The sequence below is a fragment of the Sphingomonas prati genome, from assembly GCF_014643515.1.
Taxonomy (GTDB): Bacteria; Pseudomonadota; Alphaproteobacteria; order Sphingomonadales; family Sphingomonadaceae; genus Sphingomonas_R; species Sphingomonas_R prati.
This window is the reverse complement of the sequence record NZ_BMJP01000001.1, coordinates 512008-625812: the sequence shown is the minus strand read 5'-3', so window position 1 is coordinate 625812 and position 113805 is coordinate 512008. Positions and strand designations below refer to the sequence as shown.

The 113805-nt window shown below is 67.6% G+C and carries 107 protein-coding genes, 1 other RNA gene and 1 pseudogene (2 of these 109 cut by a window edge); 50 read left to right on the top strand and 59 right to left on the bottom strand.

The window, feature by feature from the left end:
• Positions 1–319 carry the 3' end of a CTP synthase gene (pyrG, locus tag IEX50_RS02795; RefSeq protein WP_157175760.1) on the top strand. The gene continues 1316 nt to the left of window position 1, outside the view, so 319 of the gene's 1635 nt are visible here — the last part of the coding sequence; its start codon lies off the left edge, out of view; the stop codon is at positions 317–319.
• 260 nt (positions 320–579) lie between these two features.
• On the opposite strand, the gene IEX50_RS02790 is transcribed toward pyrG, so the two are convergent.
• Entirely contained in the window at positions 580–747 is a 168-nt protein-coding gene (locus IEX50_RS02790; protein WP_157175761.1) for a hypothetical protein, read from the bottom strand.
• A gap of 388 nt (positions 748–1135) precedes the next feature.
• Between IEX50_RS02790 and proS the strand changes: the two genes are divergently transcribed.
• The 4 genes from proS (at position 1136) to IEX50_RS02770 (ending at position 5178) form a co-directional block, all read left to right on the top strand.
• Positions 1136–2452 (top strand): proline--tRNA ligase, encoded by a 1317-nt coding sequence (gene proS / locus IEX50_RS02785; protein WP_157175762.1) that lies wholly within the window; start codon positions 1136–1138, stop codon positions 2450–2452.
• 130 nt (positions 2453–2582) lie between these two features.
• A complete protein-coding gene (locus IEX50_RS02780; RefSeq protein WP_157175763.1) occupies positions 2583–3833 on the top strand; it encodes a lipoprotein-releasing ABC transporter permease subunit in 1251 nt (416 codons plus the stop codon).
• 13 nt (positions 3834–3846) lie between these two features.
• On the top strand, positions 3847–4527 hold the full coding sequence (locus tag IEX50_RS02775; RefSeq protein WP_157175891.1) for an ABC transporter ATP-binding protein: 681 nt from the start codon (positions 3847–3849) through the stop codon (positions 4525–4527).
• 24 nt (positions 4528–4551) lie between these two features.
• Positions 4552–5178 (top strand): LysE family translocator, encoded by a 627-nt coding sequence (locus tag IEX50_RS02770; protein WP_157175764.1) that lies wholly within the window; start codon positions 4552–4554, stop codon positions 5176–5178.
• A 58-nt stretch (positions 5179–5236) separates the two neighbouring features.
• Here IEX50_RS02770 and lepB read toward each other — a convergent pair whose 3' ends face one another.
• Positions 5237–6175: a signal peptidase I gene (gene lepB / locus IEX50_RS02765; RefSeq protein WP_157175765.1), complete on the bottom strand. Its 939-nt coding sequence runs from the start codon at positions 6173–6175 to the stop codon at positions 5237–5239.
• 116 nt (positions 6176–6291) lie between these two features.
• Between lepB and dnaE the strand changes: the two genes are divergently transcribed.
• The gene (gene dnaE, locus IEX50_RS02760; RefSeq protein ID WP_157175766.1) at positions 6292–9783 is read left to right on the top strand and encodes a DNA polymerase III subunit alpha; all 3492 of its coding nucleotides are present in this window, start codon (positions 6292–6294) and stop codon (positions 9781–9783) included.
• 132 nt (positions 9784–9915) lie between these two features.
• Here the strand turns inward: dnaE and IEX50_RS02755 are convergent, their stop codons facing one another.
• A complete protein-coding gene (locus tag IEX50_RS02755; protein ID WP_157175767.1) occupies positions 9916–10992 on the bottom strand; it encodes a PA0069 family radical SAM protein in 1077 nt (358 codons plus the stop codon).
• 51 nt (positions 10993–11043) lie between these two features.
• Between IEX50_RS02755 and IEX50_RS02750 the strand changes: the two genes are divergently transcribed.
• Positions 11044–11376 carry a VOC family protein gene (locus IEX50_RS02750; protein ID WP_157175768.1) on the top strand — a complete coding sequence of 111 codons (333 nt, stop codon included), beginning with the start codon at positions 11044–11046 and terminating at the stop codon, positions 11374–11376.
• Between the two features lie 132 nt (positions 11377–11508).
• On the opposite strand, the gene moaB is transcribed toward IEX50_RS02750, so the two are convergent.
• The 3 genes from moaB to IEX50_RS02735 form a co-directional block, all read right to left on the bottom strand.
• Entirely contained in the window at positions 11509–12036 is a 528-nt protein-coding gene (gene moaB / locus IEX50_RS02745; RefSeq protein ID WP_157175769.1) for a molybdenum cofactor biosynthesis protein B, read from the bottom strand.
• A 149-nt stretch (positions 12037–12185) separates the two neighbouring features.
• Positions 12186–14333: a lytic transglycosylase domain-containing protein gene (locus IEX50_RS02740; protein WP_229673612.1), complete on the bottom strand. Its 2148-nt coding sequence runs from the start codon at positions 14331–14333 to the stop codon at positions 12186–12188.
• Complete coding sequence (locus IEX50_RS02735) at positions 14330–15085, bottom strand: uracil-DNA glycosylase family protein (RefSeq protein ID WP_157177388.1); 756 nt, start codon at positions 15083–15085, stop codon at positions 14330–14332. The genes IEX50_RS02740 and IEX50_RS02735 overlap by 4 nt, the downstream gene beginning before the upstream one ends.
• A gap of 121 nt (positions 15086–15206) precedes the next feature.
• On the opposite strand from IEX50_RS02735, the gene IEX50_RS02730 reads away from it, so the two are divergent.
• From IEX50_RS02730 to IEX50_RS02695, 8 genes are all read left to right on the top strand, one after another.
• Positions 15207–16856, top strand: a complete 1650-nt coding sequence (locus IEX50_RS02730) for an electron transfer flavoprotein-ubiquinone oxidoreductase (RefSeq protein ID WP_157177387.1) — start codon at positions 15207–15209, stop codon at positions 16854–16856.
• A 76-nt stretch (positions 16857–16932) separates the two neighbouring features.
• Entirely contained in the window at positions 16933–18585 is a 1653-nt protein-coding gene (locus tag IEX50_RS02725) for a tetratricopeptide repeat protein (protein WP_157177386.1), read from the top strand.
• A gap of 45 nt (positions 18586–18630) precedes the next feature.
• On the top strand, positions 18631–19458 hold the full coding sequence (locus IEX50_RS02720; RefSeq protein ID WP_157177385.1) for a 4-(cytidine 5'-diphospho)-2-C-methyl-D-erythritol kinase: 828 nt from the start codon (positions 18631–18633) through the stop codon (positions 19456–19458).
• Positions 19455–20159 (top strand): enoyl-CoA hydratase/isomerase family protein, encoded by a 705-nt coding sequence (locus IEX50_RS02715; protein WP_157177384.1) that lies wholly within the window; start codon positions 19455–19457, stop codon positions 20157–20159. Before IEX50_RS02720 ends, IEX50_RS02715 begins: the two co-directional genes overlap by 4 nt.
• An 81-nt stretch (positions 20160–20240) precedes the next feature.
• The gene (gene ilvD, locus IEX50_RS02710; protein ID WP_157177383.1) at positions 20241–21962 is read left to right on the top strand and encodes a dihydroxy-acid dehydratase; all 1722 of its coding nucleotides are present in this window, start codon (positions 20241–20243) and stop codon (positions 21960–21962) included.
• A complete protein-coding gene (locus tag IEX50_RS02705) occupies positions 21943–22347 on the top strand; it encodes a hypothetical protein (protein WP_157177382.1) in 405 nt (134 codons plus the stop codon). Before ilvD ends, IEX50_RS02705 begins: the two co-directional genes overlap by 20 nt.
• The gene (locus IEX50_RS02700) at positions 22344–23720 is read left to right on the top strand and encodes an NAD(P)H-hydrate dehydratase (RefSeq protein WP_229673610.1); all 1377 of its coding nucleotides are present in this window, start codon (positions 22344–22346) and stop codon (positions 23718–23720) included. The genes IEX50_RS02705 and IEX50_RS02700 overlap by 4 nt, the downstream gene beginning before the upstream one ends.
• Positions 23711–24979 carry a class I SAM-dependent RNA methyltransferase gene (locus IEX50_RS02695; RefSeq protein WP_157177381.1) on the top strand — a complete coding sequence of 423 codons (1269 nt, stop codon included), beginning with the start codon at positions 23711–23713 and terminating at the stop codon, positions 24977–24979. Before IEX50_RS02700 ends, IEX50_RS02695 begins: the two co-directional genes overlap by 10 nt.
• A gap of 92 nt (positions 24980–25071) precedes the next feature.
• Here the strand turns inward: IEX50_RS02695 and IEX50_RS02690 are convergent, their stop codons facing one another.
• From IEX50_RS02690 to IEX50_RS02680, 3 genes are read right to left on the bottom strand one after another with little or no spacing between them, the layout of a single operon-like run.
• Positions 25072–25383, bottom strand: a complete 312-nt coding sequence (locus tag IEX50_RS02690; RefSeq protein WP_157177380.1) for a 2Fe-2S iron-sulfur cluster-binding protein — start codon at positions 25381–25383, stop codon at positions 25072–25074.
• A complete protein-coding gene (locus IEX50_RS02685) occupies positions 25380–26474 on the bottom strand; it encodes a cysteine desulfurase family protein (protein ID WP_157177379.1) in 1095 nt (364 codons plus the stop codon). The genes IEX50_RS02690 and IEX50_RS02685 overlap by 4 nt, the downstream gene beginning before the upstream one ends.
• Positions 26471–27571 carry a cysteine desulfurase family protein gene (locus IEX50_RS02680; protein ID WP_157177378.1) on the bottom strand — a complete coding sequence of 367 codons (1101 nt, stop codon included), beginning with the start codon at positions 27569–27571 and terminating at the stop codon, positions 26471–26473. Before IEX50_RS02680 ends, IEX50_RS02685 begins: the two co-directional genes overlap by 4 nt.
• A gap of 57 nt (positions 27572–27628) precedes the next feature.
• On the opposite strand from IEX50_RS02680, the gene IEX50_RS02675 reads away from it, so the two are divergent.
• Positions 27629–28270, top strand: coding sequence for an alpha/beta hydrolase (locus IEX50_RS02675; protein WP_157177377.1), 642 nt, complete (start codon positions 27629–27631; stop codon positions 28268–28270).
• 95 nt (positions 28271–28365) lie between these two features.
• Here IEX50_RS02675 and IEX50_RS02670 read toward each other — a convergent pair whose 3' ends face one another.
• Both IEX50_RS02670 and IEX50_RS02665 read right to left on the bottom strand, forming a co-directional pair.
• Positions 28366–28533 carry a hypothetical protein gene (locus IEX50_RS02670; protein WP_184075064.1) on the bottom strand — a complete coding sequence of 56 codons (168 nt, stop codon included), beginning with the start codon at positions 28531–28533 and terminating at the stop codon, positions 28366–28368.
• Positions 28530–29504 (bottom strand): threonine ammonia-lyase, encoded by a 975-nt coding sequence (locus IEX50_RS02665; RefSeq protein ID WP_157177376.1) that lies wholly within the window; start codon positions 29502–29504, stop codon positions 28530–28532. The genes IEX50_RS02670 and IEX50_RS02665 overlap by 4 nt, the downstream gene beginning before the upstream one ends.
• Before the next feature lie 158 nt (positions 29505–29662).
• On the opposite strand from IEX50_RS02665, the gene IEX50_RS02660 reads away from it, so the two are divergent.
• From IEX50_RS02660 to IEX50_RS02640, 5 genes are all read left to right on the top strand, one after another.
• A complete protein-coding gene (locus IEX50_RS02660; protein ID WP_157177375.1) occupies positions 29663–30850 on the top strand; it encodes a type III PLP-dependent enzyme domain-containing protein in 1188 nt (395 codons plus the stop codon).
• 113 nt (positions 30851–30963) lie between these two features.
• Positions 30964–32022, top strand: a complete 1059-nt coding sequence (locus IEX50_RS02655; RefSeq protein ID WP_157177374.1) for a 1,9-bis(guanidino)-5-aza-nonane synthase — start codon at positions 30964–30966, stop codon at positions 32020–32022.
• 157 nt (positions 32023–32179) lie between these two features.
• An RNA gene (ffs, locus tag IEX50_RS02650) (signal recognition particle sRNA small type) lies at positions 32180–32277 on the top strand.
• 126 nt (positions 32278–32403) lie between these two features.
• Entirely contained in the window at positions 32404–34083 is a 1680-nt protein-coding gene (locus IEX50_RS02645; protein ID WP_157177373.1) for a DNA polymerase III subunit gamma/tau, read from the top strand.
• Positions 34080–34403, top strand: coding sequence for a YbaB/EbfC family nucleoid-associated protein (locus IEX50_RS02640; protein WP_157177372.1), 324 nt, complete (start codon positions 34080–34082; stop codon positions 34401–34403). The genes IEX50_RS02645 and IEX50_RS02640 overlap by 4 nt, the downstream gene beginning before the upstream one ends.
• A 275-nt stretch (positions 34404–34678) precedes the next feature.
• Here the strand turns inward: IEX50_RS02640 and IEX50_RS02635 are convergent, their stop codons facing one another.
• Both IEX50_RS02635 and rnd read right to left on the bottom strand, forming a co-directional pair.
• The gene (locus IEX50_RS02635; protein WP_188699413.1) at positions 34679–34894 is read right to left on the bottom strand and encodes an I78 family peptidase inhibitor; all 216 of its coding nucleotides are present in this window, start codon (positions 34892–34894) and stop codon (positions 34679–34681) included.
• A gap of 13 nt (positions 34895–34907) precedes the next feature.
• Positions 34908–36158 (bottom strand): ribonuclease D, encoded by a 1251-nt coding sequence (gene rnd / locus IEX50_RS02630; protein WP_157177370.1) that lies wholly within the window; start codon positions 36156–36158, stop codon positions 34908–34910.
• 94 nt (positions 36159–36252) lie between these two features.
• Between rnd and aspS the strand changes: the two genes are divergently transcribed.
• The gene (gene aspS, locus IEX50_RS02625) at positions 36253–38031 is read left to right on the top strand and encodes an aspartate--tRNA ligase (RefSeq protein WP_157177369.1); all 1779 of its coding nucleotides are present in this window, start codon (positions 36253–36255) and stop codon (positions 38029–38031) included.
• Between the two features lie 18 nt (positions 38032–38049).
• Positions 38050–38838: a polyphosphate kinase 2 family protein gene (locus IEX50_RS02620; RefSeq protein WP_157177368.1), complete on the top strand. Its 789-nt coding sequence runs from the start codon at positions 38050–38052 to the stop codon at positions 38836–38838.
• Positions 38839–38954: 116 nt separating this feature from the next.
• On the opposite strand, the gene IEX50_RS02615 is transcribed toward IEX50_RS02620, so the two are convergent.
• Both IEX50_RS02615 and IEX50_RS02610 read right to left on the bottom strand, forming a co-directional pair.
• Entirely contained in the window at positions 38955–39446 is a 492-nt protein-coding gene (locus IEX50_RS02615) for a GreA/GreB family elongation factor (protein WP_157177367.1), read from the bottom strand.
• 95 nt (positions 39447–39541) lie between these two features.
• Positions 39542–41554, bottom strand: a complete 2013-nt coding sequence (locus tag IEX50_RS02610; RefSeq protein ID WP_157177366.1) for a lytic transglycosylase domain-containing protein — start codon at positions 41552–41554, stop codon at positions 39542–39544.
• Positions 41555–41662: 108 nt separating this feature from the next.
• On the opposite strand from IEX50_RS02610, the gene dapA reads away from it, so the two are divergent.
• The 6 genes from dapA (at position 41663) to IEX50_RS02580 (ending at position 48821) form a co-directional block, all read left to right on the top strand.
• Positions 41663–42538 (top strand): 4-hydroxy-tetrahydrodipicolinate synthase, encoded by an 876-nt coding sequence (gene dapA, locus IEX50_RS02605; protein ID WP_157177365.1) that lies wholly within the window; start codon positions 41663–41665, stop codon positions 42536–42538.
• A gap of 67 nt (positions 42539–42605) precedes the next feature.
• Positions 42606–43088, top strand: coding sequence for an SsrA-binding protein SmpB (gene smpB / locus IEX50_RS02600; protein WP_157177364.1), 483 nt, complete (start codon positions 42606–42608; stop codon positions 43086–43088).
• Complete coding sequence (locus IEX50_RS02595; protein ID WP_229673608.1) at positions 43081–43647, top strand: DUF2062 domain-containing protein; 567 nt, start codon at positions 43081–43083, stop codon at positions 43645–43647. The genes smpB and IEX50_RS02595 overlap by 8 nt, the downstream gene beginning before the upstream one ends.
• A gap of 112 nt (positions 43648–43759) precedes the next feature.
• A complete protein-coding gene (locus IEX50_RS02590; protein WP_157177363.1) occupies positions 43760–45811 on the top strand; it encodes a M13 family metallopeptidase in 2052 nt (683 codons plus the stop codon).
• A 99-nt stretch (positions 45812–45910) separates the two neighbouring features.
• Positions 45911–48370: a hybrid sensor histidine kinase/response regulator gene (locus IEX50_RS02585; RefSeq protein ID WP_157177362.1), complete on the top strand. Its 2460-nt coding sequence runs from the start codon at positions 45911–45913 to the stop codon at positions 48368–48370.
• Positions 48371–48461: 91 nt separating this feature from the next.
• Positions 48462–48821: a response regulator gene (locus IEX50_RS02580; RefSeq protein WP_157177361.1), complete on the top strand. Its 360-nt coding sequence runs from the start codon at positions 48462–48464 to the stop codon at positions 48819–48821.
• A gap of 395 nt (positions 48822–49216) precedes the next feature.
• Here IEX50_RS02580 and IEX50_RS02575 read toward each other — a convergent pair whose 3' ends face one another.
• The 12 genes from IEX50_RS02575 to IEX50_RS02520 all read right to left on the bottom strand — a co-directional run bounded on the left by IEX50_RS02575 (position 49217) and on the right by IEX50_RS02520 (position 59688).
• Positions 49217–50569, bottom strand: a complete 1353-nt coding sequence (locus IEX50_RS02575) for a PQQ-dependent sugar dehydrogenase (protein WP_157177360.1) — start codon at positions 50567–50569, stop codon at positions 49217–49219.
• 77 nt (positions 50570–50646) lie between these two features.
• A complete protein-coding gene (locus IEX50_RS02570; protein ID WP_157177359.1) occupies positions 50647–51540 on the bottom strand; it encodes a hemolysin family protein in 894 nt (297 codons plus the stop codon).
• 146 nt (positions 51541–51686) lie between these two features.
• Positions 51687–52196: an rRNA maturation RNase YbeY gene (gene ybeY, locus IEX50_RS02565; RefSeq protein ID WP_157177358.1), complete on the bottom strand. Its 510-nt coding sequence runs from the start codon at positions 52194–52196 to the stop codon at positions 51687–51689.
• 114 nt (positions 52197–52310) lie between these two features.
• Positions 52311–53309, bottom strand: coding sequence for a PhoH family protein (locus IEX50_RS02560; protein ID WP_157177357.1), 999 nt, complete (start codon positions 53307–53309; stop codon positions 52311–52313).
• Positions 53310–53438: 129 nt separating this feature from the next.
• The gene (gene miaB, locus IEX50_RS02555; RefSeq protein WP_157177356.1) at positions 53439–54758 is read right to left on the bottom strand and encodes a tRNA (N6-isopentenyl adenosine(37)-C2)-methylthiotransferase MiaB; all 1320 of its coding nucleotides are present in this window, start codon (positions 54756–54758) and stop codon (positions 53439–53441) included.
• A gap of 42 nt (positions 54759–54800) precedes the next feature.
• Entirely contained in the window at positions 54801–55544 is a 744-nt protein-coding gene (locus tag IEX50_RS02550; RefSeq protein ID WP_157177355.1) for a lysophospholipid acyltransferase family protein, read from the bottom strand.
• Positions 55545–55567: 23 nt separating this feature from the next.
• On the bottom strand, positions 55568–55990 hold the full coding sequence (locus IEX50_RS02545; protein WP_157177354.1) for a Fur family transcriptional regulator: 423 nt from the start codon (positions 55988–55990) through the stop codon (positions 55568–55570).
• Positions 55991–56091: 101 nt separating this feature from the next.
• The gene (locus tag IEX50_RS02540; protein ID WP_229673606.1) at positions 56092–56562 is read right to left on the bottom strand and encodes a GNAT family N-acetyltransferase; all 471 of its coding nucleotides are present in this window, start codon (positions 56560–56562) and stop codon (positions 56092–56094) included.
• A complete protein-coding gene (tsaB, locus tag IEX50_RS02535; protein WP_157177353.1) occupies positions 56559–57176 on the bottom strand; it encodes a tRNA (adenosine(37)-N6)-threonylcarbamoyltransferase complex dimerization subunit type 1 TsaB in 618 nt (205 codons plus the stop codon). Before tsaB ends, IEX50_RS02540 begins: the two co-directional genes overlap by 4 nt.
• A complete protein-coding gene (locus IEX50_RS02530; protein ID WP_157177425.1) occupies positions 57176–57766 on the bottom strand; it encodes a malonic semialdehyde reductase in 591 nt (196 codons plus the stop codon). The genes tsaB and IEX50_RS02530 overlap by 1 nt, the downstream gene beginning before the upstream one ends.
• Before the next feature lie 19 nt (positions 57767–57785).
• Entirely contained in the window at positions 57786–58352 is a 567-nt protein-coding gene (locus tag IEX50_RS02525; RefSeq protein WP_157177424.1) for a NifU family protein, read from the bottom strand.
• A gap of 40 nt (positions 58353–58392) precedes the next feature.
• Complete coding sequence (locus IEX50_RS02520) at positions 58393–59688, bottom strand: M20/M25/M40 family metallo-hydrolase (protein ID WP_157177352.1); 1296 nt, start codon at positions 59686–59688, stop codon at positions 58393–58395.
• 301 nt (positions 59689–59989) lie between these two features.
• Here IEX50_RS02520 and IEX50_RS02515 point away from each other — a divergent pair, with 301 nt between their 5' ends.
• Complete coding sequence (locus IEX50_RS02515) at positions 59990–61312, top strand: DEAD/DEAH box helicase (RefSeq protein ID WP_157177351.1); 1323 nt, start codon at positions 59990–59992, stop codon at positions 61310–61312.
• Between the two features lie 429 nt (positions 61313–61741).
• On the opposite strand, the gene IEX50_RS02510 is transcribed toward IEX50_RS02515, so the two are convergent.
• Complete coding sequence (locus IEX50_RS02510; protein ID WP_157177350.1) at positions 61742–62605, bottom strand: class I SAM-dependent methyltransferase; 864 nt, start codon at positions 62603–62605, stop codon at positions 61742–61744.
• 41 nt (positions 62606–62646) lie between these two features.
• On the opposite strand from IEX50_RS02510, the gene IEX50_RS02505 reads away from it, so the two are divergent.
• The 8 genes and pseudogenes from IEX50_RS02505 to IEX50_RS02475 all read left to right on the top strand — a co-directional run bounded on the left by IEX50_RS02505 (position 62647) and on the right by IEX50_RS02475 (position 67546).
• Positions 62647–63237 carry a double zinc ribbon domain-containing protein gene (locus IEX50_RS02505; RefSeq protein ID WP_308419282.1) on the top strand — a complete coding sequence of 197 codons (591 nt, stop codon included), beginning with the start codon at positions 62647–62649 and terminating at the stop codon, positions 63235–63237.
• 12 nt (positions 63238–63249) lie between these two features.
• Positions 63250–63393 (top strand): annotated as a pseudogene (locus tag IEX50_RS17720) (ComF family protein); the annotation flags it as partial.
• Positions 63394–63452: 59 nt separating this feature from the next.
• Positions 63453–63710 carry a glutaredoxin 3 gene (gene grxC / locus IEX50_RS02500; protein ID WP_157177349.1) on the top strand — a complete coding sequence of 86 codons (258 nt, stop codon included), beginning with the start codon at positions 63453–63455 and terminating at the stop codon, positions 63708–63710.
• Positions 63707–64534 (top strand): carbon-nitrogen hydrolase family protein, encoded by an 828-nt coding sequence (locus IEX50_RS02495; protein WP_157177348.1) that lies wholly within the window; start codon positions 63707–63709, stop codon positions 64532–64534. The genes grxC and IEX50_RS02495 overlap by 4 nt, the downstream gene beginning before the upstream one ends.
• Positions 64531–64959 carry a DUF1178 family protein gene (locus tag IEX50_RS02490; RefSeq protein WP_157177347.1) on the top strand — a complete coding sequence of 143 codons (429 nt, stop codon included), beginning with the start codon at positions 64531–64533 and terminating at the stop codon, positions 64957–64959. The genes IEX50_RS02495 and IEX50_RS02490 overlap by 4 nt, the downstream gene beginning before the upstream one ends.
• A 74-nt stretch (positions 64960–65033) precedes the next feature.
• Complete coding sequence (gene queA / locus IEX50_RS02485) at positions 65034–66068, top strand: tRNA preQ1(34) S-adenosylmethionine ribosyltransferase-isomerase QueA (RefSeq protein WP_157177346.1); 1035 nt, start codon at positions 65034–65036, stop codon at positions 66066–66068.
• A 100-nt stretch (positions 66069–66168) separates the two neighbouring features.
• Positions 66169–67323: a tRNA guanosine(34) transglycosylase Tgt gene (tgt, locus tag IEX50_RS02480; RefSeq protein ID WP_157177345.1), complete on the top strand. Its 1155-nt coding sequence runs from the start codon at positions 66169–66171 to the stop codon at positions 67321–67323.
• Positions 67313–67546 carry a hypothetical protein gene (locus IEX50_RS02475; RefSeq protein WP_157177344.1) on the top strand — a complete coding sequence of 78 codons (234 nt, stop codon included), beginning with the start codon at positions 67313–67315 and terminating at the stop codon, positions 67544–67546. The genes tgt and IEX50_RS02475 overlap by 11 nt, the downstream gene beginning before the upstream one ends.
• 11 nt (positions 67547–67557) lie before the next feature.
• Here the strand turns inward: IEX50_RS02475 and IEX50_RS02470 are convergent, their stop codons facing one another.
• The 5 genes from IEX50_RS02470 to IEX50_RS02450 all read right to left on the bottom strand — a co-directional run bounded on the left by IEX50_RS02470 (position 67558) and on the right by IEX50_RS02450 (position 73441).
• Positions 67558–68328, bottom strand: coding sequence for a class I SAM-dependent methyltransferase (locus IEX50_RS02470; protein ID WP_157177343.1), 771 nt, complete (start codon positions 68326–68328; stop codon positions 67558–67560).
• Between the two features lie 212 nt (positions 68329–68540).
• Complete coding sequence (locus IEX50_RS02465; protein WP_157177342.1) at positions 68541–70064, bottom strand: DEAD/DEAH box helicase; 1524 nt, start codon at positions 70062–70064, stop codon at positions 68541–68543.
• 251 nt (positions 70065–70315) lie between these two features.
• Positions 70316–70681 (bottom strand): hypothetical protein, encoded by a 366-nt coding sequence (locus IEX50_RS02460; RefSeq protein ID WP_157177341.1) that lies wholly within the window; start codon positions 70679–70681, stop codon positions 70316–70318.
• A gap of 7 nt (positions 70682–70688) precedes the next feature.
• Positions 70689–72164 (bottom strand): L,D-transpeptidase family protein, encoded by a 1476-nt coding sequence (locus IEX50_RS02455; protein ID WP_456299959.1) that lies wholly within the window; start codon positions 72162–72164, stop codon positions 70689–70691.
• A gap of 143 nt (positions 72165–72307) precedes the next feature.
• Positions 72308–73441 carry an extracellular catalytic domain type 1 short-chain-length polyhydroxyalkanoate depolymerase gene (locus IEX50_RS02450; protein ID WP_157177340.1) on the bottom strand — a complete coding sequence of 378 codons (1134 nt, stop codon included), beginning with the start codon at positions 73439–73441 and terminating at the stop codon, positions 72308–72310.
• Positions 73442–73605: 164 nt separating this feature from the next.
• Here IEX50_RS02450 and IEX50_RS02445 point away from each other — a divergent pair, with 164 nt between their 5' ends.
• On the top strand, positions 73606–75501 hold the full coding sequence (locus tag IEX50_RS02445) for an AI-2E family transporter (RefSeq protein WP_157177339.1): 1896 nt from the start codon (positions 73606–73608) through the stop codon (positions 75499–75501).
• Here IEX50_RS02445 and IEX50_RS02440 read toward each other — a convergent pair.
• The gene (locus tag IEX50_RS02440) at positions 75494–76351 is read right to left on the bottom strand and encodes a glycosyltransferase family 2 protein (protein WP_198350703.1); all 858 of its coding nucleotides are present in this window, start codon (positions 76349–76351) and stop codon (positions 75494–75496) included. The two genes, IEX50_RS02445 and IEX50_RS02440, sit on opposite strands and share 8 nt — an antisense overlap.
• The gene (locus IEX50_RS02435; RefSeq protein WP_157177421.1) at positions 76333–78477 is read right to left on the bottom strand and encodes an HAD-IIB family hydrolase; all 2145 of its coding nucleotides are present in this window, start codon (positions 78475–78477) and stop codon (positions 76333–76335) included. Before IEX50_RS02435 ends, IEX50_RS02440 begins: the two co-directional genes overlap by 19 nt.
• 68 nt (positions 78478–78545) lie before the next feature.
• On the opposite strand from IEX50_RS02435, the gene IEX50_RS02430 reads away from it, so the two are divergent.
• Together IEX50_RS02430 and IEX50_RS02425 are read left to right on the top strand one after the other, a co-directional pair.
• Positions 78546–79610, top strand: a complete 1065-nt coding sequence (locus tag IEX50_RS02430; protein ID WP_157177338.1) for a glycosyltransferase family 4 protein — start codon at positions 78546–78548, stop codon at positions 79608–79610.
• Positions 79610–80782: a glycosyltransferase family 4 protein gene (locus IEX50_RS02425; RefSeq protein WP_157177337.1), complete on the top strand. Its 1173-nt coding sequence runs from the start codon at positions 79610–79612 to the stop codon at positions 80780–80782. Before IEX50_RS02430 ends, IEX50_RS02425 begins: the two co-directional genes overlap by 1 nt.
• On the opposite strand, the gene IEX50_RS02420 is transcribed toward IEX50_RS02425, so the two are convergent.
• Entirely contained in the window at positions 80769–81716 is a 948-nt protein-coding gene (locus tag IEX50_RS02420; RefSeq protein WP_157177336.1) for a hypothetical protein, read from the bottom strand. The two genes, IEX50_RS02425 and IEX50_RS02420, sit on opposite strands and share 14 nt — an antisense overlap.
• 170 nt (positions 81717–81886) lie before the next feature.
• Here IEX50_RS02420 and IEX50_RS02415 point away from each other — a divergent pair, with 170 nt between their 5' ends.
• Positions 81887–83794 (top strand): potassium transporter Kup, encoded by a 1908-nt coding sequence (locus IEX50_RS02415; RefSeq protein ID WP_157177335.1) that lies wholly within the window; start codon positions 81887–81889, stop codon positions 83792–83794.
• A gap of 132 nt (positions 83795–83926) precedes the next feature.
• Here IEX50_RS02415 and IEX50_RS02410 read toward each other — a convergent pair whose 3' ends face one another.
• Entirely contained in the window at positions 83927–84625 is a 699-nt protein-coding gene (locus IEX50_RS02410) for a pirin family protein (RefSeq protein ID WP_157177334.1), read from the bottom strand.
• A 109-nt stretch (positions 84626–84734) separates the two neighbouring features.
• On the opposite strand from IEX50_RS02410, the gene IEX50_RS02405 reads away from it, so the two are divergent.
• The 7 genes from IEX50_RS02405 (at position 84735) to IEX50_RS17775 (ending at position 89759) form a co-directional block, all read left to right on the top strand.
• Positions 84735–85673 carry a LysR family transcriptional regulator gene (locus IEX50_RS02405; protein ID WP_157177333.1) on the top strand — a complete coding sequence of 313 codons (939 nt, stop codon included), beginning with the start codon at positions 84735–84737 and terminating at the stop codon, positions 85671–85673.
• A 103-nt stretch (positions 85674–85776) separates the two neighbouring features.
• The gene (locus tag IEX50_RS02400; RefSeq protein ID WP_157177332.1) at positions 85777–86886 is read left to right on the top strand and encodes an S-(hydroxymethyl)glutathione dehydrogenase/class III alcohol dehydrogenase; all 1110 of its coding nucleotides are present in this window, start codon (positions 85777–85779) and stop codon (positions 86884–86886) included.
• A 22-nt stretch (positions 86887–86908) separates the two neighbouring features.
• Positions 86909–87748 (top strand): S-formylglutathione hydrolase, encoded by an 840-nt coding sequence (fghA, locus tag IEX50_RS02395; protein ID WP_157177331.1) that lies wholly within the window; start codon positions 86909–86911, stop codon positions 87746–87748.
• Positions 87749–87957: 209 nt separating this feature from the next.
• Positions 87958–88740 carry a ThuA domain-containing protein gene (locus IEX50_RS02390; RefSeq protein ID WP_157177330.1) on the top strand — a complete coding sequence of 261 codons (783 nt, stop codon included), beginning with the start codon at positions 87958–87960 and terminating at the stop codon, positions 88738–88740.
• Positions 88741–89021: 281 nt separating this feature from the next.
• Positions 89022–89366 (top strand): hypothetical protein, encoded by a 345-nt coding sequence (locus tag IEX50_RS02385; protein ID WP_229673603.1) that lies wholly within the window; start codon positions 89022–89024, stop codon positions 89364–89366.
• Positions 89363–89545 (top strand): hypothetical protein, encoded by a 183-nt coding sequence (locus IEX50_RS02380; protein WP_157177329.1) that lies wholly within the window; start codon positions 89363–89365, stop codon positions 89543–89545. The genes IEX50_RS02385 and IEX50_RS02380 overlap by 4 nt, the downstream gene beginning before the upstream one ends.
• Positions 89538–89759 (top strand): DUF6961 family protein, encoded by a 222-nt coding sequence (locus IEX50_RS17775; protein ID WP_229673601.1) that lies wholly within the window; start codon positions 89538–89540, stop codon positions 89757–89759. The genes IEX50_RS02380 and IEX50_RS17775 overlap by 8 nt, the downstream gene beginning before the upstream one ends.
• Before the next feature lie 983 nt (positions 89760–90742).
• On the opposite strand, the gene IEX50_RS02375 is transcribed toward IEX50_RS17775, so the two are convergent.
• Positions 90743–91015 (bottom strand): hypothetical protein, encoded by a 273-nt coding sequence (locus tag IEX50_RS02375; RefSeq protein ID WP_157177328.1) that lies wholly within the window; start codon positions 91013–91015, stop codon positions 90743–90745.
• A gap of 917 nt (positions 91016–91932) precedes the next feature.
• On the opposite strand from IEX50_RS02375, the gene IEX50_RS02370 reads away from it, so the two are divergent.
• Positions 91933–93060, top strand: coding sequence for an acyltransferase family protein (locus tag IEX50_RS02370; protein ID WP_157177327.1), 1128 nt, complete (start codon positions 91933–91935; stop codon positions 93058–93060).
• Positions 93061–93344: 284 nt separating this feature from the next.
• Here the strand turns inward: IEX50_RS02370 and IEX50_RS02365 are convergent, their stop codons facing one another.
• The 21 genes from IEX50_RS02365 to IEX50_RS02265 all read right to left on the bottom strand — a co-directional run.
• Positions 93345–94175 carry a right-handed parallel beta-helix repeat-containing protein gene (locus IEX50_RS02365; RefSeq protein ID WP_184075066.1) on the bottom strand — a complete coding sequence of 277 codons (831 nt, stop codon included), beginning with the start codon at positions 94173–94175 and terminating at the stop codon, positions 93345–93347.
• A gap of 426 nt (positions 94176–94601) precedes the next feature.
• Positions 94602–95000: a hypothetical protein gene (locus IEX50_RS02360; RefSeq protein WP_157177325.1), complete on the bottom strand. Its 399-nt coding sequence runs from the start codon at positions 94998–95000 to the stop codon at positions 94602–94604.
• Positions 94997–95512, bottom strand: coding sequence for a TIGR02594 family protein (locus tag IEX50_RS02355; protein WP_198350702.1), 516 nt, complete (start codon positions 95510–95512; stop codon positions 94997–94999). The genes IEX50_RS02360 and IEX50_RS02355 overlap by 4 nt, the downstream gene beginning before the upstream one ends.
• A 438-nt stretch (positions 95513–95950) precedes the next feature.
• A complete protein-coding gene (locus IEX50_RS02350) occupies positions 95951–96259 on the bottom strand; it encodes a hypothetical protein (RefSeq protein WP_157177323.1) in 309 nt (102 codons plus the stop codon).
• Positions 96256–96759 carry a hypothetical protein gene (locus IEX50_RS02345; protein ID WP_188699412.1) on the bottom strand — a complete coding sequence of 168 codons (504 nt, stop codon included), beginning with the start codon at positions 96757–96759 and terminating at the stop codon, positions 96256–96258. Before IEX50_RS02345 ends, IEX50_RS02350 begins: the two co-directional genes overlap by 4 nt.
• Positions 96760–96871: 112 nt before the next feature.
• Positions 96872–98074, bottom strand: a complete 1203-nt coding sequence (locus IEX50_RS02340) for an SGNH/GDSL hydrolase family protein (protein WP_188699411.1) — start codon at positions 98072–98074, stop codon at positions 96872–96874.
• Positions 98075–98077: 3 nt separating this feature from the next.
• Positions 98078–98557 carry a hypothetical protein gene (locus IEX50_RS02335; protein ID WP_157177320.1) on the bottom strand — a complete coding sequence of 160 codons (480 nt, stop codon included), beginning with the start codon at positions 98555–98557 and terminating at the stop codon, positions 98078–98080.
• 26 nt (positions 98558–98583) lie between these two features.
• Positions 98584–100869 (bottom strand): right-handed parallel beta-helix repeat-containing protein, encoded by a 2286-nt coding sequence (locus IEX50_RS02330; protein ID WP_157177319.1) that lies wholly within the window; start codon positions 100867–100869, stop codon positions 98584–98586.
• Positions 100869–101279 carry a hypothetical protein gene (locus IEX50_RS02325; protein WP_157177318.1) on the bottom strand — a complete coding sequence of 137 codons (411 nt, stop codon included), beginning with the start codon at positions 101277–101279 and terminating at the stop codon, positions 100869–100871. The genes IEX50_RS02330 and IEX50_RS02325 overlap by 1 nt, the downstream gene beginning before the upstream one ends.
• Positions 101276–101461, bottom strand: coding sequence for a hypothetical protein (locus IEX50_RS02320; RefSeq protein WP_157177317.1), 186 nt, complete (start codon positions 101459–101461; stop codon positions 101276–101278). The genes IEX50_RS02325 and IEX50_RS02320 overlap by 4 nt, the downstream gene beginning before the upstream one ends.
• Before the next feature lie 4 nt (positions 101462–101465).
• Positions 101466–103664 carry a hypothetical protein gene (locus IEX50_RS02315; protein ID WP_157177316.1) on the bottom strand — a complete coding sequence of 733 codons (2199 nt, stop codon included), beginning with the start codon at positions 103662–103664 and terminating at the stop codon, positions 101466–101468.
• Positions 103661–108493, bottom strand: a complete 4833-nt coding sequence (locus IEX50_RS02310; RefSeq protein ID WP_184075070.1) for a D-alanyl-D-alanine carboxypeptidase family protein — start codon at positions 108491–108493, stop codon at positions 103661–103663. Before IEX50_RS02310 ends, IEX50_RS02315 begins: the two co-directional genes overlap by 4 nt.
• A 17-nt stretch (positions 108494–108510) precedes the next feature.
• On the bottom strand, positions 108511–108840 hold the full coding sequence (locus tag IEX50_RS02305) for a hypothetical protein (protein ID WP_184075072.1): 330 nt from the start codon (positions 108838–108840) through the stop codon (positions 108511–108513).
• 86 nt (positions 108841–108926) lie between these two features.
• Positions 108927–109361: a hypothetical protein gene (locus IEX50_RS02300; protein ID WP_157177314.1), complete on the bottom strand. Its 435-nt coding sequence runs from the start codon at positions 109359–109361 to the stop codon at positions 108927–108929.
• Positions 109362–109475: 114 nt separating this feature from the next.
• Positions 109476–109925, bottom strand: coding sequence for a hypothetical protein (locus IEX50_RS02295; RefSeq protein WP_157177313.1), 450 nt, complete (start codon positions 109923–109925; stop codon positions 109476–109478).
• A 275-nt stretch (positions 109926–110200) separates the two neighbouring features.
• Positions 110201–111838 (bottom strand): SGNH/GDSL hydrolase family protein, encoded by a 1638-nt coding sequence (locus IEX50_RS02290; protein WP_184075074.1) that lies wholly within the window; start codon positions 111836–111838, stop codon positions 110201–110203.
• 26 nt (positions 111839–111864) lie between these two features.
• Entirely contained in the window at positions 111865–112110 is a 246-nt protein-coding gene (locus IEX50_RS02285) for a hypothetical protein (protein WP_157177312.1), read from the bottom strand.
• Positions 112111–112134: 24 nt separating this feature from the next.
• Positions 112135–112539, bottom strand: a complete 405-nt coding sequence (locus IEX50_RS02280) for a hypothetical protein (RefSeq protein ID WP_157177311.1) — start codon at positions 112537–112539, stop codon at positions 112135–112137.
• Positions 112536–113066: an HK97-gp10 family putative phage morphogenesis protein gene (locus IEX50_RS02275; RefSeq protein ID WP_157177310.1), complete on the bottom strand. Its 531-nt coding sequence runs from the start codon at positions 113064–113066 to the stop codon at positions 112536–112538. The genes IEX50_RS02280 and IEX50_RS02275 overlap by 4 nt, the downstream gene beginning before the upstream one ends.
• Positions 113063–113419 (bottom strand): head-tail adaptor protein, encoded by a 357-nt coding sequence (locus tag IEX50_RS02270; protein WP_157177309.1) that lies wholly within the window; start codon positions 113417–113419, stop codon positions 113063–113065. The genes IEX50_RS02275 and IEX50_RS02270 overlap by 4 nt, the downstream gene beginning before the upstream one ends.
• Positions 113419–113805, bottom strand: partial view of a head-tail connector protein gene (locus tag IEX50_RS02265; RefSeq protein WP_157177308.1) — the 3' portion only. The gene runs 153 nt beyond the window's last position; 387 of the gene's 540 nt are visible here — the last part of the coding sequence; its start codon lies off the right edge, out of view; its stop codon occupies positions 113419–113421. Before IEX50_RS02265 ends, IEX50_RS02270 begins: the two co-directional genes overlap by 1 nt.

The window sequence follows — 113805 nt, the reverse complement described above, 5'->3', positions numbered from 1 at the left end:
GATGCGGCTGGGCGCCTATGACGCAAAGCTGGCGAACGGGAGCCGGGTCGCCGGGATCTACGGCAGCGACGCGATCACAGAGCGGCACCGCCACCGGTACGAGGTGAACGTGCATTACCGCGAGGCGCTGGAGAAGGGCGGGCTGGTGTTCTCGGGCATGTCGCCGGACGGCGAGTTGCCCGAGATCGTCGAGCGGCCGGATCATCCGTGGTTCGTGGGCGTGCAGTTCCATCCAGAGCTGAAGTCCAAGCCGTTTGCGCCGCATCCGTTGTTTCAGAGCTTCATCGCGGCGGCTGTGGCGCAGAGCCGGTTGGTCTGAGTCTTCAGGCTCGGTGTAATGCCGTTGCTTAGTTCCCCGGCGGAGGCCGGGGCCTAGGGGAAGCGGTGGCGTCTAGGCCCCGGCCTGCGCCGGGGAACTTTCGAGGTCTCGTAGAGGCCTGACTTCAGATCGATGCTGCGTTTGGGTCAAACTGGATCCCCGCGTCCGCGGGGATACGGGTGGACGCGGTGCGGCTTAGTTAAATGCGAATGTGGGCGCGTCCCTTGCGAGACGCCCCCACATTCATTCAGCTTTGAGGCTCAGGCCTGCGTGACGGTCGCGTCGATGCCGCCGGTGACGGGCACGTCGGACGGGTTCGGGACGACCGGGTCGCTGGGTGTTGGCGGCGTCGGGTCGACCGGGGTGGGGACGGGCACGTCGACGGGCATGGTGCCGGGGACTTCGGGGACGGGGGGCTGGCTGGCCATGGGCGTTCCTCTTCTCGTGTTGAGAAGGGTTAACGCGGGAGGCGGCTTTGAGACGCATCGGCGGGCCCAGAAAAGCAAACGTCCGAGCCGTTTCCGACCCGGACGCCTGCGTGACGATCGCTCGTCAGCCCCCATTTTTGCCTGGGCTCTCATGTGACCGCCCCCTGACGATCGCATGGGCTCCGAAGGCCTCCCCGAACCATGGCGTTGCCTGTGTTCGTGCCACCGGATTACGCCCCGATGAACGGTCTGTCATCCGCCGTATCGCCCCCGGTGTGCGAAAGGTGGCACCCTGTGTCTGGGTTGCAACAATATCGCCGGCTTGTCGGGGCGGGGGCGGCGTTCTAGAGCGGTTTCGCCCCGTCAACGGCCCGGATACCCAAGTTCGATGCGTCTTTCCCGTTATCTGTTGCCCTTGATGAAGGAGTCGCCCGCCGACGCCCAGATCGTCAGCCACAAGCTGATGCTGCGCGCGGGGCTGGTGCGGCAGACCGCGGCCGGAATCTATGCCTGGCTCCCGCTGGGGCTGAAGGTGCTGCGCAATATCGAACGGATCGTGCGCGAGGAGCAGGATCGGTCCGGCGCGGTCGAGATTTTGATGCCGACGATGCAGTCCGCCGAGCTGTGGCGCCAGTCGGGGCGGTACGACGCGTACGGGCCGGAAATGCTGCGGATCACCGACCGGCACGACCGGGAGATGCTGTTCGGGCCGACGAACGAGGAGATGGTAACGTCGCTGTTCCGCGATGCGGCGCGGAGCTACCGCGACCTGCCGCGGACGCTGTACCATATCCAGTGGAAGTTCCGCGACGAGGTGCGGCCGCGGTTCGGCGTGATGCGTGGGCGCGAGTTCCTGATGAAGGACGCCTATTCGTTCGACATGGACGAGGCGGGCGCGCGGCACAGCTACAACCGCATGTTCGTCGCCTATCTGCGGACGTTCGCGCGGATGGGGCTGCGCGCGATCCCGATGCAGGCCGATACCGGCCCGATCGGTGGCGACCTGTCCCACGAATTCATCGTGCTCGCCCCGACGGGTGAGAGCGACGTGTTCTATCATGCGAATTGGGATGCATCGGCCGAGCCGGCGGAGGTCGATTTCGACGATGCGGCGGCGCTGCAGGGGGTGGTCGACGGCTACACGCAGGATTATGCCGCGACCGACGAGAAGCGCGACGAAGCGCGCGAGGCGGCGGCGGGCAACGCGCTACGCCAGTCGCGCGGGGTGGAAGTGGGGCACATCTTCTACTTCGGGACGAAATATTCGGCCTCGATGGGCCTGGCGGTGCAGGGCACGGACGGCACGCGGGTCAACCCGCATATGGGCAGTTACGGGATCGGGGTCAGCCGGCTGGTCGGCGCGATCATCGAGGCGAGCCATGACGATCGCGGGATCATCTGGCCGGACGCGGTGGCGCCCTATGCGGTTGGGTTGATCAACATGCGGGTGGACGATGCGGGCTGCACCGCGGCGGCGGACGACCTGTACGCGCGGTTGCAGGCGGCGGGCATCGAGACGCTGTACGACGACCGCGACGAGCGTGGCGGGGCGAAGTTTGCGACGATGGATCTGGTGGGCGTGCCCTGGCAGATCGTGATCGGGCCGAAGGGGATCGAGAAGGGCGTCGTCGAACTGAAGCGGCGGGCGACGGGCGAGAAGGTCGAGCTGAGCGCCGACGATGCGTTGGCGCGGGTGCGCGGGTGAGTTTCGCTCGTACCTCCGCTGATGCGGCGGTCCAGATCGGAGCTTGGAACTGGACCCCCGCCAGCGCGGGGGTGCGGCAGTTCTGCGACGTCAGCGGCGGTTCACGCCTCGGGCTTGATAGGGCGTTCGCATGATATTGAACCGCTACGAGCGCATGATCGCGAAGCGCTACCTCCTGCCGGGGAAGGGTGAGTCCTTCATCTTTCTGGTGGCGTCGATCAGCATGATCGGGGTGATGCTGGGCGTCGCCGCGCTGATCACCGTGATGAGCGTGATGAACGGGTTCCGCGCGGACCTGTTCGACAAGACGGCGGGGCTGAACGGTCATGCCGTGGTGCAGGGCTATGGCGGTTCGCTGCCCGACTGGCGCGCGATCGTGCGGGAGGCGCGGGCGACGCCGGGCGTGACGGAGGCCACGCCGCTGATCGAACAGCCGCTGATGGGCAGCCTGAACGGCCGCGTTGCAGGCATCCTGGTGCGCGGCATGGAGATGCGCGACATCACCGGCAATCCGCTGATCCGCGACAACATCGTCGCCGGGAGCCTAGCCAACATCAAGCCGGGGTCGGGCGAGGTCGCGATCGGCGCGCGGCTGGCCGAGACGCTGGGCGCGTCGGTGGGCGCGCCGATTACGGTGATCAGTCCGCAGGGGCAGACGACGCCGTTCGGCACGCTGCCGCGGTCGGTCGGCTATACGGTCGGCGCGATCTTCGAGGTCGGGGTGTATGATTACGACAATGCGTTCGTCATCATGCCGATGCAGGACGCGCAGACGCTGCTGATGCTGGGCGACAGCGTGAGCATGGTCGAACTGGTCACCACCAATGCCGACAAGGTGCAGGACATCGTCAAGCCGCTGGTCCCCAAGATTGCGGGCCAGGCGGAGATCCGCGACTGGCGGCAGAATAATGCCGCCTTGTTCGAGGCGCTGAGCGTCGAGCGGGTGGTGATGTTCTGGATCCTGTCGCTGATCATCCTGGTGGCGGCGTTCAACATCCTGTCGTCGCTGATCATGCTAGTGCGCGCCAAGACGCGCGACATCGCGATCCTGCGCACGATGGGCGCATCGCGCGGGGCGATGATCCGGATCTTCATGACGGTGGGCGTGACGGTGGGGGCGCTCGGCACGCTGGCCGGCGTCGCGCTGGGGTTCATCCTGCTCTATTTCCGGCAGGGGATCGTCGACGGGGTGCAATATCTGTCGGGGCAGAATCTGTGGGATCCGTCGATCCGGTTCCTGACCGAGATGCCCGCGCGGACCGACCCCGTGGAGGTGTTCGCGATCATCGCGATGGCGATCGGTTCGACCTTCCTGTTCACGCTGTACCCGGCGTGGAAGGCGGCGAGCACGGATCCGGTGCAGGTGCTGCGTTATGAATGATGGGGGTCGCGGCGTGACCGACGTGCTGACAGTGACCGACCTGAAGCGGAGCTTCGTGCAGGGCGACGTGACGATCGAGGTGCTGCGCGGGGTCGACCTGACCGTCGGCGCGGGCGAGATCGTGGCGCTGGTCGGGCCTTCGGGATCGGGCAAGTCGACGATGTTGCAGGCGGTCGGGCTGCTCGAGGGCGGGTTTCAGGGTTCGATCCGCATCGCGGGCGAGGAGGCGGCGCAGTTGGACAGCGACGGGCGGACGCGCGTGCGCCGCGATGCGCTGGGGTTCGTGTACCAGTTCCATCATCTGCTGCCCGATTTCTCGGCCGCCGAGAATGTCGTGCTGCCCGCGCTGATCCGCGGCGGCACGCGGGCCGAGGCGCAGGCGCGGGCCGAGACTTTGCTGACCGCGCTGGGGCTCGGCCACCGGCTGTCGCACCGGCCGAGCCAGTTGTCGGGCGGCGAGCAGCAGCGTGTGGCGGTTGCGCGTGCGCTGGCCAACCGGCCTAAGCTGGTGCTGGCGGACGAGCCGACCGGCAATCTGGACGAACATACCGCCGACATCGTGCTGGGCGAGTTCCTGCGGCTGGTCCGCGGCGAAGGCTCCGCGGCGCTGGTGGCGACGCATAACGAACGGCTGGCCGCCAAGATGGACCGCGTGGTGCGGTTGCATGAGGGGCGGGTGAGCGTTGTTTCCTGACGCGTCCGGCGCGGGGTTGACGGCATGACGCTGCACGTCTGGTGGCTGTTCGTGCTGGCGGTGGTCGTGCTGTGCGGCACGCCGGGGCCGAACATGCTTCACGTCATGACGCGGAGCGTGCGGTTCGGCTTGCGGCGGAGCCTTGCCGCGATGGCGGGGTGCCTGGTGGCGCTGGTGATCGTGCTGTGCGCGTCTGCGCTGGGGTTGAGCGCGGTGATGATGGCGTCGCCCTGGGTGTTCGGGGTGCTGCGCTATGTCGGCGTGGCTTACCTCCTCTATCTCGGGATCAGGGCGTGGCGCGGTGGGGATGCGCCGCTGGATGTCGGGTCGGGCGCGATCGGGGCTTATGGGTCCAGCGCGCAACTGTTCCGCGGCGGGTTCGCGATCGGAATCAGCAATCCGAAGCTGCTGCTGTTCGCCGCGGCGTTCCTGCCGCAGTTCGCGGATCGGGCGCAGCCGCAGGGGACGCAGTTCGCGATCCTCATCGCAACCTTCGCGGTGGTCGAGGCGGTCTGGTACGCGATCTATGCGACTGGGGGTGCGAAGCTGGTCGCCTATCTCGATCGCCCGGCGGCGATGCGGACGTTCAACCGCGTGACGGGGGCGCTGTTTATCGGGTTCGGGGTGGCTCTGCTGGGGGTGCGGGTTTGAGCCTCCGAGTTGCGTTGGCTTCTCGGCTTCGCTCGGGATAGGCAGTTCGTTTCCTGTCCTAGTGCGTGACCGGCGTTCCGATCCGGGACCGGTCCGCGCTCCAGTGGATGAACAGCGGGCGACCGATGATCCGGTCCAGCGCGACCATTTCGAGGCCGAACTGATCCATCGGCGATCGGCTGTCGGCGGAACGGTCGCGATTGTCGCCGAGCACGAAGACGTGACCGGGTGGAACGGTGCGCTCGGCCATATCGTCGACGTCGGACGGTCCGGTATCGAGGATTTGGTGAGCCCCGCGCTCGTTGGGCAGTCGTTCGACAAGGCGTTCTGCGGCCTCCGGACCTGTGGAAGACAGGAAGGTCACTTCGCCTAGGCTTTGCTGGTCCGCGGCCCGCCCGTTCACGATCGGCACGCCGGCCCGCATCACGATCCGGTCACCCGCCACCGCCGCGATGCGCTTGATGTAGGGAGCCCTCGGCGTCTTGATCAGCACGACGTCACCGATCCGCGCCGGGCCACGGAAGCGCATCTCGGCGATGAACTTCTCGTTCAGGGCGAGCGTCGGGCCCATGCTTTCGGATGGGGTAAAGAATGGCTTGTAGATTTGGTGGCAGAGCGTGACCGCCGGACCGATCGCGAGGCCCGACAAAATCCACGCGAGGAGGATACCGTACCAGCGGCTCCACCACGGCCGGGTTGCAGGCCGAACGGCTCTGTACCGCCACGTCAGTCGCACCGCCGTAACCAGCGTTGCGAGGTAGATCATGACAACGATGGTCACATAGACCAGTCCCCATCGGAAGGTCGCAGTCGGCATGACGCGGAAAAGCAGCGCGGACGCGTACAGGACCACGATCGGCACGGCCATCTGGATCGCCGCATCGCGGGCACGGCCGACCCGCAGCAGTCCGAAGCCGGTTCCCAGCAGGTTGAGCGCGGCCACGCCGACCCGTCGCAGCGGCGAGCGCGCCGTGCCGTCCTCTATCGCCTGCGCCAAGTCCGTTTCCCCGTTTGCCCGGTCATGTGCTGGCAGGCTTATCGGATTGCAGCAATCCATGCGGTTCGCCGCGTCGCGCTCTTTCACGAATCGATCCTGCGCCCCATAGAGTGGGGATGTCGCATAACGCCTTCGTACCGCTTCGGATCTTCTCCGCCTTCACCATGCTGGAGGGGGCGATCGAGCCGAAGGCGATCGCGACGCAGGCGCGCAAGTTGGGGTTCCCCGCCGCCGCGATCACTGACCGCAACGGGCTGTACGGTGCGATGCCGTTTTGCGAGGGGGCGACCAAGGCGGGGGTGCAGCCGATCGTTGGCGCGTTGCTCGGCGTGTGCCGGCCGGGGATCGCGGCGGGGAAGCCGGCGGTCATCGACTGGCTGGCGCTCTATGCGCAGGACACGCAGGGCTACGACAATCTGTGCGCGCTGGTGTCGGCGGCGCATCTCGACCGGCCGGGGCATGAGGATGCGCATGTGCCGATGGCGTATCTCGACGGGCGGACGGACGGGCTGATCGCGCTGACCGCGGCGGGTGAGGGTGCGCTGGCGCGGATGCTGGCTGAGGAGCAGGCGGACGCGGCGGCGGACTATGTCGAGCGGCTGGAAGCGCTGTTTCCGCAGCGGCTGTATGTCGAGCTGGCACGGCGCGGGCATGAGGTGGAGGAGCGTGCGGAAGCGGCGTTGCTGGCGATGGCCTATGCGCGCGACCTGCCGATCGTGGCGACGAACCCGTCCTGTTTTGCCGAGGCCGATTTCCATCCGGCGCACGACGTGATGCTCTGCATCGCCGGGTCGGCGTATCTGGAGACCGAGGAGCGCAAGCGGTCCTGCGTCGACGACTGGATGAAGCCGGCGGACGAGATGCGGCGGATGTTCGCGGACCTGCCCGAGGCGATCGCCAACACGCTGGTGGTGGCGCAGCGTTGCGCGGTGATGGCGCCGACGCGGAAACCCATCCTTCCCAGTCTTGCCGGCGACCGCGAGGGCGAGGCGACGATGCTGCGCGACGATGCGCGCGCCGGGTTGATCCAGCGGCTGGAGAAAGCGGAGGCGGCGGGTGCCCCGCGGCCGGGCGAGGGATCGATCGCGGAGCGCTATCCCGACTATTTCGAGCGGCTCGATTTCGAGCTGGACGTCATCGTGAACATGGGATTCCCGGGCTATTTCCTGATCGTCGCGGATTTCATCAAATGGGCGAAGGAACAGGATATTCCGGTCGGCCCGGGGCGTGGATCGGGTGCGGGTTCGGTGGTCGCCTGGGCGTTGACCATCACCGATCTGGACCCGCTGAAGCTCGGCCTGCTGTTCGAGCGGTTCCTGAACCCGGAACGCGTGTCGATGCCCGATTTCGATATCGATTTCTGCGAAACGCGGCGTGGCGAGGTCATCAGCTACGTCCAGGCGAAATATGGTCGCGACCATGTCGCACAGATCATCACCTTCGGTCGGCTGAAGGCGCGCGCGGTGTTGAAGGACACCGGACGCGTGCTGCAGATGAGCTATGGCCATATCGACCGGCTGGCCAAGCTTGTGCCGAACCATCCGACCGATCCGTGGACGCTGGACCGCGCGCTGAACGGCGTGTCCGAACTGGCGGCGGAATATCGCGAGGATGCGCAGGTCCGGCGGCTATTCGACCTGGCGCGCAAGCTGGAGGGCCTGCCGCGCCATTCGTCGACGCATGCCGCGGGCGTGGTGATCGGGGACCGGCCGCTCGACCAGCTGGTGCCGCTTTACCGCGATCCGCGGTCGGACATTCCGGTGACGCAGCTTGACATGAAATATGTCGAGGCGGCCGGGCTGGTGAAGTTCGATTTTCTCGGGCTGAAAACGCTGTCGGTGCTGCAGAAGGGCGTGCAGATGCTGGCCAAGAACGGCGTCGAGGTGGATCTCGGCACGCTCGGCTGGGACGATCCGGCAGTCTATGCGCTGCTGCAGAAGGGCGACACGGTTGGCGTGTTCCAGCTGGAATCCGAGGGGATGCGGCGGACGCTGGCGGCGGTGCGGCCGACCAATTTCGGCGACATCATCGCGCTCGTGTCGCTTTATCGGCCGGGGCCGATGGACAATATTCCGATGTTCGGCGCCCGCAAGAACGGGCGCGAACCGATCGTCTATCCGCATCCGCTGCTGGAGACGATCCTGGGCGAGACGTACGGGATCTTCGTCTACCAGGAACAGGTGATGCAGGCGGCGCAGATCCTGGCGGGTTACTCGCTGGGCGAGGCGGACATGCTGCGCCGCGCGATGGGCAAGAAAATCCAGGCGGAGATGGATGCGCAGCGCCAGCGGTTCGTCGACGGGTGTGCGGCGAACGACATCGCACCGGGGAAGGCAAACGAGCTGTTCGACTTGATCGACAAGTTCGCGGGCTATGGTTTCAACAAGAGCCACGCGGCGGCCTATGCCTTGCTGGCGTACCAGACCGCCTGGCTGAAGGCGCATCACAAGCCGGAATTCTACGCCGCGTCGATGTGTTACGACATGGCGCTGACCGACAAGCTGGCGATCTGGACCGACGATATGCGGCGGATGGGCGTCGCGTGCCGGGCACCGTGCGTGAACGCGTCGGACGCGGAGTTCTCGGTCGAGGACGGGGAAGTGCGGTTCGGGCTGGGCGCGCTGAAGGGCGTCGGCGAGAAGGCGATGGAACTGCTGATCGCCGAGCGTGCGGCGAACGGGCCGTTCGCGGGGCTCGACGATTTTGCCGGGCGGGTCGATCCGCGGCTGCTGAACCGGCGGCAGCTGGAGGCGCTGGCGGGCGCGGGCGCGTTCGACGGCATCGCGCCGGACCGGGCGAGCGTGTTCGCGGGCGCGGAGACGGTGCTGGCCCATGCGGCGAGTGCGCTGAACGAGCGGACCAGCGGGCAGGGCGGGCTGTTCGGCGATATCGGTGGCGGTGCCTCGCCGATCCGGTTGCCCAAGGCGGAGCCGTGGACGCTGGCGGAGCGGATGGCGGCGGAGAAGGAGGCGTTCGGCTTCTACTTCTCGGCGCATCCGACCGACCGCTATCGCCATATTGCGACGGCGCTGGGCGCACGGAGCTTCTCCGAACTGTCGAGCTATCCGCCGACCGTCGATGGCGGGCGGAGCGAGGCGCGGATGGCGTTGCTGATCGAGAGTGCCGGCTGGCGGACGTCGGCGAAGGGGCGGCGATATCTGATGGCGACCTGTTCCGATGCGTCGGCGCAGTTCGTGGCGACGTGCTTCGACGACGAGATCGCGGCCGACCTGGAGGGCGCGGCGCGGACCGGGAGCTGCGGGTTCGCGCGGGTCGAGCTGGACCGCAAGGCGGGCGAGGAAACGCCGCGCGTGACGATCAAGCATATCCGACCGTTCGAGGAAATGCAGGGTACGACCAAGCTGAAACTGGTCGTGTCGATCGCCGATCCGGGCGCGGTTGCGGCGTTGGCGCGGATCTGTGCCGGTGCGCGTGGCGGGCGCGGGGATGTGGTGGTGAATGCGGCGGTCGACGGCGGGGTCGCGGAACTTCGCGTTGCGCGGGATGTGAAGATCGATGCGGAACTGGCGGCGCTGATCGAGCGGGTGCCGGGGATCGATGACATTCGGTTGCTGGCGGGTGAGGCGCCGTTGGCTTTGGCTTCCTGAGGTCTTCTCTAGCCCCTCTCCTTTAGGGGAGGGGTTGGGGTGGGGGCAACAGCACCACGAATCAAACGCTGTAGTGTTGAACAGGTCAGCCCCACCCCAACCCCTCCCCTGAAGGAGAGGGGCTTAGAAAAGTTAGAACAGCGACAGTTGCGGACCGCTTGGCGGCTTGAAGAGGTCGCAGCAGAGGTCGGGTTTGATGTGGCCCAGTCCGTGGCGGCGGCAGGCGATGCGGAAGCGGGTGCGGAGCAGGTCGGCCCAGGGGCCTTGCCCTCGCATGCGGGCGAAGAAGTCGGGGTCGTTGTCGCGGCCGCCGCGGATCGACTGGATCGTCGCCATGACCTTTGCAGCGCGGTCCGGGTGATGTTCGTCGAGCCAGGCGCGGAACAGCGGGGCGACCTCGTTCGGGAGCCGGACAGGCAGGAAGAAGGCGCCGCGTGCGCCATGTTCGGCGGCTTGCTCTAGGATCGCCTCCATCTCGTGATCGGTGATGTGCGGGATGACGGGGGCGAGCGAGACATAGGCGGGGATGCCCGCGGCGGCGAGCGCGCGGATCGCGGCGAGCCGGCGCTTCGGGTGCGGCACGCGCGGTTCGAGCGTGCGGGCGATGGTCGAGTCGAGCGTGGTGACGGAGACAACGACCGTCGCGAGGCCGTCTGCCGCCATGGGGGCGAGCAGGTCGATATCGTGCACGACGCGGTCGGACTTGGTGGTGATTGTGAGCGGGTGGCGCGTTTCGGCGAGCACCGCGATGCAAGCGCGGGTCAGCCGCCAGTCGCGCTCGATCGGCTGATAGGGATCGGTGTTGGTGCCGAACGCGATCGGGCGGACGACATAGCCGGGCTTCTTCAGTTCGGCGCGGAGGAGGTCGGGCGCGTTGGGCTTGGCGAACAGCCGCGTCTCGAAATCCAGGCCGGGCGACAGGTCGAGATAGGCGTGGCTGGGCCGCGCGAAGCAGTAGATGCAGCCATGTTCGCAGCCGCGATACGGGTTGATCGAGCGGTCGAACCCGATGTCGGGCGACTGGTTGCGCGTGATGATCGTGCGGGCGGCCTCGCTTGTGACCGTCGTGCGGAGCGGGGGTGCGCCACCGTCGAGCTCGTCGCGCGCATCGAGCCAGTCGCCGTCCGCCTCGCGCGCGGGGAGCGCGAACCGTTTGCTCGTCGCGTTGACGGTGGCGCCGCGGCCGCGCTGGAGATCTGGGGAACGCATTGACGGAGCGTAGCGGATCGTGGAGAACGTATCAAGAACATGGAGGGCGCGATGGCACGGTTGAATTATGTCGAGATGGCGACGGCGGACACGGCGCGGGACCGCGCGTTCTACGAGGCGGCGTTCGGATGGGCGATGACGGCGTATGGGCCGTCCTATGCCGCGACGACGACGGGGGACGTGGATCTCGGGATCGACGGTGATCTGCCGGCGGGGACGGCGCCGTTGCCGGTGATCGAGGTGGATGATCTTGAGGCGGCGCAGGTGATGGTCGAGGCGGCGGGTGGTGTCGTGACGGTCGCGGCGTTCGGGTTTCCGGGTGGGCGGCGGTTTCATTTTGCCGATCCGAGCGGGAATCTGCTGGCGGTGATGCAGGCTGGGTAATTGTTTCCCGTACGGTTCGACCTTGTCGGGAACTCTGGGTGGGGTTCTCGACAGTCTTGAACCGAACGGGACCTGGGGGCGCTGTTGCGTCTAGGCCCCGGCCTTCGCCGGGGAACGATCGCGGGTTTGGCCTCAGCGTTCCGTGAGGCGGGGCATCAGGTCGACGAAGTTACAGGGGCGGTGGCGGCTGTCGAGTTGGTCCTTCAGGATACCGTCCCAGCCGTCCTTGACCGCGCCGGTCGAGCCGGGGAGTGCGAAGAGGTAGGTGCCGCGCGCGACGCCGGCGCAGGCGCGCGACTGGATGGCGGAGGTGCCGATCGTCTGGAAGGAGAGCCAGCGGAACAGTTCGCCGAACCCTTCGATCTGCTTGTCCCAGACTTTTGCGAATGCCTCGGGCGTGACGTCGCGGCCGGTGACGCCGGTGCCGCCGGTGGAGATGATGACGTCGATCTGCGGGTCGTCGATCCAGCCGTTCAGGCGGGTGACGAGGGTGGGGACGTCGTCCTTCTCGATCGCGCGGGCGGCAACGGTATGGCCGGCCTCAGTGATGCGGGCGGCGAGGGTGTCACCGGAGCGGTCGTCCGCGGGGGTGCGGGTGTCGGAGACGGTGAGGGCTGCGATGCGGATGGGGCGGAAGGGGAGGGATTCGTCGATGGGCATGGGGTGCGGCTTTCTGGCTCCCTCCACCCATCGGGGGGAGGGCTGGGGTGGGGGGCGGTTCTAGGAGGGCCGTACGTTGGACACCTTACCCCAGGCCAGGCCCCCCACCCAACCCTCCCCCCGGTGGGGGGAGGGCTATAGGCAGACGATCAATTCGCGCCGGAGGTGCTGCGGGCGATGCTGGCCGTCGCGCCGGTGCCGTCCATGCGGATGGCGGTGGCGCCGGACATGCCGGGGAAGCGCGGCCAGAGGCCCTGGGCCATCGCCTTCAGGCTGGCGGAGGCGGCGCCGGACTGGCGCTGGTACATCCAGTAGTTGCGCAGCACGATCGCGACATAGGCGCGCGTTTCGTAGAACGGGATCGATTCGATGAAGAGCAGCGGGTCGGTCAGGTTGCGGCCGCGCTCGTTCCATTTCTGGACCGATCCCGGGCCGGCATTATAGGCGGCGATGACCTTCGGCAGCAGCCCGCCGGTCATCCAGCTCTGTGCGAGCTGTTCCAGATAGGCCTGGCCATATTCGAAATTGACCGACGGATCGTTCAGGCGCGAGCGGTCGGCCGCCCCTTCGCCGCGGCGCTTGTTGATGAGGTCGGCGGTGCCGGGCAGCACCTGCATCAGGCCGCGTGCGCCGGCGGGGCTGACCGCGCCGACGCGGAACTGCGATTCCTGGAGCGCGTGGGCGAGGATCAGCGACTTGTCGACGCGCCAGCCGCGTTGCGGGGTCCAGCCGGGCGCGGGGTAGCGCGCGTTGGCGGACATGCGCGCGCCGACCGGGCCGTTCTGCGCCAACCATATCTGCGTAGCGGGCAGGTTCAACCGGGCGGCGAGGTGGAGCAGCGATTCGTGGTCGGACGGGGAGCCGATCCGCGCCTGGTAGCGCAGCAGTTCGTCGGCCAGATCGTCCTCGCCGATCTCCTTCAGCGCGACGGCCGCGACCAGATTGGGGCGGCTGGCGACGATCGACCAGTCGTTGCCGGCGAAGTCCATGTGATGGTCGGGCGCGGGGATCGCGGTCCCGAGCGCGCCGGCGGCGAGCAGGCCGTAGAAGGTTTCGGACATGCGCGCGGCGGTGCGGAGCCGCGACTGGACCTGTTCCGGGCGGCCGCAGGCGACGTCGGCGCGCGCGGACCAGAACAGGCCGGCGGCGGTCATTTCCGAGTCGCGGGCGCGTGACGCCACGCGGCTGAAGGCCTGACCGGCGGCGTTGCAGTCATGCGCACGCCAGCTGGCGAGGCCCTGGACCCAGTCGGCCTGGATGGCCCATTCGCCGGTCGAGTTGGCGGATGCGGCGGCCAGGCGGCGGGCGTTCGCGTCGTCACCGTTCAGATAATAGGACCAGGCGATGCGTTGCCGCCATTCGACGAGCGCGTCGCCCGACAGGGCGGGTTCCGCGGCGACGAGCAGCGCCTCGGCCTCCGCAGTGCGGTCGTCCTTGATGAGCGGCAGGACGCGGCGCGACAGGTCGGCGGCGGCGATGTCGCTGCGCGTGGTCTGCGCGGCGCGGCGCTTGGGCGCGCCGTCAAGATGGACGAGGTCGCGCTGGTAGGGGATCACCGGCAGGCTGACCGCGCCGCGGGTGGCGGCGAGGCGTGCCATCTGGGCGGATTGCGGGAGCCAGGGGGCGGCGCCGATCGCGCTGACGAGTGCGTCGGTTTCGACGCGCGGGCTGCCCTTGGCCAGATAGAGTTCGGCGCGGGCGACGGCGTGGAGCGGGCCGGAGCCCATCGCATCGAGCCGGGCGGCGGCCGACGACCAGTCATGCGCACGGATCGCGGCGAAGACCGCGCGGTAACCCTCGCGCTGGGCCGCGTCGAGCTGCGCCGGGAGGGCGGCGGCGGGAGTCGCGGCGGTGCGGGTGGTGAAGGGCGAGGAGGGTGCGAAGCGCGCGGTGGCGACGGCGCGCGACGTCAGGTTGCGGCTGGTGGCCGGGATGACGATCGTGGCGGGCAGCGGCATTGCGGCGGGTGGTGCGACGGCGGCGGTTGCGGTCGGGGCAGGTGCTACGGGTTTCGGGGCGGGTGTGGCGGCCGCGGCGTTGGAGACGGTCGTTGCTGGCTTCGTGGTCGACGGGGCAATTGTCGTCGCGGCGGTTGCGGACAGGGCGATCCAAGGCTGAGTGGCGGGTGTCGGAGCAGGTGTCGGGGCGGCCACGTCGGCTGTCCCCAGTTCGGGCGCGGTGGGGGCGACAACCCGCGGTTGCAGGCCGAAACCGTAGACCATATCTTGGGCGCGGACGGCGCCGGCGGGCAGCGTGGCGGTGGCGAGGATGGCCACGGCGATGGTCCTGATGCTCAACGGTCGAGCTCCTGTAGCAGCAGTCGCAGGTCCGCCCACAGATCGGCCTTGCGGGCCGGCGACTGGAGCAGCATCCGCGGATGGAATGTCGCGATTGCGACCGTCTTTCCGCCGATATGGTTGATTTCGTGTAAATGCCCGCGCGCGCCGGGCCAGTCCAGCCCGAACGCGGTCATCGCTTCCTTGCCGAGCAGCAGCAGGACCTTGGGTGCGGCCAGCGCGACATGGTGATGCGCCGCGCGGACCAGTTCGGCGGCGGTGGCGGATGCGATCCGGCCGCCGGCGGGGCGCGCGGGGCAGAGCGCGGCGAGATAGACCGAGGCGCGGTCCCGGCCGATCGCGGCGAGGATGCGGTCGAACAGCCGGCCGAGTTCGCCCGACATGAGCATGCCGGCGTCGGCGTCGCCCGGTTCGGGCATGTCGCCGAGGATCATGATGCCCGACGCCGGGTCGCCCGCCGCGCAGACGCGTTGCGGGCCGAGATCGGGGAAGGTCGCTGGGTCCGCGCACCAGGCGGCGTAGGCTTCGAGCGTGGCGGGCAGCGTTTCGGCGGCAGGCGCAGGCGCCGCGGGGGGCACGACATCCGCCGCCTCGAACAGCGGCTCGACGGATTCGCGGGGCATGGCCGGCGCGATCGGGGCCAGCTGTGCGGCGGGGCGTAACCAGTCGCGCGGCTCGTCGTCGACCAGCGTGTCGACGCCCGCATCGCGCCACCAGCGCAGCGCGCCGAGTGCATCCGCCAAATCGTCCATGGAAATCCCGCCTTCTGTGCCCACATACAGACGATAGTTGACGAACACGTCAACTTGCAGGCACGCGGATCCGGGCGGGACGAAGATTCCGCGGGACGACCGGAAGCCCGATGGAGCGGACATGGCTGAGCGCGAGAGTATGGAATATGACGTCGTCATCGTGGGCGCGGGGCCGGCCGGCCTTGCCGCCGCGATCCGACTGAAACAGCTGGCCGCGAAAGCCGAGCGCGAGATCGCCGTCTGCGTGCTGGAAAAAGGGTCCGAGGTCGGGGCTCACATCCTGTCGGGCGCGGTGATCGATCCGATCGCGATCGACGAGCTGATCCCCGAGTGGCGCGAGCTGGACAGCCCGTTGACCGTGCCGGTGGTGGAGAATCATCACTGGGTGCTGAGTGCCGGGGGCAAGACCGAGCTGCCGCACCTGCTGATGCCGCCGTTCATGAACAACAAAGGCACGTTCACCTGCTCGCTGGGCAATTTCTGCCGCTGGCTGGCGGGGCAGGCCGAGGCGCTGGGCGTCGAGATTTTCCCGGGCTTTGCGGCGGCCGAAGTGCTGTTCGACGAGCATGGCGCGGTGCGCGGCGTGGCGACGGGCGACATGGGCGTGGCGAGGGACGGCACGCACAAGGCGGATTACCAGCCGGGCATGGAGCTGCACGCGAGATACACCTTCTTCGCCGAAGGGGTGCGCGGGCATCTGTCGAAGGAGCTGAAGGGGCTGTTCGACCTGGAGCGCGATTGCCAGCCGCAGACCTATGCGATCGGCATCAAGGAATTGTGGGACATCGACCCCGAGCTGCACGTGCCCGGCAAGGTCGTCCATACGCAGGGCTGGCCGCTGTCCGACGCGACCGGCGGCGGGTTCATCTACCACCAGGCGAACAACCAGGTGGCGCTCGGGTTCGTCGTCGGGCTGGGGTACAAGAACCCGCATCTGTCGCCGTTCCACGAGTTCCAGCGGTGGAAGCATCACCCGGAGATCGCCGCGATGCTGAAGGGCGGGCGGCGCGTGTCGTACGGTGCCCGCGCGATCAACGAGGGCGGGTGGCAGTCCGTGCCGAAGCTGGCGTTCCCGGGCGGCGCGCTGATCGGGTGTTCCGCCGGGTTCGTGAACGTGCCGCGGATCAAGGGCAGCCATACCGCGATGAAGTCCGGCATGCTGGCGGCGGAGGCGGCGTTCGACGAGATCGTGTCGGGCCGCATGACGCCGGAACTGAGCGCGTATCAGCCGGCGGTCGAGGCGAGCTGGATCGCCAAGGAGCTGAAGAAGGTCCGCAATGCCGGGCCGGCGCTGGAGAAGTTCGGCGCGGTCACGGGCACGGTCTATGCCGGGTTCGACATGTGGATGCACCAGCTGGGCGTGAAGCTGCCCTGGACGTTCAAGCATCACCGCGACAACGAACAGCTGTGGCGCGCCGACATCGCGCCAAAGATCAAATATCCCAAGCCCGACAATGTGTTGAGTTTCGACCGGTTGTCGTCGGTGTTCCTGTCCAACGTCAATCATGAGGAGGACCAGCCGGTCCACCTGACGCTGCGCGATACGGAGGTACCGATCGCGGTGAACTACGCGATGTATGACAGCCCGGAGCAGCGCTATTGCCCGGCCGGGGTGTACGAGATCGTGGGGGCGGAGCAGGGCGCGCCGAAGCTGCAGATCAACGCGCAGAACTGCGTCCACTGCAAGAGTTGCGACATCAAGGACCCGACCCAGAACATCAAATGGGTCGTGCCCGAGGGCGGCGGAGGGCCGAACTATCCCAATATGTGACGGTATGGGGCGCATCTGCGGCGGCCCGTCGGTGTCCGTGCGGAACCGCGTGGAGCGGCGACGGATTGAGGGGACCATGAAGTCCGTTCGGTTTGTCCTCTTTTCCACTGCCGCTTTGCTGTTCGCCGGCCTGCCCGGTGGTGCCTGGGCCAACCAGCCGGGATCGTCGATCCGCGACTATGTCCGGGCACGCGCGGCGGACGCCGACGGACGGATCGACGTGGCGGCCAGGGGCTATGGCGCGCTGCTGGCGCGGAACCCGAACGATCCGGTGATCGCGACGCGCGCCTATCGTCAGGCGATCAGCGCGGGGGATCGGTCGCTCGCCATGGCCGCCGCGGTGCAGCTCGACCGGGCGGGCAATCTGCCGCCCGATGCGCGGTTGCTGATCCTGGCCGATGCGGTGGCGCGGCGCGACTGGACCGCGGCGCAGGCGGCGACCGATGCGATCGTGCGGGAGAAGGCGTTCGCGTTCCTGGTGCCGGCGATCCGCGCCTGGATCGCCGTGGGATCGAAGACCGGCGATCCGGTCGCGATCCTCGATGCCGGCGGGACCGGGTCGGTCACGGGCGCCTATGCCGGCGAGCAGCGCGCGCTGTTGCTACTGGCGACGGGACGGACCGCGGACGGGATCGCGGCGTTGCGGGCGATCCTGCCGGCCGCATCCGGCCGGCAGATGCGGTTGCGACTGGCCGCCGCAGCTTTGCTCGCGCGGCAGGGGAAGCGCGGGCAGGCCGCAGCGATCCTTGACGGCGATGCTCCGACGCTGGTGAAGGCACGGGCGGACCTGAAACGCCGTGGCACGTTGCCGGCGCCGATCGATACGCCGGCGGCGGGCATCGCGGAGCTGCTGGTGCGCGTGGCGATCGACATCAACCGCGAACGGGCGACGCCGATCGCGCTGGCGCTGGCCCGGACGGCGACGTTCCTGGCGCCCGACAATGCCGAAACCTGGCTGGTGACGTCCGAACTGCTGCTGACCGGGGAGCGTTATGCGGCGGCGACGGAAGCGCTGACGCATGTCCGCGACGACGATCCGTTTGCGGCCGCGGCCGCCGAGGGGCGGCTGTCCGCGATGGTCCGGAGCGGGGAGAGCGAAGCGGCCCTGGCGGCGGCGCAGGCGGCGGCGGCGCGATCCGATGCGGGGCCGGGGGACTGGAGCCGGGTCGGCGATGTGCTGGCGTCGCTCGGCCGATCGCGCGAGGCGGCGGAGGCGTATGGCAAGGCGGCGGCGCTGGCCCCGGCCGACGCGCGCTGGCCGGCGTGGCTGTTGCAGGGCAGCGCGCTGGAGGAAGCGGGCGACTGGGCCGCGGCCAAGCCGGTGCTGGAGAAGGCCTATGCCGCCGCACCTGACGAGGCGGTAGTGCTGAACCTGCTCGGTTATGCGCAGCTGGAACGGCGGGAGAATCTGGCGGCGGCGCAGGCGCTGATCGAGCGGGCGAGCCTGTTGCGGCCGGACGATGCGTCGATCACCGATTCGCTGGGTTGGGCTTATTATCTGCGCGGCGACGTGCCGCGGGCGATCGCGACGCTGGAACGCGCGGTGGCGGGCGACCCGGCGCAGAGTGCGATCAACGAGCATCTGGGCGACGCCTATTGGTCGGCCGGGCGGCGGTTCGAGGCGCGCTATGCCTGGTCGGCGGCGCTGGTCGGGGCGGAGCCGGCGGACCTGCTGAGGTTGCGCGCGAAGATCGATGGCGGCTGGACGAAGGCGGTCGCCGCCCCCTGATCCTGGCCCTTGATCGGGATGCCGCGCGCCGCCTAAGCCCGGCGGATGTTCGAGACCGCTTTCGCCAAGATCAACCTTGCCCTGCATGTCCGGCACCGGCGGGACGACGGCTATCATGCGATCGAGACGCTGTTCGCCTTTGCCGAGGATGGTGATGGGCTGACGTTGCACGACGATGCGGATCGGCCGGCGCTGACGGTGGTCGGGCCGTTCGGGGCAGGGCTGTCGGGAGATGGTGATAATCTCGTCACGCGCGCGGCGGGGGCGTATCGGGCGCGGTTCGGGGGCGGGGCGGCGGCGTTCACGCTCGACAAGCGATTGCCGGTGGCGGCGGGGATCGGGGGCGGATCAGCGGATGCGGCGGCGGTGTTGCGCTTGCTCGCGCGGCGCGACGGGATGGCTGAGGACGAGCCTGCGCTGATGTCGATTGCGGCTGCGCTCGGGGCGGACGTGCCGGCGTGTCTGGTGTCGCGGCCGGTGCGGGGCGATGGGCGTGGGGATGAGCTGCGCTTCGTCGATACGGGGGCGCTGGCGGGGGTGCCGTTGCTGCTGGTGAACCCGAACGTGCCGTTGCCAACAGGTCCGGTGTTTGCGGTCTGGGACCGGCTCGACCGGGGTCCCTTGGCGGACGGTGCGCCGCTGGCGGTGGCGGAGGCGGGGCGGAACGATCTGGAGATGCCGGCGCGGGCGATCCGGCCGGAGATCGGTGCGGTGCTGGAGGCGCTGGCGGGGTGCGCGGGGACGCGGCTGGTGCGGATGTCGGGGTCTGGCGCGACCTGTTTCGCGCTGTTCGAGACGGTGGCGGCGCGTGATGCAGCGCAAGGGGCTATGGCGGCCGGGTGGTGGACGCTGGCGACGCGGTTGCGGGCATGATCTCTGTCGCGGTCGAGGGGGCGGTCGCCAGCGTGACGCTCGACCGGCCGGCGGCGCGTAATGCGGTGCCGGTGGCGGTGTGGGACACGCTGGCCGATGCGGTGCGCCATGCGGCGGGGCGGGCGGCGGTGGTGCTGTTACGGTCCGCGGTGCCGGGGGTGTTCTGCGCAGGGGCGGACCTGACCGAGTTTCCGCCAATGATGGCGGACGCTGCGTTGCCGCCGGTGTTCCGCGCGGCGATGGCGCGGGCGACGGATGCCATCGCGCAGGCGGCGGTGCCGGTGATCGCGGTGATCGATGGCGGGTGCTTCGGGGCCGGAGTCGCGCTGGCGCTGGCGTGCGACATGCGGATCGCGGGGGCGGGGGCGAGTTTCGCGGTGCCGCCCGCGCGGCTGGGGATCGGTTATCCGCAGGGCGATATCGACCGGTTGCGCACGCTGGTCGGGCCGGGTCAGGCCGCGCGGCTGCTGCTGACCGGCGATCGGATCGATGCGGCGGAGGCGGCGCGGATCGGGCTGGTCGAGATCGTGGCGGCGGATGCGGAGATTGCGGCGCGCGCGGTCGCGGGGCGGATCGTTGAGAATGCCGCCGAGAGCATCGCGACGTTGCGTGCCGGACTGCGTGGCGAGCCGGGTGGGGATGCGCGGTTCGATGCCTTGTTCGCGGGACCGGCGCTGGCTGCGCGGTTGACCGCACGCTGAGCCCAAAGCCCGCGGTGGTTGCGTCGCGGGCGGGATGCCGCCAAGACACGAGCGACCCGTACGGTATCCGAGAGCATTCCCATGTCCGAGCGTTTCGACAAATCCCGCCTGCCCAGCCGCCATGTTTCGGTTGGGCCGGAGCGTGCGCCGCATCGTAGTTATTATTATGCGATGGGGCTGACCGAGGAGGAGATCGCGCGGCCGTTCGTGGCGGTGGCGAGCGCGGGGAACGACAGCGCGCCGTGCAACACGACGCTCGATGCGCAGGCCGATGTGTGCCGCGAGGGCGTGATCGCGGGCGGCGGCATGCCGCGGCGGTTCAACACGATCACCGTGACCGACGGGATCGCGATGGGCCATCAGGGGATGAAATCCTCGCTGGTCAGCCGCGAGGTCATCGCGGACTCGGTCGAACTCTCGGTGCGCGGGCATTGCTATGATGCGCTCGTCACGTTTGCCGGGTGCGACAAGTCGTTGCCCGGCATGATGATGGCGATGCTGCGGCTGAACGTGCCGTCGATCTTCGTCTATGGCGGGTCGATCCTGCCCGGCCGGTACCAGGACCGCGACGTGACGGTGGTCGACGTGTTCGAGGCGGTGGGCCAGCATGCGGCCGGGAACTGCCCGTTGAAGGACCTGACCGCGCTGGAGAAGGTGGCGTGCCCCGGCCACGGCGCGTGCGGGGGGCAGTTCACCGCCAACACGATGGCGTGCGTGGGCGAGGCGATCGGCCTAAGCCTGCCGAACAGCAACATGATGCCGGCGCCCTATCGCGGGCGTGACGAGATCGCGCATGCCGCCGGCGTGCAGGTGATGAACCTGCTCGAGTGGAACCTGCGGCCGCGCGACATCTGCACGCGCGATGCGTTCGAGAATGCGGCGCGGATCGTGGCGGCGACGGGCGGATCGACCAATGCGGGGCTGCATCTGCCGGCGATGGCGAACGAGGTCGGGATCGATTTCAGCCTGTTCGACGTCGCCGATATCTTCAAGACGACGCCGTATATCGCCGACCTGAAGCCGGGCGGGCGTTATGTCGCCAAGGACATGCACGAGGCGGGCGGCGTCTACATGCTGATGAAGACGTTGCTGGCCGAAGGCTTGTTGCACGGCGATTGCATGACGGTGACCGGCAAGACGCTGGGCGAGAACATCGACCAGGTGACGTGGAACCCGGACCAGAAGGTGATCTACGACGCGAAGACGCCGCTGAGCCCCACGGGAGGTGTCGTGGGGCTGAAGGGGACGCTCGCCCCGGAAGGTGCGATCGTGAAGGTCGCGGGAATGCAGCGGCTCGTGTTCGAAGGGCCGGCGCGGGTGTTCGATTGCGAGGAGGAATGCTTCGCCGCGGTCGAGGCGCGCGAGATCGCCGACGGGTCGGTGATCGTGATCCGGTACGAGGGGCCGAAGGGCGGTCCGGGGATGCGCGAGATGCTGTCGACCACCGCCGCGCTTTACGGTCAGGGGCTGGGCGAGCGTGTGGCGCTGATCACCGACGGGCGGTTTTCGGGCGGCACGCGCGGGTTTTGCGTGGGGCATGTCGGGCCGGAGGCGGCGGACGGCGGGCCGATCGCGCTGGTGCGGGACGGCGACGCGATCCGGATCGATGCCGAGGCCGGGACGATCGACCTGCTGGTGCCGGAGGAGGAGCTGGTCGAGCGGCACCGCGACTGGCGGCCGCGGGTCAACGACTACGGGTCGGGCGCGCTGTGGCGGTTTGCGCAGAATGTCGGCCCGGCCTGGGCCGGGGCGGTGACGCACCCGGGTGCGCGGGGGGAACGCCATGTCTTTGCGGATATCTGACGCCGGGTTGGCTTTGCTGCTGCTGGCGGCGGGATGCGGGCAGTCGTCCGATGATCCGCGCGTGGCGGCGGGGGCTTTGCCGGACGATGTTGCCGGCCGCGGGCGGATCGCGTGTCGGGTGAGCGGGGCTACGGCGTTCGGTGACGTGTGTACGGCCGAGCGGGCGGCCGTGGCGGATGGGCAGATGCTGACGTTGCGCGGACCGGACGGCGGGTTCCACCGCGTGGTGCTGGCGAGTGACGGCAAGACCATGACGGCGGCCGACGGTGCTGAGCCGGTCAAGGTTGCGGTTGCGGCGGATGGCGCGACCGAGGTTGCGATCCGGGGCGATACGTACCGGTTGCCGGCGGCGCGTGCTGCTGCGGCTCCTGTCGCGAGGAAGTGAGCGGGCGGCCGATCCTGACGGCCGCGGCGATGCGCGCGGCGGAGGCGGCGTGCATGGCGGGCGGGACGGATGCGGGCGTGCTGATGGAGCGTGCCGGGGCTTCGGTTGCGGAGGCGACGTGGCGGTTTGCGGCCGGGGCGCCGACGCTGGTGCTGTGCGGGCCGGGGAATAATGGCGGTGACGGGTATGTCGTCGCGCGGATGCTGCGCGAGCGCGGCGTCGATGTGACGGTCGCCGTTCTGGGCCCGCCGCGGTCTTCGCATGCGCTGGCGGCGCGCGCCGCCTGGGGCGGGCCGGTGGTTGCGCTGGACGATGCGCCGACGCGGGCGGTGCTGGTCGATGCACTGTTCGGGACGGGGCTGGCGCGCGGGCTGGAGCCGGCGGTGGCGGCTGCGCTTGTGCGGTTGGCCGGGGCGGCGCGGGTGCGGATCGCGGTCGATCTGCCGAGCGGGGTCGCGACGGATGACGGGGCGACGTTTGGGACGGAGTTGCCGACCTACGATATGACCGTGGCGCTGGGGGCGTTGAAGCCCGCGCATCGGTTGCAGCCGGCGGCTGCGCTGTGCGGACGCGTGGTGGTGGCCGATATCGGGGTGGCGGTGGCGTCGTCCGAGTTGACCGCGATCGGGCGGCCTTCGCTGCCGGCGCCGGGGGCGGAGGATCATAAATATACGCGCGGCATGGTCGCGGTGCTGTCCGGGGCGATGGGCGGGGCGGCGTTGCTGGCGGCGACCGCGGCGCAGCGCACCGGGGCGGGCTATGTCGTGCTGGCCGGCGGGGCGAGTGCCGGCGGGTTGCATGCGCTGGTGCATCGTCAGGGGACCGAGGTGCTGGGCGACGCCCGTGTGGATGCGGTACTGTGCGGACCGGGGCTGGGGCGCGGTGCGGCGGCGGAGCGGACGCTGGTGGCGGCGCTGGCGTGCGGGCGGCCGCTGGTGCTGGATGCCGATGCGTTGCGGCTCGCGTCGCCCGCCGTGTTGCGCGGGCTGGCGGTGCCGGCGATCGTGACGCCGCATGGCGGCGAGTTCGAGCATCTGTTCGGTGCGTTGCCGGGCAGCCGGATCGACCGGGCGCGGGCGGCGGCGGCGATGGCGCAATGCGTCGTGGTGCTGAAAGGCGCCGATACTGTTATAGCGGCCCCCGACGGGCGGGTGGCGATCGCCGATCCTGCACCGGCGTGGCTGGCGACGGCGGGCACGGGCGACGTGCTGGCCGGGCTGGTCGCGGCGATGCGTGCGCGGATCGACGATCCGTTCGCGGCGGCGCAGGCGGCGGTCTGGCTGCACGGCGCGGCGGCCGAAGCGGCGGGGGCGGTGCTGGTCGCCGACGACCTGCTGGATATGATCAGGAAAGTAGTGAGTGCATGTCAGTAGATGAAATCGTCCGGATCGCCGGCAATGGCGAGGGCGTGACGGCGGACGGGCGGCATGCGCCGCTGGCCGCCCCGGGCGACAATCTGGATGGGTTCGGCGTGCTGACGCCGGGGCCGCATCACCAGATGCCGCCGTGCCGGCATTTCCCGAAATGCGGCGGATGCCAGATCCAGCATGTCGACGATACGGGGATCCAGACGTTTATCGTCGATCGGATCGCGGGCGCGCTGGCGTCACAGCAGATCGACCGGCCTGAGATGTCGGTGCCCGCGCTGTCGCCGCCGCGCAGCCGGCGGCGCGCGTCGTTGAAGGCGGAACGGTTCGGCAAGCAGGTGCTGATCGGGTTCAACGAGCATGAGACACACACGATCGTCGACATGCACGAATGCCATGTTCTGGCGCCCGAACTGTTCGCGCTGGTGGCGCCGTTGCGCGGACTGATGTCGTTGCTGCTGCCGCCGCGGAAGGGGAAGGCGGAAATCTGGATGACGCTTGCCGACCAGGGCGTCGACCTGCTGATCGAGAAGGTGACGGTCGAGGGGCTGGCCGCGACCGAGGCGCTGACCATTTTTGCGCAGGAGCATAAGCTGGCGCGGCTGTCGGTGGACGAGGGGCATGGGGCGGAGCCACGCTGGGAACCGCGGCCGGCGACGGTAACGTTCGACGGCATCGCGGTGCCGCTGCCGACCGCGGGGTTCCTGCAGGCGACGGCGGACGGCGAGGCGATGCTGGTCGAGACGGTGCGCGCCGCGGTGGGCGATGCGACGACGGTGGCGGACCTGTTCGCGGGCATCGGGACGTTCGCGGTGCCGCTGGCGGCGAACGCCAAGGTCTATGCGGCGGAGGGCGCGCGGGCGTCGGCGACCGCGCTGAAGGCGGCGGCGGGGATGCGCCAGCTGCCGCTGTTCGTGGAGCATCGCGATCTGGTGCGCCGGCCGCTGACCGTGACGGAGCTGGACCGTTTCGATGCGGTGGTGCTCGATCCGCCGCGGGCGGGCGCGCGGGAGCAGATGACGGCGCTGGCGGCGGCGAGCCGGGTGCGGCGGCTGGCTTATGTCTCGTGCAATCCGGCGACGTTCGCGCGCGATGCGAAGGATTTGATCGCGGGTGGATGGGTGTTGGAGCGGGTCGTGCCGGTGGGGCAGTTCCGCTGGTCGACGCATGTCGAGCTGGTCGGGGTGTTCGGGCGCGCGGCGGGACATGTGCCGTTGCAGACCGGTGTGCAGCTGGATGTGCGGGGGTGGGTCAAGCCTGCCTGAGGCCACTACCGCACAACACCGTTCGGTTCGAGCTTGTCGAGAACGCTGCGCGGAGTTCTCGACAGGCTCGAACCGAACGGAGGTAGGGAATTCTAGCCCGGCATCCGCACCGTCAGCGTCTTCAGCACCCCATCCAGCACGATCTGGCACGCCAGCCGGCTGGTGCGGGTGACGTGGGGGGCGAGGTCGAGCAGGTCGTCCTCGTTTTCCGACGCGGGGGGCAGGCGGTCGAAATCTTCGGCGGCGACGATGACGTGGCAGGTCGAACAGGCCATCTGGCCTTCGCAGGTGCCCTCGAGCGGTTCGCCGAGCGCCTGCGCGATGTCGAGCAGGCGGGTGCCGGGCGGGGCGCCGGTTTCGGACGAAACCTGCCCCGTGGAATCCAGGAAGCGGACGAGCGTCATGCGGCGGCGGCGATCAACGCGGCGGCGGTGTCGATCTCGTCCGACGTGGTGTAGCGGCCGAAGCCGAGCCGGATCGTGTTGCGCGCATGTGCATCGCTGAGGCCGATCGCGCGCAGGACGTGGCTGGGGCGACCCGACCCGCTGGCGCAGGCGGAACCAGCGGAGAAGGCGACGTTGCGCAGCCGGGAGATGAGGCCGGCCGCATCGACCCCGTCGCGGCGCAGGCTGAGGTTGCCCGGGTAGCGGTGGTCGGTGCTGCCGTTGACGGTCCAGTCGGGCAGGGCGGCGCGGAACCTTTGGGCAAGCTCCATGACGTGAGCGGCGTCGGTGTCGCGGCGGTCGTACGTGACGGTCGCTGCTGCGCCGAAGCCGGCGCAGAGCATGGGGGAGAGGGTGCCGGAGCGGATGCCGCCCTCCTGACCGCCGCCGTGCAGGAGCGCGCCGAGCCTGATGCCGTCGCGGACGTACAGCGCGCCGATGCCCTTCGGCCCGTGGATCTTGTGCGCGGACAGCGCAATCAGGTCCGCGTCGGGGAGCGGGACGCGGCCATAGGCCTGCGCGGCGTCGCAGAGGAACAGCGCGCCGGCCGCGCGGGCGATCGCGGCGAGTTCGGCCAGCGGCTGAATCACGCCGATCTCGTTGTTGACCAGCATGGCGGAGACGATCGCGGTGCGGTCGCCGATCGCGGCAGCGGCCTGCGTCAGGTCGATCAGCCCGTCCGGACCGACCGGCAGGATCGTGACGTCTGCGCCGTGGCGCGCGGCCCAGGCGGCGGTGTCGAGCGTGCAGGCATGTTCGGTGGCGATCGTCACGATGCCGCGGCGGGTGGCGGGCGCGTCGACCAGAGTCGCCTGGATCGCCCAGTTGACCGCCTCGGTCGCGCCGGAGGTGAACCAGAGTTTGCCGTTGGCGAGTGCAGGGTCGGCGGCGACGATGCGCGTGCGGGCGGCGGCGACCGCGGCGGCGGCGCCGCGGCCGGCCTTGTGCGGGCTGTGCGGGTTGGCGAACCCGTCCTCCGCCAGCCAGGGGAGCATCGCGGCGCGCGCTTCGGGCGCGAGCGGGGTGGTCGCCTGATAGTCGAGGTAGATCATGCCGCGGCGCGCCGGGCGGCCATCGCGGCGTAGCTGGCGAGAAACGCGTCGATTGCGGCGTCGCCGGTGTCGCGGCCGATGCTGACGCGGATCGTCTCGGTGGCGGCGGTCGGGGCAAGGCCCATGGCGGCGAGGACGTGGCCGGGCTTCAGGCTGCCCGACGAGCAGGCGCTGCCGGCCGAGATGGCGATGCCGACCATGTCCATGCGGATCAGCTGCGTCGTGGCGGCGACGCCGGGGAGGCGGTAGGCGCCGATCGTGGCGAGGCGGGGGGTGTCGCAAGCGATGACTTCGCCACCGGATGCGAGGATGCCGGTTTCGAGTTTGTCGCGCAGGCGTGCGGCTTCGGTGAGCCAGGCCGATCCGTCTTCGAGTGCTGCGGCAAAACCTAGCGTCGCTGGCATGTTCTCGGTGCCGCCGCGGTACCCCTGCTCCTGGCCGCCGCTGGGGGCGAGCGTGGCGAGGTCGCGGATCAGCAGCGCGCCGATGCCGGGCGGGCCGCCGAGCTTGTGCGCGGAGACGGCGATGAAATCGGCGTCGGGGAGCGGAAGCTTGCCGGCGGTTTGCGCGCAGTCGGCGACGAGAAGGTGGCCAACGGCGCGGAGCTTCGCGGCGATTTCGGCCAGCGGCTGCAGCACGCCGGTTTCGTTGTTGGCGGACTGGATCGCGATGAGGGCGGGGGGACCGTCGAGCCAGGGTTCGTCGAGTTGGACGGTGCCGTTCCCGTTGACCGGCAGGCGCATCGCGTCCGGCAGTACGCGCAGGACAGCGTCGTGCTCGACTGCGGAGACGGCGTGGCGCAGAACCTTTGCGCGGGTGAGGGCGATCGCCAGCGCCTCGCTCGCGCCGCTGGTGAGGATGACGGTGTGCGGCCAGTCGAGCGCGGTGGCGATGCGGGCGCGGGCGTCCTCCAGCGCGGCGCGGGCGGCGCGGCCGGCGGCGTGCGGGGAGGAGGGGTTGGCCCAGCGCGACAGCCCGTCCACCATCGCGGCGCGCGCGGCGGCGGAGACCGGCGCGGTGGCGGCGTGATCGAGATAGTAGGTCGGCCGCGTAATCGTAGTATCTCCGGTGATTGCCGTTTCGGTCCTATTCCTCATATAGGGTGCCGATCCATCGCGCACCCGCCCGTTGCGCGCAGACAAGAAGCAGACACGATGCCAGAAGTCATTTTTCCCGGTCCCGAAGGTCGTCTCGAGGGTCGGTTCCAGCCGGGGCCGCGCCCGCGTGCGCCCGTCGCCATGATCCTCCATTCGCATCCGCAAGCCGGCGGCACGATGAACAACCGGATGGTGCAGTCGCTGTACCAGACGTTCGTGAAGCGCGGTTTCGCGACGCTGCGGTTCAATTTCCGCGGCGTGGGCAAGAGCCAGGGCGTGTTCGACAACGGCGTGGGCGAGCTGTCCGATGCGGCGTCCGCGCTCGATTGGGTGCAGTCGATCCATCCGGAAGCGCAGACGACCTGGATCGCGGGCGTCAGCTTCGGCGCCTGGATCGGGATGCAGCTGCTGATGCGGCGTCCGGAGATCAAGGGCTTCATCTCGATCGCGCCGCCCGCGAACATGTACGACTTCACCTTCCTCGCGCCGTGCCCGTCGTCGGGGATCATCATCCAGGGCGAGCAGGATGAGGTGGTGACGCCGGGCGCCGTCCAGAAGCTGGTCGATAAGCTCCGCACGCAGCGGCACATCACGATCCATCACGACACGATCCCGGGCGCGAACCACTTCTTCGAGAACGAGCAGCCGCAGCTGATGCGGTCGGTCGATAATTATCTCGACATGCGGTTGAAGGCCTGAGTTCAGCGTCGCCCCGGACTTGATCCGGGGTCTCGCTGCCTTTGCGCCGGCTCAGTAGAAGCTGGATCCCGGATCAAGTCCGGGATGACGTGGCGTTAACGGGGCCAGGTCTGGATCAGGACGTTTCCCAGGAAGACCGCGGCGGCGACGAACATCAGCGTGCTGCGTTGGCGTTCACCGCGGCCGCGGAGTGCGAATCCGCCGATGGTCAAAGCGATGACCGCGATCATCAGTACCGCGGGGACGAAGCCGCCCGCGATCATGCTTGTTCCGCCAGCACGGCGGCACAGGCGGCCGGATCGACATTACCACCGGACAGCGTGACCAGCGTCGGGCGGCCGTCGGCGGGTACGCGGCCGGACAGGATCGCGGCCAGTGCGACCGCACCACCCGGTTCGACGACGAGCCCGAGCCGGAAGGCGTGGCGCATCGCGGCGCGGATCTCGGCCTCGCTGACCGCGACTCCGCTGGCCCCGGCGGCGTGCAGGACGTCGAACGTCAGCGGCGCAACGCGCAACGTCTGGAGCGCGTCGCAGGCGGTGGCAGGCGGGTTCGGCTCCACGGGCAGGATGGTCCCGGCGGCGAGCGAGCGGCCCATGTCGTCCCAGCCGACCGGCTCGACCACCACGATCTCGGCATCCGGCAGCGCCAGCGTGATGCCCGCGGACAGGCCGCCCCCGCCGCAGCAGGTCACGGCGCGCTCGAACGGCGGCAGGCCGAGTGCGGTCGCCTGGAACGCGGCCTCCAGCCCGGCGGTGCCCTGGCCCTCCACCACGTCCGGATCGTCGAACGAGGGGACGAGCACCGCGCCGCGTTCGGTTGCGAGGGCGGCGGCGATCTGTTCGCGGCTTTCGGTCGCGCGCTCGTAGGTCACGACCTCGGCACCGAGCGATAGGGTGGCGTTGCGTTTCACCGCGGGCGCGTCGGCCGGCATGACGATCGTGGCGGGGAGGCCGAGCAGCGCGGCTGCGCGGGCGATTCCCTGCGCGTGGTTGCCGGACGAGAAGGCCACGACTCCGCGCGGGCGATCGGCGGCCGGGATGCGGGCGAGGCGGTTGTAGGCGCCACGGAACTTGAATGCGCCGCCGAGCTGGAGCGATTCGGCCTTGAGCCAGATATTGGCGAAACCGGGCAGCGGCAGCAGCGGGGTCCGCGTCGCGACGCCGGCGATACGCGCGGCGGCTGCCACGACGCCCTCGTGCGAGACCCGGGGAATGTCTTCGTTCGTCGCCATGGTGCCTCCTGCGGTCGGGTGTTGCGTCCATTGCACTTCGTGACGTTTCAATTGCAACTTTACAGGGGGGCGACTGGTTCATATGGATGCGTCCGCTGCCCCATGGGACTTCCACCGCAAGGCAGCTTTGTCGGAACGACCACTGGAGGTCCCTTGAATTGCACAAGCATCATAGCGCGCTGGGGCTAGCAACTGCCCTTCGTCCGGTTCAACCGGTCACGCTGATTCGTCCGCACGCTGCACGGCGCGCGGCCCGGTACTTCGTTGAGAAGTTCCAGGGTCGCTCGATGTATGCGGTCAAGGCGAACCCGTCCGCAGACCTTCTGAAGGTTCTGTGGGACAGCGGCATTACGCATTACGACGTTGCCTCGATTGCCGAGGTGCGGCTGGTCGCCCGTACGCTGCCCGATGCCGTCCTGTGCTTCATGCACCCGGTGAAGGCGGAAGAAGCGATCGCCGAGGCCTATGCCGTCCACGCCGTGCGCACCTTTTCGCTCGATTCGCTCGAGGAACTCGAAAAGATCTGCCGTGCGACCAATGACGCGACGGACCTGACGCTGTGCGTCCGGCTGCGCGTGTCGTCGGATCACAGCAAGCTCAGCCTGGCGTCGAAGTTCGGCGTCGAGGCACGCGACGCGGCGCCGTTGCTGCTCGCGACGCGCCAGGTCGCGGACGCGCTCGGCATCTGTTTCCATGTCGGTTCGCAGGCGATGAGCCCGGCGGCCTATATCCAGGCGATGGGCCGGGTGCGCGAAGCGATCGTCAACGCCGCCGTCACGGTGGACGTGGTGGACGTTGGCGGCGGGTTCCCGTCGACCTATCCGGGCATGACGCCGCCGCCGCTAGGCGCCTATTTCGACGCGATCAAGCAGGCGTTCGAAAGCCTGCCGATCAGCTACTCCGCCGAATTGTGGTGCGAGCCGGGCCGCGCGCTATGCGCGGAATATGCCAGCCTGCTGGTCCGCGTGGAGAAGCGTCGCGGCGACGAGCTGTTCATCAACGACGGTGCGTATGGCGCGCTGTTCGACGCGGCGCATGTCGCGTGGCGTTTCCCAACCGAACTGGTGCGCGACGTGACGTCGAACGCCAAGGATGTCGGGTTCAGCTTCTACGGACCGACGTGCGACGACATGGACCATATGGTCGGTCCGTTCATGCTGCCGGCCGATACCAAGGCGGGCGACTATATCGAGATCGGAATGCTCGGCGCCTACGGGTGCGCGATGCGGACCGGGTTCAACGGCTTCACTGCGGGCGAAACCGTACTGGCGACCGACGAGCCGATGGCCACCGTGTATGTCGAGGAAGACGACATCATGATGCCGTCGAACGTCGTTACGCTGTAACCGAACCGATCCATCACCTGTAGCATTGCACGCCGGTCCGTCTGGCGTGCGGAATAAGAGTGCAGGCTCGATCCCATGACCGGGGTCGAGCCTGCCCATCGTCTGGAGCACCCATGACCGACAACAAGATCAACGACGTCCGCAAGGCGGAGCTGCTGTCCACCGAAGTCGAGCATATCGACATCCGCGAATTCGACGCGCGCCCGATCGTGGACGCGATGAAGAAGATGTCGTTCACCAGCCGCGACCTCGGCCGTGCGACCGAGATCTACAACCAGATGCTGGCCGACAAGGACTGCACGATCTTCCTGGTCATCGCCGGGTCGACCTCGGCCGGCGGTTGCATGGATCTGTACGCGGAGCTGCTGCGCAACAACATGATCGACGGCATCGTCGCGACCGGCGCGTCGATCGTCGACATGGATTTCTTCGAGGGCCTCGGCCACAAGCATTATCAGGCGCTGGACGTGCCGGACGACGACACGCTGCGCTCGCTGCTGATCGACCGGATCTACGACACCTATATCGACGAAGAGCAGCTGCAGCACGTCGACCACACGATCTTCGAGATCGCCGAGACGCTGGAGCCGCGCGCTTACTCCAGCCGCGAGTTCATCCGCGAGATGGGCAAGTATCTCGTCGAGCACGGCAAGAAGGAGAACAGCCTCGTCAAGCTCGCCTACGAGCATGACGTGCCGATCTTCTGCCCGGCGTTCGTCGATTCGTCGGCCGGGTTCGGGCTGGTGAAGCACCAGGTCGACGCGGTGAAGGCGGGCAAGCCCTATATGGTGCTCGACGCGATCGCCGATTTCCGCGAGCTGACGCAGATCAAGATCGAGGCGGGCGTCACGGGCCTGCTGATGATCGGCGGCGGCGTGCCGAAGAACTTCATTCAGGACACGGTCGTCTGTGCCGAGATCCTTGGCCATGACGATGTGCAGGTCCACAAGTACGCGGTGCAGATCACTGTCGCCGACGTGCGCGACGGCGCGTGCTCGTCCTCGACGCTGCAGGAAGCGGCGAGCTGGGGCAAGGTGAACACCGGCATCGAACAGATGGTGTTCGCGGAAGCCGGCTCGGTCATGCCGCTGCTGGCGAGCGATGCCTATCACCGCGGCCACTGGAAGGACCGTCCGGTGCGCGCTTGGGGGAAGATCTTCCGCGAGGCTTGAGGGTTTGACCGCGCATAACGCGTGATCTTGTTCCCCGGCGCAGGCCGGGGCCTGGGTGAAACGGTTTCATCTAGGTCCCGGTCTGCGCCGAGGAACTGTCGTTTTAGCTCTGCAAACGCAAACCCTTGCCCTCCACCCGCGCATGTCGCATAGGCAGCGCGGGAGTCGGGCGGACGATGCTGTCGCCAATCTGGTCAGATCCGGAAGGAAGCAGCCACAACGATTTCGTACCGGGTCGTTCCGGCTCCCACCTTCCCACATCGTTGATCGGTCGAGCGGCTTGCGGCGCTCCCTGACGATGTCGTTCCCCCTGACCGGATCGACGCTCGTCTTCGAAGCTCTCCCTTCGACAACCGCCCGTCGATGACCTAAATCCGGGTCATGGCCGAATCCGCAGTTCCCTACCGCGTCCTGGCGCGCAAATATCGTCCGCAGACCTTTGCCGAGCTGATCGGGCAGGATGCGATGGTGACGACGCTGGGCAATGCGATCCGGCGCGACCGGCTGGCGCATGCGTTCCTGCTGACCGGCGTGCGCGGGGTGGGCAAGACGTCGACCGCGCGTCTTATCGCCAAGGCACTGAACTGCATCGGGCCGGACGGGCAGGGCGGGCCGACGATCGACCCGTGCGGCGTCTGCGACCCATGCCGCGCAATCGCCGAGGGCCGCCATATCGACGTGACCGAGATGGATGCCGCGAGCCACACCGGCATCGACGACATCCGCGAGATCATCGAGGCGGTGCGCTATGCGTCGGTCTCGGCGCGCTACAAGATCTACATCATCGACGAAGTCCACATGTTGTCGAAGGCGGCGTTCAACGGGCTGCTCAAGACGCTGGAGGAGCCGCCGGCGCATGTGAAGTTCCTGTTCGCCACGACCGAGGTGAACAAGATCCCGGTGACCGTGCTGTCGCGTTGTCAGCGGTTCGACCTGCGGCGGATCCCGGCGGACTTGCTGACCCGTCATTTCGCGCATGTGGTGGAGCAGGAGGGCGTCGAGGCCGAGCCCGAGGCGCTGGCGTTGATCGCGCGGGCGGCGGAGGGGTCGGCGCGCGACGGGCTGTCGATTCTGGACCAGGCGATCGCCCACGGGCAGGACCGGGTCGACGCGGCGCAGGTGCGCGACATGCTCGGGTTGTCCGATCGCGGGGCGGTGCGGGCGCTGTTCGCGAAACTGCTTGCGGGCGATGCGCCGGCGGTGCTGGCCGCGGTGGGGCGGCAGCATGAGCTGGGCGTCGATCCGACCGCGCTGTTCCGCGGGCTGCTCGAGACGTGCCACGGCGTGACGCGGGCGAAGGTCGGCGATCATGTCGATCCCGCTTTGTCGGCGGAGGAGCGCGAGGCGTTCGCGGATTGGGCGAGTCGGCTGGGCTACCCGGTGCTGCACCGAATGTGGCAGCTGCTGCTGAAGGGGCATGAGGAGGTCCAGTCGGCGATCCTGCCGATGGAGGCCGCGGAGATGGCGCTGCTGCGGATCGTGCATGCCAGTACGCTGCCCGATCCGGGGGAGCTGATTCGCCGGCTGACGGGGATGGAGGCGGCTGGGGTTGCGCCTGCTGCGGTGAGTGCGTCTGCGCCGGCCGCGGCCGCGGTGTCCTGCGCCTATGAGCCATCGGTCGCGCCGCCTGCGCCCGCACCAGTTGCTGCCGCGCCGGTTCTGCCCCCCAACCCGGTCGTGCCGCCGAAGCCTGCGCTGCCGGCTGATTTTCGCGCGTTGCACGATCTGCTCGAAGATCGTGGCGAGCCGTTGCTGGCGCAGGAGTTACACGATTTCGCTGGGCTCGTGCGGTATGCGCCGCCTGAACTGGTGGTCCGCCCGACGCGGCCGATCGATCTGCGCAAGCTGGCGGGGGCGCTCCGCCGGTTGACCGACACGGTCTGGACGGTTTCGGCGGAGGAGGGCGATGCCGCGCCGACGATGCTTGAGCAGGAACGCGCGATGCAGGCAGCGGAGTGCGCGGTGGTGTGGGACTCGCCGGTCGTGCGGGCTGCGCGCGAGGCCTTTCCCGATACCGAGTTGCTGGGCTACACGTTGGATCAGAGGAGTGCCCACGCATGAAGAATCTCGACGATATCCTGGCGATGGCCCAGAATGTGCAGAACCAGTTGTCGCAGGCGCAGGACAGCCTCGACACGATCGAAATCGAAGGCGTGTCCGGCGGCGGGCTCGTGACGATCAAGGCGACCGCGAAGGGCCGCATTCTGGGCGTGTCGATCGACGACAGCCTGATGGTCGCGTCGGAAAAGCAGATGCTCGAAGACCTGATCGCCGCCGCGCTGAACGACGCCCGGACGAAGGCAGACGCCGCGTCCTCCGCGGAAATGAGCAAGATGACGGCAGGTATTCCGTTGCCGCCGGGGTTCAAGCTGCCGTTCTGATTTCTGTCGGGCGGGGGTCGCGGTAACGCGATCCCCGCTCTCAGCCCGATTACCAGTCTCTGGGTTTCCGGTGAACCACTCCCGCCCATCCCGAGCAGAGTCGGGGAACTTCTTCGAGCGAAGTCGAGAAGCGGTTAGGTCAAGGCCTCGGCTTCGCTCGGGATGGACGGCGAGAATGACGCAGAGACGAACGGCGTTTCGCTGCTCGGTCTAGCCGATCGTCGGTCCGCTCCGGTAGCGGAGTCTTACCGTTCCCTCGCGCCGCTTGCTTCAGGTCAACCGCACACGACCCGCGTCGCGAGCCCGGCGGCATCGACGTCGACGGTCAACCGATCGGGGCGGAGATCCGCCGTGACCATCATCCCCGGTCGCACGATCCGGATGGTGCGCGCGCCGCTTTGACGGCGCCAGCCTTCCGCAGTTTCGTCCGAAACCGGTTTGCCCACCGCATCCGCGATGCGGCTGGCGTCGCAGTTTCCGGCAGTCGCCACGGGCCGGACGGCGTCACCCGTCCGCGTGCAACCGCATGCCAGCGTCATCAGCAGGATCGCCGTCGCCCGTGTCGTGCCGATCGTCATTGTCCGTCTCCAGCGCGGTGCGCGTCATGGTCAGTTTGCCGTTCACGACCGCGAAGGCGAGGCGCCCCTCAACAAGATCAAGCGCGTCGCGGCCGAATTGTTCGAAGCGCCAGCCTTCCAGCATCGACAGCCCCTCGCGGCGGCCGGCGGCGAGATGCTCGAGTTCGTCGGCGCGGGCGATCAGTTTGGAGGCGACATCGGCATCGCGGGCGCGGATCTTGAGGAGGAGTTTCAGCAGGTCGGCCACCAGCGAGCCGTCCTTGCCGAGCCCCGGCTTGCGGTCCTCGCGCGCCGGCATCTCCGCATCGGACAGCGGCGGCGCGTCGCGGATCACCGCCAGCAGCCGTGCGCCGATGTCGTTCGACGCCCAGCTCGGGCTCATGCCGCGGACGCGCGACAGGTCGCTCTGCTGCACCGGGGGATGGGCGGCGAGATCGGCGATAGTCTCGTCTTTGATCAGGCGGCCGCGCGGCAGGTTCTTGGTCTGCGCCTCGCGCTCGCGCCAGGCGGCGATCGCCTTCAGCCGGCCAAGCACGTCCGCCTTGCGGCTCGGGATCTTGATCCGCAGCCAGGCCAGGTCGGGAATGTTGACGTAGCTCGCCGGATCGCCGAGCCGCTCCATCTCCTGATCCAGCCAAGCGCCGCGCCCCTGCCGCTTCAGCTTGCCGAGCATCTTGGGGAAGATATCGGCGAGATAGGTGACGTCGCCGATCGCATAGTCGATCTGCCGCCGGTCGAGCGGCCGCCGCGCCCAGTCGGTGAAGCGCGCGCCCTTGTCGAGCTTCACGCCCACCATGCTCTCGACGAGGTTGGAATAGCCGATCTGCTCGCCCATACCGAGCGCCATCGCCGCGACCTGCGTGTCGAACAGCGGGTAGGGCGTCTTGCCGGTGATGTTGTGAATGATCTCAAGGTCTTGGCCGCCGGCGTGGAAAACCTTCAGAACCTCCTCGTTCTCGACCATCAGGTCCATCAGCGGGGTCATGTCGAGCCCCTTGGCCTTCGGATCGATCGCCGCTGCTTCCTGCGCATCGCCAATCTGGATCAGGCAGAGTTCGGGCCAGTAGGTGTTTTCGCGCATAAATTCCGTATCGACCGCGACAAAGGGCGATTTGGCGAGACGGGCGCACAGATCGGCAAGCGTCTGGCTATCAGTGATCAGGGGATGGATCTTCATGAGACCGTCATAGCGACTGCGCGCGCCTTGACAAACCGGGGTCGCACGCGTGAAGCGGCATCATTCCAAAATCACTATTCGAGTGAATTTCAACATGCACGTCTATCGTTCGCATACCTGCGCCGCCCTTCGTGAAAGCGACGTCGGCGCGACCGTCCGCTTGTCGGGCTGGGTCCACCGGAAACGCGATCATGGCGGCGTGCTGTTCGTCGATCTGCGCGATCATTACGGGCTGACCCAGATCGTCGCGAAGGCGGACAGCGAGGCGCTGCGCATCCTGGACGGGCTGCGCGCCGAATCGGTGGTGACGATCGACGGGACGGTCGTGGAGCGCGGCCCCGAGGCGACGAACGCGAACCTGGCGACGGGTGCGATCGAGGTCGTGGCGGATGCGGTGACGGTGCAGTCGTCGGCCAGCGAGCTGCCGATGCCGGTGGCGGGCGACCAGGAATATCCCGAGGATATCCGGCTGCGTTACCGCTTCCTCGATTTGCGCCGCGACCGGATCCACCGCAACATCGTGCTGCGGTCGAACGTCATCGCATCGATCCGCCGGCGGATGATCGACCAGGGGTTCATGGAATTCCAGACGCCGATCCTGACCGCGTCGTCGCCGGAAGGTGCGCGCGACTATCTGGTGCCGAGCCGGGTGCATCCGGGCAAGTTCTACGCGCTGCCGCAGGCGCCGCAGATGTTCAAGCAGCTGCTGATGGTCGCCGGGTTCGACCGGTATTTCCAGATCGCGCCCTGCTTCCGCGACGAGGATGCGCGCGCCGACCGGTCGCCGGGCGAGTTCTATCAGCTCGATTTCGAGATGAGCTTCGTCACGCAAGACGATGTTTTTGCAGCGATCGAGCCGGTGCTGCACGGCATCTTCGAGGAGTTCGCGGTCAACCGGACGGTGACGGCCGCGCCGTTCCCGCGGATCGCCTATCGCGACGCGATGCTGCGTTACGGGTCGGACAAGCCGGACCTGCGCAACCCGATCGAGATCGTCGACGTGACCGAGCATTTCGTCGGTTCGGGCTTCGGCCTGTTCGCCAAGATCGTCGAGGGCGGCGGCGTGGTCCGCGCGATCCCGGCACCGGGCGCGGGGGCGAAGAGCCGAAAGTTCTTCGACGAGATGAACGAGTGGGCACGCGCGGCCGGGCATGCCGGGCTGGGCTACATCAACATCAAGGACGGCGTGCCCGGCGGGCCGATCGCCAAGAACCACGGCGAGGAGGCGACCACGAAGCTGATCGCGGCGCTGGGCCTGGGGCCGAACGACGGCGTGTTCTTCGCGGCCGGTAAGGAGTTGGCGACTGCGAAGCTGGCCGGGGCGGCGCGGACCCGGACGGGTGAGGAGCTGGGCCTGATCGAAGAGGGCGTGTTCAAGTTCTGCTGGGTCGTCGACTTCCCGATGTTCGAGTATGACGAGGACGCCAAGAAGGTCGATTTCAGCCACAATCCCTTCTCGATGCCGCAGGGCGAACTTAACGCGCTGGAGACGATGGATCCGCTCGATATTCTGGCTTATCAGTATGATATCGTCTGCAACGGTGTCGAACTCTCGAGCGGCGCGATCCGGAACCACAAGCCGGAGATCATGTACAAGGCGTTCGAGATCGCCGGCTATTCGCAGGCCGATGTCGACACCAACTTCTCCGGCATGATCAACGCGTTCAAGTTCGGCGCGCCGCCGCATGGTGGCTCCGCGCCGGGGATCGACCGGATCGTGATGCTGCTGGCGGAGGAGCCGAACATCCGCGAGGTCGTGCTGTTCCCGATGAACCAGCGCGCGGAGGACCTGATGATGCAGGCGCCCGCACCCGCGACGCCGCGCCAGCTGCGCGAGCTGTCGATCCGGGTGGTGGACGGTCCGAAGGCGTAACCGAACGGAGCTGCGACCATGGCGATCGACCTTTCCGATTATGAGACCGGCGCGAAATATGACGGCGATTATGAGGGGGATCTGACGAAGCTGCAGGAGCGGCTGACCCGGAACATGGTCGCCCATATCGTCCACAAGCGGCGGTCGATCATCCTGTTCGAGGGCTGGGACGCGGCGGGCAAGGGCGGTGCGATCCAGCGGATGACGGCGGAATGGGACCCACGCTATTTCCAGGTGTGGCCGATCGCGGCTCCGTCGCCGGACGAGGCGTCGCGGCATTTCCTGTGGCGGTTCTGGACGCGGTTGCCCGCCGCGGGGCGGATCGCGGTGTTCGATCGCAGCTGGTACGGGCGCGTGCTGGTCGAGCGGGTCGAGGGCTACGCGACCGAGGACGAGTGGCGGCGCGGCTATGACGAGATCAACGCGTTCGAGGCGCAGCAGTGCGCCGACGGGACGAAGATCGTGAAGCTGTTCCTGCATATCGACCAGACGGAGCAGGACGAGCGGATCATGCGGCGCGTGCGGCATCCGTGGAAGCGCTGGAAGACCGGGGCCGACGACTTCCGGAACCGTGACAAGCGGGCGGGCTATCTCGATGCGATGGCGGACATGTTTCGTCAGACCGATACCGAGATCGCGCCGTGGCATGTCGTCGATGCGGGCAACAAGAAGGCGGCGCGGATCGCGGTGCTGACCCATGTGGCGAAGGTGCTGGAGACGCATGTGCCGATGGATGCGCCCGAGGCGGATCCCGAGACGATCGCGCTGGCGAAGGCGCATTTCGGGTCTGCGCTGAAGCTGGATTGAGGGACGCCTTACGACCCGTTTGGTTCGAGCCAATCCAGCACTCCGCGCAGGGTTCTCGACAGGCTCGAACCGAACGGGGTGGGGGTGGTCTAAAGCCAGATGGCGTGAGTGCGGCGTCAGGGCTGCGGTGACGGGTAGCTGATCGTCAGGACCTCATAGTCCTTCGTGCCGCCGGGGAGGTCGACGCGGCGGACGTCGCCGATGGTGGCGCCGCGCAGGGCGTGGGCGATCGGGGAGGACCAGCTGATCCGACCGGCGGCAGTGTCGGTCTCGTCCTCGCCGACCAGGGTCAGCACGCGCTCGGCGTTGTCCTCGTCGGCGATCGTGACGCAGGCGCCGAACAGGACGCGGTGCCGCTCCGTCTGATGGGCGGGGTCGACGATCTTGGCGGCCTTCATGCGTTTAGATAGCCAGCCCAGTTCGCGGTCGATTTCGCGGAGGCGTTTGCGACCGTAGATATAGTCGCCGTTTTCGGAGCGGTCGCCATTGCCTGCCGCCCAGCTGATGACTTCGACGAGCTTGGGGCGCTCCTCGCCGAGCAGGTGGCGGTAGCGGGCCTGCATCGCGTGGTAGCCGGTGGGGGTGATGTAGTTGGGGCGGTCGGTCATTTTGGTCGGGATCGCCTGCTGGCCGTGCGCTTGTGGTGCTGTTGCCCCCACCCCCAACCCCTCCCCTGAAGGGGAGGGGGGACGACAGTAGAAGGTTAGCCCGCTGTTCGCTTGCCCAAGTAGGCGGAGAGGCGGTTGGTGGCAGGCATCTTGGCGCGGCTCGGGTTCATCATGTCGTAGACGACGGCGTTTTCCAGGACGTGCTGGACGTAGCCGCGCGTTTCGGAGAGCGGAATCGCCTCGATCCAGTCGATGACATCGACGCCGGCCATGCGGGGGTCGCCGTTGGCGCGGATGAACTTGTTCACATTGCCCGGGCCGGCGTTGTAGCTCGCCACCGCCAGCACGTGGCTGCCGCCATAATAGTCGAGCATGCGGCGGAAATAGCTGGCGCCGAGCATGATGTTGTATTGCGGATCGCTCGTCAAACGTCCGTAATCATAGGACAATCCCAATTTACCCGACGTTTCTCGCGCGGTGCCGGGCATCAGCTGCATCAGGCCGCGCGCGCCGACGCGGCTGTTGGCCTGGCGGTCGAACTGGCTTTCCTGGCGGCTGATTGCGTGGATCATCGTCCAGTCGCTGGCGTAGGCACCGGGCACCGTCATGGTCGGGAAGCCGTAACGCACCGGGTCGGTCGTGCCGATGCGGGCATTGCGCGCGACCATGACGCCGAGATCGGGGCGGTTCATGCTCCGCGACAGATCGACGGCGAGCTGGTGGCCGACCTGATCCTTGGCGTTCGCGGCAATCGCGCGGACGAACAAGGTCTGGTCCTGCCAGTTGCCGTCGCGGCCGAGCAGGCGGGCGGCACGGACCGGTTCGCTCGATTCGAATGCGGCGCGTTCGGCGGCACCGACAACGGGCGAGGCGGGTTCGGGCGGCAGGACCATCGCGCGGCCGAGCCGTTCGGCAGACAGCTGACCGTAGAACTGGTCCATGTGCTGCGCCGCTTCGGACAGATAGGCGTTGGCGGCGGTGGTGTTGCCCGCTGCCTGGGCCGCACGGCCGGCCCAGTAGAGCCCCTTGGTCTGGGTCTGCGGCGTCTGTGCGGCGCGGGCGTAGCGCGCGAACATCGTCGCGGCGTCCGCCGGTCGGTTGAGCTTCTTGAACGCGGTGATGCCGCCCAGCCAGACCAAGCTGGTATAGTCGTCGCGCTCGTCAAGATCGCGCTCGCGGATGTTGGTGCCGGCGGGGAACGCGGCCTCCGCCTTTTCCGCGATGGCATAGGCGTAGCTCGACTGGTTATCGGTCGCGGCGCCGCGCGCGATGGTCAGCAGCGCATCGAGATATCGTTCCGCATCATAGGGTTGCCCCTCGATCCTGAGCGGCGATGCGAGGTAGGCGCGTGCGGCCGGGACCTGCCCGCCGTTGCGCAGCCAGTTGGCGCGATCGACGACATAGCCGGGATCGCTGTCGAAGCTGGCAGGCGCGGTGCCGGCGCCGGGCTGGTTGCCCTGCAACGCGATGCGCGCGGCGTAGAGCGGCCGGCGGGCGGGCGAGACGAGCGGGAGCTGGCGCATCGCGGGGACGGTGGCGCGTGCCCAGAGCAGCGCCTCCATCCGCCGGTCCTGGTCGGTGGTGGTGAAGCGCGGACCGAAGCGCGAGGCGATGCCGGCCTCCAGATCTGGCGGCAGGTAGCCGCCCGTCCAGGCCGCGGTCGCCGCCGTCTGGGCATCGGCGGCGCGGCCGAGTGCGGCCAGTGCGTCGGCGAAGCGCGCATTGCCGGCGGGCGTGCGCGGGGGGTAGCGCGTGAAGAAGGCGACGATCGTCTGCGGATCGGCGCCGCTCGTCTCAAGCCGCTTTTCCGCCGTGCGGCGCATCGCGACGTCGCCCGGCCAGCCGGGGTGTGCGGTCAGGAACCGCGCATAATCGCCGAACGCGTAGGAGTCGGACTGCCGCAGCCGGGTCCATTCCGCGATGGCGGAACGGATCGGATCATAGCCCGGCGCGGCATAGCCGGTGACCGGCATGGCCGACGACGGCACGGCATAACCCGGCGCGGGCAGCGCCGGCGGGACGAGCGCGCCGCCCTGCGGTTGCAGCGTCATCGCGGCGGCCGCGACCGATGCGAGCAGCGTGGAGGAGACGAGGATACGACTAAGCATGCTGGACACGGTGGCAGGGGCGTCCTTATCAGGCGCTGAACGATCACGGGGCTGTGACATGCCGGCGACTATGCCGGTTGGCGGCGTCCGGGTGAAGGGGAGAAGCGCATGTTTCGCGGGTCCATTCCGGCCTTGGTAACGCCGTTCCGCGATGGGGCGTTCGACGAAGGCACATATCGGAAGTTCATCGACCTGCAGATCGAATCGGGCAGCAGCGCGCTGGTGCCGTGCGGGACGACCGGGGAAAGCGCCACGATGACGATCGTCGAGCATGACCGCGTCGTGTCGGTCTGCGTCGAGCAGGCGGCGGGCCGCGTGCCGGTGATCGCGGGATGCGGATCGAACGACACGCGCGTCGCGCTGGAACATATGCGCGCCGCCCAGCGGGCAGGAGCGGCGGCGGCTTTGCTGGTGCCGCCATATTATAACCGGCCGTCGCAGGCCGGGATCATCGCCCATTTCGAGGCGCTGGCTGAAGGGTGCGACCTGCCGATCATGCTCTACAACGTGCCGGGCCGGACCTCGGTCGATATCCATGTCGACACGATGGCGCGGCTGGCGGCGATGCCCAGCGTGATCGGGGTGAAGGACGCGACCGGCAATGCGGTGCGCGTGACGGCGCAGCGGCTGGCGTGCGGGACCGACTTTTGCCAGCTGTCGGGCAATGACGACATGGCGCTGGGGTTCATGGCGATGGGCGGGCTGGGGTGCATCTCGGTCACCGCCAACGTCGCGCCGGCACTGTGTGCGGAGTTCCAGGATGCGTGCCTGGAGGGGCGCTGGGGCGATGCGCTGGCGTTGCAGGACAAGCTGTTCCCGCTCCACACCGCGTTGTTCAGCGATGCGTCGCCGGGGCCGGTGAAATATGCCCTGTCGCGCGTGCTGTCCGATTTTCCGAGCGAGCTGCGCCTGCCGATGACGGAGCCGTCCGCGGCGAGCCGGGCGCAGGTCGATGCGGCGCTGCTGACGGCCGGACTGTTGTGAAGCGCGGGCGGACGGACCATCTAGGCCGGATCATGATCGTTTTCCCCTTCCGCGAGCGTGCCGCCTGATGGCGCGTCCCAAGCCCCCACAGTTCGAGAAGGTGAAAGTGGTCGCCGAGAATCGCCGTGCGCGGTTCGAATATTTCCTTGAGGAATTTTTCGAGGCGGGCATCGCGCTGACCGGCACCGAGGTGAAGTCGCTGCGGTTCGGCGAAGGGTCGATCGCGGAGAGTTATGCCGAGGTGAAGGACGGGCAGGTCTATCTGGTGAATGCCAACGTGCCGGAATATAATTTTGGCAACCGGTTCAACCACGAGCCCAAGCGCCCGCGCAAGCTGCTGCTGCACGAACGCGAGGTCGAGAAGATGCGGACCGGCGTGTCGCGCGAGGGGATGACGCTGATCCCGATGGCGATCTATTTCAACGGGCGTGGGCGGGCGAAGGTCGAGCTGGCGCTGGCGAAGGGCAAGAAGCTGCACGACAAGCGCGAGGTGCAGAAGGATCGCGACTGGTCGCGCGACCGCGCCCGGATCATGCGCGAACGTGGCTAAGACCTGGCTCGCCGATCGCATCCGCGCGATCATGCCGGCCCGCGAGGAGCTGGAGGCGAACCGTCTGTTGCGGCCCGTGGCGCATCTGTTGCTGCGTCCGGCGCTCTGGCGTTTCACGCGGCGGTCGGTGCCGCGGGCAATCGGCATTGGGCTGACGGTCGGGATCTTCGTGATGATCCCGGTGGTGCAGCCGCTGTCCGCGGCGATGCTGGCGATCCCGTTCCGCGCCAACGTGCCGCTGACGACGGGCACGACGTTCCTGTCCAACCCGCTGACCACGCCGCTGATCGTGATCGCGTCGCTCTGGATCGCGTCCGCGCTGTTCGGGATGGAGACCGATCCGGGATCGGTGATGCGGATGATCCATGCCGGCGCGACGTTCGCGGACTGGAAGCACTGGCTGCTGTCGTCGGCCGCACCGGGGTTGCTTGCCGGTCTGACAGTCTTGGCGATCGGGATGGGGGTCGCGGGCTATGCCATCGCGACGATTGGCTGGCGAATCTGGATCGGGCATAAATGGCATGCGCGCGGCCGCGAACGGGCGCTGCGCGGCCTTTGAGCTTTGCGACAGGGATGTCAGGAACGGCGACGGAAATGCTCGCATAGTCGCATGAAGTCCGTACACTCCGGGATTTAGCCGCGTCGTTCGCGGCCGATCGAGAAGGTTTCCCATGCGATTGAAGATCGTCCTGCTGGGCGCGTCCGCGTTTGCCAGCATCGCTGCCCCTGCCTTTGCCCAGACCGCGCCGGCACCGCGCCCCGTGACCGCCGTCAATGCGGGCAAGCCGGAACTCGGCACGTTCGGGTTCGACACCGCGGGCATGGACCGCAGCGTGGCACCGGGCGATAATTTCGACGCGTTCGCCAGCGGCACCTGGAAGAAGACGAACCCGATCCCGGCCGATCGGTCGAGCTACGGCATGTTCACCCGGCTGGACGACCTGTCGACCGAGCGTAGTCGCGCGATCCTGGAGGAAGCGGCGCGCACGCCGGGGACGCGGATCGGCGATCTGTACGCCAGCTTCGTCGACCAGGCGGCGGTCGATGCCAAGGGCGCCGCACCGCTGAAGCCGACGCTGGCCGCGATCGATGCGGCCAAGACGAAGCCGGCGCTGGCGGCGGAGATGGGCAAGCTGGCGCGGATCGGCGTGCCGACGCCGTTCCGGCTGGGCGTGGGTCAGGACGATCGCAATCCCGAAACCTACATCGTGTCGATGGGGCAGGGCGGGCTGGGGCTGCCCGACCGCGATTATTATCTGAAGACCGATCCGAAGCTGGTCGAGGCGCGCACCGCCTATGCCGGTTATCTGACGAAGCTGTTCGCGCTGGCGGGGCTGCCCAACGGCGCCGCGCGGGCGCAGGCGGTGATCGCGTTCGAGACGAAGCTGGCGCAGGTCCAGTGGACGCGGATCGATTCGCGCGATGCGGTCAAGACGTACAACAAGTGGTCGGCGGCCGATTTCGCCCAGAAGGCACCCGGGTTCGACTGGGCCAAGTATCTCGCCGCGACCGGCGTGAACGGCCAAACCCAGTTCCTGGTGGCGCAGCCGACCGCGTTCACGGGCAGTGCCGCGGTGATCGCCGCCACGCCGCTCAATGTGTTGCAGGATTACATGAAGCTGCGCGCGATCAACCGGTTCGCGCCCTATCTGTCGCAGCCGTTTGTCGACGCCTCGTTCGCGTTCAATTCGACGCAGTTGCAGGGCACGCCGCAAAACCGCGATCGCTGGAAGCGCGGCGTGGCGCTGGTCAACGGGCAGGTCGGCGAGGATCTCGGCAAGATCTACGTCGCCAAGTATTTCCCGCCCGAGGCCAAGGCGCAGGCCGACCTGCTGGTGAAGAACGTGATCGCCGCGATGGGCGACCGGATCGACGCGCTGACCTGGATGGCGCCCGAGACCAAGGTGAAGGCGCGCGCCAAGCTGGCCGCGTTCCGTGCCAAGATCGGTTACCCGGACACGTGGCGCGATTATTCCGCGCTGAAGATCGACCGGAACGACCTGCTCGGCAATGTGCAGCGCGCGACGGCGTTCGAGTTCCAGCGCGACCTGAACAAGCTGGGCAAGCCGCTCGACCGCGAGGAATGGGGCATGACCCCCACGACGATCAACGCCTATGCCAATTTCGGCATGAACGAGATCGTGTTCCCGGCGGCGATCCTGCAACCGCCGTTCTTCGATCCGAACGCCGATCCGGCGGTGAATTATGGCGGGATCGGTGCCGTGATCGGCCACGAGATCAGCCATCATTTCGATGATCAGGGTTCGCAGTACGACAGCACCGGCAAGCTGACCGAATGGTGGACGCCGAAGGACGTCGCACAGTTCAAGGCGCTGACCGGCCAGCTGGTGGCGCAGTATGACAAGTACGAGCCGATCCCGGGCCTGCATGTGCAGGGCGGGCTGACGCTGGGCGAGAATATCGGCGATCTGGCCGGTCTGACCGCGGCGTATGGCGCATACCAGAAGTCGCTGGGCGGCAAGCCGGCGCCGGTGATCGACGGCATGACCGGCGACCAGCGTTTCTACCTGGGCTGGGCGCAGGTGTGGCGCCGCAACGATCGCGAGGCGGCGCTGCGCCAGCAGTTGCTGACCGATCCGCATTCGCCCGCCGAGCAGCGCGCGAACGTCGTCCGCAACCTCGACCCCTGGTATGCGGCGTACAAGCCCAAGCCGGGCGAGAAGCTGTACCTAGCGCCGGCAGAGCGCGTCCGCATCTGGTAAGCGTGCGCAGGGGTGGCGGTCGGCGCCACCCCTTTGCGACACCGCCCATGGCAGGCGGCTTGACGATGCACCCCCGGCGGGTCGAAAGCGCATCCACGCATGACACCGTCCCCTGACCCCGCCGATCCCGACGTCCGCCACCGGATCGCGCTCACCGCGGTGGGCTGCGTCGCGGTGTCCAGTGCCGTGGCGATCTGGTGGTTTGCGGGCGATGTGCTGGTCGCGACGGTTTTCCTGGCGACGCTGGCGGCGTTCGTCGCGCTGGTCTGGTTCACGCGCACCGTGCGAACGGGGGACGAGGCGGGTGCGGGACCGGGGGTCGACTGGTCACTGGCGTTGGCGGCGATCGAGCAGGATCACGACGCCGTGGCCATCACCGAACGCGACGGGCAGCTGCTGTGCGCGAACCGCATGTACGAAAGCTGGTTCGGGGGATTGCCGCCGCCGTCGGGCATCCTGTTCGACGGGGAGGGCAGCCTGGCGTTGAACGCTGCGGGACGTGCGGCGTGGCGCGACGGGATCGGCGCGGCGGCGTCGCTCAATACCGAGCACCGCCGGCTGTCGGTGACGGTGGTGCGTGCGGGGCAATCGGAGGATCACCTCGTCTGGCGGTTCCGGCCGCATTTGACCGACGATCCGGTGCGCGACCTGCTGGCGCTGGTGACCGGCGAGCCGGGGCGGCGGATGGGCGATGCCGGCGTGATGGCGGCGCTGGTCGATCGCGACGGCCGGCTGCTCGGCGCGAACCGCGTGCTGTCGGCGCGCGCGCTGGACGCGACCGACAGCGGCGCGGCGCCGACCGGGGTGGATGCGACCGGGCGGACGTTGACCGACCTGCTGCGTCGCGGGCCGGACGATCGCATCCGCTTTGCGGGCGACGGCGACGAGGTCGATCCACTGCGGCTGGTGCAGGTGCCGATCGATCCGGACCGCGACACCAGCCTGTTCCTTATTCTGGACGACAGCCCCGGGCCGGGTGCGACCCCGGCGGGCGATGCCGGATCGGCGGTCCACATCCACAACCTGCTCGGCATGTTGCCGCTCGGCCTTGCCCTGGCGGAACGCGACGGGCGGCTGTTGTTCGTCAATGCCGCGTTCGAGCGAGCGGCGGGGCTGCCCGCGGGTCAGGCGGCGGTCTATCCGAGCGACCTGGTGGTGAAGGAGGACAAGGGAGCGGTGTCCGACGCGGTGCGGCGGTTCGGATCCGGTTCGGGTCGGCAGCATTCGGGCGACCTGTCGGTCCGGCTCCGCCACCGGCCGGACGAGCCGGTGTCGCTGACCATCGCCACCGCGCGCGGGCTGGGCGATGCGTCCGTGCTGCTCAGCCTGAAGGACAGCACCGAGGAATCGAAGCTGAAGCGGCAGGTGGCGCAGGCGACCAAGATGCAGGCGGTGGGCCAGCTGGCCGGCGGCGTGGCGCATGATTTCAACAACATCCTGACCGCGATCATCGGGCATTGCGACCTGATGATGATGCGCCACACGCCCGGCGACAGCGATTATGACGACATCCAGCAGATCAAGCACAACTCGAACCGCGCGGCCGGCCTGACGCGGCAGCTGCTCGCCTTCTCGCGCCAGCAAACGTTGCGGCCGCAGGTGCTGCAGCTGCCCGACGTGATTTCCGAGATTTCGAATCTCCTCAAGCGATTGCTCGGCGAGACGGTGGCGTTGCAGGTGAAGCATGGCCGCGCGCTGGGCGCGGTGCGCGCCGATCCCGGGCAGCTGGAACAGGTGATCGTCAACCTGGCGGTGAACGCGCGCGATGCGATGCCGGGCGGCGGCACGCTGACGCTCCAGACCTACGGCGTCACCGCCGCGCAGGTGCGGGATCTGGGGTCCGACGTGCTGCCGGTGGGCGACTACACCGCGCTGTCGGTAACCGACACCGGCACGGGCATCCCGCCCGAGGTGTTGGGGAAGGTGTTCGAACCGTTCTACACCACTAAGCCGGTGGGCAAGGGGACGGGGCTGGGGCTGTCGACGGTGTACGGCATCGTCAAGCAGTCCGGCGGATTCATCTTCGCCGATTCGAAGCTGGGGGAGGGGACGACGTTCGTCATCTACCTGCCGGTCCATCTGGCCGATTCGAAGGCGGAGGTGGTCCTGCCGCTGCCGCGCGAGAAGCCGTCGGAGGTCTGGGGGTCGGGCACGATCCTGCTGGTCGAGGACGAGGACATGGTCCGTGCGGTGGCGGAACGGGCGCTGACGCGGCAGGGGTACCGCGTGCTGACCGCGGCGAACGGCGAACTCGCGCTCGAACTGCTCGGCATCGCCCCGTGGGGGAAGGACAATCCGGAGCCGGCGACGATCGACCTGCTGATTTCCGACGTGGTGATGCCGACGATGGACGGGCCGACAATGGTCCGCCACGCGCGGGCGGTGCTGCCGCGCCTGCCGATCGTGTTCATGTCGGGCTATGCCGAGGAGCAGCTGCGCAATTCGATCGCGATCGACAACGTCGCGTTCCTGCCCAAGCCGTTTTCGGTTCAGCAGCTGGGGCAAGCGGCGCGCGACGCGCTGGGGGCCGCGGTCGGGCGAGGCAATATCGCGGGATAATCAGGTTGGTCTTAATCCAAGTCAGTCAATTGAACCGGAAGCGTAGCGATTTGGCTTTGCGGCGTGGCGGCCATCCCGTAATGCCCCTTTCATGACGCAGCCATTGTCCGTTCTGATTGTCGAAGACGAACCGCTGATCGCGATGATGCTGGAAGATTTCGTCGACGCGCTGGGCCACCGGGTGGCCGGCACGGTGGACAATGTCTCCGCCGCGCTCGACCATATTCGCACGACGCCGTTCGACATGGCGATCCTGGACGTCCACCTGCGCGGTGGCGAGCCGAGCTGGGCGGTGGCCGATGCGCTGGCAGATCAGGGCAAGGCGTTCGTCGTGGCGACCGGAGGGATGATCGACCCGCCGCCCGCGCGCCATGCGGATTGCCCTACGCTGCCCAAGCCGTTCACGCTGGACCGCGTGGAGAGCGCGCTCGAGGGGTTGCGGACGGCCTGACTGGGGCGCGGTGCGGGGTGTTGCCCCGTGTGCATCGTGATCGATGCGGCGCGGCGGATGGCCCGCGCTTCGTGACATTCAACATTTCATGTGGGCTGAGCGTTCTGGGGCCTCTCCGGGTGTGTCCGCCCGCTGATGCTGGCGGCTTCTCGACTTCGCTCGAAGGGTCCCTCGACTTCGCTCGGGATGGATGGGTCGGTCTGGCATTCCGCTTCGATGCGCGCTGCGGAAACGGATGGCGTATGAAAATTATCCAACCCCTGATCCGTTTGGTTCGAGCCGGTCGAGAACTCTGCGCGGAGTTCTCGACCGGCTCGAACCAAACGGGGTGGGGCGCGTGTCGCCGCTACTGAGGCCGCTGTTGTGCCCTTGTCACGATAGCTAGTTCCTGTTCGTTACCGCGCCGCAGTCCGTACCGCCGGTGCGGCGCTCACGCGCCAGATGCGGTTGCCGACGTCGTCGGCGACGAGCAGGGCGCCGGTCTTGTCCTTGATGACGCCGACGGGGCGGCCCCGGGCGTCCTGCTTGGCGCTGAGGAAGCCGGTCAGGACGTCGACGGGCTTGCCGGTCGGGCGGCCGTTGACGAAGGGGACATAGACGACCTTGTAGCCGGACATCGGCTTGCGGTTCCAGCTGCCGTGCTGGCCGATGAAAGCGCCGTTGGCGAAGCGCGAGCCCAGTTTCGCGCCGTCGGCGAACGTCAGGCCGAGCGAGGCGGTGTGCGGCCCGAGCGCATAGTCGGGTCGGACGCTGTACTGGCGCATATCATCCTCGGGCGGCGGCACGCGCTTGTCGATGTAGCCGCCCCAGTAATAATAAGGCCAGCCGTAGAAGCCGCCGAATTCGACGTGGGTCAGGTAGTCCGGCACCATGTCGGAGCCGAGTTCGTCGCGTTCGTTGACGACGGTGAACAGCTTCTGGCTCTGCGGTTCGTAGGCCATGCCGTTCGGGTTGCGCAGGCCGTAGGCGTAGATCCGGTGGTTGCCGGTGGCGGGATCGACTTCCCAGATCGCAGCGCGGCCTTCCTCGGCCGCCATGCCGTTTTCGCCGACATTGCTGTTCGACCCGATCGTGACGAACAGCCGCTTGCCGTCCGGACTGGCGATGACGTTCTTCGTCCAGTGATGGTTGATCGGGCCGCCGGGCAGGTCGACGACCTTGGTGGGCGCGGCGGTGATCTTCGTCTGGCCGGGCGTGAACGGGTAGCGCACGAGCGCGTCGGCGTTCGCGACGTAGAGCTGGTTGCCGACCAGGGCCATGCCGAACGGCGACATCAGGCCGGTGAGCAAGGTCGAGCGGCTTTCTGCAACGCCGTCGCCGTCCGCATCGCGGAGCAGGACGATGCGGTTCGGGCTTTCCACGCCGGCGCCGGCGCGGCCCATGACCTTCGACTGCACCCACTCGCGGATGCTCTTGGTCTGGCCCGGCTTGGGTGGCTTGTTGGTTTCGGCGACCAGCACGTCGCCGTTCGGGAGCAGCAGCATCCAGCGCGGATGATCGAGCCCGGCGGCGAAATCGTTGACCTTGAGGCCCGCGGCCGGGGTCGGGGCCTCGCCAGCCTTCCAGCCGACCGCTGGCGCGATGTTGACCGTCGGGATCCACGACGTGGTGGGTTCCGGGATCTCCGGCTTGGTGCCCTGCGTCTGCGCAAGGTCGAGCTTGGCGGGGGTACCGCTGCTCAGCCAGTAGAACAGCCCGGCGCCCAGAACGAGCAGCAGGACGATGACGGCGATGATGCGGTTACGCAACGGCTGGAGCCTTCCGGACGAGCGACATTGGCCGCGATAACGATACAGATCGCGGGGGATTGCAAGCGGTCATGGGATCAGTCGGCGTCCCGGACCGGGTCGACCGGGGGGTGCAGCCGGAGGCGGTGGATGCGCTTGGTGTCGCCTGCGGTGACCTCCAGCCGCCACCCGCTGGGGTGCAGCACGGTCTCGCCCGGTTGCGGGACATGGCCGGCGAGCGCGGAGGCGAGACCGCCGAGCGTTTCGACATCCTCGTCCGTGTCGGCCAGGCGCGGATCGACGATGGCGATGTCCTCCAGCTCGGCACGGGCAGCGGCATCCCACATCCCGTCCTCGAGCTGGACGAACAGCGCGTCGGCCGCCTCGTCATGCTCGTCCTCGATATCGCCGACGATCTCCTCCATCAGGTCCTCGATCGTGACGAGACCCTCGGTACCGCTATATTCGTCGACCACGATCGCCAGATGCGTGCGGGTGGAGCGCATCTCGGCGAGCAGATCGAGCACGCCCATCGATTCGGGGACGTAGCGCGGTTCACGCAGCAGGCCGGTCAGGTCGACGGGGTGCGGCGCGCCGGACGCGAGGATCGCGAACACGTCCTTCACATGGACCATGCCGACGACATGATCGAGGCTGTCGCGGTACACCGGCAGGCGGCTGTGGCCCGCATCGGCGAAGGCGGCGACGAGATCGGTGAAGCTGATCGTTTCGGCGACCGCGATGATGTCCGCCCGCGGCACGCCGATCTCGCCCACCCGGCGCTCGCCGAAATGGAGGAGGTTGCGGAGCATCTGCCGTTCGACGGGGGAGAGGTCGCCCGGATCGGGGCGCGCACCGCCGTCCTCATGGTCCTCGATCGCTTCCTCGATCTGGTCGCGCAGATTCGGTTCGCTGTCCTCACCGAACAGGAGGTTGCGGAGACCGGCCCACAATCGGCCGCCGGTCTCGTTGCTACTGGAATCGTCTGGCATGGGAGGGTGCGTGGTCCTGGGATCGTTGCGCGGCGATCCTAGCGCGGATTGGCTGGGCGCCGCTATCGCGATGATGGGGGGTTGGAAATTTGTTTTGCGCTGCCCTTTTCGTCCTTGTTCGAAAGGAACAAGGCGGGATCAGGCCTTCAGTCGTCCTCGACCGCATAGGGGTCGTCGATGCCGATCGCGGCCAGAGCGGCGCGTTCTACGGCTTCCATCGCGTCGCCGGTCGCCTCGTCGAGATGGTCGAGGCCGAGCAGGTGGAGCGTACCGTGGACGATCAGGTGGGTGGCGTGCGTTTCGACGGGCACGCCGCGTTCGGCCGCCTCGCGCTCGCACACGCCGGACGCCAGCACGATGTCGCCGAGCAGGATCTCGCCGTCGTCGGTGTTGGCGAGACCGGGGAGCAGGTCGGGCTGCACCATCGGGAAGCTCAGGACGTTGGTCGGGCGGTCCTTGGCGCGGTAGCTGCCGTTGAGGCCCTGGACCTCGTCATCGTCGGTGAAGCGGACCGAGACCTCGACCAGTGCGTCGGCGTCGAGCAGTTCGGCATAGGGGCTGTGGCGCAGGGCCGTCGCGACGGCACGGTCGGCGAGGGCCTGCCAGTCGGTGGGGCCGGACCAGCCTTCCTCGGGGGAGATGGCGACTTCGATCATGGGTTGCCTCGGTCGCTTTGAAGGGAGAGGCGCGAGCCTTCGACGGTAACGGTTGGGGAGGCGTTCGACCCACCCCCGGCCCCTCCCTGCCAGGGAGGGGGGCAGAAGTTCGTGTCACGCATCGTCGGGGCCTTCGTAGGCCTGGACGATGCGGCCGACGATGGGGTGGCGGACGACGTCAGCGGCGCCGAAGCGGATCGTGCCGATGCCTTCGAGCCCCTCCAGCCGGCGGACCGCATCGGCGAGGCCGGACTGGCCGACGCCGGGCAGATCGATCTGGCGCGGATCGCCGCACACGACCATGCGGCTGTTCATGCCGAAGCGGGTCAGGAACATCTTCATCTGCGCGATGGTGGTGTTCTGCGCTTCGTCCAGGATGATGAACGCGTCGGACAGCGTACGGCCGCGCATGAACGCGATCGGCGCGATCTCGATCTCTCCGCTGGCGATGCGGCGTTCGACCTGCTCGGTCGGCAGCATGTCGTACAGCGCGTCGTAGAGCGGGCGCAGATAAGGGTCGACCTTCTCCTTCATGTCGCCGGGCAGGAAGCCGAGCCGTTCACCCGCCTCCACCGCCGGGCGCGACAGGATGAGCCGCTGGACCGAGCCGTTGATCAGCTGCTGCACCGCCTGCGCCACCGCGAGATAGGTCTTGCCGGTGCCCGCCGGCCCGAGCGCGAAGATCACGTCGTCGCGGCCCAGCGCCTCCATATAGCCGATCTGGGTGCCGGTGCGCGGCACGATCGTCTTCTTGCGCGTGCGGATCATGACCGGCGGGGCGTCGCCCGCATCGGCGCGAATGATCCCTTCGAGCGTGGGTTCGGCCGACATCTGGATCACGCCGTCGACCATGCCGGGGTCGACGTCCTGACCCTGCACGATGCGGTTGTAGAGGCCGGTCAGGACCTCCCGCGCGCGGGCGGCGGCCTCGGCCTCGCCCTCGATCTGGATCTTGTTGCCGCGGGCGGACATGTAGACGCCCAGCTTGCTTTCGATGGCGATCAGATTCTGATCATATTGTCCGAACAGACGCCCCAGCAGCTGCGGCTTGTCGAACAGGATTTCGAGCCGGGCGCGATCCCCGGCACGCGCTTGGACCGGCTTACGCGACATGGACACTCGTCATCTGCGCACTCTCCCACGGCCGCCAGGGACTCCGGCGCGCACCGATGCTAACCGAGATGGGGGGCGGGGGGGAGATTGGAAAGTGGAGGCGCGCGATTTGGTTTTCGGCGCCGCTCTTTAGCCGGAAAGTGCCACGCCGCCGACGCTGTTCGGGCCGGCGCTGACGATCTCCACGTCGAGCATCGCGCCGATAGGAGCGTTGGTGTCGAGGTGGACGGATTGCAGCCAGGGGGACTTTCCGATCCGCTGGCCGGGCTTGCGGCCGTCGCGTTCGATCAGGATGCGGGTGCGGCGGCCGACGGTGGCGGCGTTGAACGCGGTCGCCTGTTCCCAGATCAGCGCCTGAAGCGCGTGGAGCCGTTCGTCCATGACCGATTCCGGCACCGCGCCGTCGAGCGTGGCGGCGGGGGTGCCGGGGCGCGGGCTGTATTTGAAGCTGTAGGCCTGCGCGTGGCCGACTTGGGCGACGAGGTCGAGCGTGGCGGCGAAGTCGGCGTCGGTCTCGCCGGGGAAGCCGACGATGAAGTCGCCCGAGATCGCGATGTCGGGCCGCGCGGCGCGGACGCGATCGAGGATCTGCAGATAGCTGTCGCGCGTGTGGCTGCGGTTCATCGCCTTCAGGATGCGGTCGGAGCCGGCCTGCACGGGCAGATGGAGGAACGGCATCAGCTTGCCCACGTCGCGGTGCGCGTCGATCAGGCCCTGCGTCATGTCGTTGGGGTGGCTGGTCGTGTAGCGGATCCGTTCGAGCCCGGGCAGCCGGTCGAGTTCGGCGATCAGCCCGTCGAGGCCACCGGCGAGGCCGCGTCCGTCGGTGCCGGTCCAGGCGTTGACGTTCTGGCCGAGCAGCGTGATCTCGCGTGCGCCGGCGTCGACCAGGGCGCGCGCCTCGTCCATGACCTGGCCCCAGGGGCGGCTGATCTCCGCGCCACGGGTGTAGGGCACGACACAGTAGGTGCAGAATTTGTCGCAGCCTTCCTGCACGGTCAGGAAGGCGCTCGGCCCCTGCCGGCGGCGGACGGGAAGCTGCGCGAATTTCGACAGCGCGGGCATGTCGGTATCGATTGCGCGCGCGCCGGCGGTGACGGCGGCGACCATTGCGGGCAGGCGGTGATAGGCCTGCGGGCCGACGACGATGTCGACGGTGGGCGCGCGGCGCGGGATCTCGGCGCCCTCCGCCTGCGCGACGCAGCCGGCGACGGCGATCATCGGGGTGGTGCCGTCGGCACGCTTCAGCCGGCCGATGTCGGAATAGACCTTTTCCGCGGCGCGTTCGCGGATGTGGCAGGTGTTGAGCACGACGAGGTCCGCCTGCGTCGCCTCGTCGGTCGCGGTCATGCCTTCCGCCTCCAGCATCTCCGCCATGCGGGTGCCGTCATAGGCGTTCATCTGACAGCCGAAGGACTTGACGTGGAAGGAGCGGGGCGGGGCGTTCATCGGCGCGCTATAGAGGAGCGGCGGCGCAGGGGGTAGCCCCGGTCAGGGACGTAATGCCTGCTCGATGTCGGCCTGTGCGGTGGCGGCGAGTTGCTTGCGGTCGGGCGAGGACGGGACCGGATCGAGGAAGCGGAGCGTGACGGGGAGGCGACCGCGGCGGCCGATCAGGCGAGCGGCAACCGCGGGGGCGGTTTCGTCCGGGCGCCAGGCGATCTCGGCGGCGGCCTGGCCATAGTCGATCGCGACCGGCTGCACCGCGACGCCGGCGGCGGGGGCCGCGCCGAACAACGCGGCGCGGAAAGGCAGGATCTGCGTGCCGTCGTTGGTTTCGCCCTCGGGGAAAAGCGTGGCGGGGCGGCCGGTGGCGAGCGCGGCGGTCAGCGCGTCGGCCTGCGACCGGGCGGCGGCGCGGCTGGTGCGGGCGATGAAGATCGTGCCGCCGATCCGCGCGAGCCAGCCGACGATCGGCCAGGCCGCGACCTCCTCCTTCGACACGAACGCCGTGCCGGTGGCGCCGCCCATGGTGAGGATGTCGAACCAGGAGAGATGGTTGGCGACGTAGAGGACGTTGGATTTGAGCGGTGTGCCGGCGATGGTCACGTCCGCGCCGAGCCGGCGGGCCGCGCCGCCGAGGAAGCGCTGGACCCAGGCCACGCGGCGGGCGGGCCGGGCGAGGCCGTAGCCGACGAGGCAGAACAGCAGGAAAAGGACGAGTGCGGCGACGCGGCGGGCGATGCGGAGTCTTACGCCGAGCCTGTCAGGCGTGGACGGCGCTCCGGCGGTCATCGCTTGTCCTGTCGCGTCGGCGATCAGTGATCGCGGTTTATCGGGACGCCGTACAATTCCATGCGGTGGTCGACGAGCCGGTAGCCGAGCCGTTCGGCGATCTTGGCCTGCAGGATCTCGACTTCCTCGTCGACGAATTCGATGACGCGGCCCGATTCGATGTCGATCAGGTGATCGTGATGCGCGTCGGGCGCGGCCTCGTACCGCGCGCGGCCGTCGCCGAAATCGTGGCGGGCGAGGATGCCGGCTTCCTCAAAGAGGCGGACGGTGCGGTAGACGGTGGCGATCGAAATGCCCGGATCGATCGCGACGGCACGAACGTGCAGCGCCTCGACGTCGGGGTGATCCTCTGCCTCAGACAGGACGCGTGCGATGACGCGACGCTGCTCGGTGATCCGCAACCCCTTTTCAGCGCACAATGCTTCTACATCGATTCGGCGGTGCATGGCGTCCCTGAATATCGGCGGGGCCGAGCGAGAGTCGCGGCCTTTGCAGCCTTTCCTCTAGAACATGGGGCGGCCGCGCGAAAGCCTCCAACGCCACGAGGTCAGTCGTGGTCGAGGCGGCGTTCGAGCGTGTGGGCGTCGTGCGCGGTCCCGTCGCGCCCGCGATAATAGTTCAGGCGCGTGCCGACCGCCTGGAAACCGGCGGCGTCGTAGAGCGCGCGGGCCGGGTTTCCGTCGCGCGTTTCGAGGAACAATCGGAGTGCGCCGCGCGACTTGGCGGCGACCGCGACGCGTTCGAGCAGCGCGCGCCCGATACCGGTGCGGCGGTGGTCGTGATGGACCGCGAGGAGCAGCAGTTCCGCTTCGTCGATCACCACGCGGCTGAGCGCGAAGCCGGCGGGCTTCCCGTCAATCCGCGCGAGCGTGAGCCAGACGCCGGGGAGCGACAGGATGCCGAGGCACTGGCTCTGCGTCCACGCCTCGCCGAACGCGGGGTCGAACGCGTCCTGCATCGTGGCCATGACTTCGGGCAGGTCGCCGACGCCGGCGTCCGAGAGGACCGGTGCCGTCACGCGGGCAGCTTCGCATCCGGCGCACGGCCGTAGACCGGCGTGGCGGGGAGCGTGGTGAAGGCGGGCGCGAGGTGGTGCGCGTCGGACGCGTCGGGCAGGCGGTCCGCGCCATGTTCGTCGCCGCGGGCCGCCAGCAGCGCGGGGGCGCCGGAGCCGATGACCCAGTCGTCGCCGGCGGACTCTGCGGCGGCGGACGGGATGAGCGAGGCGAGTGAGGTGGTTTCGGTCAGCGTCAGGCCAGCGAAGCGTTGCACGAACAGTTCGCCGTGGCCGCCGGTGATCGCGACGGTGAGCGCCGTCAGGTCCGGCCGCTCGGCGAAGGCGGCGGCGGCGAGCAAAGCGGGGGCGCCGAAGCCGTGGACCGGTACGCCCCAGCCGAACGCGAGCGCGCGTGCGGCGGCCAGCCCGACGCGGACGCCGGTGAAGCTGCCCGGACCGCAATCGACCAGGATCGCATCGGCGCGCCCGCCGCCCGCCAGTTCGGAAATCATCGGGACGAGCCGTTCGGCATGGCCGCGCCCGACGACCTCATGGATCGCGGAGACGACGCGGCCGTCGTCGATCAGCGCGACCGAACAGGCGGCGGACGCGGTCTCGATCACCAGCACCCGCATCAGGCGACTGTGTTGTACGCCTCGAACTCCGGGCGGGGCAGGCGGGGGTGGAGTGCGGCCGGGTCGCCGTGGCCAAGCGACATGATGAGGTTCGAGCGGATGTTGGTGCCCGCGAAGAACGCCGCATCAACCTTGTCGTTGTCGAACCCGGACATCGGCCCGGTGTCGAAGCCAAGCGCGCGGGCGGCGAGGATGACATAGGCGGCCTGGAGCGAGCTGTTGCGCAGGCCCGCGGTCTCGATCAGCGCGGAGTTGCCGACATACCAGGACCGCGCGTCGGCGGGCGGGAACAGCGTCGGCAGGTGATCGGGGAAGTCGAGATCGGTGCCGACGATCGCGGTGACCGGCGCGTGCAGGATCTTGTCCACATTGCCGCTGCTCGCGCAGTCCGCCAGCCGGCGCTTCGCATCGTCGGTGGTGCACCACACGATCCGCGCGGGCAGCATGTTGGCCGAGGTCGGCCCCATCTTTGCCAGGTCCCAGATCGCCCGCAGATCGGCGTCGGTGACCGGCGTCGCGTCATAATGATAATGGCTGCGCGCGGTGCGGAACAGCTGGTCGAGCGCCGGATCCGGCAAGGCTGTCGTCATGGTCATCCTTCGTATCGCGTCAGGCCGCGCGGACCTCGGTCACTTCCGGGACATAGTGCTTGAGCAGCGACTCGATCCCCTGCTTCAGCGTTGCGGTGGACGAGGGGCAGCCGGCGCAGGCACCCTGCATCGCGAGGTAGACGACGCCCTTGTCGAAACCGCGATAGACGATGTCGCCACCGTCGCGCGCCACGGCGGGGCGGACGCGGGTTTCGACCAGTTCGCGGATCTGCGCGACGATGTCGGCATCGGCCGGGTCGTCGTTATAGTCGGGGTCGACTGCGATCCCGCTCGCGCTGCCGCCGGTGAACAGCGGTGCGCCGCTGGAGAAATGATCGAGCAGGACGCCGAGCACCTGCGGCTTCAGATCGCGCCAGTCGCTGCCCGGGGCGGCGGTGACCGAGACGAAGTCGCGGCCGAAGAACACGCCCTCGACATCCCCCAGCGAGAACAGGGCGGCGGCGAGCGGGGAGGCGTCGGCTTCCTCCGGCGCGGCGAAATCGCGCGTGCCGGAGTCCATGACGGGGCGGCCGGCCGAGAATTTCAGCGTGGCGGGGTTCGGTGTGGGTTCGGTTTCGATCAGCATGGGTTGCATGTGGTCCGATGGCGGTGTGGGATCAAGTCAATCAAGGCTTGCCCTGCCCAAGCCGAGCCATCAGCAGCGCGGCGCGTTTAGCCTGGACCGCGATGCTCGGAATATCGACCGTCTCGCCCGGCGCGTGATCGCCGGTGGAGTAGGGGCCGAGCCCGGCGAGCCCGTCCACGTCACGCGCGACGAACGCGATGTCGCCCGCGCCGCGCTTCAGCGGGTCGAGTTCGGGCATCTGCGGCAGGCCGAGATCGCGGTTCACGCCGTTGAGCGCCGCGAGCAGCGCGCGGTTGCCCGCGGTCGGCGCCATCGACGGGTAGCCTTCGTCGAACAGGATCCTCGCCGACGTGCCGGGCGCGTGGGCGGCGACGATCGCCTCCATCTTCGCGCGGACGCGGGCGGTCTGCTCCTCCGACAAGGTCCGGAAATCGCCGCGGGCGATGGCGGTGGCGGGGATGATGTTGGGCTTGCCGGTCGCCTGTCCGCGTACCGCGTCGGTATCGAACGACGCCGTGGCGCCGCCGACGACGAGGCCGGTGTTGAAGGTGAGGTTGGGTTCGGGCAGCTCCTTGCGGAACGCCGCGAGGATGCGGGCCAGTTCGTTGATCGCGCCGTCGCCGTGTGCGGCGTCGAAGATCAGGCTGCTGTGCCCGGTCGTGCCGGTGGTGGTCAGTTGCCAGCTGTTCGACGAACGCCGCGCGACGGAGCCCATGTCGCGCCCGTCCTGGCGGACCAGCCCTTCGAAATCGAGTGCGGCGTCGGCGCGCTTGCCGGCCGCGATCAGGCCGGCGCGGGCGATCGAGACCGGATCGCCGGTGCGTTCCTCGTCGCCGGTCAGCACGATTTCGAACGTCGCGTCGTCGAGCGTGCCGGCGGCCTTCATTGCCTTCAGCGCCGCCAGCATCACGACCATGCCACCCTTGTCGTCGCCGACGCCGGGGCCTTCCGCCTTGTCGCCGTTGCGGCGGTAGCGCTGGAACGGGCTGTCCGCCTCGAACACCGTGTCGAGATGGCCGATCAGCAGCAGGCGCTTGCTGCCGGGTTTGCCGGCGCGGGTGGCGACGAGGTGGCCGGCGCGCTTGGTCTGCGGCAGGGGTGTCCAGACGGCCTTGAACCCGAGCGGCTCGAGTTCGGCGCGCATCATCGTGCCGACCCGTTCGACGCCGACCAGGTTCATCGTGCCGCTATTCTGGTTCACCAGCCGTTCGAGCAGCGCCAGGTTGGCGGGCATGCCGGCATCGACGGCGGCGACGGCAGCGCGTTCGGCGGGCGTGGGCGCGGCAAAGGCGGGCAGAGCACTGGCGGCAAGGAGCAGGGCGGCGATGCGCTTCATGTTCGGGTGGGCCTTTCGACTGGATACCGGTTGGTATCGCGTCGGTTCGCGGACGTCACCCCGCAGTGCACAAAACCGCTTGTATAAAACTGACACCGCTGGCATAGGGCGTGCAGCGTCGACGTCCGGTTATCCGGCCGTTAGGGCATGGCAGCGTGAATTCTGGCGTTCTAAGCGACAGACCGGCCTTCCCCTTCGGACGCGACCCCACAGGGCTTCCCCATTCACGCGGGTCGTCACACGAACCCGCTTCGTGTCGTCGGCGTGATCGCTGGCGTCCGTCGCGCCGCGAAAGCCGATCATGACAAAATTTTCCGACCTCTACCTCGCCGAGCCGTTGCAGAAGGCGCTCGCCGCCAAAGGCTATGAGGTGCCGACCCCGATCCAGGCGCAGGCGATTCCGCCGCTACTCGACGGGCGCGACCTGTGCGGCATCGCGCAGACCGGCACCGGCAAGACCGCGGCGTTCGCGCTGCCGTCGCTCCACCGCCTTGCCGCGTCGCCCCGCCCGCGTCCGCCGGGTGGCTGCCGCATGCTGGTGCTTGCGCCCACGCGCGAACTGGCCAGCCAGATCGCCGAAAGCTTCGTCGAATATGGCAAGTTCATGCGTCTGTCGGTCGCGACCGTGTTCGGCGGCGTACCGATCGGCAAGCAGATCCGCCAGATGGGTTCGGGCGTCGACATCCTCGTCGCCACCCCGGGCCGTCTGCTCGACCTGATCGACCAGCGCGCGCTGAGCCTCAAGAATGTCGAGATTTTCGTGCTCGACGAAGCCGACCAGATGCTCGACCTGGGCTTCATCCACGCGCTGAAGCGGATCGACCAGCTGCTGCCGGCCAAGCGCCAGTCGCTGTTCTTCTCCGCCACGATGCCGAAGGCGATCGCGGAGCTGGGCGACCGGTTCCTGACCGACCCGATCAAGGTGGCCGTCGCCCCGCAGGCGACCACCGCCGAGCGCGTCGAGCAGTTCGCGATCCTGTGCAACCAGACCGAGAAGGCCGCGCTGCTGATCATGAAGATCCGCAGCGAGCCGATCGATCGCGCGCTGGTGTTCAGCCGCACCAAGCACGGCGCCGACAAGGTCGTGAAGCACCTCAAAGCATCGGGCATCGGTGCCGAGGCGATCCACGGCAACAAGAGCCAGCCGCAGCGTGAACGTGCCCTCGGCCAGTTCCGGTCGGGCGAGATCAAGATCCTGGTCGCGACCGACATCGCCGCGCGCGGGATCGACGTCGGCGGCGTGAGCCACGTGTTCAACTTCGAACTGCCCAACGTGTCCGAGCAGTATGTCCACCGCATCGGCCGCACCGCGCGCGCCGGGGCGAGCGGCATTGCGATCGCGTTCGTGGCGGACGACGAGAAGGCGTATCTGCGCTCGATCGAGAAGCTGACCCGCATCAAGATGGAAATGCTGCCGCTGCCGGACAATTTCCTGGCGGAGAAGGCGAAGCTGCCGAAGCCGGCACCGTCCGCGCCCGGCGATGAGCGTCGCAGCGACCGTGGGGCGCCGCGGCGTCACGATGGTCCGGGCGCGCCGTCGGGCGAGAAGCGCCGCTTCGCACCCCGCCGCAGCGGTTCGGTCGGGGCGCACAAGGGTGCCGTTCGCAAGGTTGGCGGGCGGTAAGCCTTTGCTGATTGCGTGAGAAGGGGGCGTGGCCGGGAGGCTGCGCCCCTTTTTTTGTTTTGGGGGCTGTCGCTGCTGCATACCGCGCCGCCCCGTTCGTGCTGAGTAGAGACCGAGTAGCGCCCCTTGGCGCGTATCGAGGGCTCGTATCGAAGCATCGTGTTCGAGGGCGGGGACTGATCCTTCGATACGGGCCTTCGACTTCGCTCAGTCCCTACTCAGGACGAACGGGGAGTGGGGGGTTTGAAAATCCCAAAACCCCGTCCATCCCGAGCGCAGTCGAGGGGCCCTTCGAGCGTAGACGAGAAGCCAACAGCGCCCCTCGGCTACGCTCGGGGGAGAGGGTGCCTCGACTTCGCTCGGCATGGACGGGATTTGGGCTGGTCTGCTTGTCTTGGGTTTGAGTAGCCAAGCGCAGCCCACACCAACTCAGCCCAGCCGCGCCCCGCGGAACGCCGGTGGAGGCGGCAGCGGCACGCCCGGTTCCGGGGCCCAGCCGCTCATGAACAGCAGTTCGAACGTCTCCGCCCGCCGCCCGTCCGGGTCGGCGCCGGCCGCGAACCGCGTGCGCATGGCGGCGAGGCCGGTGCGGGTGATCGGAGAGTGGCCGCCGTCCGCCAGCAGATTGGTCGCGGCCATGCCGCGCAGGTCGTGGATCAGCTTCACGGGGTCGCCGTAGCGGACGCCGAGCCGGACGCTGTCGGCCACGGGCAAACGGAAGCCGATCCGGTGGAGGAGGTCGCCGGCCGCGCGGACGTCGATCTGCGGATGGATGCGGGCCGCCACGCCGCGGTCGGCGGCGATGTCGGCGGCGAGTAGCGCGTCGCGCAGCACGGTCAGGCTGCCCGCGCCGACGAAGCCGGCCAGGAACAGCCCGTCGGGGCGCAGCACGCGGCGGACCAGCGCCAGCGCGCCGGGGATGTCGTTGACCTGGTCGAGCACGCCAGCCGACACGACGAGGTCGAAGCTGTGGTCGGCGAACGGCAGCCGGTCCTCGTCGCACTGCACGCCGCCCGCCATGGTGGCGAAGCGGTGCCCGGCATCGGCGGAGGTGACGGTCATGCCGCGTGCCGCCAGCCGCGCGCCGAGCCGGCCGTCGTGGCAGCCGAGGTCGAGCGCGTTGGTGAAGGTGCGCGTGGTGTCGTCGAGCCGGTCGAGAATCTCGTCGCCGATCGCGTCGATCAGGAAGGCGTGGTCGTCGAACCGCGCCGCCGCCCGGTCGCGCCGGTGGCGGCGGCGGGTGCGGTCGAAGATTTCGGGGGGCGCGTCGTCGCGTGCGGTTGGGTCGGCCATGCGGGGCTTGTGCCCGCCGCGGTCGCGCCCGACAAGCGGGGATGGCCGTCCTGACCCATCTCGCCCGGTTCGGCGGCGCCTGCGTCTCGTTCGCGCTGCCACCGCGGTGTCCGGGGTGCGGCGTGGTGGTGGCGGGGGATCACCGCTTCTGTCTCGACTGCTGGGCGGGGCTCGATTTTCTCGGAGGGCCGGCGTGCCAGCGTTGTGGGCGGCCTTTGCCAGACGAGACACTCGGGGTGACGAGTTGCGCGCCGTGTCTCGCGCGGCCGCCGGCGTTCGATCATGCGTCGGCGGCGGTCGCCTACGGTCCGATCGCGCGGGCGCTGGCGCTGAAGCTGAAATATGGGCGGCGGCCGGGGGTGGCGCGCACGATGGCGCGGCTGATGCAGCGGCTGGTGCCGGTGGGCGACGATGTCGTGCTGGTGCCCGTGCCGCTCCACCGCTGGCGGATCTGGACGCGCGGGTTCAACCAGTCGGCACTGATCGCGGGGACGCTGGCAAGACGCGGCGGCGTCGCGATCGCGCTGGATGCGATCGAACGGCACAGGCGGACGCCGCCGCTGCGCGACATGAACCCGCGGCAGCGCGCGGCGACGGTGCAGGGTGCATTCCGGATGCGGGACGAGAGCTAGGTCCGCGGGCGGCGCGTGGTGCTGGTCGACGATATCTTCACGACCGGGGCGACGGCGGAGGCCTGTGCGCGCGTGCTGCGCCGGGCGGGGGCGGCGGAGGTGCGGCTGGTGTGCTGGGCGCGCGTCGTGGTGCGCGATGGCGATCCCGTGCGTTGACAATCCGGACGGCCCGCGACACCGCGCGCCGCATCACCAACCACGAAGGAAGCGACCCCATGGCGAAAGTCGAAATCTACACGAAAGCGACCTGCCCCTACTGCCAGCGCGCCAAGAAGCTGCTCGACGGCAAGGGCGTCGAGTATCACGAGACCGACGTGCTGCGCGAACCGGCGGAGCGCGACACGATGATCCAGCGCGCCGGCGGCAAGTCGACCGTGCCGCAGATCTTCATCGACGGGAAGCATGTCGGCGGGTCGGACGATCTGGCCGCGCTCGAGCGTGGTGGCAAGCTGGAGGCGCTGCTGGCCGCATGACGCGGATCGCGGTCTATCAGAGCCAGACGGGGATCGACCCGGCCGCCAACGCCGCGGCGCTGGTGGCCGCGGTCGAGGCCGCGCGCGACGGCGGGGCGGCGATGCTGTTCACGCCGGAGAACGGCAACCTGCTGGACCGCGACCGGACACGCGCCGCCGCGCATCGCCGCAGCGAGGGGGAGGACCCCGTGCTGCAGGCGGTGCGCGACGCGGCGGCGCGGTGCGGGATCTGGGTGCAGCTCGGGTCGATCGGCGTGCTGGTCGAGGGTGGCGCGATGGCGAACCGCTCGCTGCTGATCGACGAAACGGGTGCGATCCGGGCGCGGTACGACAAGATCCATCTGTTTGATGCGGACCTGCCGAACGGGCAGTCGTGGCGTGAGTCCGCAAGCTATGTGGGCGGCCAGGAAGCGGTGGTCGCCGATGCGCCGGCCGGGCGGCTGGGGCTGAGCATTTGCTACGATGTGCGTTTTCCGGCGCTGTATCAGGCGCTGAGCGCCGCCGGGGCAACGATCCTGTCGGTGCCGGCGGCGTTCACCGTGCCGACGGGCGAGGCGCACTGGCACCTCCTGCTGCGCGCGCGGGCGGTGGAGACGGGGTGCCACGTCGTCGCGGCGGCGCAGGCGGGCGTGCATGAGGACGGACGCGAAACCTATGGCCGGTCGCTGGTGGTGGGTCCGTGGGGCGATGTGCTGCTCGACATGGGCGACGACATCGGGGTGGGGTTTGCCGAAATTGATGCGGGCGTGACCGCGGACGTGCGGGGCCGGATGCCGACGCTCGCGCACCGCCGGACGATCGCGCCGGCGCGGGTCATGCCATGATCGTCTATGATCTCGCCTGCCGGGCGGGCGGTCATGTGTTCGAGGGGTGGTTCGGGTCAGCCGCCGACTATGACGACCAGCGCGCGCGGGGGCTTTTGTCCTGCCCGATCTGCGGATCGGAGGCGGTGGACAAGGCGCCGATGGCACCGCGCCTGTCGGGGACCGACACGACACCGACGTTCCGGCCGGAGGTGGCGAAGGCGATGCTGGCCGATCTGGCGCGTGCGCAGGCGGCGGTGCTGAAGCAGTCCGACGATGTCGGCGACCGGTTCGCGAGCGTCGCGCGGGCGATCCATGACGGCGACAGCCCGGACCGCGTGATCCATGGGCGGGCGACGCCGACCGAGGTGAAGTCGCTGGCCGAGGACGGCATTCCGGTCATGCCGCTGCCGCTGCCGATTCGGCGACCGGGAACGGACAACTGATCGCGCGTCGCGGGGTGCTGGCAGCCCCGCGGATGGGGCTTTCGTCTCTCCCGAACGACCGCTAGAGCGCCAGTATGCGTACCGATCAGTTCGATTTCCCCTTACCGCAGGAACGGATCGCGTTGCGTCCGGCGGTGCCGCGCGATGCGGCGCGGTTGCTGGTAGTGAGGCCGGAGGGGCTGGCCGACCGGATCGTGTCGGAGCTTCCGGACTGCCTGCAGCCGGGCGACCTGCTGGTGTTCAACGACACGCGCGTGCTGCCCGCACAGCTGGAGGGGCAGCGCGGCGATGCGCGGATCGGCGCGACATTGCACAAGCGCGAGGGGCTGCGCAGCTGGCATGCGTTCGTCCGCAACGCCAAGCGGGTGCGGACCGGTGATCGGATCGATTTCGGGGCGGATGTCTTCGCGACCGCGGGCGAGAAAACCGACGATGGATCGATCCTGCTGACGTTCGAGGGTGACGATCCGGTCGAGCTGCTGCTGGAACGCGCCGGCCGGATGCCGCTGCCGCCCTATATCGCCGCACGCCGCGCCGCCGATGCGCAGGACCGGTCGGATTATCAGACGATGTTTGCGACGACCGACGGCGCGGTGGCCGCCCCGACCGCGGCGCTGCATTTCACGCCGGAGCTGATGGCGTCGCTGGCGGCACGTGGTATCGATCAAGCGCGGCTGACGCTGCATGTCGGGGCGGGCACTTTCCTGCCGATGAAGGCGGACGACACCGACGACCATGTCATGCACGCCGAATGGGGCCGGATCGATGCCGCGACCGCGAACCGGTTGAACGCGGTGCGCGCCGCGGGTGGCCGGGTGATCGCGGTGGGCACGACGAGCCTGCGCCTGATCGAAAGCGCGACCGGCGCGGATGGCGTGGTGCGGCCGTTCGAGGGCGACACCGCGATCTTCATCACGCCGGGCTATGTGTTTCGCGGCATCGACGGGTTGCTCACCAACTTCCACCTGCCGAAGTCGACGCTCTTCATGCTGGTGTCCGCGCTAATGGGGACGGAGCGGATGCAGGCGGCCTACGCGCATGCGGTGGCGGAGGGGTACCGGTTCTATTCCTATGGCGATGCGTCGTTGTTGTTGCCGGCGCGGGTGTAGAGAAGCGGTTTCACCCAGGCCCCGGCCTCCGCCGGGGAGCGCAGCAGCCGATCGTTCCCCACCGCTTTCCATCGCATCGGACTGGTCGTAGAGCGTGGCCATGACCGCTGCGCCCCGTTTCGCCTTCGACATTCACGCCACCGACGGGGCCGCGCGTACGGGCACGATCCGGATGCGGCGCGGCGATATCCGCACGCCGGCGTTCATGCCGGTCGGGACCGCGGCGACCGTGAAGGGCATGAAGCCAGCGGACGTGCGCGCGACCGGGGCGGACGTGCTGCTCGGCAATACATACCACCTGATGCTGCGGCCGACGGCGGAGAGGGTGGCGCGGCTGGGCGGGCTGCACCATTTCATGGGGTGGGACCGGCCGATCCTGACCGACAGCGGCGGGTATCAGGTGATGAGCCTGTCCGAACTGACCAAGCAGTCCGAGGACGGCGTGGCGTTCAAGAGCCATATCGACGGATCGCGCCACATGATCACGCCCGAACGGTCGATGGAGATCCAGCGGCTGCTCGGGTCCGACATCGTCATGGTGTTCGACGAATGCACGCCGCACCCGGCGACCTACGACCGGTCAGCGGCGTCGATGGAGCGGTCGATGCGCTGGGCCGTGCGGTCGCGCAACGGGTTCGACAGCGGCGGCGAGCATGCCGAGAGATCCGCGCTGTTCGGGATCCAGCAGGGGTCGATGGACAAGGGCCTGCGCCGGACATCGGCGGACCAGCTGATCGACATCGGGTTCGATGGCTACGCGGTCGGCGGGCTGGCGGTGGGCGAGGGGCAGGAACAGATGTTCGCGGTGCTCGATTTCGCGCCGGGGCAGCTGCCGGCGGATCGGCCGCGCTACCTGATGGGCGTCGGCAAGCCCGACGACATCGTCGGTGCGGTGGAACGCGGGATCGACATGTTCGATTGCGTGCTGCCGACGCGGTCGGGGCGCACGGGGCAGGCGTTCACGCGCGACGGGCCGATCAACATCCGCAACGCGACGTTCGCCGAGGACCGCGGGCCGCTCGACCCGGAATGCGCCTGCTCGGTGTGCGCGACGTGGGAACGCGCCTATATCCACCATCTCGTCCGGTCGGACGAGATCTTGGGCGCGATGCTGATGACCGAGCATAACCTGGCCTTCTACCAGTCGCTGATGGCGGACCTGCGCGGCGCGATCGCGGCGGGCACGCTGACCGGTTATGCCGATGCGTTCCGCGCGCGCTATGTGCGGGTGAAGGAGCCGGCCGGTGGCGCGTAGATATCGGGTGATCCACCAGAAGAAGTCGCTGGTCGAGGCGCTGTTCTCCGGCCGGACCTATACCGACTGGTACATCGCGCAATGCTGGCGCGTCCTGGCCTGGACGAAGATCGGCATCTATCCGTCGCGCGTCGAGGCGGAGGCCGCGTGCGAACATCATGCCGACGGGACGCTGATCCGCGGCAACAGCCGGATCGTGTCGGAGTTCGAGCGGAAGGACTGAGGGCCGGCGGACTAGCCCACGCGCGCCGCGACGAGGAACGCCAGGTCCCAGACGATCGTGCCGCCGACGGTCCGGCGTTCCTGATCGATGCGATCGGCGAGCGTGTCCGGATCGAGTTCCGCTGCGGTCGTGACGCCGCGTTCGATCATGCGGGGGAGCATGGCGCGGGCAAGCGTGGGCAGGAAGGACGGGTCGCCGGACTGGAGCAGGATCGCCTCGCAGCGTGCGTCTTCGATCGCGCATCCGGCGGTCTTCAGGAGATCCATCAGGCGCAGGGCCAGCGTCACCTCGCCGCCCTCAGCGGTCACGGTCGACCAGGTCCAGTCGTAGAGTTGGCGGTGGAGCGGCAGTTCGCTGAGCCCGGTCGGCAGACCGGCGCGGGCATGTTCCTGGAACGCGATAATCGCGCCGGGTTTTGCGATCGATCGGAGGCGGTCGATCGTGGCGGCGGCGTCGGGGAGATACATCAACACGCGGCGGCCGACGATTGCGTCGAACTTGCCTAGTTCTGGCAGCGCCTCTGCGAGATCGACCTGACGATAATCGATCGGTGCGGAGTTCGGACGGGCATCGGCGACACGCGCCATTGCAAGTGAGTCCGCGCCGCGGTCGATCGCTACAACCTCACCGGCGGGTCCGGCCAATGCAGCGACGAAGCGGCTGAGATCGCCGTTGCCGCAGCCGACGTCGAGGACACGCATACCGGGGGTGATGCCGATCCCCGCGAAGAAGCGCTGGCTGGGGGTATTGGCGGGATTGGCTGGCGGCTGCTGATGAGACATTGTTACATCGGTAACGTTGATATAGCTGGACGCAAGTAAGTTCGTAGCGGGACGGTGACAAAGCGATGGGTCGTCCACCGCGAGCAACTACGCAGCGACGGCGACTGATCTGAGGAGGCGCGGCGAACGGAGAAGCCCCCGCCCGATGCTAAGTGTGAGCTTCGTACCACTTTTAGTCGCGAGGAAGCGACTCTAAGCCAGCGCCGTACACCTCAGTCGCGAGGTGGCAGGTCCAGGCGGACCGTGAGGAAGTTGGGGAAGGGGCCGTTCCAGCCGTCGTCGGGGCCTTCGTCGACGACGCGCTGCGGGCGGCGGTCGTCCTGCTGGGGACGGCGTGGTTCGCGGTAGGGTATGTCGCGACGGTCGTCGCGCGCGGGGCGGTCGTGGCGATCCTGGCGCGGCTGCGGTGTCGGGGCGGGCTTCGGTTGTGCGACTGGGGCGGGGGCGGATGCCACAACCGGCTCGGCGATCGCGACGGGTGCTGCGACCGGGGCTGGCGCCGGGACCGGGGCCGCCTGCGCCGGGCGGTCGCTGCGGGGGCGGCGGCGGGGGCCGCGCGTGTCTTCGCGGGCGGGTGCTTCCGTAACAAGCGCGGGCGTCTCTGCGACGGGGGTCGCGGCGACAGGCTTGCCGACGCGTTCGATCGTCGACTTTGTCAGCTTTTCGATGTTGGCGATCGCTTCGGCGTCTTCGGGCGTGACGAGGCTGAACGCCTTGCCCGATGCGCCGGCGCGGCCGGTGCGGCCGATGCGGTGGACATAGTCGTCCGGATGCCAGGGGATGTCGTAGTTGATGACGTGGCTGACGCCCTTGATGTCGAGCCCGCGAGCCGCGACGTCGGAGGCGACCAGGATGTTGATCGTGCCGTCCTTGAACCGGTCGAGTTCACGCAGCCGTTCGGCCTGTTCCATGTCGCCGTGGATCTGGCCGACCTTCATGCCCGAACGGCCCAGCATCTCGGCAAGGTCGCGGACCGTGGTCTTGCGGTTGGAGAAGATCATCGCGGTGCGGACGTCTTCCGCTGCGAGCAACGCCTTGAGCGCGTCGCGCTTGCCGCGCGAGGTGGTTTCGACCAGCCGCTGTTCGATCAGCAGGTTGTTCATGCCGGCCCGCGCGACCTCGATCTGCTTCGGGTTCGACAGGAAGCGGTCGGCCAGCTTCTTGATCGGCCCCGGCATCGTGGCCGAGAACAGCAGCGTCTGGCGCGTGGCGGGCAGCTTGGTGCAGATCTCCTCGATATCGGGGATGAACCCCATGTCGAGCATGCGATCCGCCTCGTCGATCACCAGGATCGAGCAGCCGGACAGCAGGATCTTGCCGCGCTTGAACAGATCCATCAGCCGGCCTGGCGTGGCGATCAGCACGTCGACGCCGCGGGCGAGTGCCGCGGTCTGGTCGCCCATCGACACGCCGCCGATCAGCAGCGCCATGGAGAGCTTGTGATATTTGCCGTATTTGTCGAAATTCTCGGCGACCTGCGCGGCGAGTTCGCGCGTCGGTTCGAGGATCAGCGAACGCGGCATCATGGCGCGGGCACGGCCGTGCGCCAGGACGTCGATCATCGGCAGGACGAACGATGCGGTCTTGCCCGTACCCGTCTGCGCGATGGCGATCAGGTCGCGGTTCATCAGCACAGGCGGGATCGCCTGCGCCTGCACCGGCGTGGGTATGGTGTAGCCGGACTCCGTCACGGCGCGCAGCGTTTCGTCGGAGAGGCCGAGATCGGCGAATGTCATGGGCGATCCGGATAAATATGCGACCGCAAAGCGCGCGATCCGCGACACACGCGGCTATGGCCGAGTGCGGGATTTTGTCAAGGTCGGGGGGTCGGTTAGCGGATGGCGTTTCGCGTGGCGGCGCTGTGAAACCGACCTTGGCTCAACTCATTTCCCCGGAGCGCAGCCGAGGGTCGCTGTAGGCGTCTCGGCTGCGCTCGACGGGTCCCTCGACTTCGCTCGGGATGGACGGGTTTTGAGGAGGTCCAGGCTTACTTCTTCTCCACGGCGACCTGTTCGGATTCATTTGCGGCATCGCTCGCGGCGTCGCTGGCGGTCTCGGCGTCGCGGGCGACGCGGGCGGTCATGCCGGTGGCTTCGGCGTCTTCCATCATCTGGTCGCTCGGCCGGGTGGGTTCGGCCGGGGGCGGGGTGTCGATCGCCGTCGTGGTTTCGACGGGGGCGGGCGCGGGTTCGTTGATCGGTTCCGGCGCGGGGGCGGGTTCCGGCTCGACGGGTTCGTCCGCGTTTGCGCTATCGTTATAGGGGTCGGCCTCCGGCTGCGGCGCGGGGCCGCGGTCGCAGGCGGCGAGCAGCATGGCGGCGGCGAACGGGGCGATAAGGCGGATTTTGAACATGGGGATCCTATCGCGACGCGAGGGCGGCGGCGCGGTTGCCGCGCGCCTCGATCTTGGAGGCCAGGATGCCGTCCCAGTCATAGGGATCGGCGCGGAAATTGATCTGCCCCGCCGAACTGGCGAACGCGGTCCAGTAGAGCAGATAGACGGTGACCGGGTTGGCCAGCCGCGCACGCTTCGTCTCACCCGCGTCGATCGCCGGCTTGACGTTGCCGCCATAGGTCGGGTCGTTGGCGAGCAGCAGGTCGGCCAGCTCGACGGGTTTCGCAAGCCGGACGCAGCCATGGCTGGCGAGCCGGTCCCAGCGCGAAAAGGCCGCCTGTGCCGGGGAATCGTGAAGATAGACCGAGTAGGGATTGTCGAAATCGAACTTCAGCCGCCCGAGCGCGCTCATGTCGCCGGCCGCCTGTTGCAGCCGCGTGCCGCCGCCGTCGAGCTTGATGACCTTTATCGAGTTACGCTTGAAATAGCCGGGGTTTGCGCGTTCCTTCGGCCACAACTCCTTGGTCGCGATCGAGGTCGGCACGTTCCACGGCGGGTTGATGACGATGCTGTGGATGCGCGATTGCAGCATCGGCGTGTTGTCGCCCGGGCGGCCGGTGACCGCCTTCATCGACGTGACCGGATTGTCTCCGTCGAACACGGTCAGGACGGCGGCGGCGATGTTCACCTGCACCCGGTCCTTGGCAAGGTCCTGCGGCAGCCAGCGCCAGCGTTCCATGTTGGCCATGATCTGGCGCACGCGGTCGCGCGCGGGGACGTTCAGCGCGGCGATGGTCTGGGTCGAGACGATGCCGCTGGGTTGCAGGCCGTAGCGGCGCTGTGCCCTGCGAACGGCATCGAGCAGCGGGCGATCGAACGTGTCGCCGGTCTTCGCGACCTCGCTGTCCTCGACCGCGAGCCGGCGGCGGAGTGCCAGCACCCGCGCGCCGCTGGCGTTGATCGTCATGTCCGGACCGGACGCCATCGTCGGCCAGCCGCCGTCCGCCTCGATCTTGCGGTAGGTCTTGAGACCCTTCATCAGACCGTCGTAACCGGCATAGGGCGGCGGCAACGAGTTGATCCAGGCAGCGAGCCGGTCGTTGGCGACCGCCTGCGAAAAGCCGGGCCATGGATCATAGGCGGCCGGGCGCAGGCCCCAGTCCTTGAGGAAGTCACTCGTCTCCAGCCGGCCGCTATGGACCGCGCGGGCGTGATCGAGCGCCGCGGTGATCAGTTCGGCATCGCCGCGATCGGCGGCCTCGCCGTCACCGTCGCGCAGGTCGTGGCGCAGGCCCTGGGCGGGCGCGGCGTCGATCATTGCGGCCAGCTGCGACGCCTGGGCGCGGGTCAGCTTGGGCATGACGCGCGGCGGCGGGGCGGGGGCATCGACCACGGGCGGGATCGCCGGTGCCGGCACGCCGAACGTCGGGACCGCGCCGGACGCGGTCTGCGCCGCCGCGGGACCGGACAGCAGCGGCACCAGAGCGGCGGCCAGCAGCAAGGGAGTCCGGAAACGGGGTGGCGTGGGCGTCAACAAGGTCGGAAACTCCAAGGGTCGTTGCCGGGAACATAGCCCGAACCGGTCCGTGGCGTCTAGCGGGCTGCACCCTTCGCCACGCTGAACCGACCCCGGGTGCGAGCGCCTTATTTCATCAGGCCGGCGTTGCGCAGCGCGGTCTCGATCACGGTGCCGACCGGGCCGCCCATCGCCATGGGTGTCCCCATCGGCATGGCGAACGGCGAAGCGGGCGTTTCCGCTCGCTGCTCCTCAGCTGCGTCGACCGTCATCTCCTCCGCGTCGGTCTCCAGCCCCCAGAAGCGCAGGATGAGGTGCGACGAGGCGATGCCGGCATCGAGCATATAGGCCGCGCTGGCGCCGTGATCGGACCCGGCGGTGGGATCGATCGGCGTGCCGTGACCCATGCCGGCAATGCGATACTCCTCCAGCACCGAGCGGCCGTTCGCATCGTGCCAGACGCGGTGACGATGGCCGTCGATCATCTCCTCCTGCGTCGGGCGTTCGGGCAGGCCGTGCAGGTCGCGCCACTGGCCGGCGATCGCGTCGGCATTGCTTTGCGCGACTGTTTGGTCGGCCGCACCCTGCCAGATCGACAGCGTGGGCCAGCGGCCGTCATGCCCCGCCGCGGCGCGGGCGCGCTCCGCCAGCAGATCGCGCGAGGGGCCGCCGTGGCCGCGCATCCGGTCGAACGCCTCGGGCACCGTGCTGGCCGAGCCGTAGGGCAGCCCGGCGATCGCGGCACCGCCGGCGAACACGTCCGGATAGGTGGCGAGCATGACCGCGGTCATGGCGCCGCCCGCGGAGAGCCCGGTGACGAACACGCGCGCCGGATCGACGCCGTGGTCGGCGATCATCTGCGCCACCATGTTCCGGATCGACAGCGGTTCGCCATCGTCGCGCACGGTGTCCGCCGGCACGAACCAGTTGAAGCAGAGGTTCGGGTTGTTGGCGCGGCGTTGTTCCGGGAACAGCAGCGCGAAACCGTGGCGATCCGCGAGGCGCGACCAGCCGGAGCCGTGATCGTAGCCCGCCGCGGTCTGCGTGCAGCCGTGGAGCACGACGACGAGCGGCGCGCCCTGCGGCAGGTCGGCCGGCACATAGGTGCGCGCGCGCAAGCCCCCGGGGTTGGCCCCGAACGCGTCCAGGTCGGTCAGGCGATCCGCCTCGCCCGCGCCGCCGAACATGTGCGCGCCCATCGCGCCGGTGGGGAGGTTCGCCGCGCGGGTCAGGCGGGCAATCGTGTCGCTGATGTTACGCATCGGGGTCTGGCCCTCCGGGATAAGGCATGGCGCGCCGCCGTGGCGACGTCGCATTTATGCTGCATTGCACAATAGATGGGAAAGCCGGACGGCCGGTCAATAGCCAATGTGCGGACCGGCCCGGGACGCTATGGTCGATCCAAGACTCGGACGAGGATACGGTCATGCAGAGCGACGAGAAACTCGCCGGATACGAGAATATCATCACCGGCGACCGAACGGGTGTGCCGTCGCCCGATGCCGCGTCGACCGTGACCGCGGCCGCCGTGCCGGAACTGAAGAGCCTGCTGGGCCTCGCCGTCGCGGCGGTCGTGGTGGGGGCGCTCTATTTCGCGCAGGACGTGCTGATCCCGATCACGCTGTCCGTGCTGCTGTCGTTTGTGCTGGCACCACTGGTCAACATGTTGCAGCGGATCGGCCTGTGGCGCGCGCCGTCGGTGGTGCTGACGGTGCTGTTCGCGGTCGGCGTGCTGGCCGCGGTCGGCATGCTGATCGGGACGCAGGCGGCGAACCTGACCGCCGATGCGCCGCGCTATGCGCAGACGATCGAGCAGAAGATGGAGGGCGCGCAGGCGTTCGCGGCGGCGCGGATGGCGTCGCTGTCGAAGGAGTTCGCGCCACGCATCCGCCCGGTCCGGCGCGGGTCGCTCGCCGCGGCGCCGGCCGCCGAAGCCACGGGCGAGCGCCGGCCGGTGCTGGTGGAGGTCGTGCAGGAGCGGACGTCGCCGCTGACCGTCGCGCGGACCATCCTGCAGCCGATCCTGGGGCCGCTCGAAACGACCGTCATCGTGCTGATCGTCGCGATCTTCGTGCTGCTGCAGAAGGAGGATCTGCGCGACCGGTTCATCCGGCTGTTCGGATCGAACGACCTGCACCGCACGACGATCGCGATGGACGAGGCGGGGCAGCGGCTGAGCCGCTATTTCGCGTCGCAGCTGGCGGTCAATACCGGGTTCGGGATCATCATCGGCGGGGGCCTCGCGCTGATCGGCGTGCCGTCGGCGGCGATGTGGGGGATCCTGGCCGGGCTGCTGCGGTTCGTGCCTTATATCGGGTCGTTCCTGGCGGCGGTCGCGCCAATCGCGCTGGCGGCGGCGGTCGATCCGGGCTGGGGCATGGCGATCGCCGTCGCACTGCTGTTCGTGATCGTCGAGCCGCTGGTCGGCTATGTCGTCGAACCGTTTCTCTACGGTCATTCGACGGGGCTTTCGCCGGTGTCGGTGATCGTCGCGGCGGTGTTCTGGACGTGGATCTGGGGGCCGGTCGGGCTGATCCTGTCGACGCCGCTGACCCTGTGCCTGGTCGTCGTCGGTCGGCATGTGAAGTCGCTGGAGTTCTTCGACGTGCTGCTGGGTGACCGGCCGGCACTGTCCGCGGTGGACAGCTTCTATCAGCGCATCCTGGCGGACAATCCGGACGAGGCGCTGGCGCAGGCCGAGACGTTGCTGACCGACCGGACGCTCGACCGTTATTATGACGAGGTCGTGGTCGCCGGGCTGCGGCTGGCGGGGCTGGACCATGCGCGCGGGACGATCGACGATCGCCGGGCTGCGCGGATGTGCGCGTCGATGCTGGCGCTGGTCGGCGAGCTGGAGGATCACCGCGACGGGGCGGGAGCGGCACCGGTGCCGCAGGACGCGCCGGCCGGTGTCGTGGCGTGCGTCGTCGGACGCGATCCGTTCGATGCGGCGGTGGCGGCGATGCTTGCCCAGCTGCTGGCACGGCGCGGGGTTGCGACGCGGATCGTGACGCATGCCGCGGTGTCGCGTGCGGCGATCGGGACGCTCGACCTGAGCGGCGTGGCGGTGGTGGCGCTGTGCCATCTGGAGCTGGTCGGCGCGCCGGCGCATCTGCGCTACCTGGTGCGGCGCGTGTCGCAGCGCGCGCCGGACGCGAAGATCGTGGTCGGGCTGTGGCGGACGGCGGTCGATGCGATGGTCGACGACATGGCGACGCAGTTGCAGGCCGGCGGCGCGGATCAGGTCCGGACGCTGGCCGCGGCGGTGACGGCGTGCGAGGCGGCGTTGATCGGGGAAGCGGTGGCGGAACCGGTCAGCTGAAGCGGACGTCGTCCGGCTGGCGCGCGGCGGCGATCTCGTCCGCGCGCGGGTGGCGCAGGACGGTGATGGCGTCCGGCGTCATCGCGATCAGCCCGCGTTCGGCGAACTGGCCGAGCCAATAGTCCATGCACCAGCGGCCCCACTTCGCTCGAAACAGTCCCGCGTTGCGGATGATGTGGTCGAAATGCTGGTAGGGCGGGACGTGGACCGGGTGGTGCTGGTGGTAGGCACGCGCTTGTCCGACGCGAAACATCGGGACGTTCGCGGCGGCGAGCGCTGCGGCGAAGTCGGTTTCCTCCCCGCCATAGCCGACGTAGTGTTCGTCCATGCCGCCGCTGCGCTTCCAGGCAGCACGGGATAGCGCGAACGACAGGCCCCACAGTTCGCCGTGGTCCGGTTCAGGGACGATGCCCTCCGCCGGCGGGACGGGTTTCGCAGGATGGCGCTGCCCGGCGGCATCGAGCGCGGCATAGTCGAGCGGGAGCGCGACCGGGCCGGCGGGGAGGTACAGCACCTCGCCGAGGAAGATGCCGTCCGTGGTGGTCGCCGCCTTCGCGTAGCTTTCGACGAGCGTCGGCGACGGAATGCAGTCGACGTCGAGCAGGAGGAGCAGGTCGCCGGTCGCGGTCGCCATCGCCTGGTTGCGGGCGCGGGCGAGGGGCATCGGTTCGCCCGGGACCGCGACCATTCGGACGGGGCAGGGCAGTGCCGGCAGGTCGGCCGGCGCGGCGTCTTCCATATAGGCGATGACGAACTCGTCCGGCGCCTGCGTCTGCGCCGCCAGCCCGTGCATCAACCGTTCGAGATGTGCGCGGCGGCCGCGCACCAGCGTCAGGACGCTGACGCGCACGGGGTGCAGGATGGGTCGGTGGCGGTCTTCTTCGTTGTCTTGGTCCGACGGCGTTGCGCCAGCTGGCGGAAGTGATCGACCCCTTCGATGATCCCGCCGGCATGGCCGTAACTTGACACGAAACTGTGCGCGAGCGTCGGGTCCTGATCGAGCCCGTCGCTGTGATTGGCAACGATGATCGAGTGGCGGACCGAGCGGAGCATCTCCACGTCGTTGCCGCTGTCGCCCGCCACCATGACTTGGTCGCGCGCCATGCCGTAGTGGCGGCGGACATGCTCGACCGCTGTGCCCTTCGACGCGGCGTGCGGCAGGATGTCGAGATAGGTGCCGTGGCTCTGGATCACCGAGCAGGCGTGGCCCGCGGCGCGCAGCAGGTCGCGGACGCGGCGGGCCGCATCGGGGTCGCCGCGCGTGAAGTAGCTGAGCTTGAACAGGCGTTGTTCGAGCGAGCCCTGCGGTTGCAGGTCGGTTGCGTAGGCAAGGATCGCGGCGACCGCCGGGCGGTCCCACCCCGCGGCGATCTGCGTGGCCCAGGCTTCGTCGAGGTCGTAGGCGGTGCCGGTGCGGTCGAGATGGTAGATCTCGGACCCGACCGAGGTGATCAGCACCTGCGGCTGCGGCACGTTTTCGCGCGACAGGATCGCCTGTGCGCTGTGCAGCGAGCGGCCGGTGGCGATGCCGAACAGTAGATCCTCCTGTCGCCCATGCCAGTCGGCGAACCGGACCGTTGCGGCGGGACAGCCGACCAGCGTGTTGTCAATGTCGCTGATGAGCATCGTCGTGCCGGACGGATCGGCGGGGAGGGCGCGGGGCGGGCGGCGGCCGAGCGCCGATTCGGCGAAATCGTGATAGAGTTCGGCATGGCGCGTCCAGTCATAAGCAGCGACCGCGACCGCACCCGCGCGGGAATAGCGTTCCCAGAGCGGTCGATCGTCGAGGATGCGGCCGATCGCGGCGGCCATTGCGCCATGATCGCGTGGGTCGACCAGCACGCCGTTGCCGCACCGTTCGATGATGTCGTTCGGGCCGCCGCTGTCGGTCGCGACGATCGGCAGGCCGGCGGCGGCGGCCTCCAGCAGGGTCAGCCCGAACGGTTCGTTGAGGGCCGGGTTGACGAACACGCCGCCGCGCCGCCGGGCGAGCGCGTAGATCGACGGGACTTCGGACGGCAGGTGGTGCTTGGGATAGGCCACCTGACCGTAGAGGTCGTAGCGGTCGATCAGGCGGAGCAACTCGTCGAGATTGCTCGCGATCTCCGGCTCCATCCGGGCGATATCGTCGCGGATGCCCGCCACGATCACGAGGTTCGCGGTGCGGCGCAGATGCGGGTCGTTGCCATAGGCGTGGACGAGGCCGGCGAGGTTCTTTTTCGTCACCGGACGCGCGATCGCGAGGATCATCGGCTTGTCCGGATCGGTCAGGAACCGGTCGATGCGACCGGCCATCGCAGGATCGGGTGCGGCATCGGCGAACGCGGCAAGATCGCTGCCCGGTTCGATCACGCGGATCCGGCCGGGGCGGTAGGCGTCGTAACCGGCATACTGCACCTCGGCCTCGTCGCGCGAGGAGGCGATTATGCCAGCGGCGGCGGCGATCGTGCGTTCCTCCAGCGCGATCCGGCGGTCCATGCCGGCGAGCGCGTCGGCGTCGTCGATCCCGGCGAACGCGTCGCGCTTCACACGACCGAGCGAGTGGGCGGTGAACAGGAACGGGATATCGAGTGCGGCGCCGACCCGGCGGGCGATTTCGCCGCCATCGGCATAATGGGCGTGGAAGATGTCGGGACGGCGGTCGAGCGCGGCAATGTGGGCGATCAGCGCGGCGCTGAAACTGTCATGTTCCGCCCAGAGCGCTTCCTTAGCGAGGTAGCAGGAGGAGGTCGTCTCCAGCCGGACGATGCGCGTCTTGGCATCGACATCCTCGGTCCGCACGGCGTAGCAGTCGGCCATGCCGTCCTGCCGGAAGCCGCGCGTGACAATCTCGATCCGATCGACGCGCGGTTCTGCGGCCGACGCGCGGGCGAGATCGAGCAGGTATCGGATGTGGCCGCCAGTGTCCGCGTTCACACCATATTCGACGTCGCGGGCGCGCAGGCACCCCTGCAACGCGATGTGCATCACGAACATACGTCCCCGTCCATTCATTTGTTATTCATGGTGGAACCGCGCTTCACGACCGCTGGTTCCCAGTGTTAATGTCGATCAATAAGTTACTGCGCATCGCGCAGATCGCCCCCGTCATTTTCCCGACGCCGCCTGTCGATCATGGCGGGACCGAACGGGTCGTGTCCGACCTGACCGAGGCATTGGTGGCACTCCGTCACGACGTGACGCTCTATGCCCCATCCGACAGCGTCACGTCGGCCCGGTTGCGGTCCGCGCACCCCAGTCTGTCCGCGCTGGAGCGGGCGGCCGGCGGCCCCGTCGCGCCAGGCGTGCCGGGGGTGCTGGAGGCGGCGCAGCTTGACCTGGTCGCGCGGGCAATCGGCGAGCATGACATCGTCCATGTCCACGGTGAGTTCGCGCATGCCGCGGTGCTGGCGAAGCGGCCGGCGCTGACGACGATCCATTGGCGTGTCGACGAACTCGACCGGCGGCTGTTCTTCGCGCATTTTGACCGGTTGCAGGTGGCGGCGATCTCGGGCGCGCAGGCGGCGGCGATCCCGGCGTCCAACCTGGCGGGGGTGGTCCATCACGGGATCGCGGAGAATCGTTACCGGCTGGGCAGCGGGGCGTGCGGCTACCTGGCCTTCATCGGGCGGATGACGGACCAGAAGCGGCCGGACGTGGCGATCCGCGTGGCGCGCGCGGCGGGGCGGGCGATCCGGCTGGCGGGCACCGTCGATGTCGGCAATCCGCGTTATTTCGAGGATCGCGTGCGGCCGTTGTTGGGGCCGGACGCCGAGTATGTCGGGCCGGTAGACGATGCGGCCAAGCAGGGGCTGCTGGGCGATGCGGCGGCTTTGCTGTTCCCGATCGACTGGCCAGAGCCGTTCGGGCTGGTGATGATCGAGGCGATGGCGTGCGGGACGCCGGTGATCGCGTGGGACCGCGGCAGCGTGCGCGAGGTGATCGAGGAGGGCGTGACGGGCTTCGTCGTGCGTGACGAGGCGGAGGCGCTGGCGGCGATCGCGCGGCTGCCCTCGATCGACCGGGCGCAGGTGCGGCGGCGGTTCGAGGCGCGGTTCGGCGCGCGGCGGATGGCGGCGGATTATGTCGCGCTGTACCGCGACGTGCTGGAGCGTCACGGGCGCGCCTGATGAAAATCGGAGTGCTGACCTGGACCTATCCGCCCGAGAAGAGTGGACTGTCGGTTGCCGCGCGGGAGATCGCGCAGTCGCTGGCGGAGGCGGGCCATGACGTTCGCGTGCTGACCTTCGATCGAACAGGGCGGGCGATGGACGGGGCGGTGACCGTCATCGGTTGTGCGCTAGCCGGCGGGGCGTTGGCGTGGTTGCGGAAACTCCCGGCGACCGGGCATCTGGTCGGACCGTGGGCGATGGCGCGCGCGGTGCGGGCGGAGCATGCCCGCGCGCCGTTCGACGTGATCGAGGGGACCAACTGGTACGCGCCGGGGCTGTTCGTCGCGCTCGACCCGCGGCTGCCGTTCGTGACGCGCAATTCGACGCCGGTCGCGACGAGTGGGGCGGGGGCACGGGGCGTGCGGGCGCGGACCGATCATGCGGCGGCGCGGGCGGTGGAGGCGCTGGCGGCGGCGCGGAGCGATATGCTGATCTCCAACACCGCGGCGCATGGGGCGAAGATCGCCGCGCTGTACGGCGTGGCCGAACCGGGTCCGGCGCATCATGTCGTTGGGTTGAGCCTGGATCCGGTGCTGGTCGCTGCCGGGGAGCGGGCCGCTTATCCGGCGGGGGAAGCTCCGGTGCGGCTGCTGTTCGTCGGGCGGGCGGAGTATCGGAAGGGCTATGATGCGTTGGGGCCGGCGATCGAGACGCTTGCCGAGGAAGCGGAACGTGGGGCGATCCCGGAGTTCGCGCTGACGCTGGTCGGCGTCGGGGAAGAGCGCGTGGCGGAGCTGTCGGCGGCAGCGCAGGGGCGGGTGGCGGCGTTCCACCGGGCGGAGAGCGATCATCTCTATGCGTTGCTGGCGGACACGCATGTCGTGGTCGCGCCGTCGCGGTACGAGTCGTTCGGGCTGGTGTATCAGGAGGCGATGGCGTTCGGGCGGCCGATCGTGGCGTGCGCGGAGGACCCGAGCGCGCGGCTGTTCGTGGGCGAAACCGGGGCTGGGCTGTTGGCGGAGCGCTGCGATGCGGTGCTGCTGGCGGATCAATTGCGTTGGGTGATCCGGGAGCCGGATCTGCGCGCCCGGCTCCACCAGGCGAGCCGGGCGGCGGCGGGGCGGTTCACGCGGGCGACGCTCGCGAGCGAGACGGTCGCCGCGTACCGCGCGATGCTCAGTCGGCGCTGAACGGGCGGAGAAGTGCTTCTTCGTCCATGGGACGCGCGCCGTCGGAGGCCATTGCGGCGTAGTGCTTGGTACGGGCACGGACCTGGGCGCCGTCGAGCCGGTGCAAGATAGAGCCGGCGGGGGCGAGTGCTGAACGCCGCCAGTCGCGGGACGGCTCGGGCCGTTCGTGGACCACGCCGGCGAAGCGGACTTCCGAGCGGTTGAGACGGTATTGGACGTCGGGCCAGTGATCCGAGCGGACCCCGTCGACGAGGTTCGAACGCTGGAACGCGAGTGACAGCAGGCCGTGGGTGTCGGCATCGGCGGCCAGGCCGGGGAGGGCGGCGAGAAGAGCCGCATCAAGATCCTCGTCGGCATCGAGCTGGAGTTGCCAGGGTGTCTCGCACGCCGCCTGCAAGCGATTGCGCTGGGCGGCGAAATCCTGGTCGAGCGGGTGGATGAGATAGGCGACGCCCGGTCCGGACAGGCCCGCCACGACATTCGCGTCGTCGCTGTCGATCAGCACCCGGACCGCGGCGAAGTGCGGGGCCAGCCGCTCGGTGAGGCGGATGATGGTGGCGAGTTCGGAGACGCGACCCATGATGCCGAGCGTGATGGCGGGGCCTTCGCCGGGGAGCGGTTCGGCCAGTGCGGCGGCGGGGACAGTGCCGGTCGGGTCGTCGAGTTCGGCCGCCTGCGCCGGGTTCGCCGGGCGGATGGCGCGGCCGAAGCGGTAGCCGGCGATGCGGAGCGTTGCGATGGCGCAGGTCCAGTCCTGCGGGGGGTGTGCCTCGAGGTTAATCGACGGTGCGGCGAGGCGGTTCGCGACGTCCGCTGCGATCGACTCCATCGCGGGGTGGCCGGGCTGGTAGCGCAGGCCGCAATGCGTGCATTCGCGCACGCCGTTGCCGCGGTCGTGGCGGGCGCGGTTGCCGCAGATCGCGCAGCGGGTCATCGCTATGTCCGGGTCTTGGGCATGAGGGTCGTCATCGCGCAGCGGCAGTCCGGAAACAACGTCGGCCGCCAAAAACATATGCGAATACTATGCGGCAGGCCGCTGGAACGGCTGGTTTCGCTATGCGGGACCATGCACATGCGGCGTGAAGACTTTTGACAGGGCGGTACATGACGACGGGAATCGAGACGGACGCCGGGGCTCCGGTGGCGCATCACGGGCCGCAGGACAAGACCGCGACGCTGGCGCTCGGCGCGATCGGCGTGGTGTTCGGCGATATCGGCACGTCGCCGCTCTATGCGTTGAAGGAAAGCTTCATCGGGCATCACCGGCTCGCGGTGGATGCGCCGCATCTGTACGGCGTGATCTCGCTGATCTTCTGGACGATGACGCTGATCGTCACGCTGAAATATGTGCTGATCATCCTGCGCGCCGACAATCGCGGCGAAGGCGGGAGCCTGGCTTTGCTCGCGCTGATCGTGCGGAGCAGCGGGGACCGCGGCTGGACGCGCGGGATCGTGCTGCTCGGCATCGTGGCGACCGCCTTGTTCTACGGCGATGCGATCATCACGCCGGCGATCTCCGTGCTGTCGGCGGTCGAGGGGCTGACGATCGTCCAGGCGGGGCTCGCGCCGCTGGTGGTGCCGATCTCGATCGCGGTGCTGATCGCACTGTTCATGATCCAGTCGCGCGGGACCGCGAAGGTCGGCATGATCTTCGGCCCGGTGATGCTGGTGTATTTCGCGGTGCTGGCGGTGCTCGGCGTGCTGGCGATCCTGCCGCATCCGGAAGTGCTGTACGCGCTCAGCCCGACCTATGCGGTCACGTTCTTCACGATGGATCCGTTGCGTGCGTTCCTGGCGCTCGGGTCGGTCGTGCTGGCGGTGACCGGGGCGGAGGCGCTTTATGCCGACATGGGCCATTTCGGGCGCAAGGCGATCGCGGTGTCGTGGCTCTACATGGCGTTTCCGTGCCTGCTGCTGAACTATCTGGGGCAGGCCGCGCTGCTGATCGAGAATCCGGCGGCGATCGAGAATCCGTTCTACCTGCTCGCGCCCGACGCGTTGCGGCTGCCGCTGGTGATCCTGGCGACGATGGCGACGATCATCGCGAGCCAGGCGGTGATCTCCGGCGCATTCTCGGTGACGCAGCAGGCGATCCAGCTGGGGTTCCTGCCACGGCTGAAGATGGTCCACACCAGTGCGACCGCGGCGGGGCAGATCTATCTGCCGCTGGTGAACTGGGTGCTGCTCGGCTTCGTCATCATGCTGGTGCTGGGCTTCGGCACGTCGAGCAATCTGGCCGCGGCGTACGGCATCGCAGTGACGGGCACGATGTTCATCACGGCGTGCATGCTGGGCGTGCTGGCGGTGACGGTGTGGAAATGGAACCGCTGGGTCGCATTCGCGGTGACGGGCGTGTTCCTGGTGATCGACGGCGCGTATCTGGCGTCGAACCTGACGAAGATCCCGGACGGCGGCTGGTTCCCGCTGCTGGTCGGCGCGGTAGTGTTCACCGTGCTGACGACCTGGGCGACCGGCCGCCGGCTGATGCGTGCGCGGCTGGACGAAAGCGCGATGCCGGTCGACGTATTCATCCGGTCGGCCGCCGGATCGGTCGGGCGCGTGCCCGGGACCGCAGTGTTCCTGTCGGCGTCGCCGCACGGCATCCCGTCCGCGCTGCTCCACAATATGAAGCACAACCGCGTGCTGCACGAGCGGGTGGTGATCCTGACCGTGACGATCGAGGGGGTGCCGCTGGTCGAGGCCGGGGCGTGTCCCGAGGTGGTCGACATGGGCCACGGCTTCACCCGCGTGATCCTGCATTACGGGTTCATGCAGGATATCGACATTCCGGCGGCGTTGACCGCGATCACGATCGGGGGCGGCGCGTTCCGGCCGATGGAGACGAGCTATTTCCTGGGGCGGCAGACGCTGATCTCGGCCGCGCGGCCGGGGATGGCGCGGTGGCGGGAACAGTTCTTTGCCTGGATGCTGCGCAATGCGGAAACGGCGATGGAGTTCTTCAAGCTGCCACATAACCGGGTGGTGGAGTTGGGGAGCCAGGTGGAGATCTGAGGTCACCTGTCGCGAGCGGGTGTGAGGCAAGGTTGCGTCTAGGCCCCGGCCTGCGCCGGGGAACGGAGTTATGTTGTTCCCCGGCGCAGGCCGGGGCCTAGGCGCAACCGTTTCACTTGGTGGTTCCGGGCGTTAAGCGCCGTCGACCAGGATCAGTTCGCTGTCCTCGACTGCCGTCACGCGGAGTGTGTCGACACCGGTGATGGCGACACCATCGCGGGCGTTGACGGTCACGCCGTCGATCGTCACCGCACCCGTCGCGGGCACCAGATACCCACGTCGTTCCTTGCCCAGCGCATAGTCGATCGTCTCGCCGGCCTTGACCGATGCCGCCACGATCCGCGCGTCGGTGCGGATGCGGAGCGCGTCGGTATCCTCGGCGAAACCGGAGGCGAGCGTCACGAAGCGGCCCGACCGTTCGCCCTTGGGGAAGGGGCGCGCGCCCCAGCTGGGGGCGACGCCGCGGCTGGTCGGCTCGATCCAGATCTGGAAGATCCGCGTCTCGACATCCTCGACGTTGTATTCGGCGTGGGTGATCCCGGTGCCGGCGGACATGACCTGCACGTCGCCCGCCTCGGTCCGGCCGAGATTGCCCAGGCTGTCCTTGTGGGTGATCGCACCCTCGCGGACGTAGGTGATGATCTCCATGTCGCGGTGCGGGTGCGGCGGGAAACCGGACTTGGGCGCGATCACGTCGTCGTTCCAGACGCGGATGTTGCCCCAGCCCATGCGGGCCGGATCATGATAGCCGGCGAACGAGAAATGATGCTTTGCGTCGAGCCAGCCATGGTTGGCGCCGCCGAGCGTGGAAAAGGGGCGAAGGTCGATCATCGTCTGCTCCGTCAAAATGGCCGGGTGCGGCCGTTACGACCAAGATACGCTTTCGACGGGCGTTAAGAAGTGCAATGACGGCATTCCATCGATGAAGGAAACGACGCCCATGTCCGCGTTGCCCGATCTGGAAGCGTGGGCGATCTTCGCCAAGGTGGTGGAGGCCGGATCGTTCGCACGCGCCGCCGATGCGCTTCATCTGTCGAAACCCACGGTGTCAAAGGCGGTCACCCGGCTGGAGGCGCGGCTGGGCGTGCCGTTGCTCCACCGCACGTCGCGGCAGCTGGCGCTGACCGAGAGCGGGCGCGGCGTGCTGGACCGCGCGCGGCGCATCCTGGCGGACGGCGAGGCGGCGGAGGGCGAGGCATCGTCGCAGGCGGCGACCCCGCGCGGCAAGGTGGTGCTCGCGCTGCCGATGTCGTTCGGTGTGCGGCACGTCGCGCCGCTGCTGCCGGCGTTTTTCGAGCTGTATCCCGACATCTGTATCGAGATGCAGTTGAGCGATGCGCAGGTCGATCTGGTCGCGTCGGGTGTCGACGTGGCGATCCGGATTGCAAGCCTGGCGGATTCGTCGCTGCGTGCGCGGCGGCTGTGTTCGGTGCGGCGGCCGCTGGTGGCGGCACCGTCCTGGATCGCGCGGCACGGGCGGCCGAGCCATCCGCGCGAGCTGGAGACGTCGCGCGGCCTGATCTACACCAATGTCTCGCCGCCCGGCCTGATCCGGCTCGTCCATGCGGAGGCGGGCGAATATGTCGTGACGCTGACCGGGCAGCTGAGCGCGAACAGTGCGGATGCGCTCACCCCCGCGTTGCTCGCCGGGCTGGGCATCGCGGTGCAGCCCGATTTCATGGTGTGGCAGGAGCTGGCGGACGGGCGGCTCGTGGAGGTCCTGCCCGGCTGGCGGATGCCCGACATCGGCCTGCACCTGCTGACGCCGCCGGGGGTGCAGCGGCCGGCGCGGGTGACCGTGCTGCTCGACTATCTCGCGTCGCGGCTGGGCACGGCGGAATGGGCGCAGGCGTGCGCGGCGGAGGCGGCAAGGGCCTGACTCCGCTCCGTAATCGCTCGGGAGTTTAACACGCGACGCTGGTCGCGACCCCGTGCGGCCGCTACTGTCCCCGCCAACCAGGAACGATGACGGGCGAGTGACCATGAAGACACGGGCAGCAGTGGCGTTCGAAGCGAAGCGACCGCTCGAGATCGTCGAACTCGACCTCGAAGGGCCGAAGGCGGGCGAGGTCCTGATCGAGATCGTCGCGACGGGCATCTGCCACACCGACGCCTATACGCTCGACGGGCTGGACAGCGAGGGACTGTTCCCGAGCGTGCTGGGCCATGAGGGCGCGGGCATCGTGCGCGAGATCGGCGCGGGGGTGACCAGCGTCGCGGTCGGCGACCATGTCATCCCGCTCTACACGCCGGAATGCCGCGAATGTAAGTCGTGCCTGAGCGGCAAGACGAACCTGTGCACCAAGATCCGTGCAACGCAGGGCAAGGGCCTGATGCCCGACGGCACGACGCGGTTCAGCTACAAGGGGCAGCCGATCTTCCATTATATGGGCTGTTCGACCTTCTCGAACTTCACCGTGGTGCCGGAGATCGCGGTGGCCAAGATCCGCACCGACGCGCCGTTCCAGTCGGCCTGCTATGTCGGGTGCGGCGTGACGACGGGCGTCGGCGCGGTGGTGAACACGGCGAAGGTCGAGCCGGGCGCGAACGTGATCGTGTTCGGGCTGGGCGGCATCGGGCTGAACGTGATCCAGGGCGCGCGGATGGTGGGCGCGGACCGGATCATCGGCGTCGACCTGAACGACGACAAGGAAGCGTGGGGCAAGCGGTTCGGCATGACCCATTTCGTCAATCCGTCGAAGGTGGACGGCGACATCGTCCAGCATCTCATCGGGCTGACCGACGGCGGCGCGGACTATACGTTCGACTGCACCGGCAACACGACGGTCATGCGCCAGGCGCTGGAGGCGTGCCACCGCGGCTGGGGCGTGTCCGTGGTGATCGGCGTGGCGGAAGCCGGCAAGGAGATCAGCACGCGGCCGTTCCAGCTGGTCACCGGGCGGGTGTGGAAGGGCTCCGCGTTCGGCGGCGCGCGCGGGCGGACCGATACGCCGAAGATCGTCGACTGGTACATGAACGGCAAGATCGAGATCGACCCGATGATCACCCACGTCCTGACGCTCGACGAGATCAACCGCGGGTTCGACCTGATGCACGCGGGCGAGTCGATCCGCTCGGTCGTGCAGTACTGAACCGCTGAAGGAGCCCCAGATCGTGGAAATCGTTTCGACTGCACATGCCCATGGCGGCATCCAGGGCGTCTACCGCCACGCGTCCAGTGCCACGAGCACCGCCATGACATTCTCGGTGTTCGTGCCGGCGCATGCCAGCGGCGCGAAGCTGCCGGTGCTGTGGTATCTGTCGGGGCTGTCCTGCACCCACGCCAACGTGACGGAGAAGGGCGAGTATCGCCGGCTGTGCGCTGAACTGGGCATCATCCTGGTCGCGCCCGACACGTCGCCGCGCGGGGACCAGGTGCCGGACGATCCGGACGGGGCCTATGATTTCGGGCTTGGCGCGGGCTTCTACGTCGATGCGACCACGTCGCCGTTCACCGCGCACTACCGGATGTGGACCTACATCACCGACGAACTGCCGCGGCTGATCGCCGACGAGTTCCCGGCCGACATGGGCGCGCAGGGCATCTTCGGCCATTCGATGGGCGGCCACGGCGCACTGACGGCGGCGCTGGGCATGCCCGGCCGCTACCGCTCGGTCTCCGCCTTCGCGCCGATCGTGGCGCCAGGGCAGGTGCCGTGGGGGAAGAAGGCGCTCGGCGGCTATCTCGGCCCCGACGAGGCGACCTGGCGCGCGCACGATGCGGTCGCGATGATCGAGGACGGCGCACGCGTGCCGGACCTGCTGGTCGATCAGGGCATGGCCGACCAGTTCCTGGCCGAACAGCTGAAGCCCGAACTGCTGAGCGCTGCGTGCGAAGCGGCGGGTATACCGCTGACGCTCCGCATGCAGCCGGGCTACGACCACAGCTATTATTTCGTCTCCACCTTCATGGAAGACCACCTCCGCTGGCACGCGGAACGGCTGCGCGGGTAGAGGTGGGGCTGGCGAAGACCGGGGTTACCGGCGGAGCGGGGGGCGGCGTAGGATTGATAGGTAACGACATATTCCCGCCGTTTCTTTCCGCCCGGACGTTCTTCTAGGGCGCGTCGCGACCGAGTAGACCTTGGTGCCGCTTGCACTGCGTCGCGGTCTGTGTGGAACCTGTCGAAGACGACGACTGGTGACGTGACGCAGGAGATTTCATGAGACCCATCGCCCACGCTCTGGCCGCCTTCGCGGCGTCGGCGGTGCCATCCGCAGGTCAGGCGGATGCGCAGTACAAGCTGCTCGTCCTGGCGATGCCGAGCAAGTATCATTACGAGTATATCCCGGTCGCGCGGGACAGCTTCGAACAACTGGCCAAGCTGCATTCGTTCGATCTTACGTGGACGAGCAAGACCGAAGCCTTCGACGGTGACCTGCGCCAATACGCCGCCGTCATGTTCCTCAACACACCGAGCGAGGAATTGAACGCGGCGCAGCGGAAGCGGTTCGAGGACTATATGCGCGCCGGCGGGAACGCGATGGTGGTACACCGTGCCGCGATCACCCAGCCGAATGCCTGGCCGTGGTTCGAACGGCTCGTCGGACGCACCGTCGGCGTTCACCCGATGCTGCAGACCGGCGTCGTCACGACGACCGACAGAAGGTTTCCGGCAACGTACGGCGTTCCGGAACGGTGGATCTGGAGCGACGAGTTCTACGTCACGACCAACCCGCACCGCCAGACGATCAGCACCGTGCTGACCGTCGACGAGTCGACATACGATCCGACGAAGATCTGGCCGGGTCAGGTGTCGAAACCGATGGGCAGGGACCATCCGATCGCTTGGCACCGCCCGTACGAGCGCGGGCGGGTGTTCGTCACCACCCTGGGCCACAACGGTGAGATGTACCGCAACCCGCAATATCTGAACCACCTGATGGGCGGCATCTACTGGACAGCCACCGGCCTGGGCGCGACAGCCGCACCTAGCCGACGGTAGGGAACCTGGGGTCTTTCCTAAGAGCAGGATGCGAGAGCTGGCGTTGCAGGCGTGCGGTCCGCGGAACCGAGGATCGTTTAGTCCGCGCTGCTTTAGACGATGCATTCGCCAACCCGGGTGGGTGGTTCAGCCACCAGAGCCCAACACTTAACCCATAGACGGCCATGTTTCGGAACTATCGTAAACTGGCGGAGCGGGAGGCCGTCACAACAAGGGGCTGAAACCCGCGTAAACCCTAGTGTTTGGTAGCGGCATTTTCTCGACATACCATGGGATATACCATGGCGTTGAAAAGTGCCGCCGTTGCCACTGGTTTAGAGGTCGACCTTAGTTGGTGTTTCGCTTTCGAACCGCCAGCGACATGGTACGATTATGGGCGAATCGCTGGATTGGGGTGCCTTGTGACCAACACAAATGACAACGGCGAAACTTTTGGCGCTTGGCTGCTTGTGCAGAAGGATCGTGAGGGTTGGGTGGGTGACCTCGCCAAGGCCGCCCGGTCCGATCCCGAGTTCCCGCGCATGGGCTCCCCGGAGGATGTCCGCACCCGGTTGCGCGAGACGATGGCTGGGCCAAATGTGTTCGAGGCAGTGGATGACGCCGAGGCAGACTGGATGCACTATTGACCGAACGCGGCGGCATTCCGAATTTCGATCGCCTGCTCGCGAAGAAGCGAGCTGGCATCGCAGCTCGACATCTGGTGAGCCTGCTTACTGACGACGCGGTGCGCGAACTGATGGCCGACGATCAGACAGAGACCCGTCGGTTCGCGACTGAAGAGCTCAAGCGGAGGGGGCTTGAGTAACAGGTCACCGGTCCTCGCGGAACGGGAACTCTGGGCCTGCGCGCAGTACGTCCTGACCCAGTACGGCGACCGCGCGACCACCCACATTGCAGAGCGAGTGACCACTCTGGCGCTCTCTGGCGACATGGCCGGCGTTGAAACGTGGAAACGGATTGCCGATCGCGTCGACCAGCTGTCGGATTGTGGAACTTCCGGGCAACGCACACGGCACTGACCCAAGGCTTGGAACCAACTCGGTTTGAGCTTCAAGTGCTGCGACGCGGTTGTTGAGCGACTGATCTGGTCCGTCAGCGCCGCTCGCTGGACCAAGTTTGAAGTTCAAAATTACCGGTTCGCTTACCGTTTCAGCCGAGGATATCGTTCGGCACCAACCGTTACGACATAACATTCTTAATTAAGAATCTTATCCTTAAGTCTTAATTGATGCTAATAACTGCCCGTGTGGTTGGGGCGGGGAATGGGTAGTGAGTTCGTCGACAAGCGACACGGCCGGGTATGCCCGAGCAGACGATGGTATCGTCAGTCTTTATGGGTTTTCCGAGAACGTTCTCCGCCTATCGCCGGCGGCGGCCTTAGAGATGGCTGCCCGCCTTTTCGAGGCGGTCGCAGAAGCGGCTCAGCAGAACCAGACTTTAAACAGTGTTCCTTTGACCCAAGACTACCGACAAGCTGCCGAGTAAAACGCTGTTGGGAGCGATTCCGGCATACGCTCTCTCTCGCACGGTCGGCCAGCACCAATTATTGCGGTACCTTTGCAAGGCGGACGTAGGCAACGAATACACTGCGGCTTAGTGCGCCGGTCCAGAGGGGCTGAGAAACGCAAGTTGGAAAACACCCTCTATTAACTACGATGTAGCTATCGTCGTAGCGTAGTGATACCGCAACCACCGAAGCTTTTCCGAATGATCTGGCGCCGTTCGCGCCGATGGTTACGGGGCGGGAGGATGGATGCTGTGCCCGAAGATGAAGGCTTTTCAACGCCTTCTGTCAATCATGTCGGATGACGGCGTCATGGCAGTTTGGCACGCGGTAGTCAGCGTTCCAAACGAGGAGCGGATTCTGTTAATGGCCGAGATGAGGCGTCGCAACTTGGCCCTATGAAATACGACGACCTGCCGCCGCCGATAAAATGCGACGAGACCGGCCACGAGTGGCAGATCGTGCCCACAGCCGAAGGACGGCCCCGCGCGCGTTCGGCTATTGTTGCGGCGTGAAAGCGACGGTCATTCTAGCTATCGTGTCGTCGCCGACTTCGCTGATCAGCTCGATATTAAGCCCGTTTGCAGGACGAGCCGCTGATATCGCGACCCCCATATAACCGCCGTACGGATTGGTTGGGTGGCCTAAATCGACGTCGGCCACCGTTCGAAGCTCCTCCAACGCCAGCCGGGATAAGAGCCAGCGCATTGGTCGCCTGTTTGCGGTGATCGCATCAGCGAGCATGGAGGTCATTTCGTCGGCGATATTCATTCGGTCTCCTGGCGCTTAAGCGGCACGGACTGCGGGCGGTTACGCGAACAGCAGCTAGTCCCGCTGTGAGCTTTGGCCTTCGATTGAAGCCGCCGCTTCCAGCAACCGATCTGCCAGATCAACAGCGTCGGTCGCTCGCAGACGCAGTGCTTCGGAATTCACTAACGAAAGATGGATCCGCCCGTCGCCGATATGGACGACATAAGATGCGGCGGAACTGGATGGGGGCGTATTCATATCGTGTCTCGACGCTAGCGTGCGGTGGCGGCCATCCGCTCTGCACTCGGTCGTAAACATATGTTAGTCGTGTTTTGTTGCAGCGCAACATGGCGACCGGCGATTGGTGACTGCGGCCGCTCAACCGGCTGTCCACCATCTCGCATACGCAACGTGCGCCAACGGCCGACGGACCGACAGTGAGCGCGATTTCTGCGCGCTGTGGGGCGCTGCTGTGGGGTGAAGGCGACGGTGGTACGGGGGACGTGGGTCTTGGACCTGCCTGAGTGCGGTACAGACCAAGCCTAGTCCCGCCCCGCCGTGCTCATCTCCGACCACCCGCGATACCCGCACCGCTGGCAGACCAACTTCCTTTGAAAATCGCGTAGCGTCAGCGCCTTCGGCCAGCGCGCGACCAGATCCGCGGCGAGCATAGTCGACGATTGACCACACTAGGCGATGGACGTGCAGCTAATCGTGAGATGCGTCGCGCCCTTCAGGTAGTCGGTTAGCGAGATTTCGAACTGGTGCGCCACGGATCGTCCTTTGGAAGAAAGCTCGGAACATCGCGGCTGGGTTCGTGCAGGAAAAATTGAATGACCGGAGAAACGCAAACTCCGTCCCATAACGGGAATATCCTAGTATCGCCGTTGGTTTTTGATACAGGATACTGATCGAAGAAACAAAGACCGGCGGCCTGCGTGATTAAGACGATTGAATCAACGATTCCGGGGCGCGAAGGGGATAGCTTAAAACCGGCTTCAAATCATTATCCTGCACTTGATGCACTGCGGGGGGTGGCGGCACTCGTCGTGGTGCTACACCACGTTGCTGCGTTTTTTCTCTACGCCTACCCCCTTACCGCGCTTGCGGTGCCGCTCTGGGCAATTCACCGTTACGGTCATCCGGCGGTAGTCATCTTCTTTGTGCTTAGCGGGTTCGTGCTAATGTCGAGCACAATCGGCCGACCAGAAGTGTCTTTCAAGTCTTTCGTCACCCGAAGAGTCTTCCGAATATATCCTGCATTCTACGTTACCTTGGCGGTTGCTGCTACGGCTGCGGTCGCGATAGAAGTGCGACCGTTCGCCGAGTTGGGCGGGTATTGGAATGGGGCAATTCCAGAGTTCGTTTGGTTAGACTTGCTTCGAGCAAGCACCCTTCTGTTATGGATAGGTAACTTAACCGTTCTTCCCATCGTCTGGAGTTTGATCCACGAGATGCGGTTCTCGCTCTTATTCCCAATGCTGGCCAGAATTGCAAAACAACAGCGGATGGCTTTTGCGGCCTTAACATTCACAGGCCTTCTAGCCTCATTCGGCGTTCAGGTCATTATGGGTGGAGGCCATCTGTTCCTTGGAACTGATCTGCTCACAAGCCTAGCGATAACCGCGTTTTACCTTCCAATGTTTGCAGTCGGGATGCTAGCAGCATTCTATTATGATCGACGCGTTGCGTTCTCGCCGGGATGGAAGTTAGAGCTGGTCATTATACTTGCCGCAGCCATCCTTCTTTACCTTGACGTTGATGCGGTCAGCGCGTGCGCATCGGTAGCTCTCATCATATTGCTCGTTTGTCGGAACTGGCTGAGCCGGTTGTTCTCGACTGCGCCACTGGTTTGGCTAGGCCGTGTTTCGTACAGCCTTTACCTGGTTCATTTCCCAATTTTGTTCTACGCCGCTTGGCTGTTCCGTGGAAAAACCGAAGCACAGTTTGCACTCGGACTTGCGCTTGCTGTTATTGTCTCTTTTGTGGCCGCGTGGTTTTTGAGTGAATTTGTTGAACACAAGGCGAAAAACTTAGGTAGGCGAACAAGTACGATCTCCGCTTGAGCCGTCGCTAGTGATCATGCCGGACTGTGCGCCCTTCAGGTAGTTGGTCAGCGGAGTGCCGAGGGCAAAAGCATAATCAACTTTCGCCGTGTTCAGTCCGTTACCCTCAGGACCTCGCGCCCTAGCTGGTAACATGGGTAAGGACGAGATCGACCATTGTCCCACGGTCCGCGTCCGTCAGGCCGGACATCCCGCGCGCAAGGCACCGTGGTCAGCAATCGGCGGCAAAAGCTGTCCGGCTTACTCATGAGTCGTTTTCGCGGAGGTTGAGGAAGAGGCGGCGGTCATGGCAGCTTGCACCCCGGACCGAAGCTGAACTTGCTCCGGTTCCCGCCAGCGTTGAATAAGAACTCGGTCCCGGCCGGCACGTCCAGAACGCACGACTTGATCGTGATGGACACCGGGTGGTCGTTCTCGACGCGCAGGATTGGCGCATCCGTCGTGCTGGTGGCGATGAGTTTGTCGATCACGATGGTCTGCGGACCGGTCGCGTTCACCCAAATATGCGCCTGGACGGGATTGGCGCTGGTGATCGTGCGAGCCGTGATGCTGTCCCAGAACCGGAAATTGCGGCTGTTGGCCTCCGCGGTTACGTTGTCGAGCGTCCATGTGCCCTTGAGGTCGTAGCCGCCGTCCGTGTTGATGCTGGACGTGACGTTGGTGATCGTGCCGCTGCTCTTGCCTTCCGTCGCGATACCGTCGCCGTTGGTATACTTGCCCGGCACCTCGACCATACGGAACCCGGATAGCGTACCGTTGCGGATGACGATGCCCGACCCGCTGGTGATCGCGATACCCTCGGGTAGGTTGCCGCCCGTCTGGAGCTCGGCCCGCATCCGCAGATCAAAGTTCTCGATCGTCACGCGCTGTGCGTCGCGGAGCCGAATGCCGTCACGCTCAACGACTGCAGTCAGGCCGGTGATGCTGCTGTCCCGCAGGCTCGATCCGCTCTCGGCCTCGACGGCGCGATAACCTGCGGTGACGCGCGCCGGCCCGATCGTCATGCCCGACTGCGCCCCCTTCAGAACAATGAGCGCGCCGTTGACGCCAGGCTTACTCACGGCGTTGACCGGCGGTGTGACGGGCGCGGCCGGTGAAGGCAGTGCGGGGCACACTCCTGCACCGTAGCGATACGTGTCGGTTGTGCCTGGGCACGGCACGAACAGCTTATCAAGCGGGACGTCGGTGACGACCAGTTGCAGGGCGAGAAGGAGGGAAATCATTGGCTGTCTCCGGAGGCTGCTAGGATGGTTTCGATGTCCCGTTTCGGGATGTAGCCGTCACGCCACGTGCCGATGAGTTCGCGGACGCGCCTCTTGGCCGCCGCTAGTTCGCTGACTGCAGTGGATGGAGGAATGTTCTTCGACATAAGAAAGGCTCCCGGTAGAAGGTCGGAATGCGAGAATTATTGAGGGGCGTCCGCGCCCGCCTGGCGCGCCTGTTCGGCCGCGATCAGACCGAGCAACTGCAGCCGGATCCCGCCGGCGACGCCGTACAGGTCCAGCGCCCCGATCAGACACTGCTGCCCGCTCAGCGTCCCGTTAGCGTTGCGCGGTATCGGGGGAAGCGTCGGCGGCGGCGCCAGCAGGCTCGCCGGTAAGGCCACGGTTGGCGCTGTCGCGGGCACGGTCGAGCAGCTGCACGCCATCAGCATCGACGCAAATGCGCTGGAATACAGGACGGTCGACGATCTTAATCGCGTCACGGTAGATGGTCCTTTCGGTGGTGACCTGCTCGGTGCGAGCGGTGGCGGCCTGTCCGGCCAGCTTGTCGGTGGCGCTACGGATCCGATCAGCTGCGGCAACGATGCGGGCGGTGGCAGTCGCGTGACGCGCCAGCACCCGGTTCGCGCCGGCGCTGTCGCCGAGCGCATAGCCCCCGCCGCCGATCGCGACGGCCGCGGCGAGGCCGCCGGTGATGCGCCAGCCAAGCGAGATCACGCCTCGTCTCGCGATACTGGGACGCCTGCCGTCAGCAGCATGCGAACAGGTCCGCCCACGACCGCGACGCCTTTCGGCCAGCGCCGCGCGACGCACCGCGACTTCTCCAGGCGCATGATGCTGACCCGGTCGCCCTGGTTGCCGCCAAGGACGTGGTAACAGGTCGCATCCTCGCCGACGTAGAACCCGACGTGGCCACCGCCTGGTCGCTCGAACACCAGCACCGCGCCGGGCGCCAGCTTGTCGGCCGACAGGTTCGCCCCCCATGCCGCCCAGGCTTTCGCTCGCACCGCGATCGGCGCGGAGGGCAGGGCGGCAGCGCGCATGCACTCGGCCACGAACAGTCCGCACCAGGGCACGCTGTCCGCGTTGTAGATCATGCCCAGCACCTTCGTGCCGAGCGCCTTAGCCCAGCCCATGATAGTGGGACTGTTGGCTGGTCCGGCCGCTTCGCGCGTGCCGACCAGCTTTCGGGCATGGCGAAGCCACGCCGGCTCAGAAGCCTTCGTCATCATACTCTCCAATGTGAGGAAATGGCAGGAACCGACTTTTGGTAAATGAGTCGTTGTGCGGTGCGGTAACCGACTTGCCGCCAGCCCCGTCGGCAACGGTCTTCCGGACCGACGGGGCGAACGGACCAACCAAGTAAAAGGCGCGACTAAAGGACTGCCGCGAGCCGTTGACCTGTCATGTTGTTAAAGTAAATTAACTATACCGCGGTTGAGTCGGTCTTCCGCGCAGTCCCCGCCCGGACGCTTTAGTCAGCTGGCCGGCGGGGACGATCTGCAATAATGCCTATCGCCCAACCGAGCAGGTTCTGCGCCGATCGCGGACCGAGAATGATGCTTATTGGATTATCCTTTGCTATAGAAGCGTCAGCGCGGTCCTTCGAACAGCCGCGTAGTCCTCGCCGGCAGCTCCCACCCCGGAACCGCCGGCGGGGCACCATGTCAGCCCTGCTTGTCGTCCGGCTGCTTTAGTGCTGCGCGCACGGCGCCAACGAGCAGCCGGAACGTGCCGAACCCAGTCCACCCGGCCGCGATGCCAGCACCGAGGATGAAATAGACCGGCCAGTCGTACTCGGCAGCGAGCGCGCCACCCAGCGCGCCGAACGCCGGCAGCATCGTCAGTTCGACCATGATCTGCTTGCGGCCGACGGGGAGGTCCTGTTCCATTCGCCGACCCAGTCGCCCGATCTGGCCTGACGCGACCGCGAACACCATGAGCGCGAACACCCACCAGCTGTCCGGGACCCTCATGGCCGCACCGCGGTGACGACGCCGATGCCGAGGCCCATCACCGCGAAACCGATACTGACGTAGACGCTGAGGGATCGCTTGCGCGTCACGGCCGCGTGAACCGCCGACATACCGAGCGACAGCGCGATCGCCCCCGCAAAGTCCATGCTGCGGTCGAAGGCGCTCCAGCGGTCAGGTAGGCGCGCCACCAGCTGCACGACGTCGCCGACGCTACCGAACGACAACCCAAGGCCGATCAGGGTCATGCCGCCGAACAGCAACAGACCGGACCACGGCGTCGTCAACGCTATGATCAGGTCCGCATACCGCGCGTCCAAGCTCTGGCCGAACCACCGCCGTCGATCCGCCCAAGTGGCGTTCCTCGATCGCGCGACCCGCTTAAGGCAAAGCAATACCGGCTTTAGACCGTGCCCACTTACCGCGATGAACCGCAGCGCGGACAGGAAGATGATCCATACCGCGGTTACCCCGACGACATGGATGATGGATGGCTCTGTCACAGGACGCGCGCCGGCGACCGCACCGGCACAAGGCCGGCGGCGTGGTTCGTCTTCATGGTGGGGTGCTCCTGTTAGGCCTGCTTCTTCAGGCAGCGGTGATCTGTTGGGGGGACTAGTTCCAGTTAAGCGCGGTCATCCTGGCATGGATCGACTGCATGACGGCGGTGTAGCCGTCGTTGCTCAGGTGGATGGCATCCCCAGTTGCTAGGTTAGCCGTAGGCAGCTTGCCGTTATCGGTCGCGAGCGCTGCGAACAGATCGACGACCCGCCCGCCATAGGCTGCCACCAGCCCTGCATTCACCTGCTGCATGGCGACATAGTTGACATCACCGACCGCCCAACCCGCGCGCGGATACATGTTGCAGACGAGCGTGCTCGAGTTGGTCCGATAGGCCAGCGCGCGATCGACCTGGGCCCGGATCGCGGCGAGCCAGCCCGGACCGTTGCCGACATTGTCGTCGAAGTCGTTCGTGCCGATCCACAGGACGGCGTTCCACTGCCGCCCAGCCACCTGATCCGCAATCAGCCGATCGACGATTGTGGCCGACTTCTGCCCGCCCAGTCCCTTGGACGCAATCGGCCAGCCGGGTCGCTGGCGGCGGAGCTGGGCCGTCACGTCCATCGGGACGTTGCTCACTGCAACCGCGCCGGTTCCTTCGGTCAGGCTGTCACCCCAGATCGCGGTCGCACGCGGGCTGGCGACGTTGCTAGGGCCGCTGCCGGCGGTCAGCATTTCGAGCGAGGAACCGATGACTTCCATCGTGTCGCCGTTCACCACCTGCACATCCAGCGACACGGTGACGGGCTGCGCAAAATCGACCAGCACCGTCTCGCCTGTTGGCGGAGCCGAATTGCTGACGAAATTGATGTAGCTGGACGGCTGACGGGCACCAAGGCTGGCGGTCGAGCCAGTCTTCGCGCCGGTCGATGCGACGTTGCCGGCCGCCAGCGAGGGCGTGTCGAGCGAGTTGGTATTGTAGACAAACGCGGACTTCCGATCGTTTGCGATGCGGATCAGATGTTCGATTTCGGTCGTGAGCAAAGATGCGCCAATATCATTCTGCGCGACCACCAGATTGCCGATCCGCATACGCCATTTATGGCCGCCGCCGAATGGGACGTACTTCGCAAGCAACAGCCGCAACCGCAGCGTGCAGCCTCCTACGATCGTGTTGGGCGGCAGCGTGACGCTTTGCGCCGTGACGAACCCGGCACCTGCCGGGCCGTAGATCGGGCCGGACTGTCCCGCTGCCATCAGCACGCGGGTACGCTGGGATATAAGAGCTTTCGCTGCTCCGTATGCGGCGGCGTCCATCGCTCAACCCTCCCAGACAGTAACAGCAGCACCCGCCGAAAGGCCGGTGATGTAGAGCGCGTTCGCCGGGACCTCGCCGGCCGCGATCGTGTTGGGCACCCCGCCGAACAGCGGCCAACCTCCGCCCGCGCCGCTGCTGATCCGCAGGGTGCAGTCGGTTGGCGGGTTGATCATCAGCACCTTGCGGGTCGTGCTGGCGGGGAGGACCGACGCCGCGCCGGTCGACTGGGATGCGGAGAGGGTGACCGAGATGTCGGCATAGGTGATCGGGCCGCTGCTACCCCCTGCGCCGCCGCCGAGGCCGCCCACGGGCAGCGGGGTGGCGGCACTGACGGTCACCGCCCTGCCGTCGGCATCGGCGAAGGTCATCGCCTGCTTGGGTACGAAGCCAGCCGGGGCAGCGATCGGCTGCTGCGCCACGGCAGGCAGGCATAGCGAAGCGACGGACAGCGCAAAGGCTGCCCGGAAGAGCATCTTGATCATTGGTCTTCTCCTGTGAGGTTTTGGGGCTAGATTGAGACACCGCCGGTGCGGCCGAGCTGGCGCTCGATGCGGAACCGGGTGTCGTCGCTGACTGCCGCGTTCAGCACCGCTAGGCCGTAGAGGCGTCCGTTCAGCAAATCGATGTAGCCAGTCTCGGGCGTCCACCGCGCGCCGACCAGCGGCTGTTCGGTGGTGAGCGGGTAGGGATTGGCGGCAACGTCCTGGGCATCGATGATCGTCGCCATCCCGACGCCGAGCGTGTTGTTGCTCGATCGCACGATGCCATCGCTCGTCCGGTAGGACAGGGCCACCGCCTTGTTGGAGACGGTGCCGATACCGTTACTCGTCCCGTTCGTGCCGGTCGTGCGGAATGACGCCGACGTCCCGCCTCGCGGGCCAAACCAAAAGGTGCCGTTGGTGTCGAGCGAAGTGGTGGTACCGCGGCGGCCGAAGAACAGGGCGATCGTCAGGCCGGTCGAACTGTCGACGTCGCGCATCATCGACAGGACCATGGTGAACGCAGGGAACCGCATGTCGCCCGGCGAACCCAGCCGGTAAAATGTCTGGTATCCGTCGAACTCCAAATACGTCGTGAAATTGACCTGCCGGAGCCGCGCCTGCCGGTCGGGATCGTCCTGCCGCAGATGGTGTCCCCGACCGCTCTGATCCGTGACGGCGGCGACCAACCCCCCCACCTGCGCAGGTTGCGTCATCGCCACGTCCGCCCACAGCGTCGACATATCCCCGATGTCGAACCACGCACCGTCCGATCCGGAATAGCCGAACGCCTCCGCCGGTGCGATCGGATCATCGGCGACGTCGTTGATGATGACGTTCATCGCCTTTGCGACCGAACGGTTCTTGTTCGCATCCACGGCCGTCAGGGTTATGCGCAGCACGTTGCCGCCCAGTACCGACGGGCCGCCTGGCGCTTCGAAGTCCTGCGGCTTCATGATGAGGCTTCGCCCCTGCGGTTCGAACTTCGCCCGGTCCGGCCCGCTGATCTCGATGGACGCCGCTTCCGTCATCGCGATGTCGAACGTGCGCGGCAGGTTCTCGTCGACCGTAAAGTTTAGGTCCGTCGTGATTTGGGGCAACGTGGTGTCGTTCACGTCCCAGATAGTGAAGAGTGCATCGGGGCGCCCCTCGTCTGTCCACAAGGGGACGCTGGCCGGCTTCACCGTCCCGGCCTGGGCTGCGGCGTCGATCGTCAGAAAGCCGTAGTCGAACACGTGGAAAGGGATCAGCATGTTGTCGGCCTGCTGAGTGAACGAGCCGCCCTTCACCCGCACGCAACCGATCTTGTTGTACGAATAGACCTGGCCCGCCGACCCGGTGCCGCCGCGATCCTTTGGGTTTCGACCGATACAGTCGTAAAGCGTCGCCGGTCCCCACATGCGGAAGTTCCGCTTGTTGCCGTCGCCGATGCAGTTGAAGAGTTCGACTTCGCTTTTGAAATCGTAGCCGCCGTCGGTGCAGTCGTGTGCTTCGCAGTCGTACAGTTTGATCCGGTAGTTGCCGCCCTCGCCGGCGAACGCGTCGGCGTTCCAGTAGAGTGTCCCGGCGTTGTAGACACAGTTCCGACCGACACAGCGGCGCATCGTGACGTCGTGCGCCGTGTCGTCCAGCACGAAGCCTGCCGACCACAGGTCGCCGTCCTGCATCTCGGCGTCGGCGTAGCAGTCCTCGATCAGCACGTTGCTGCTGTCGTAGCGGACGTGGATGAACTGCTTTGAGAAACCGTAGCCGGAGCAGCGCCGGATGGTCAGGCCGACGATCGTCGCATTGGTGCCGCTGCCTTGAATCAGGCGCCGGATATTGTCGCCACGGATGTCTTCGAACAGCAGGTTCGTGTTCGCTTCGCGCAGTCGGAAGCACGTGCCGGCATTGCGGAACCGGAAGTCCCGGAAGATGAGGTTGCTCGCGCCAGCGTTAAACCAGATCTGCTCCGCGCCGGTCGCACCGCCCGGTTGCCACCGCGGGGACTGGCGGTTGCCGAGCATCTCGGCCGCGATCGCCTGTCCAAGGACGTCCGAGCCGCGAATGATGACCGGCTTGCCGAGCGTCCCGCCCTTGTTCAGCACAATTTGCGATCCGGGCAGGGTGTACGATCCGGCGTCCGCTCGAACGCGCACCTCGCCACCGGTGACTGTCAGCTGCCCGATCAGATCGTTCAGGGCCGTGATGGGCGCGGCATTCGCCCAACTGCTTCCGTCGCCGGTACCGGATGGAGCGATGTAGCGCGCTTGCACCGGTGGGACGCGGGACGGCGCGATCGCGACGATCGTTGGGAAGAAGCCTGCCTGGAACATCAGCCTACCGCCGCCGTGTCGCCGTCGAGCATCCAGACGGCCGAGTTGCCGTCGTCGTTGCGCTCGCAGGTCAGACTCACCGCGGCGTACTGCCGGGCGGTGCCGTTATGGTTCAATCCGTTCCGCAGGACTGACGTTCCGAACGGCAGGAAGCGAAGCTGGCCAGTGTTGGTCTGGCGTGGCAAAAACACCGTTCCGACCGGGGAACTCTGGGGCAGCCTGACGTCGCAGACCCCGACGCTGTTGATGCGGATCCGCTTTCCGCCATGATCGGCCGTCGAAAGATCGACCGGTCCCGGACTTGCGATCGTCATGACAACCACGCGCATGACGGCCGCATCCTGGCGGTCGAGCAATTCTTCGAAGCGTGCGACGAGCCCCGCGAAGCTCTCTTCATCGACCGGGATCATGCCGGCTTCTCCACCATCATCCGATCGATCACGACGTGCGTCTGCTCATATGCCCCATCGTCGGGGACAATCATCCTGTGCAGACCCAAGGCCTCGGCGGTCGCAGCGATGGTTTCGGATCCACCGGACATGCGCTGCCGGATTTCACCGGCATCGTCATAGAGCACTGCGTACAATTTCATTTCGCTACTCCGTGAACGGGAAGAATTTGATGAAGAGCGACCGCTCGCGGATCTGGACGCCGGTGTAGGCTGCCCATTGCAGGGTGATTGTGTACGTACCGGGCGCCGGGCAGTAGAAGCTGCCCTGGGTGAAGTTGTTGGCCTGCGACAACCCGTCGCCAATCAAACTGTAAGTGTCATCGACGCCGTTCATCGCCACGCAGGCGGACCATGGCCCGTTGCCGGCAGTCTGCCCCTGGACGAACTTTGCGGTGATCTCGACCCACCCGGCGACCGGCACGACGATGGCCGCTGTAAGTAGTGCGGAGCGGGGCTCGGCAAACCCGGTCTGCGTTGCAAACTTACCGGCGACGTAGGATCCGGCAACGACACGGACAGGTGCGACCGCAGTGTTCACCTTCAGCGTGTCGACCTCGAGCGCGTGCATGATCCACTTGCCGTTGACGTAGACCATCGCGTTGCGGCTGACGGTGCCGCTGTTATCCGTGAAGAGAAACTGCGAACTGACAAAAGACAGCTGGCGGACGTTGCCTTGGGCGAAACCTTCGATGCCGACGATGCCGCCGTCACCCCGGGCGATCAGTCCGAACTTGGCGGAACCGTCAGTGCCGACCGCGCGCATCAGCGCCACGAACGCCTCATGCTGGTCCGTCTTCAACCCGAGGCCGTCGATATACTGGTAGATGTCGGTGCCGTCCGGCCGTGTCGTCTTCTCCATCAGTTCGCCGCGGAATACCTCGTTGCGAAGGGTCGCCTCGGCGAGTGTGTCGATGGCACCGTTCAGGTCTTCGTCTATTTCGGTCGGCGATCGCCATGTTAGCTTCTGATACGCAAACGGCAGCGCATCTGGCAGCAGGCCGGGCAACGCATCCTCGGTGACATCGGCGTTGTCCGCCGGCTTCTTGCCGTCCGTATCCTTCACGTCCGGCCACTCGACCGAACCGTTCCCCGGAGCGATCGGCGGGGCTATCGGTGCCGCCCGGCTCAGTCCCTCGATCGACAGCGATAGCGTGCTGACGCCTGCCGCCACCTCAATCGAGAAATCCTTGAAGAAGCCGTAGATCGTCAGACTGTCGATCCCGGCCTGCCCGATCCAGAGCGAGGGGCGCGCACGTACCGCGGCGATCCGGTCAAAGACGACATCGACCGCGTCCGTCCGGATCAGCGCCTTCGCGCTCATCTTCTTGGCCCATGCGCGCTCGACGATCGTGACCTCGCCGAAGTCGTCGACCACCTTGCGGCTATAGTCCGTGATGCCGGCCGTCGGTGATGCACCGGTGATACCAAGCCGGCGCCGGCGGCCGATCAGCAGCGTACCCACCGTGACCGTGCCGCCGCCGGTGACCGTCACCGTGACATTGCCGGACCCGGCGGGCAGATCGAGAAACAGCGCGGAGCCGGGGCGGGCCGTGGGAACAACGGTGCGGTCATAGCCTGCGGCCTGCACCCGGACGCGATCCGCCGTGACGTCGAGGAGTGCGATCCCGTCTACGGCTGTCTGCGGGGCAATGGTGACGGCGATCATGCCGTCCCAGAAGGTCACCGACCCCAACGCCTCGTCGAACATCGCCCACCGGTTAGTGGCGCCGACGTCAAACCATGCCGTCGAGCCGGGTCCGGGCGGGTTGCCGGCGTTACCGGCGGCCGTGCTTTCGTAGATCCGGTGCGTTGCCGACCGGATGACGCGCGCGCCGATGCCATAGGCCGTGCCGGCCGACCATTCAGGATAGTCGGTCTCGTCGACGTTGCTCGCCACCAACATCCCGCCCGCAATCCGGACCGGTTGCAGCAGCTGCAGCGTGGACGCCTGACCGTCCGGGGCCGGGTCGCCGCCACTGTCCGAGACCGGATCGGACGTTGCCAGGCCCTCGACCGACAGCGAACAATAGCTGTTCGGCGGAGTGGCGAGGTCGATCGAGAAATCCTTGTAGAACCCCTGCATGCGAAGGGTCGCGAACCGGTCGTCCGCTACCCAGAGCGCCGATGTCGCGCGCAGGTCGGCCAGCCGTCGCTGGACGCCGTCGACCGCCTCGAACGGCACTTTCAGCCGCACCGACATCTTCCGCGCGAACCCGCGCTCAACGACCGTCGTCACGCCATAGTCGTCGGTGACCCGGCGGCTGTAGTCGATGATCCCGATCGTGGCCCCGGTCTCGGTGGTGCCGAGCTCGATGGTTTCGCCGGCCGGCGTGATGACCCTCATGCGGCGCTCGCCACTGCGATCGCGTCGCCGCCCGGGGCCGTGACAGACTCCAGCGTGCGGCGGACGGCGCCGGTGTTGCCGGCGGTCGCGGCGTGGCCGGCGTTGTTGTCGTTCCGCATGGCCGTCATCTCCTCCCGCAGGGCCTTCAGTTCGCTCAGCAGGCTGTCGTTCGTGGCGGCGGTGCTGGCACTGGCCTGGGCAGCGGACAGCGCGGCCGCAGCCGTGCTGGTGCTGGACGTGTCGGCCGGATCGTCGCCGCCGATCGTCGCGTAGGTCGCCTCGAGCATCGCTGCCGTCTGCGCCTGGACCCGGTCGAGTTCCTGCCGGCTGGTCGCCGCCAGTGCCGCGGCATCGAGGAGCGACTTCGACAATTGCGGCAGGCTCTTTGCCGCGTCCATGTCGCCGCCCTGCGCGGCGCTGTTCGCGGCGTTGAACTGCCCCATCAGCGACGCGAACGTCCCGCCGCCACTGGCATCGTTCAGCCCACGGATCCGCTTCACTTCGTCCATGATGCCGTCGCCGACGCCCTTCCAGGCATCGCGTAGCTGCTCTGCCGCCTTGGCGGCTTCCTGCGCGTCCTGGACCGCCCAGACCTGTTCCTGCAGCGCACGGTTGCTCGGGTCGATCTTCGCCAGCTCGGCCGCCCGGATCGCGACGGTGTCGCCGGACAGCTCGAGCAGCTGCTTGTTCAGATCCTCGCGCTCGCGCACGATGGCGGCGGCCGACGCCGCACCGTCCAGCGACCCCTTCAGGTCCGCGAACGCCGGGGCCAGCTGGATCAGCGTGGCGTACATCTGCTGACCCGCCGCTGTGGACAGGTCCTGCGCGTCGACCAGCGCCCGATAACCGGCCAGCGTCTCGGGCATGGCCAGCCCAAGCCCCGCGAACGCCCGACCCATCTGGGCGGTCTGCGCTGCAGCCTGTTCAGCGTCGGAGTAGAACGCCTGGAAGTAGCTGTCCGCCGCACTGGTGAAGTCCGACACGCTGTCGAACAGCCCGGAGACCGCCATGTCGATATCGACGCCCATCGTGCCGGACGTCACGCCCAACTTCTGGAACACCGCGTCGACCTGCTCGACGGTGGACGCGACCCGCACAAGCGTCTCAAACGCGCCCTCGCCGACCTTCTGGAAGCGCGACAAGCCGGGGATCGCGGCCTCCGCCATGCCGTCCGCCGCCGCGCCGAACACCGCCTCCAGCTTCTCCTGGATCTCGGTCCCGGTCAGGCCCTTCAGGTCGATCTTGCCGATGTCGACGGTGAAGCCGAGCAGGCGATCCTGCACGGCGTCGAGCGACTGGCCGAGTGGCGCGGCCGCCGCGCCGATCGTGTCGTAGAACTGCCGCAGCAGCAGCGTGAACTGGTCCTCGATCCCGGCGTCCGCACCGGTCAGGCTGGTGCTGTACTTCGTCGACGTGGTCAGCCCGAACAGCTTCTTCTTCTTCTGGACGTCGCTGTAGTAGGACGCGTCGAACCCGCCGGACAGGATGTCGCCAACCGACTGGCTGTCGCCATATAGGCCGCTGCCTACCACCGTCGTCTTGCTACCGAAAAGGTTGCCGAGCAGACCGCCGATCACCGGGATCTTACTCAGCAGCGATCCGACCGCGTCCGTCTTGAAGCCCTCGTTGACGCCGCCGCTCGCATTGACGTTGCCGGCGCGCACGAGCAGCGACGACAGGCCACCGATGCTGTCCTCGATCGACCGCAGCGACGACAGCATGTCGCGGCTGACACCGAGGGTGGCATCGTCGATGTCCGCCAGGAGGTCGATCGACCGCTGGATGCTCTCGCTCTTTGCGTCCGTGTCGCCGAGCACCGTGCCGGTGCCCTCGTTGGCTGCGGGCAAGTCATTGCCACCACCGCCACCGGTCGCAACTGCGAAACCGAGCCCGGCCATGACCGCGCCCATCGCGACGACGGCTGGGAACGCGAACGTACCGAGCTGCGCGAACATCTTTGCAGCACCGCCCGCCACGTCGACCGCTGTGCGGGCCAACTGGATGAGGGTCAGCGCCTTCTCGGCGGCTTCCATCGCCTTGTATCCGGCGCTGCGCTCGTTGAAGAGCGTCTTGGCGGCACCCGTCAGGCCGATCATCGTCGACAGTTCGAGCTCGCTCGACCGCTGACGATGATCGGTCTGATCCTTTGCCGCGCGATCGATCTCGGCCTGCCGAGCGCCATAGTCGGCGAGCAGGACCGTAACGTCGCCGATCGCGCCGCCGACGCGGCCGAAGGCGCGTTCCATGCTGGACGCAGCCTCATTGGCACGTTGACCGACTTCGTCCCACCACTGCGCCTGCTCGTCGAGCGCCTTGTTCATCTCGGCGATCGGGCCGTGATGGTCGGCCCAGTTTCCGATCTTCGCCATGGCGCTGTCCGTGACGTCAACACCGTGGATCGGCTTACCCCATGTCTCCATGAGCTCTCGCGTGTCACGGGCCTGTTCGGCGAGATACTCGCCGTGCTGCTCGGCCAGGTCCTGATGGAAGTCTGCGACGGCCTTGATGGCACGGGCAGCTTCCTGCCGTTCGGCGGTCTGATCGCGCGCCTGCTCACCCACCTTCTTCCAGGCGATATGAAAGTGACTGCCTTCGTCCAGCGCCTCGACCACCCTGACCCCGGCCGTGCGGTACGCGTCGACCAGCTTCTTCAGCGTGACGCCGCCGCCCTTCGCGACGTCGACAGCCTGGTCCAGTTCGTGGTTGCTGGTGCCGGGTTTCGCCGCAAGCGCCGCCCACGGGCCGTTCCCCGCCTTGTAGGCGGCATACTTGGCATAGAGCGCCTGCTGTTCGGCCAGCGAACGATGGTCGCTGGTCACACGCCCGCCGACGCTTTCGGCAATGCCGCGCGCTTCCGACAGAGTGATATTTCGACCGATCTGCTTGGCCGTTTCCTTTGCAGCCGAGGTCCGGTCCTGTTCTGCCTTCACGGCGGCATCACGTGCGGTCTCGATTGCTGTCAGCTCGCGCGTCAGGCGTGCATCTACCGCGTGCCCAGCTGCAGCCTGCGCCGCAGCCGCCCGCTTCGCCGCCTCGACCTGCTGGTCAAACTGATGGTTGATCTTCGCCAACGGATCCGTCGCGCGCGCGGCGGCGTCCGCAGCCAGGTCGATACGGGTGAACTGGACCCGCCGCTGCGCCTGCTCGATCAGCTTAAGCTGCTCGGCCAGCTTCTTCTCCAGCTCGCCGACGCGCGCACCGTACTGCGCAGACACGAGGGACTGGGCGCCGCCCGGTCCGCCGGCAAAGATGTTTGTCGCCTTGGCATTCTCCGCCAGAACCTTGGCCTGTTCCAGCTCGGCGGCCGTGACCTGCCGGATGCTGATCTCGCGGGCGAGGTTGGCTTTCGCGAGGATATTCGCGGCCTCGGCGGAACTACGCAGAGCGTCCAGTGACTGCTTGGTCGCCAGCGTGCCGTCCCGGATTGCGGCCGCGACACCTTCGGCGCTGACCTTGTACCGGTCCTGCGCCTTGCGCGTGATCTCGTCTTCGGCCGCCTGCTTCTTCAGCTTGTCGACGGCGTCGTCGACCGCACGGTTCATCTCGATCATCTTCGCGATCAACGGAACGAGCGCGACGATCGCCGTCGTGATTACCAGTCCCCACGGCCCCGCCATCAAACCGAGGAAGCCTTTGGCCTCCCCGGACATCAGCTGGACCGCCTGCATCGTCTGACCGGCCTGCGACGCAAAGATCTGCATAGGGTTGGCCTGCATGGCCCACATCGTCGCGGCGTCGTTAAGGTTGTAGGACAACTGCTGCATGCCGGCTTTCACCTGGCCAGTGCTGCGGACCGCGCCATCGTTGTGCTGGATCATCAGGGCCTGCGCGCGCGCGACCTCTTCGGTACTGTGACCGGCGGCCAGCATCACACGCTGGGCTTCCGCCATCTCGGCATTCAGCCGGTTCTGCGACGCTGCGGCCGGGTCGAGCATCTCGCGTAAACGGTCGAGCGTTGCCGAGTCCCTGCGCGCCGCTTCCTCTTCAGCGCGCATGGCGGCCGTGCCCTCGCGAACACGCGCCTCGAACAACTGATGGGCGATCGTTGCTTCGCGGGTCGCGATCGTGTCGCGCTCGCGCTGCGCGGACGCGTCAATGGCGTCGGCTTCCCGCATCGCCGCGGCACCCGAGCGGACGGCGGCTTCGAACATCTGATAGGCATGGGCGGCTTCGCGTGTGGCCGTTGCCTCAGCATCGCGCTTCGCGGCCAGCTGCACGGCATCGGCGTCTTTCATCGCCGCTACGCCGGATCGGACCGCGGCCTCGAACATCTGGTGCGCATGCGCGGCCTCGCGCGCCGCGGTCGCGTCGCGCTCGGCTGCAGCCGCCGCGATCGCCGCTGCCGCAGCTCGCTCTTCTGCCAGCGCATCGGCTTCCTGCCGCAGGCGCCGCATGGCGGCGAACTCCTTGTCGTAGAGCTCGGCTTCCTTGGCACGGATGCGCGACGCCAGTTCGGATGCACCGGACTGCTCGGCTGCGAGGGCAGCAGCCTCCGCCTTCATCGACCGCATGTCCGACGAACTTTTGCCATAGGCGGCCAGCTGGCGGTCCAGCTGTGCCGCCATGCGTTCGCCCGCCGCCTCAACGCGCGCCAAGTCCCGAGCTGCGCTGATTGCCGACTTCGCCGTCTCTTCAGCGAACTTTACCATCTGCCGCGTCGCCGGCGTCATGTCACCGACGCCCTTGGTCGCGGCATCGATCCGGTCCAGGTCGCGGATCGCCTGCGCGCTGACCTTGTCGACGACACCGCCAAAGCGGTTGAGATCGGACACGGCTCCGCCGGTCGCCATGGCCAGCTCGATTTCGAGCGAAGCAATCTTCTGACCCATGGCGACCTCCTTTCTGTTCAGCCAAGCACGGCGCGCAGCTGCTGCTCTTCGGTTTTGGGATCGATGTCGGCACGACCCGGCGACCAGGGCGCGGGTCGGTTGCGATCCTCGGCGGCACTCAGTTCGGCGAGATATTCGGCGGACAGCTTCCGCAGGGTCCGGAACTCCCACGCGGACAGCCGCTGGAACGTGCCGTCCGCCCAGTCCCGGATGGTCGACCAGCCGAGCGGGACCTGCCCCATGGCGCCGACATCCGCGGGACCAACCTCCATCAGCCAGTCGAACACGTGACGAGCGGTGAGGGGCGGCAGCGGTGGGTCGGCCTTGCGGGCCTTGTAGCCTTCCATCCGGGCCGGGAGCTTGGTCTCCTTGCCGCTGCCATCCTTCCACCGGGGGATAGCGAGCAGCCAGGCGACCTGACGGACGTAGAGGCTCAGCTCTTCGCCGAGCCCTTCGTAAAATTCGACCAGTCGCCCAGGTGGGCGTTCGCCTGCTCGACGACCCAGCCATATTCACGATCGGCGTAGACGGCGCGGAACAGATCCTCGCCGATCGCGCCTTCGGCCGGCGGATAGTCAAGATGGTGGAACGACACGGTGACGTCGGTCAGGAAGCTGACGGTGTCGGCGCGGAGCAGGTCGGCGGTGAGTTCCGCCTTCTTCTTGCTGCGGACGAGCGACCGATTGGTGCGCTTGGCGACGGCCGCCTCATAGGCCGGGCTGCCGGCGCTGTGGAACGTGATGCCCACCGCTTCCTTCAGGATCTCGTCCGGATTGGTGCTGAGCGTCTCGAACAGCGGCTCTTCTTCGTCCGGGCTTTTGAGATGCATGAACGAGGTGAGGGCGGGCTTGTAACGGGTGATGTCCATGGGATGCGTCCTTCGCGGGAGGATGGTGCGCCGACCCGGCCCAGACCCGCGACAGCGGACCGGATCGACACATGAGGGGATGCCGGCGTCGCGGGCGCCGGATCTCGGGAAGGGTTAGGCGGCGTTGACCTTCACGACCTTCGTGTTGATCTCGACCGTCGAGTTGGTCATCAGCACGTTGGTCGCGGAACCGACCGTCTCCGGCGAGCCGAACACGCGACCGCGGAAGTATCGCTTGTCGCCGTTCGGGAACGTCACGACGAACGAGCCCATCGCGTTGTTGTCGGGCTCGCCCAGCGTGTTCATGATCGTCTGGCCGGCGTCCGCCCTGTCGGTCGCCATCGGGATCTGAAGCGATCCGTAGTTGACCGGCCCCTTGTGCTTTTCCTGCGGCCCGGCAAGCGGCTGGAAGCTGTTGACGGCACTGGTCGCACCGAAAGCGGGAATGCTCTCGATGCCGCCGACGGTGGTGTACGTCAGCGCGGTGTAACCGGCGGCGTCCATGGTTGCGGGTGCGGCGACGGACACGCCCATCGTGGTGCCCGCCGAAGTCGAACTTGGCATGATATTTCTCCATGGTGGTGACCCGCATCAGCGGGGGTTTTCGCCCGGCGGGCAAAAGGGGTTAGGCCCGAGCGCGAGGCATCAGGACCTGTTCAAGCTGGGGTCGGGCCTTCCGGCCTAGGTGGCTGTGTCTAGGCCGCACTCAGGCTCAAACGACGCCAGAATGGTCTCGAGATCGCGCCGCACGATAAAGTCGGGATGCCAGCAGCGGATATACTCGGCCACGCGCTTCTTGGCGGCGTTCAGTTCGCTTGGTGCGGGTGGGGCTTGCCTGATCATACGATGTTACTCGATCCACGGGGCCGAACGATGACGCCATTCGCACCGGCGTTACCCGTCTGGAAAAAGGGCCGGACCGCACCCGTCGGGGCGTCGAATGACTGAAGGAATAGCCACGTCGCGCCGTTGTCTTTCGATGCCTCGGCGTACAGCGTCGATCCGGCCCGCCGGAGGCGCAGGATGTCGCCGGCTGCCGGGGCAACATTACCCGTCACCTGCCCTGAGCCGGTGTCCTCACCGGTATAGCTGTATTTCGTGCCGGAGGCCCCGCTGTCGGCATACAGAGCGACGTAACAATCGCCGTAACTTTGTGGTGCCGCGCTGGTCGCCAGTCCGATCAGCAAACCGCTTGAGCCAAAGCCGCTCATAGCCGCGCCCCACCAGCCGTCGGTATTCGCAGGCAGTACAGCCGCCGAATAACCGGAAGCATAGAGGTTGTTGTAGTTCACCGAACCGCTGGGCGTGTAGTTGTACCCGGTGCCGTTGGCGCTTTCGGTCAGACGCGTGAGGCCCGTTAGGCGGATCGATTTGTCGGCGGGCGCTGCAACGGGCTGGCGGGGCGCCAGCTGGAACAGGGGAAGGAGAAGCGGACGCGCGATCGCGGCGATGCGCTGCTGACCGCCCAACACCGGGTGGACCAGGTCGTCGTTGTAGAACGCCCTGTTCACCGGCTTGGCCCCCATGATGCTGTCCGCGGCGATGTTGATTACAACGTCTGCGCCCCCGGCGTTCGCGACCGCCTTCGCGTTGTAGGACAGTCGGTTCGCTTCCTTGGCCGAGTCCATCAATGCGTCGTCGCGGGGCAGCATGGTGAGAACCACGACATAGTCGCCGGCCGCCTTGGCCGCAGCGATGTAGCCAGTCGTCTTCGTGTCGTAGAAATCGGCAGCGGCAGGGGAGACGGTGTATCCCGCGACGTCGTTACTGACCCGCGCGATGACATGCACATTCCGCTTATTGGGGTCGTAATAGGCCGCGTGGTCGCTGTTGAAGTCATTCGCCGCAGCGGTCTGGGTGGCCCCCGAGACGCTGTAATTGACGATCGTCACATTCGGGCCGAGGTCTAGCAGGTCGACCCACGACTGCGGCGAATAGTCCTGTGTCGATATGCTGTCGCCCTTCACGAACAGGACGCTCGGGAGAGGCGTGGTGGGGGTGGGGGTCGGCGTCGGGGTAGGCGTAGGATTGGCGACCCCAGTCCCGCGCGGCCGTGTCATGATTTCGACCGTAGCGGTCATCATCAGCACGTTGGTCGCGCTACCGACCGTCTCCGGCGAGCCGAACGCGCGACCGCGGAAGTACCGCACGTCGCCGTTTGGTAGCATCACGCGGAACGTCGCCTGGGCGCTGTTGTCCGGATCCGCGAACGTACGCAGCAGCGCCTGTCCGGCGTCCGCATTATCAACGGCGAGAGGCAGCTGCAGCGATCCGTAGTTGACCGGACCCTTGTGCTTCTGCTGACCGCCGGCGAGCGGCTCGAAGGTGTTGACCGCGGACTGCGGTCCGAAAGCAGAGATGCTCTCGACCCCGCCGATCGTAGTGTACACCAACGCACCGTACCCGGCCACGTCCAACGTTCCCGGCATCGCCGCTGAGATTGCCAGCGTCGTGCCGGCAGAAGTCGAACTGGTCATACGGTGCGCCTCGCTGATGGAATGCGTTAGACGGACGGTGTCTGGGCTGCCGGCGTCTTGCTGGGAGACCGCTTCCGGGGCTTGCGCGCGACGGTCTTCTCACCCTTTGCGGCCGCGACTTCCGTCGCAGTTGCCTCGCGTACCAGCCCCGCCATCTCCCAGTCCCCGAACTGGCCGGCGTGCATGCCGATGATCACGGCGCTCTGGGCAAATGCGTCGTCGCCGTGCGTGATCTGCTGCAATGCTACGGCGTGCTTTTTGGAAATCGTCATGGCTGTCTCCAGTGTTGTGAAAGGTCAGGCGGGCTCGTTGAAGCTGATGCGCAGGTCGATGCTGCCCATGAAGATGTCGGCCGCGTCATTCATGAAGTCGGGTCCGGCACCGGCGAACAACACCGCGACCTGATCAAATCCGGCGATCGTGCCGGTACGGTCCGCACAGGCGCGCTCCGCGGCGCGGAGGATGGCGTCGCGCGCCAGGCCGCTCCCGGCACGCGCGGTCAGCTGAACCCGCTCCGTGATCAGCCACACGCTTTCCGCGGCGAGGAACTGGACCTTCGTCCGGCTGATGCGCGTCGCGACCAGCGACGGGAGGGGCGTACCTTGCGGCAGCACCCACGCCTTAATCTGGTCGACGGGTACCAGCGTCGTGAGCGGCTCGAAGCCCGTCAGCAACTCGCCAGCGATCAGGACACCGCTCATTCCGCCGGATACTCAGGGACGGGCGTCTCGATCCCGGCCCGCGTCATCTTGCCCGCGATATGCGCGCTGATCGCCGCGATCGCGGCCGTCTCCCGCGTGTCGACGGCCGGGCGCATGAATGGGTAGGGCCGGGCGCCGGGGTGGTAGACCGTCGAGCCGACGAACATGCCGCCGATGACCAGCGAGCCGCGCTTCGCCTCCAGGTTAATTCGCCGCACCGTCTTGCCGCCGGTCTGATCGTCGTCGACGCTGATGAAGTGGGGGGCGGTTCCGAACTCCAGCCACGGCGCCTTGAACGCGCCATCGCCCTTCGTCTGGATCTTGGCCGTCACGATGCCCTTCTCGGACCGACTACTCGTCTTGATCGTGCCGCGAACCTCTTCGGACCGACATTCCTCGCGCGCGCCCTCAGCAATGACATCCGCGCCGGCCTTCAGCGCGGTGCGCAGGACGTTCCGCTCGATGTTTTGGGGCAGCGCCGTTAGGAACGCGCTGAGGTCGGCGCCGCCGCGCATCGTCGCGCTCACGCGGTACCGCCAGCGGTGGAATAGTCCTCGGCCATCATTTCCAGGCCGCCGCGGCGTCCCAGCATGGCGGGGCCAGCGATAATCTGCATCACGCGGTCACCGTGCAGGATCCGCATGTCGGCCGTGATGTCGTCGCGCCACCGAACGCGGACGCGCGCGCGGCCCGTGGCCAGGACGAGGCCGTCGTCGGCGCGCTCGCTGCGGCTGGGCAGCTGGTCCTGCACGCCGGCCCAGACGGTATCGACCGGAACCCACCGCTCCTGTCCGGCGCTGGCGAAACCCGTCGCGGCGACCTTGCGCTGGAAGGTGATTTGGTCGGGCAGATCCTCGGACCGCAGCGTGATGTCAGCCATCAGACCCTCCACAGCTTGTAGGGGCGGCATAGCCCGGTTGCGGACGCGATCGCGGCGTCGGACAGGCTGCCACGGCCGTCGTACATGGCTGCGATCAGGACGAGCATGACGCGCACCAGCGCGGCCGGGGCTGCACCGTCGGCGTATCCGGCCTGCATCGTCACGGTGATGACGGGCGACGATGCAGCGGCGGCTGCGCGCGCGCCCGAACCGGACCATCCGGACGGAGCGACCAGGGCGAGCTGCGCCGGGCGCTGGATCGGGGCGACGCGGTAATCCGCGGCATCCAGCGAGACCATCGCACCGCCGGCGAGATATTCGACCTTCGTCACGTCGACGTCCGGCCAGGCGGACAGGTTCACCGTGCTCCGGAGCGGGCCGACAAC

Coding starts and splice junctions, on each gene's coding strand:
- IEX50_RS02585 (WP_157177362.1), top strand. CDS start 45,911: ATGACACCGTCCCCTGACCCCGCCGATCCCGACGTCCGCCACCGGATC.
- miaB (WP_157177356.1), bottom strand. CDS start 54,758: ATGAACGCCCCGCCCCGCTCCTTCCACGTCAAGTCCTTCGGCTGTCAG.
- IEX50_RS02715 (WP_157177384.1), top strand. CDS start 19,455: ATGATCTCTGTCGCGGTCGAGGGGGCGGTCGCCAGCGTGACGCTCGAC.
- IEX50_RS02450 (WP_157177340.1), bottom strand. CDS start 73,441: ATGCGTAACATCAGCGACACGATTGCCCGCCTGACCCGCGCGGCGAAC.
- IEX50_RS02340 (WP_188699411.1), bottom strand. CDS start 98,074: ATGGACGCCGCCGCATACGGAGCAGCGAAAGCTCTTATATCCCAGCGT.
- grxC (WP_157177349.1), top strand. CDS start 63,453: ATGGCGAAAGTCGAAATCTACACGAAAGCGACCTGCCCCTACTGCCAG.
- IEX50_RS02505 (WP_308419282.1), top strand. CDS start 62,647: ATGGCCGTCCTGACCCATCTCGCCCGGTTCGGCGGCGCCTGCGTCTCG.
- IEX50_RS02280 (WP_157177311.1), bottom strand. CDS start 112,539: ATGAGCGGTGTCCTGATCGCTGGCGAGTTGCTGACGGGCTTCGAGCCG.
- IEX50_RS02430 (WP_157177338.1), top strand. CDS start 78,546: ATGTCGATCAATAAGTTACTGCGCATCGCGCAGATCGCCCCCGTCATT.
- IEX50_RS02530 (WP_157177425.1), bottom strand. CDS start 57,766: ATGACGACAGCCTTGCCGGATCCGGCGCTCGACCAGCTGTTCCGCACC.
- IEX50_RS02770 (WP_157175764.1), top strand. CDS start 4,552: ATGACGCTGCACGTCTGGTGGCTGTTCGTGCTGGCGGTGGTCGTGCTG.
- IEX50_RS02730 (WP_157177387.1), top strand. CDS start 15,207: ATGGCTGAGCGCGAGAGTATGGAATATGACGTCGTCATCGTGGGCGCG.
- IEX50_RS02545 (WP_157177354.1), bottom strand. CDS start 55,990: ATGCACCGCCGAATCGATGTAGAAGCATTGTGCGCTGAAAAGGGGTTG.
- dnaE (WP_157175766.1), top strand. CDS start 6,292: ATGTCGCATAACGCCTTCGTACCGCTTCGGATCTTCTCCGCCTTCACC.
- IEX50_RS02520 (WP_157177352.1), bottom strand. CDS start 59,688: ATGAAGCGCATCGCCGCCCTGCTCCTTGCCGCCAGTGCTCTGCCCGCC.
- IEX50_RS02695 (WP_157177381.1), top strand. CDS start 23,711: ATGTCAGTAGATGAAATCGTCCGGATCGCCGGCAATGGCGAGGGCGTG.
- IEX50_RS02685 (WP_157177379.1), bottom strand. CDS start 26,474: ATGATCTACCTCGACTATCAGGCGACCACCCCGCTCGCGCCCGAAGCG.
- IEX50_RS02550 (WP_157177355.1), bottom strand. CDS start 55,544: ATGACCGCCGGAGCGCCGTCCACGCCTGACAGGCTCGGCGTAAGACTC.
- IEX50_RS02720 (WP_157177385.1), top strand. CDS start 18,631: ATGTTCGAGACCGCTTTCGCCAAGATCAACCTTGCCCTGCATGTCCGG.
- ybeY (WP_157177358.1), bottom strand. CDS start 52,196: ATGATCGAAGTCGCCATCTCCCCCGAGGAAGGCTGGTCCGGCCCCACC.
- IEX50_RS02590 (WP_157177363.1), top strand. CDS start 43,760: ATGCGATTGAAGATCGTCCTGCTGGGCGCGTCCGCGTTTGCCAGCATC.
- IEX50_RS02435 (WP_157177421.1), bottom strand. CDS start 78,477: ATGTTCGTGATGCACATCGCGTTGCAGGGGTGCCTGCGCGCCCGCGAC.
- IEX50_RS02305 (WP_184075072.1), bottom strand. CDS start 108,840: ATGGAAGGCTACAAGGCCCGCAAGGCCGACCCACCGCTGCCGCCCCTC.
- IEX50_RS02680 (WP_157177378.1), bottom strand. CDS start 27,571: ATGAGGAATAGGACCGAAACGGCAATCACCGGAGATACTACGATTACG.
- IEX50_RS02495 (WP_157177348.1), top strand. CDS start 63,707: ATGACGCGGATCGCGGTCTATCAGAGCCAGACGGGGATCGACCCGGCC.
- IEX50_RS02320 (WP_157177317.1), bottom strand. CDS start 101,461: ATGAAATTGTACGCAGTGCTCTATGACGATGCCGGTGAAATCCGGCAG.
- IEX50_RS02310 (WP_184075070.1), bottom strand. CDS start 108,493: ATGGGTCAGAAGATTGCTTCGCTCGAAATCGAGCTGGCCATGGCGACC.
- IEX50_RS02390 (WP_157177330.1), top strand. CDS start 87,958: ATGAGACCCATCGCCCACGCTCTGGCCGCCTTCGCGGCGTCGGCGGTG.
- IEX50_RS02290 (WP_184075074.1), bottom strand. CDS start 111,838: ATGACCAGTTCGACTTCTGCCGGCACGACGCTGGCAATCTCAGCGGCG.
- IEX50_RS02620 (WP_157177368.1), top strand. CDS start 38,050: ATGGCGATCGACCTTTCCGATTATGAGACCGGCGCGAAATATGACGGC.
- tsaB (WP_157177353.1), bottom strand. CDS start 57,176: ATGCGGGTGCTGGTGATCGAGACCGCGTCCGCCGCCTGTTCGGTCGCG.
- IEX50_RS02465 (WP_157177342.1), bottom strand. CDS start 70,064: ATGACATTCGCCGATCTCGGCCTCTCCGACGAAACGCTGCGCGCCGTG.
- IEX50_RS02405 (WP_157177333.1), top strand. CDS start 84,735: ATGTCCGCGTTGCCCGATCTGGAAGCGTGGGCGATCTTCGCCAAGGTG.
- IEX50_RS02445 (WP_157177339.1), top strand. CDS start 73,606: ATGCAGAGCGACGAGAAACTCGCCGGATACGAGAATATCATCACCGGC.
- IEX50_RS02315 (WP_157177316.1), bottom strand. CDS start 103,664: ATGAGGGTCATCACGCCGGCCGGCGAAACCATCGAGCTCGGCACCACC.
- IEX50_RS02515 (WP_157177351.1), top strand. CDS start 59,990: ATGACAAAATTTTCCGACCTCTACCTCGCCGAGCCGTTGCAGAAGGCG.
- IEX50_RS02335 (WP_157177320.1), bottom strand. CDS start 98,557: ATGATCAAGATGCTCTTCCGGGCAGCCTTTGCGCTGTCCGTCGCTTCG.
- IEX50_RS02725 (WP_157177386.1), top strand. CDS start 16,933: ATGAAGTCCGTTCGGTTTGTCCTCTTTTCCACTGCCGCTTTGCTGTTC.
- IEX50_RS02470 (WP_157177343.1), bottom strand. CDS start 68,328: ATGTCTCATCAGCAGCCGCCAGCCAATCCCGCCAATACCCCCAGCCAG.
- IEX50_RS02750 (WP_157175768.1), top strand. CDS start 11,044: ATGGCACGGTTGAATTATGTCGAGATGGCGACGGCGGACACGGCGCGG.
- dapA (WP_157177365.1), top strand. CDS start 41,663: ATGTTTCGCGGGTCCATTCCGGCCTTGGTAACGCCGTTCCGCGATGGG.
- IEX50_RS02670 (WP_184075064.1), bottom strand. CDS start 28,533: ATGATCGCGGGCGGCTTCGTCCCCGCGGTACTGATGATCGCGGTCATC.
- IEX50_RS02610 (WP_157177366.1), bottom strand. CDS start 41,554: ATGCTTAGTCGTATCCTCGTCTCCTCCACGCTGCTCGCATCGGTCGCG.
- IEX50_RS02300 (WP_157177314.1), bottom strand. CDS start 109,361: ATGGACATCACCCGTTACAAGCCCGCCCTCACCTCGTTCATGCATCTC.
- ilvD (WP_157177383.1), top strand. CDS start 20,241: ATGTCCGAGCGTTTCGACAAATCCCGCCTGCCCAGCCGCCATGTTTCG.
- IEX50_RS02415 (WP_157177335.1), top strand. CDS start 81,887: ATGACGACGGGAATCGAGACGGACGCCGGGGCTCCGGTGGCGCATCAC.
- IEX50_RS02580 (WP_157177361.1), top strand. CDS start 48,462: ATGACGCAGCCATTGTCCGTTCTGATTGTCGAAGACGAACCGCTGATC.
- IEX50_RS02735 (WP_157177388.1), bottom strand. CDS start 15,085: ATGGACGATTTGGCGGATGCACTCGGCGCGCTGCGCTGGTGGCGCGAT.
- IEX50_RS02755 (WP_157175767.1), bottom strand. CDS start 10,992: ATGCGTTCCCCAGATCTCCAGCGCGGCCGCGGCGCCACCGTCAACGCG.
- queA (WP_157177346.1), top strand. CDS start 65,034: ATGCGTACCGATCAGTTCGATTTCCCCTTACCGCAGGAACGGATCGCG.
- IEX50_RS02350 (WP_157177323.1), bottom strand. CDS start 96,259: ATGAGGGTCCCGGACAGCTGGTGGGTGTTCGCGCTCATGGTGTTCGCG.
- IEX50_RS02385 (WP_229673603.1), top strand. CDS start 89,022: ATGGCGTTGAAAAGTGCCGCCGTTGCCACTGGTTTAGAGGTCGACCTT.
- IEX50_RS02525 (WP_157177424.1), bottom strand. CDS start 58,352: ATGCTGATCGAAACCGAACCCACACCGAACCCCGCCACGCTGAAATTC.
- moaB (WP_157175769.1), bottom strand. CDS start 12,036: ATGCCCATCGACGAATCCCTCCCCTTCCGCCCCATCCGCATCGCAGCC.
- IEX50_RS02655 (WP_157177374.1), top strand. CDS start 30,964: ATGACCGACAACAAGATCAACGACGTCCGCAAGGCGGAGCTGCTGTCC.
- rnd (WP_157177370.1), bottom strand. CDS start 36,158: ATGAAGATCCATCCCCTGATCACTGATAGCCAGACGCTTGCCGATCTG.
- IEX50_RS02615 (WP_157177367.1), bottom strand. CDS start 39,446: ATGACCGACCGCCCCAACTACATCACCCCCACCGGCTACCACGCGATG.
- IEX50_RS02330 (WP_157177319.1), bottom strand. CDS start 100,869: ATGTTCCAGGCAGGCTTCTTCCCAACGATCGTCGCGATCGCGCCGTCC.
- IEX50_RS02285 (WP_157177312.1), bottom strand. CDS start 112,110: ATGACGATTTCCAAAAAGCACGCCGTAGCATTGCAGCAGATCACGCAC.
- IEX50_RS02705 (WP_157177382.1), top strand. CDS start 21,943: ATGTCTTTGCGGATATCTGACGCCGGGTTGGCTTTGCTGCTGCTGGCG.
- IEX50_RS02560 (WP_157177357.1), bottom strand. CDS start 53,309: ATGTCGCGTAAGCCGGTCCAAGCGCGTGCCGGGGATCGCGCCCGGCTC.
- aspS (WP_157177369.1), top strand. CDS start 36,253: ATGCACGTCTATCGTTCGCATACCTGCGCCGCCCTTCGTGAAAGCGAC.
- IEX50_RS02410 (WP_157177334.1), bottom strand. CDS start 84,625: ATGATCGACCTTCGCCCCTTTTCCACGCTCGGCGGCGCCAACCATGGC.
- IEX50_RS02460 (WP_157177341.1), bottom strand. CDS start 70,681: ATGTTCAAAATCCGCCTTATCGCCCCGTTCGCCGCCGCCATGCTGCTC.
- tgt (WP_157177345.1), top strand. CDS start 66,169: ATGACCGCTGCGCCCCGTTTCGCCTTCGACATTCACGCCACCGACGGG.
- IEX50_RS02780 (WP_157175763.1), top strand. CDS start 2,583: ATGATATTGAACCGCTACGAGCGCATGATCGCGAAGCGCTACCTCCTG.
- IEX50_RS02425 (WP_157177337.1), top strand. CDS start 79,610: ATGAAAATCGGAGTGCTGACCTGGACCTATCCGCCCGAGAAGAGTGGA.
- IEX50_RS02790 (WP_157175761.1), bottom strand. CDS start 747: ATGGCCAGCCAGCCCCCCGTCCCCGAAGTCCCCGGCACCATGCCCGTC.
- IEX50_RS02325 (WP_157177318.1), bottom strand. CDS start 101,279: ATGATCCCGGTCGATGAAGAGAGCTTCGCGGGGCTCGTCGCACGCTTC.
- IEX50_RS02675 (WP_157177377.1), top strand. CDS start 27,629: ATGCCAGAAGTCATTTTTCCCGGTCCCGAAGGTCGTCTCGAGGGTCGG.
- IEX50_RS02690 (WP_157177380.1), bottom strand. CDS start 25,383: ATGACGCTCGTCCGCTTCCTGGATTCCACGGGGCAGGTTTCGTCCGAA.
- smpB (WP_157177364.1), top strand. CDS start 42,606: ATGGCGCGTCCCAAGCCCCCACAGTTCGAGAAGGTGAAAGTGGTCGCC.
- IEX50_RS02645 (WP_157177373.1), top strand. CDS start 32,404: ATGGCCGAATCCGCAGTTCCCTACCGCGTCCTGGCGCGCAAATATCGT.
- IEX50_RS02355 (WP_198350702.1), bottom strand. CDS start 95,512: ATGACGAAGGCTTCTGAGCCGGCGTGGCTTCGCCATGCCCGAAAGCTG.
- IEX50_RS02270 (WP_157177309.1), bottom strand. CDS start 113,419: ATGGCTGACATCACGCTGCGGTCCGAGGATCTGCCCGACCAAATCACC.
- IEX50_RS02400 (WP_157177332.1), top strand. CDS start 85,777: ATGAAGACACGGGCAGCAGTGGCGTTCGAAGCGAAGCGACCGCTCGAG.
- proS (WP_157175762.1), top strand. CDS start 1,136: ATGCGTCTTTCCCGTTATCTGTTGCCCTTGATGAAGGAGTCGCCCGCC.
- IEX50_RS02295 (WP_157177313.1), bottom strand. CDS start 109,925: ATGCCAAGTTCGACTTCGGCGGGCACCACGATGGGCGTGTCCGTCGCC.
- IEX50_RS02570 (WP_157177359.1), bottom strand. CDS start 51,540: ATGCCAGACGATTCCAGTAGCAACGAGACCGGCGGCCGATTGTGGGCC.
- IEX50_RS02640 (WP_157177372.1), top strand. CDS start 34,080: ATGAAGAATCTCGACGATATCCTGGCGATGGCCCAGAATGTGCAGAAC.
- IEX50_RS02510 (WP_157177350.1), bottom strand. CDS start 62,605: ATGGCCGACCCAACCGCACGCGACGACGCGCCCCCCGAAATCTTCGAC.
- IEX50_RS02490 (WP_157177347.1), top strand. CDS start 64,531: ATGATCGTCTATGATCTCGCCTGCCGGGCGGGCGGTCATGTGTTCGAG.
- IEX50_RS02375 (WP_157177328.1), bottom strand. CDS start 91,015: ATGAATATCGCCGACGAAATGACCTCCATGCTCGCTGATGCGATCACC.
- IEX50_RS02665 (WP_157177376.1), bottom strand. CDS start 29,504: ATGGCGACGAACGAAGACATTCCCCGGGTCTCGCACGAGGGCGTCGTG.
- IEX50_RS02420 (WP_157177336.1), bottom strand. CDS start 81,716: ATGACCCGCTGCGCGATCTGCGGCAACCGCGCCCGCCACGACCGCGGC.